The sequence below is a fragment of the Bacillus sp. FJAT-25509 genome, from assembly GCF_001420605.1.
Taxonomy (GTDB): Bacteria; Bacillota; Bacilli; order Bacillales; family Bacillaceae_G; genus Gottfriedia.
The window spans coordinates 1-115,343 of the sequence record NZ_LJIZ01000023.1 but is presented as its reverse complement, the minus strand read 5'-3'; the positions used below and the strand labels follow the sequence as shown (position 1 = coordinate 115,343).

General features: G+C 33.5%; 104 protein-coding genes, 18 tRNA genes, 2 riboswitches and 1 other annotated feature (1 of these 125 running past the window's edge). Of the genes, 36 read left to right on the top strand and 86 right to left on the bottom strand.

The genetic code is table 11. From position 1 onward, the window contains the following. Positions 1-238, top strand: the final stretch of a protein-coding gene (locus tag AN960_RS15835) for a S8 family serine peptidase (RefSeq protein WP_056473404.1). Its footprint begins 3,272 nt before the window's first position; only the last 238 of its 3,510 coding nucleotides appear in the window; its start codon lies beyond the left edge, outside the window; it ends in the stop codon at positions 236-238. Between the two features lie 358 nt (positions 239-596). Here the strand turns inward: AN960_RS15835 and AN960_RS15830 are convergent, their stop codons facing one another. From AN960_RS15830 to AN960_RS15815, 4 genes are all read right to left on the bottom strand, one after another. Further along, complete coding sequence (locus tag AN960_RS15830) at positions 597-1,352, bottom strand: hypothetical protein (RefSeq protein WP_056473402.1); 756 nt, start codon at positions 1,350-1,352, stop codon at positions 597-599. A gap of 1 nt (position 1,353) precedes the next feature. Next, positions 1,354-2,082 carry a hypothetical protein gene (locus AN960_RS15825; protein ID WP_056473400.1) on the bottom strand — a complete coding sequence of 243 codons (729 nt, stop codon included), beginning with the start codon at positions 2,080-2,082 and terminating at the stop codon, positions 1,354-1,356. Positions 2,083-2,473: 391 nt separating this feature from the next. After that, positions 2,474-6,763: a S8 family serine peptidase gene (locus AN960_RS15820; protein ID WP_056473399.1), complete on the bottom strand. Its 4,290-nt coding sequence runs from the start codon at positions 6,761-6,763 to the stop codon at positions 2,474-2,476. A gap of 334 nt (positions 6,764-7,097) precedes the next feature. Continuing rightward, complete coding sequence (locus tag AN960_RS15815) at positions 7,098-7,751, bottom strand: HEAT repeat domain-containing protein (RefSeq protein WP_056473398.1); 654 nt, start codon at positions 7,749-7,751, stop codon at positions 7,098-7,100. Between the two features lie 168 nt (positions 7,752-7,919). Between AN960_RS15815 and AN960_RS15810 the strand changes: the two genes are divergently transcribed. Together AN960_RS15810 and AN960_RS15805 are read left to right on the top strand one after the other, a co-directional pair. After that, positions 7,920-8,126 (top strand): hypothetical protein, encoded by a 207-nt coding sequence (locus tag AN960_RS15810; protein WP_056473396.1) that lies wholly within the window; start codon positions 7,920-7,922, stop codon positions 8,124-8,126. A 149-nt stretch (positions 8,127-8,275) separates the two neighbouring features. Next, positions 8,276-9,949 (top strand): ribonuclease J, encoded by a 1,674-nt coding sequence (locus AN960_RS15805; RefSeq protein WP_056473395.1) that lies wholly within the window; start codon positions 8,276-8,278, stop codon positions 9,947-9,949. 39 nt (positions 9,950-9,988) lie between these two features. Here the strand turns inward: AN960_RS15805 and ligD (AN960_RS15800) are convergent, their stop codons facing one another. Genes ligD (AN960_RS15800) through ku form a run of 3 tightly spaced genes read right to left on the bottom strand, consistent with a single transcriptional unit; the run spans position 9,989 to position 13,040 of the window. Next, entirely contained in the window at positions 9,989-11,233 is a 1,245-nt protein-coding gene (gene ligD / locus AN960_RS15800) for a DNA ligase D (RefSeq protein WP_056473394.1), read from the bottom strand. Between the two features lie 12 nt (positions 11,234-11,245). Continuing rightward, entirely contained in the window at positions 11,246-12,190 is a 945-nt protein-coding gene (gene ligD / locus AN960_RS15795; protein WP_056473392.1) for a non-homologous end-joining DNA ligase, read from the bottom strand. A 13-nt stretch (positions 12,191-12,203) separates the two neighbouring features. After that, entirely contained in the window at positions 12,204-13,040 is an 837-nt protein-coding gene (gene ku, locus AN960_RS15790; RefSeq protein ID WP_056473390.1) for a non-homologous end joining protein Ku, read from the bottom strand. A gap of 135 nt (positions 13,041-13,175) precedes the next feature. Here ku and AN960_RS15785 point away from each other — a divergent pair, with 135 nt between their 5' ends. Continuing rightward, the gene (locus tag AN960_RS15785; protein WP_056473389.1) at positions 13,176-14,042 is read left to right on the top strand and encodes an MBL fold metallo-hydrolase; all 867 of its coding nucleotides are present in this window, start codon (positions 13,176-13,178) and stop codon (positions 14,040-14,042) included. Positions 14,043-14,228: 186 nt separating this feature from the next. On the opposite strand, the gene AN960_RS15780 is transcribed toward AN960_RS15785, so the two are convergent. Beyond that, positions 14,229-15,464 carry an MFS transporter gene (locus tag AN960_RS15780; protein WP_056473387.1) on the bottom strand — a complete coding sequence of 412 codons (1,236 nt, stop codon included), beginning with the start codon at positions 15,462-15,464 and terminating at the stop codon, positions 14,229-14,231. A gap of 155 nt (positions 15,465-15,619) precedes the next feature. On the opposite strand from AN960_RS15780, the gene AN960_RS15775 reads away from it, so the two are divergent. The 3 genes from AN960_RS15775 (at position 15,620) to AN960_RS25105 (ending at position 17,403) form a co-directional block, all read left to right on the top strand. Continuing rightward, the gene (locus AN960_RS15775; RefSeq protein WP_056473386.1) at positions 15,620-16,090 is read left to right on the top strand and encodes a DUF2243 domain-containing protein; all 471 of its coding nucleotides are present in this window, start codon (positions 15,620-15,622) and stop codon (positions 16,088-16,090) included. Further along, complete coding sequence (locus AN960_RS15770) at positions 16,080-16,838, top strand: cytochrome c oxidase assembly protein (protein WP_082459537.1); 759 nt, start codon at positions 16,080-16,082, stop codon at positions 16,836-16,838. The genes AN960_RS15775 and AN960_RS15770 overlap by 11 nt, the downstream gene beginning before the upstream one ends. 73 nt (positions 16,839-16,911) lie before the next feature. Beyond that, a complete protein-coding gene (locus AN960_RS25105) occupies positions 16,912-17,403 on the top strand; it encodes a WGxxGxxG family protein (protein ID WP_056473384.1) in 492 nt (163 codons plus the stop codon). A gap of 36 nt (positions 17,404-17,439) precedes the next feature. On the opposite strand, the gene AN960_RS15760 is transcribed toward AN960_RS25105, so the two are convergent. Next, positions 17,440-17,814: a MerR family transcriptional regulator gene (locus AN960_RS15760; protein WP_056473382.1), complete on the bottom strand. Its 375-nt coding sequence runs from the start codon at positions 17,812-17,814 to the stop codon at positions 17,440-17,442. 131 nt (positions 17,815-17,945) lie between these two features. Here AN960_RS15760 and AN960_RS15755 point away from each other — a divergent pair, with 131 nt between their 5' ends. Continuing rightward, entirely contained in the window at positions 17,946-18,719 is a 774-nt protein-coding gene (locus tag AN960_RS15755) for an SDR family NAD(P)-dependent oxidoreductase (protein ID WP_056473380.1), read from the top strand. Between the two features lie 56 nt (positions 18,720-18,775). On the opposite strand, the gene AN960_RS15750 is transcribed toward AN960_RS15755, so the two are convergent. The 19 genes from AN960_RS15750 to AN960_RS15660 all read right to left on the bottom strand — a co-directional run bounded on the left by AN960_RS15750 (position 18,776) and on the right by AN960_RS15660 (position 41,866). Continuing rightward, positions 18,776-19,987: an AraC family transcriptional regulator gene (locus AN960_RS15750; protein ID WP_056473379.1), complete on the bottom strand. Its 1,212-nt coding sequence runs from the start codon at positions 19,985-19,987 to the stop codon at positions 18,776-18,778. Positions 19,988-20,113: 126 nt separating this feature from the next. Then, positions 20,114-21,673, bottom strand: coding sequence for a histidine ammonia-lyase (gene hutH, locus AN960_RS15745; protein ID WP_056473377.1), 1,560 nt, complete (start codon positions 21,671-21,673; stop codon positions 20,114-20,116). Between the two features lie 155 nt (positions 21,674-21,828). Further along, positions 21,829-23,196: an MFS transporter gene (locus AN960_RS15740; RefSeq protein WP_286131728.1), complete on the bottom strand. Its 1,368-nt coding sequence runs from the start codon at positions 23,194-23,196 to the stop codon at positions 21,829-21,831. A 644-nt stretch (positions 23,197-23,840) separates the two neighbouring features. After that, positions 23,841-24,983, bottom strand: a complete 1,143-nt coding sequence (gene solA, locus AN960_RS15735) for an N-methyl-L-tryptophan oxidase (protein WP_082459536.1) — start codon at positions 24,981-24,983, stop codon at positions 23,841-23,843. Positions 24,984-25,133: 150 nt separating this feature from the next. Then, the gene (gene murC, locus AN960_RS15730) at positions 25,134-26,426 is read right to left on the bottom strand and encodes a UDP-N-acetylmuramate--L-alanine ligase (protein ID WP_056473375.1); all 1,293 of its coding nucleotides are present in this window, start codon (positions 26,424-26,426) and stop codon (positions 25,134-25,136) included. Positions 26,427-26,727: 301 nt separating this feature from the next. Continuing rightward, entirely contained in the window at positions 26,728-27,843 is a 1,116-nt protein-coding gene (locus AN960_RS15725) for a nicotinate phosphoribosyltransferase (RefSeq protein WP_056473373.1), read from the bottom strand. Positions 27,844-27,940: 97 nt separating this feature from the next. Beyond that, complete coding sequence (locus AN960_RS15720) at positions 27,941-31,204, bottom strand: DNA translocase FtsK (protein WP_056473372.1); 3,264 nt, start codon at positions 31,202-31,204, stop codon at positions 27,941-27,943. A 220-nt stretch (positions 31,205-31,424) separates the two neighbouring features. Then, positions 31,425-32,030 (bottom strand): YtpR family tRNA-binding protein, encoded by a 606-nt coding sequence (ytpR, locus tag AN960_RS15715; protein ID WP_056473369.1) that lies wholly within the window; start codon positions 32,028-32,030, stop codon positions 31,425-31,427. Positions 32,031-32,044: 14 nt separating this feature from the next. Next, on the bottom strand, positions 32,045-32,842 hold the full coding sequence (locus AN960_RS15710) for a DUF1444 family protein (protein ID WP_286131727.1): 798 nt from the start codon (positions 32,840-32,842) through the stop codon (positions 32,045-32,047). A 17-nt stretch (positions 32,843-32,859) separates the two neighbouring features. Beyond that, entirely contained in the window at positions 32,860-33,177 is a 318-nt protein-coding gene (locus AN960_RS15705; protein ID WP_056473367.1) for a thioredoxin family protein, read from the bottom strand. A 71-nt stretch (positions 33,178-33,248) separates the two neighbouring features. Continuing rightward, positions 33,249-33,764, bottom strand: coding sequence for a DUF84 family protein (locus AN960_RS15700; protein ID WP_056473365.1), 516 nt, complete (start codon positions 33,762-33,764; stop codon positions 33,249-33,251). Between the two features lie 188 nt (positions 33,765-33,952). After that, on the bottom strand, positions 33,953-34,825 hold the full coding sequence (locus tag AN960_RS15695) for an HAD family hydrolase (protein WP_056473363.1): 873 nt from the start codon (positions 34,823-34,825) through the stop codon (positions 33,953-33,955). A 159-nt stretch (positions 34,826-34,984) separates the two neighbouring features. Further along, on the bottom strand, positions 34,985-35,770 hold the full coding sequence (locus tag AN960_RS15690; protein ID WP_056473361.1) for a DeoR/GlpR family DNA-binding transcription regulator: 786 nt from the start codon (positions 35,768-35,770) through the stop codon (positions 34,985-34,987). Between the two features lie 26 nt (positions 35,771-35,796). Next, positions 35,797-36,810 carry an ABC transporter ATP-binding protein gene (locus AN960_RS15685; RefSeq protein WP_056473360.1) on the bottom strand — a complete coding sequence of 338 codons (1,014 nt, stop codon included), beginning with the start codon at positions 36,808-36,810 and terminating at the stop codon, positions 35,797-35,799. Beyond that, positions 36,807-37,676, bottom strand: coding sequence for an ABC transporter permease (locus tag AN960_RS15680; RefSeq protein WP_056473358.1), 870 nt, complete (start codon positions 37,674-37,676; stop codon positions 36,807-36,809). Before AN960_RS15680 ends, AN960_RS15685 begins: the two co-directional genes overlap by 4 nt. Beyond that, entirely contained in the window at positions 37,673-38,431 is a 759-nt protein-coding gene (locus AN960_RS15675) for an ABC transporter permease (protein ID WP_502692553.1), read from the bottom strand. Before AN960_RS15675 ends, AN960_RS15680 begins: the two co-directional genes overlap by 4 nt. A gap of 176 nt (positions 38,432-38,607) precedes the next feature. Then, the gene (locus tag AN960_RS15670; RefSeq protein ID WP_056473353.1) at positions 38,608-39,444 is read right to left on the bottom strand and encodes an alkaline phosphatase family protein; all 837 of its coding nucleotides are present in this window, start codon (positions 39,442-39,444) and stop codon (positions 38,608-38,610) included. Next, a complete protein-coding gene (locus AN960_RS15665) occupies positions 39,434-40,546 on the bottom strand; it encodes an ABC transporter substrate-binding protein (protein WP_056473351.1) in 1,113 nt (370 codons plus the stop codon). Before AN960_RS15665 ends, AN960_RS15670 begins: the two co-directional genes overlap by 11 nt. A 249-nt stretch (positions 40,547-40,795) precedes the next feature. Continuing rightward, the gene (locus tag AN960_RS15660; protein ID WP_056473350.1) at positions 40,796-41,866 is read right to left on the bottom strand and encodes a M42 family metallopeptidase; all 1,071 of its coding nucleotides are present in this window, start codon (positions 41,864-41,866) and stop codon (positions 40,796-40,798) included. A 161-nt stretch (positions 41,867-42,027) separates the two neighbouring features. Between AN960_RS15660 and AN960_RS15655 the strand changes: the two genes are divergently transcribed. After that, complete coding sequence (locus AN960_RS15655) at positions 42,028-42,339, top strand: PepSY domain-containing protein (protein WP_056473349.1); 312 nt, start codon at positions 42,028-42,030, stop codon at positions 42,337-42,339. Between the two features lie 14 nt (positions 42,340-42,353). On the opposite strand, the gene AN960_RS15650 is transcribed toward AN960_RS15655, so the two are convergent. Together AN960_RS15650 and trmB are read right to left on the bottom strand one after the other, a co-directional pair. Further along, positions 42,354-43,196 carry a YtnP family quorum-quenching lactonase gene (locus AN960_RS15650; protein ID WP_056473347.1) on the bottom strand — a complete coding sequence of 281 codons (843 nt, stop codon included), beginning with the start codon at positions 43,194-43,196 and terminating at the stop codon, positions 42,354-42,356. A gap of 222 nt (positions 43,197-43,418) precedes the next feature. Next, positions 43,419-44,060 carry a tRNA (guanosine(46)-N7)-methyltransferase TrmB gene (trmB, locus tag AN960_RS15645; RefSeq protein ID WP_056473346.1) on the bottom strand — a complete coding sequence of 214 codons (642 nt, stop codon included), beginning with the start codon at positions 44,058-44,060 and terminating at the stop codon, positions 43,419-43,421. A gap of 150 nt (positions 44,061-44,210) precedes the next feature. On the opposite strand from trmB, the gene AN960_RS15640 reads away from it, so the two are divergent. Continuing rightward, complete coding sequence (locus AN960_RS15640) at positions 44,211-44,489, top strand: YtzH-like family protein (protein ID WP_056473344.1); 279 nt, start codon at positions 44,211-44,213, stop codon at positions 44,487-44,489. Positions 44,490-44,520: 31 nt separating this feature from the next. On the opposite strand, the gene AN960_RS15635 is transcribed toward AN960_RS15640, so the two are convergent. The 5 genes from AN960_RS15635 to pepV form a co-directional block, all read right to left on the bottom strand. Further along, a complete protein-coding gene (locus tag AN960_RS15635) occupies positions 44,521-45,309 on the bottom strand; it encodes a phosphotransferase family protein (RefSeq protein WP_172795423.1) in 789 nt (262 codons plus the stop codon). A 139-nt stretch (positions 45,310-45,448) separates the two neighbouring features. After that, positions 45,449-47,614 (bottom strand): type I pullulanase, encoded by a 2,166-nt coding sequence (pulA, locus tag AN960_RS15630; protein ID WP_056473342.1) that lies wholly within the window; start codon positions 47,612-47,614, stop codon positions 45,449-45,451. Between the two features lie 254 nt (positions 47,615-47,868). Beyond that, positions 47,869-48,426, bottom strand: a complete 558-nt coding sequence (gene thpR / locus AN960_RS15625) for an RNA 2',3'-cyclic phosphodiesterase (protein ID WP_056473340.1) — start codon at positions 48,424-48,426, stop codon at positions 47,869-47,871. 1 nt (position 48,427) lies between these two features. Continuing rightward, entirely contained in the window at positions 48,428-49,615 is a 1,188-nt protein-coding gene (locus AN960_RS15620; RefSeq protein WP_172795422.1) for an MFS transporter, read from the bottom strand. A 134-nt stretch (positions 49,616-49,749) separates the two neighbouring features. Continuing rightward, on the bottom strand, positions 49,750-51,153 hold the full coding sequence (gene pepV / locus AN960_RS15615; RefSeq protein WP_056473337.1) for a dipeptidase PepV: 1,404 nt from the start codon (positions 51,151-51,153) through the stop codon (positions 49,750-49,752). Positions 51,154-51,460: 307 nt separating this feature from the next. On the opposite strand from pepV, the gene AN960_RS15610 reads away from it, so the two are divergent. Then, the gene (locus AN960_RS15610) at positions 51,461-51,661 is read left to right on the top strand and encodes a DeoR family transcriptional regulator (protein WP_056473526.1); all 201 of its coding nucleotides are present in this window, start codon (positions 51,461-51,463) and stop codon (positions 51,659-51,661) included. A gap of 189 nt (positions 51,662-51,850) precedes the next feature. On the opposite strand, the gene AN960_RS15605 is transcribed toward AN960_RS15610, so the two are convergent. Both AN960_RS15605 and AN960_RS15600 read right to left on the bottom strand, forming a co-directional pair. Continuing rightward, positions 51,851-52,573 (bottom strand): pseudouridine synthase, encoded by a 723-nt coding sequence (locus AN960_RS15605; RefSeq protein WP_056473335.1) that lies wholly within the window; start codon positions 52,571-52,573, stop codon positions 51,851-51,853. A gap of 204 nt (positions 52,574-52,777) precedes the next feature. Continuing rightward, entirely contained in the window at positions 52,778-54,397 is a 1,620-nt protein-coding gene (locus AN960_RS15600; protein ID WP_056473334.1) for a putative polysaccharide biosynthesis protein, read from the bottom strand. A gap of 151 nt (positions 54,398-54,548) precedes the next feature. On the opposite strand from AN960_RS15600, the gene AN960_RS15595 reads away from it, so the two are divergent. Next, complete coding sequence (locus AN960_RS15595) at positions 54,549-55,820, top strand: BaiN/RdsA family NAD(P)/FAD-dependent oxidoreductase (RefSeq protein WP_056473521.1); 1,272 nt, start codon at positions 54,549-54,551, stop codon at positions 55,818-55,820. 234 nt (positions 55,821-56,054) lie between these two features. Here AN960_RS15595 and AN960_RS15590 read toward each other — a convergent pair whose 3' ends face one another. The 6 genes from AN960_RS15590 to AN960_RS15565 all read right to left on the bottom strand — a co-directional run bounded on the left by AN960_RS15590 (position 56,055) and on the right by AN960_RS15565 (position 61,596). Further along, positions 56,055-56,270, bottom strand: a complete 216-nt coding sequence (locus AN960_RS15590; protein ID WP_056473333.1) for a DUF2553 family protein — start codon at positions 56,268-56,270, stop codon at positions 56,055-56,057. A 199-nt stretch (positions 56,271-56,469) separates the two neighbouring features. After that, entirely contained in the window at positions 56,470-56,766 is a 297-nt protein-coding gene (locus AN960_RS15585) for a rhodanese-like domain-containing protein (protein WP_056473331.1), read from the bottom strand. A 139-nt stretch (positions 56,767-56,905) separates the two neighbouring features. Beyond that, positions 56,906-59,323, bottom strand: coding sequence for a leucine--tRNA ligase (gene leuS, locus AN960_RS15580; protein WP_056473329.1), 2,418 nt, complete (start codon positions 59,321-59,323; stop codon positions 56,906-56,908). Between the two features lie 75 nt (positions 59,324-59,398). After that, positions 59,399-59,615 (bottom strand) — a binding site (T-box leader). Positions 59,616-59,680: 65 nt separating this feature from the next. After that, on the bottom strand, positions 59,681-60,883 hold the full coding sequence (locus tag AN960_RS15575; RefSeq protein WP_056473324.1) for an MDR family MFS transporter: 1,203 nt from the start codon (positions 60,881-60,883) through the stop codon (positions 59,681-59,683). 230 nt (positions 60,884-61,113) lie between these two features. Beyond that, a complete protein-coding gene (locus AN960_RS15570) occupies positions 61,114-61,263 on the bottom strand; it encodes a glycogen biosynthesis protein GlgD (RefSeq protein WP_286131733.1) in 150 nt (49 codons plus the stop codon). 63 nt (positions 61,264-61,326) lie between these two features. Further along, positions 61,327-61,596: a DUF2524 family protein gene (locus AN960_RS15565; protein WP_056473319.1), complete on the bottom strand. Its 270-nt coding sequence runs from the start codon at positions 61,594-61,596 to the stop codon at positions 61,327-61,329. A gap of 187 nt (positions 61,597-61,783) precedes the next feature. Here AN960_RS15565 and mnmL point away from each other — a divergent pair, with 187 nt between their 5' ends. From mnmL to AN960_RS15540, 4 genes are all read left to right on the top strand, one after another. Next, positions 61,784-62,746, top strand: coding sequence for a tRNA modification radical SAM protein MnmL/YtqA (gene mnmL / locus AN960_RS15560; protein ID WP_056473318.1), 963 nt, complete (start codon positions 61,784-61,786; stop codon positions 62,744-62,746). Then, entirely contained in the window at positions 62,743-63,318 is a 576-nt protein-coding gene (gene mnmM / locus AN960_RS15555; protein ID WP_056473317.1) for a tRNA 5-(aminomethyl)-2-thiouridylate-methyltransferase MnmM, read from the top strand. The genes mnmL and mnmM overlap by 4 nt, the downstream gene beginning before the upstream one ends. Positions 63,319-63,475: 157 nt before the next feature. Beyond that, complete coding sequence (locus AN960_RS15550; RefSeq protein ID WP_156339699.1) at positions 63,476-63,952, top strand: hypothetical protein; 477 nt, start codon at positions 63,476-63,478, stop codon at positions 63,950-63,952. A gap of 869 nt (positions 63,953-64,821) precedes the next feature. After that, entirely contained in the window at positions 64,822-65,973 is a 1,152-nt protein-coding gene (locus AN960_RS15540) for a cation:proton antiporter (protein WP_056473312.1), read from the top strand. Positions 65,974-66,032: 59 nt separating this feature from the next. On the opposite strand, the gene tbcS is transcribed toward AN960_RS15540, so the two are convergent. Then, positions 66,033-67,127 (bottom strand): tetraprenyl-beta-curcumene synthase, encoded by a 1,095-nt coding sequence (gene tbcS / locus AN960_RS15535; protein WP_056473310.1) that lies wholly within the window; start codon positions 67,125-67,127, stop codon positions 66,033-66,035. Positions 67,128-67,286: 159 nt separating this feature from the next. Between tbcS and AN960_RS15530 the strand changes: the two genes are divergently transcribed. The 5 genes from AN960_RS15530 (at position 67,287) to speE (ending at position 73,297) form a co-directional block, all read left to right on the top strand. Further along, the gene (locus tag AN960_RS15530) at positions 67,287-67,814 is read left to right on the top strand and encodes a gamma carbonic anhydrase (RefSeq protein WP_056473308.1); all 528 of its coding nucleotides are present in this window, start codon (positions 67,287-67,289) and stop codon (positions 67,812-67,814) included. Between the two features lie 414 nt (positions 67,815-68,228). Then, the gene (locus AN960_RS15525) at positions 68,229-68,762 is read left to right on the top strand and encodes a phosphatase PAP2 family protein (RefSeq protein ID WP_056473306.1); all 534 of its coding nucleotides are present in this window, start codon (positions 68,229-68,231) and stop codon (positions 68,760-68,762) included. Positions 68,763-68,774: 12 nt separating this feature from the next. Further along, complete coding sequence (locus AN960_RS15520; RefSeq protein WP_056473305.1) at positions 68,775-69,926, top strand: glycosyltransferase family 4 protein; 1,152 nt, start codon at positions 68,775-68,777, stop codon at positions 69,924-69,926. Positions 69,927-70,133: 207 nt separating this feature from the next. After that, positions 70,134-70,970, top strand: a complete 837-nt coding sequence (gene speD, locus AN960_RS15515) for an adenosylmethionine decarboxylase (RefSeq protein ID WP_056473304.1) — start codon at positions 70,134-70,136, stop codon at positions 70,968-70,970. After that, entirely contained in the window at positions 70,967-73,297 is a 2,331-nt protein-coding gene (gene speE / locus AN960_RS24925; protein WP_216600081.1) for a polyamine aminopropyltransferase, read from the top strand. Before speD ends, speE begins: the two co-directional genes overlap by 4 nt. Before the next feature lie 126 nt (positions 73,298-73,423). Here the strand turns inward: speE and AN960_RS15500 are convergent, their stop codons facing one another. From AN960_RS15500 to fosM, 3 genes are all read right to left on the bottom strand, one after another. Continuing rightward, positions 73,424-73,849, bottom strand: a complete 426-nt coding sequence (locus tag AN960_RS15500; protein WP_056473303.1) for an OsmC family protein — start codon at positions 73,847-73,849, stop codon at positions 73,424-73,426. Positions 73,850-73,887: 38 nt separating this feature from the next. Beyond that, entirely contained in the window at positions 73,888-74,583 is a 696-nt protein-coding gene (locus tag AN960_RS15495; protein WP_056473302.1) for a pirin family protein, read from the bottom strand. 200 nt (positions 74,584-74,783) lie between these two features. Then, entirely contained in the window at positions 74,784-75,206 is a 423-nt protein-coding gene (fosM, locus tag AN960_RS15490; RefSeq protein WP_056473301.1) for a FosM family fosfomycin resistance protein, read from the bottom strand. Between the two features lie 144 nt (positions 75,207-75,350). Between fosM and AN960_RS15485 the strand changes: the two genes are divergently transcribed. Further along, on the top strand, positions 75,351-75,860 hold the full coding sequence (locus AN960_RS15485; RefSeq protein ID WP_286131726.1) for a DinB family protein: 510 nt from the start codon (positions 75,351-75,353) through the stop codon (positions 75,858-75,860). Positions 75,861-75,911: 51 nt separating this feature from the next. Here the strand turns inward: AN960_RS15485 and AN960_RS15480 are convergent, their stop codons facing one another. Together AN960_RS15480 and AN960_RS15475 are read right to left on the bottom strand one after the other, a co-directional pair. Continuing rightward, positions 75,912-77,237 carry an amidohydrolase family protein gene (locus AN960_RS15480; RefSeq protein WP_172795425.1) on the bottom strand — a complete coding sequence of 442 codons (1,326 nt, stop codon included), beginning with the start codon at positions 77,235-77,237 and terminating at the stop codon, positions 75,912-75,914. 55 nt (positions 77,238-77,292) lie between these two features. Continuing rightward, positions 77,293-77,392, bottom strand: a riboswitch (purine riboswitch). A gap of 98 nt (positions 77,393-77,490) precedes the next feature. After that, complete coding sequence (locus tag AN960_RS15475) at positions 77,491-77,946, bottom strand: MarR family winged helix-turn-helix transcriptional regulator (RefSeq protein ID WP_056473298.1); 456 nt, start codon at positions 77,944-77,946, stop codon at positions 77,491-77,493. Positions 77,947-78,094: 148 nt separating this feature from the next. Between AN960_RS15475 and AN960_RS15470 the strand changes: the two genes are divergently transcribed. Together AN960_RS15470 and AN960_RS24530 are read left to right on the top strand one after the other, a co-directional pair. Further along, the gene (locus AN960_RS15470) at positions 78,095-79,069 is read left to right on the top strand and encodes a hypothetical protein (RefSeq protein ID WP_056473297.1); all 975 of its coding nucleotides are present in this window, start codon (positions 78,095-78,097) and stop codon (positions 79,067-79,069) included. 102 nt (positions 79,070-79,171) lie between these two features. Further along, a complete protein-coding gene (locus tag AN960_RS24530) occupies positions 79,172-79,336 on the top strand; it encodes a hypothetical protein (protein WP_156339698.1) in 165 nt (54 codons plus the stop codon). A 157-nt stretch (positions 79,337-79,493) separates the two neighbouring features. Here the strand turns inward: AN960_RS24530 and AN960_RS15465 are convergent, their stop codons facing one another. Beyond that, positions 79,494-80,474: an NAD(P)-dependent alcohol dehydrogenase gene (locus AN960_RS15465; RefSeq protein ID WP_056473296.1), complete on the bottom strand. Its 981-nt coding sequence runs from the start codon at positions 80,472-80,474 to the stop codon at positions 79,494-79,496. Between the two features lie 147 nt (positions 80,475-80,621). After that, positions 80,622-81,818 carry a methionine adenosyltransferase gene (metK, locus tag AN960_RS15460; RefSeq protein ID WP_056473295.1) on the bottom strand — a complete coding sequence of 399 codons (1,197 nt, stop codon included), beginning with the start codon at positions 81,816-81,818 and terminating at the stop codon, positions 80,622-80,624. A gap of 208 nt (positions 81,819-82,026) precedes the next feature. Beyond that, a riboswitch (SAM riboswitch) is annotated at positions 82,027-82,141 on the bottom strand. 312 nt (positions 82,142-82,453) lie between these two features. Here metK and pckA point away from each other — a divergent pair. Together pckA and AN960_RS15450 are read left to right on the top strand one after the other, a co-directional pair. Next, positions 82,454-84,040 carry a phosphoenolpyruvate carboxykinase (ATP) gene (gene pckA / locus AN960_RS15455; RefSeq protein WP_056473293.1) on the top strand — a complete coding sequence of 529 codons (1,587 nt, stop codon included), beginning with the start codon at positions 82,454-82,456 and terminating at the stop codon, positions 84,038-84,040. Between the two features lie 205 nt (positions 84,041-84,245). After that, positions 84,246-84,776 (top strand): hypothetical protein, encoded by a 531-nt coding sequence (locus AN960_RS15450; protein WP_056473292.1) that lies wholly within the window; start codon positions 84,246-84,248, stop codon positions 84,774-84,776. A gap of 65 nt (positions 84,777-84,841) precedes the next feature. On the opposite strand, the gene AN960_RS15445 is transcribed toward AN960_RS15450, so the two are convergent. Then, positions 84,842-85,285, bottom strand: coding sequence for a carboxymuconolactone decarboxylase family protein (locus tag AN960_RS15445; protein ID WP_056473290.1), 444 nt, complete (start codon positions 85,283-85,285; stop codon positions 84,842-84,844). Positions 85,286-85,523: 238 nt separating this feature from the next. Between AN960_RS15445 and AN960_RS15440 the strand changes: the two genes are divergently transcribed. The 4 genes from AN960_RS15440 to AN960_RS15425 all read left to right on the top strand — a co-directional run bounded on the left by AN960_RS15440 (position 85,524) and on the right by AN960_RS15425 (position 88,758). Further along, on the top strand, positions 85,524-86,012 hold the full coding sequence (locus tag AN960_RS15440; RefSeq protein ID WP_056473288.1) for an RrF2 family transcriptional regulator: 489 nt from the start codon (positions 85,524-85,526) through the stop codon (positions 86,010-86,012). 177 nt (positions 86,013-86,189) lie between these two features. Then, positions 86,190-87,182, top strand: a complete 993-nt coding sequence (locus tag AN960_RS15435) for an ABC transporter substrate-binding protein (protein ID WP_390309961.1) — start codon at positions 86,190-86,192, stop codon at positions 87,180-87,182. A gap of 12 nt (positions 87,183-87,194) precedes the next feature. Then, a complete protein-coding gene (locus AN960_RS15430) occupies positions 87,195-87,959 on the top strand; it encodes an ABC transporter ATP-binding protein (protein ID WP_056473285.1) in 765 nt (254 codons plus the stop codon). After that, a complete protein-coding gene (locus AN960_RS15425; RefSeq protein WP_082459532.1) occupies positions 87,919-88,758 on the top strand; it encodes an ABC transporter permease in 840 nt (279 codons plus the stop codon). The genes AN960_RS15430 and AN960_RS15425 overlap by 41 nt, the downstream gene beginning before the upstream one ends. Before the next feature lie 470 nt (positions 88,759-89,228). Here AN960_RS15425 and ytkD read toward each other — a convergent pair whose 3' ends face one another. Then, positions 89,229-89,708, bottom strand: coding sequence for an RNA deprotection pyrophosphohydrolase (ytkD, locus tag AN960_RS15420; protein ID WP_056473282.1), 480 nt, complete (start codon positions 89,706-89,708; stop codon positions 89,229-89,231). 166 nt (positions 89,709-89,874) lie between these two features. On the opposite strand from ytkD, the gene ytzI reads away from it, so the two are divergent. Next, the gene (gene ytzI / locus AN960_RS24525; RefSeq protein ID WP_156339697.1) at positions 89,875-90,021 is read left to right on the top strand and encodes a YtzI protein; all 147 of its coding nucleotides are present in this window, start codon (positions 89,875-89,877) and stop codon (positions 90,019-90,021) included. A 24-nt stretch (positions 90,022-90,045) separates the two neighbouring features. Continuing rightward, positions 90,046-90,300: a membrane protein insertion efficiency factor YidD gene (yidD, locus tag AN960_RS15415; protein WP_056473280.1), complete on the top strand. Its 255-nt coding sequence runs from the start codon at positions 90,046-90,048 to the stop codon at positions 90,298-90,300. 102 nt (positions 90,301-90,402) lie between these two features. On the opposite strand, the gene menC is transcribed toward yidD, so the two are convergent. The 6 genes from menC to AN960_RS15385 all read right to left on the bottom strand — a co-directional run bounded on the left by menC (position 90,403) and on the right by AN960_RS15385 (position 97,974). Beyond that, positions 90,403-91,515, bottom strand: coding sequence for an o-succinylbenzoate synthase (gene menC / locus AN960_RS15410; RefSeq protein ID WP_056473279.1), 1,113 nt, complete (start codon positions 91,513-91,515; stop codon positions 90,403-90,405). A gap of 11 nt (positions 91,516-91,526) precedes the next feature. Next, the gene (locus AN960_RS15405) at positions 91,527-92,972 is read right to left on the bottom strand and encodes an o-succinylbenzoate--CoA ligase (protein WP_056473278.1); all 1,446 of its coding nucleotides are present in this window, start codon (positions 92,970-92,972) and stop codon (positions 91,527-91,529) included. A 205-nt stretch (positions 92,973-93,177) separates the two neighbouring features. Next, entirely contained in the window at positions 93,178-93,996 is an 819-nt protein-coding gene (menB, locus tag AN960_RS15400) for a 1,4-dihydroxy-2-naphthoyl-CoA synthase (RefSeq protein WP_056473277.1), read from the bottom strand. Further along, positions 93,993-94,820 (bottom strand): 2-succinyl-6-hydroxy-2,4-cyclohexadiene-1-carboxylate synthase, encoded by an 828-nt coding sequence (gene menH, locus AN960_RS15395; RefSeq protein WP_056473276.1) that lies wholly within the window; start codon positions 94,818-94,820, stop codon positions 93,993-93,995. Before menH ends, menB begins: the two co-directional genes overlap by 4 nt. An 18-nt stretch (positions 94,821-94,838) precedes the next feature. Next, entirely contained in the window at positions 94,839-96,578 is a 1,740-nt protein-coding gene (menD, locus tag AN960_RS15390; protein ID WP_056473275.1) for a 2-succinyl-5-enolpyruvyl-6-hydroxy-3-cyclohexene-1-carboxylic-acid synthase, read from the bottom strand. Continuing rightward, positions 96,568-97,974: an isochorismate synthase gene (locus tag AN960_RS15385; protein WP_056473274.1), complete on the bottom strand. Its 1,407-nt coding sequence runs from the start codon at positions 97,972-97,974 to the stop codon at positions 96,568-96,570. The genes menD and AN960_RS15385 overlap by 11 nt, the downstream gene beginning before the upstream one ends. Before the next feature lie 154 nt (positions 97,975-98,128). Here AN960_RS15385 and AN960_RS15380 point away from each other — a divergent pair, with 154 nt between their 5' ends. The 3 genes from AN960_RS15380 to AN960_RS15370 all read left to right on the top strand — a co-directional run bounded on the left by AN960_RS15380 (position 98,129) and on the right by AN960_RS15370 (position 100,474). Continuing rightward, positions 98,129-99,052, top strand: a complete 924-nt coding sequence (locus AN960_RS15380) for a 1,4-dihydroxy-2-naphthoate polyprenyltransferase (protein WP_056473273.1) — start codon at positions 98,129-98,131, stop codon at positions 99,050-99,052. A gap of 99 nt (positions 99,053-99,151) precedes the next feature. Next, entirely contained in the window at positions 99,152-99,901 is a 750-nt protein-coding gene (locus AN960_RS15375; protein WP_056473272.1) for a TraR/DksA C4-type zinc finger protein, read from the top strand. A 108-nt stretch (positions 99,902-100,009) separates the two neighbouring features. Then, positions 100,010-100,474: a TspO/MBR family protein gene (locus AN960_RS15370; protein WP_056473271.1), complete on the top strand. Its 465-nt coding sequence runs from the start codon at positions 100,010-100,012 to the stop codon at positions 100,472-100,474. A gap of 58 nt (positions 100,475-100,532) precedes the next feature. Here the strand turns inward: AN960_RS15370 and AN960_RS15365 are convergent, their stop codons facing one another. After that, a complete protein-coding gene (locus tag AN960_RS15365; RefSeq protein ID WP_056473269.1) occupies positions 100,533-100,733 on the bottom strand; it encodes a cold-shock protein in 201 nt (66 codons plus the stop codon). 474 nt (positions 100,734-101,207) lie between these two features. Here AN960_RS15365 and AN960_RS15360 point away from each other — a divergent pair, with 474 nt between their 5' ends. Then, complete coding sequence (locus AN960_RS15360) at positions 101,208-101,996, top strand: TIGR00266 family protein (RefSeq protein ID WP_056473267.1); 789 nt, start codon at positions 101,208-101,210, stop codon at positions 101,994-101,996. 86 nt (positions 101,997-102,082) lie between these two features. On the opposite strand, the gene AN960_RS15355 is transcribed toward AN960_RS15360, so the two are convergent. The 26 genes from AN960_RS15355 to AN960_RS15230 all read right to left on the bottom strand — a co-directional run bounded on the left by AN960_RS15355 (position 102,083) and on the right by AN960_RS15230 (position 115,257). Continuing rightward, positions 102,083-102,877, bottom strand: coding sequence for a lipase family protein (locus AN960_RS15355; protein ID WP_056473264.1), 795 nt, complete (start codon positions 102,875-102,877; stop codon positions 102,083-102,085). Between the two features lie 63 nt (positions 102,878-102,940). Next, on the bottom strand, positions 102,941-105,349 hold the full coding sequence (locus AN960_RS15350; RefSeq protein WP_056473262.1) for a glycogen/starch/alpha-glucan phosphorylase: 2,409 nt from the start codon (positions 105,347-105,349) through the stop codon (positions 102,941-102,943). Positions 105,350-105,374: 25 nt separating this feature from the next. Continuing rightward, positions 105,375-106,808 carry a glycogen synthase GlgA gene (gene glgA, locus AN960_RS15345; RefSeq protein ID WP_056473261.1) on the bottom strand — a complete coding sequence of 478 codons (1,434 nt, stop codon included), beginning with the start codon at positions 106,806-106,808 and terminating at the stop codon, positions 105,375-105,377. Continuing rightward, the gene (locus tag AN960_RS15340) at positions 106,802-107,821 is read right to left on the bottom strand and encodes a GlgC family sugar phosphate nucleotidyltransferase (RefSeq protein ID WP_056473257.1); all 1,020 of its coding nucleotides are present in this window, start codon (positions 107,819-107,821) and stop codon (positions 106,802-106,804) included. Before AN960_RS15340 ends, glgA begins: the two co-directional genes overlap by 7 nt. A gap of 48 nt (positions 107,822-107,869) precedes the next feature. Continuing rightward, complete coding sequence (locus AN960_RS15335; RefSeq protein WP_056473255.1) at positions 107,870-108,997, bottom strand: glucose-1-phosphate adenylyltransferase; 1,128 nt, start codon at positions 108,995-108,997, stop codon at positions 107,870-107,872. Next, positions 108,945-110,873 carry a 1,4-alpha-glucan branching protein GlgB gene (gene glgB / locus AN960_RS15330; RefSeq protein WP_056473253.1) on the bottom strand — a complete coding sequence of 643 codons (1,929 nt, stop codon included), beginning with the start codon at positions 110,871-110,873 and terminating at the stop codon, positions 108,945-108,947. Before glgB ends, AN960_RS15335 begins: the two co-directional genes overlap by 53 nt. Before the next feature lie 689 nt (positions 110,874-111,562). Beyond that, positions 111,563-112,462, bottom strand: a complete 900-nt coding sequence (locus AN960_RS15325; protein WP_056473250.1) for a DMT family transporter — start codon at positions 112,460-112,462, stop codon at positions 111,563-111,565. Next, a complete protein-coding gene (locus tag AN960_RS15320) occupies positions 112,459-113,013 on the bottom strand; it encodes a bifunctional transcriptional activator/DNA repair enzyme AdaA (protein ID WP_056473248.1) in 555 nt (184 codons plus the stop codon). The genes AN960_RS15325 and AN960_RS15320 overlap by 4 nt, the downstream gene beginning before the upstream one ends. Positions 113,014-113,454: 441 nt before the next feature. Further along, a tRNA-Glu gene (locus tag AN960_RS15315) sits at positions 113,455-113,526 on the bottom strand. An 11-nt stretch (positions 113,527-113,537) separates the two neighbouring features. Continuing rightward, positions 113,538-113,628 (bottom strand) — tRNA-Ser (locus tag AN960_RS15310). Positions 113,629-113,634: 6 nt separating this feature from the next. Continuing rightward, positions 113,635-113,709: transfer RNA gene (locus AN960_RS15305), tRNA-Asn, on the bottom strand. A gap of 21 nt (positions 113,710-113,730) precedes the next feature. Then, positions 113,731-113,807 (bottom strand) — tRNA-Ile (locus tag AN960_RS15300). 17 nt (positions 113,808-113,824) lie between these two features. Continuing rightward, positions 113,825-113,895: transfer RNA gene (locus tag AN960_RS15295), tRNA-Gly, on the bottom strand. Between the two features lie 6 nt (positions 113,896-113,901). After that, a tRNA-His gene (locus tag AN960_RS15290) sits at positions 113,902-113,977 on the bottom strand. Positions 113,978-113,986: 9 nt separating this feature from the next. Next, positions 113,987-114,059: transfer RNA gene (locus AN960_RS15285), tRNA-Thr, on the bottom strand. A gap of 31 nt (positions 114,060-114,090) precedes the next feature. Beyond that, a tRNA-Phe gene (locus AN960_RS15280) sits at positions 114,091-114,166 on the bottom strand. Between the two features lie 8 nt (positions 114,167-114,174). After that, positions 114,175-114,250 (bottom strand) — tRNA-Asp (locus AN960_RS15275). Between the two features lie 3 nt (positions 114,251-114,253). Continuing rightward, positions 114,254-114,330, bottom strand: a tRNA-Met gene (locus AN960_RS15270). A gap of 196 nt (positions 114,331-114,526) precedes the next feature. Further along, positions 114,527-114,619 (bottom strand) — tRNA-Ser (locus tag AN960_RS15265). A gap of 8 nt (positions 114,620-114,627) precedes the next feature. Further along, a tRNA-Ile gene (locus AN960_RS15260) sits at positions 114,628-114,704 on the bottom strand. A 9-nt stretch (positions 114,705-114,713) separates the two neighbouring features. Next, positions 114,714-114,787: transfer RNA gene (locus tag AN960_RS15255), tRNA-Met, on the bottom strand. 27 nt (positions 114,788-114,814) lie between these two features. Further along, positions 114,815-114,887, bottom strand: a tRNA-Ala gene (locus AN960_RS15250). A gap of 10 nt (positions 114,888-114,897) precedes the next feature. Further along, a tRNA-Pro gene (locus AN960_RS15245) sits at positions 114,898-114,974 on the bottom strand. Between the two features lie 24 nt (positions 114,975-114,998). Next, a tRNA-Arg gene (locus AN960_RS15240) sits at positions 114,999-115,075 on the bottom strand. A gap of 12 nt (positions 115,076-115,087) precedes the next feature. Continuing rightward, positions 115,088-115,174 (bottom strand) — tRNA-Leu (locus AN960_RS15235). Between the two features lie 8 nt (positions 115,175-115,182). Then, positions 115,183-115,257, bottom strand: a tRNA-Gly gene (locus AN960_RS15230). Between the last annotated feature and the right edge of the window lie 86 nt (positions 115,258-115,343).

Sequence of the window (115,343 nt, the reverse complement as noted above, 5' to 3'; positions counted from 1 at the left end):
TAGACAAGCAGATATCGACTATTTTGCTCAAAATAGAAGTGATTGGACATTCAATGTAAAAGATGCAAATGGTAATGTCGTCGATACGATTGCATTTAAAAATGAAAAAGAAATCCATACAACATGGGTACCAAAGCCTGACCTTCCGAATGGCACGTACTATATCTCTGCTGATGTAGTTACGAAGGATGGATTTAAAATTACTTCTACACCTAAAAAAATAACAGTAGTACAATAATTAAAAAAGCTATCCTTCCTGATTTAAGGAATTGATAGCTTTTTTGATTAATATAAACCCACTCGTACTATAGGCTTAACCCTATTTCCGAAAATAAAAACCACAATCAAACTAAGACTCATAGCGGATTGAGGTTTTTTTAGTTTAATATACTACGGTTTTACCAATGTCACTTTGTATTTTCCAGCAGGCATGTCAGCTGTTGGAGCCCATACTTTATAAGCATTCTCATTATTTTTTTCTGTCCAAGTGTCAACCACATTTCCATTAGGATCTTCAATCGTAAATTTCAGTTTAATTTTTTCACACCGACTCCTAAAATATGACCCGGCTCCTCTTGCTCTTTTTACTTTATTATCTAATTGTTTCTTGGAAAGTTCGCTGAGCTAACAGTCGGTAAAGAATCTGCAAGCTTTATCATATCTTTAAATGCTAAATTACCTGATATAACTACGATATATTCAGAATCGTGGTAGAATATAAATTCTTTTTTGTTTTTCTTGTAAGAATAATATTTTCTCTTACCACTATCACTTTTTAAGGTATTTATACCAGATGATTCGAAAGGAAACTCTTTATATTTAGCAACTGCTACGATATTTTTATGATCTGCAAATGACCAAATCTCTGGATTAGAATCAGTAGATGTGGCAACTACAAATTTTTCAAAAGGTAATTTTAAACCACCTTTATCTTTAAAATACTGTCCATTCTTCACATCTAAAGTAATCAAACTTCGGATTCTCCATAAATTCTTTTCATTTTCATAATCAAATACAGCAAAGTTACTATCCAGTTCTTGAGTATTCAATATGACTATACTTCTATTTCCTAATGTGGCTTCATTTACGATTGAATCCTTTGAAGGACTCGATTTTGAGTTATCTTTAAAATGAAACTCATACTGGTGGATAGCTGCTTTAGAAGGTGAAGAATCTTTCTCAGTAGCTTCTTTTACAGCAACTAATTCTAATTCACGATTCTGTTTAATTTTGCTAACTTCTTGTGAATTGCTTGTTTTTTGTAGATTATTATCTTTTGAATTAAATGGTGTACAGCCTGCTAGGGTAATAAGTAGAATTATAGCTTGAGATAAACAAATCGCTCTTTTCATTTTACTTTGATACGCTTGCGCTTGTTACACCCGGCGGAATAGCTGATTCCCTAGCTACTGCCAGTTTATATTTAGGACCATAAGGTGAAACTGTTACTTTTGATGTTTGACCACAAGAGTTTGTTAAGTAATAATATGTACCTGTCCATGATTCTTTATATGAACCGTAGTCATTCCATCCCATTTTGCCTGATTTAATTGTAACTTCAGATGATTCAGTTGTTGACCATTTTTGTCCAGCACTTATATCAAAACCGACAGTAGTTTTTACTGGCCCCCACTTAAATTCTCCAGAAGCACTGAATCCTGCATTGATGGTTTGTTCTGAACCAATTTGAGAAACTTTTTTCATATTAGAGCTTGTTGTATTTGCATATCTAGTTCCTGATTTTTTATTTTCAAAATTACCAGATATTAATCTTCCATCATACTCATATCCAGCTATACATTGCACTCCATTGGTAGTAATTGGTTTCGTTTTAGGTTTAAGCGGATCATTCGGTAATTTGTAAGTACTTCCCGCAGTTGTTAATTTTACAAGATCCTCTTTAGGGATTTCAATTTTCTTTCCATTAACATAATAATATGCAGCTATTGCAGTACCTTGCTTGGTTGTATCTACAACTGGTTTTTTTGTTGCGGCTGAAGCATTCGAAGTAAACGGAACTGCTAACAGTGAAGCGCATAGTGCAATAGAACCGAGTTTTAAGCTTGTCTTCTTAAAATTCATTTTCTCATCTCCTATATTTATTATTTGTTCTTTATTGAGAACAACACTATTCCCAGTCAGAACATTTTCTATTATATTTTTAATAATATAACCAAAAACCAATTTTTACCATAAAAGGTTTATGTTTCCATAAATATTTCTTTATATTCTTCTAATTTAGACAAAAAAAAGAGTCGTTATGACTCTTTTCCCTCTACCAGTATATTTTTTCGTTCCAACGCATCCGTTTACACCATTGCCTTGTTTCACTTGACATAAATTCTATATTCGACTGAAACGTACCACTGCCGTTCCATTCAGTAATCCATTCTTAGAACCATTTTCACCAGTGATTTCTGGGTAATTATACCTCTATTTATATAAACTTTTATCTTTCTTTCCGATCACCGATTTATAATCCTAGATCAGTTAAAACACCATCTAAATCTTTTCCTTTATATTTCTTAACTGGTTTACCTGCATTGTCGTTCCATGGATTTTGCATTAAATAGTTATTAATTACGTACTGCATATCTTTCTCATCAACTACGCCATCATAGTTGATATCTGCATCACGTTTATTTGTTCCCCAATACGTTTGAATGTATAGAGCATCTTTCACGTCAATTACATTATCTTTATTAACATCTCCACCAGGAATATAAGAATAGTCAACTGGTTTAGATCCTGCAGTAACTTTACCGTCTTCTTTTATACCAACTGTAAAGTCTTTCTTGAATGTGAAGTGTCCTGGTACGTCAATTGATAATGTAAATTTCTTATCTGTTATTGGTAATCTAGATGTAAAACCTGCTGGAGCAGTTGCACTATATCCTAAAGGATCAGCTACTCCGTATTCTTTACCATCAGAATCTTTCACACTAATTTTTGAACCAGCTTTATTATAGTCAAGATTTTTCATATTAATATTCCCTGCATTGTCAATTCCTGTAGCCATTCCTTCTGCCTGAACCATACTTCTCATAAGAGAATAAGTAGGAGTAACATAGAAATAAGGTTGAATGCCTTGAGTTGTTACCTTACTGTCATCCACATTTGTATAAACTGCGCTAAAGAATCTAGATGTACCAGCTGGATCTTCAAATGTCATTGGTCCTTTGTAGTAGACATCTTTTGCTTTAAATGTTACGTCTACTAATGAAGCATCTCCTGTAATACCTGATGTTGCAAGGTCCCCAAGTGCTGTTGCTGTAATTGTCATTTTATTGTAAGTACTATTAAAAGGTGTAGATGTATATTGAACATCTAGTTTTCCTTTATAATCTCCTTTAGCTTGTACACTCACCATATCTAAGAACTTAGAAGGATAAATGAAAGTGTATTCAGCTTTTTTCACCTTAGATGCTACATTTTTCGTTGAGAATGTTACTGTTGTTGAATCTCCCATGTTGATACGTTGTTTATCTGAAATTGCTGTAGTATAAGCAGTTCCTTTTTTAACAAAGTAAACGTCTCTAGTACTACCATAATTTTCAACAGTTGATTTATTTCTGTCATAGAAGTCATACTGTGTAATTGCTAAGGTATTTGGGCCAGCTGTTGATAATGGTATTGTTGAATTAAAGTTACCATTAGTGTCTACTGGGATATTAATTTCGGCAGAATTATTTGGATTGTAATAATACATCTTATTTTCGCCTTGTGAAGCAGGAATGCCTGCTGCTTGCATTTCTGCAATGTCTTTATCAAATGCAGCACCTGTTACTGTAACTGTTTTGTCAGTTGCATTAGCAGTTTCAACGATTTGACCTGGTTCATAATTCATTGTAACCTTTGCCTCTTTCTCTCCATAATAAACAGGAGCATCACTAGTGAAGGTAGCACCTTTATCATTTGTACCAACCATTCTAATTTTCCATAATCCTGGGTCAACTTCCTTATAATCAAATGTAACTGGACTGTCCGGGTTTCCTGTTAATGGATAATATTGTCCACCGTTTAATACACCGCGGAAATAATATTCCATCCCCTCATCTGCACCCATTCCATCCGCTGTGCCTAGGTAACCAATTTCTTCGTTTGTTTTTGGATCAACAAGGAAGAAATCAAACGTACGCATGTGAGATTTTAGTTTAAAGTCCACTCCAATTGACCACTTTGTCGCATTACTACCTGCTTCATAAGGTATAGTGAAAGCGGCTGGATCTCCTTTTACATAATCAATTCCTTCATCAACTGTATGAATGGCAAACGGTACTTTATACGATTCATCAGGGTTCTTTTGATTTGTGTAAACAACATACCCTTCATAAGTACCAAGTTTAGCACTTTTAGGAACGTTGATTGTAGCATCCATATTCACACTACTATATCGTTTTACTTTTATAGAAGATTTCACATCTAACGTAACCCCATTAGCAGCTGCATCTTGGTCTGCTCTAGAGTCATTTGTAAATCGTGCGCCCAATGTTTGGAATTGAACTTTTACATCATATGTTTTATCTTCAGAACTTTTATTGAATAAAGTCATTGAACGAGAATCTGATAGAACCTTACCATCAACAGCTTGTTCACCAAAGCTTAAAGCTCCAGTAATATTTTTAATTGTTTTAATTCCTTTACTTGCAAGAGTAGCACTACCCGCATCTTTAGCATCACTGCTTAATGTTTTCGTTTTGTCTTTCACTTGAATTTCCGTCCCAGCATGAACAGCTTTGTACGGATTTACTAAACCTGCACCTACTTCATATACACTATATTTATCATTTAATGGATCTGCTGTATTCATTAGCGTTGCCTTAATATCAGCTGGCGTCATGTCTGGGTGAGCTTGTTTTAATAATGCTGCTACACCTGATACATTCGGTGTTGCCATCGATGTGCCAGACAAACGTTCATACGCATATTGATAATCAGTTAATGGATTACCATTATCATCTTTATGCATAAAAGAAGGTACAGTTGAGAATACAGACACTCCTGGTGCTGTTACTTCTGGTTTAATATCATATAATACACGAGATGGACCTCTTGAACTAAAGTCCGCTAATTTATTACCTTGTGTGACAGTTTGGCTCATATTACCGAATGTAAAGTCGACTGTATTTCCTTTCGCCGCTTCAGTTAGAGGTATTTTAATTTGAATATAAGTACCTTGTAAGCTACCTACTAAAAATGTTGGAATATAGCCATATACGTTTCCTAAATATACATCTTGTAATGTATCTCCAGATGCATTCACTAAAACAACAGCCTTTGCTCCATGTGATTTAGCTCGTTTAACAATTTCTTCTATACCTAAGCTACCGCGTTGAGCAAGAACAATTTTTCCAGTTACATCGATTGGTATTGTATATTGGCCATTTGAATCTCTTTTATTATAAGAAGTTTCTTGCCCTTGTCCCACATTTACCATTTTATACGTTTTCCCTTGAAAATCCGCTACATTATCAGAAAGTCCTTGGGCAGCTAATTTCAGGTCAGCCGGTAAATCACCAGTTGATGCTTTTGCTGTTGCTGAATAATTTGGAATTGTAGCAGCAGTATCACTTGCTCCAACTGTGATTGCCAAAGGTGCATTTCCTGGAGTACCTAATGAATACATTTTACTTCCAGAATTTCCTGCTGCAACAACCGCTGTCGCTCCTGAAAGTACAGCATTATTAACCGCAATTGCTGTAGGATATAACGGGTCATTGTAGTTCGCTCCAAGTGACATACTAATGATATCCATTCCGTCTGAAACTGCTTTGTCAATTCCGGCTAAAATTGCTGAAGTTTGACCAGATCCATATGGACCAAGAACACGATAAGCGTATATATCAGCGTCTGGCGCAACTCCTGTTACTGAGTAATCTGCATTATTCTTACCTTGTCCAGCAATAATCCCAGCTACATGCGTTCCATGCTCAGTATAATAAGCTTCACCATTAGATTCAGGTTGTCCAGATTTCTTCCAATCCGCATATGTTGTTTCCATGGGGTCATTGTCATTATCAACGAAATCGTATCCGCCTTTAAAAGCACCTTTTAAATCTGGATGATTATAGTCGATACCAGTATCAATAATTCCAACTTTTACACCTTTTCCTGTAAAGCCTTCTGCATGAAGTTTTTCAACACCAGGGAATGTTACCATCGTATGAGTAGAAGATTGTTGTTCAGAAGTTGATAACTCCTTAGTAGATGGATCATCTAGCTGAACTTGTAAATCACTCCATACAGCCTGTACGGCACTTGATTTAAGCAATGATTTTACTTTATTAGCTGGGAGTGTCATTGAAACCCCATTAAAAGCTTTTTTGTAAGAACGCTTAATATTATAAGGATTTTTCTTCTCTTTTAACTCTTTACTAAAAATCATTTTTAAATCTGATTGGAATGTGTCATGTGAAGCGTCTACTTTCGCTTGAGCATCCGCTTTTGAAAGCATTGTTCCATCAGCTTCTGCAACCATGACTGCTGTATTTGCTGGTTTGTCCTTAAATTCAACAATAACAGAAGTTGTCGCTTCACTTGTTAAATCCATATCAGGAGATACTTGAAGTCCTTCTTTATCACTAACTTTTAATTGTTTAATCGCCTCACGTTGAGCTGGTGTAAGTGCCGATAAAACTTGTTCAACTTTTGACGTTGATTGTGCATGAACATTGTGTTGAATAGAAATTGGATTAAATACGCTAGTTACAAGACCCGTTGTTACTGCTAGGGTCGTAACATTTTTTTTGATTCTCTTTTTCATTTTCCCCCATCTTCCTCTCTCTCTTTTGATAGTTTTATTATATTGTGATTTGACAGGATTTTCGTTTTTACAAATTTTATCAAATACATTTTTTTATAATTCGAACATTTCCAACAACAAAAAAGATAAGGAAACAAAAATTAAATCAGTAATCCTGTCAATTTTTATAGCAAATGATTTTCTAGCTCATTACAGCATCCTTAATAATCTAGAAAAAAAACGGACCAGTCTTAAACTGATCCGTTTGCTTTTCCTATGTTATCTTAATTCTAAAAATAGTTTTAGAGGATTGGTCTTACAGATCCCCTAACAACAAAGTACACATTTTGTTCGATTAAACTTCAACACAAGTATTAAATATTTTTTTAACTATCTTTTTAATAACCTTTTCAACTCGTTTTCTTTTAGACTCTTTTTCAATTTCATCCAACCTAGAAGTGAATGTTTCAATAAATAAACTTTTATTTTCTTCATTAATAATAGACATCGATCTTTCTGCATACATCGGGAGTTGGTTTGTTGGACTTTTAACTAATTGATTAATAAGAGAATTAAATGACTCTTTGGCATATGTCTTAATGGAACATAATTTTAAAAGGATATTTACAACTTGATCTTTTGTAATAACTGAACCATTGTCACCTGCAACAATGATTTTTTGGATATTTGAAAATATCCTTTCAGGAACGTCACTTGTAATACTGTTTAAAGCAGTCATAGCTCCCCATTGAAGTCTATTATTTTTACTTTCTAAAAGCGAAAAAAATTCATTAGTATAATCGGATATTAAAGATGGTCTGCGTTCACCAATTTCATATAAAACTTTTATGCAATCATTCTGGATGTTTTTATTTTTGTTGGTAAGATTTTCAATCAGTTCTTTTACGGCGCTTTCATCATTTTGATCCGCAACTTGAATCGCTAATTCGATGTTGGCCTCTTCATCTCTACGGTTTAAAGAACTTGCTAATTTCTCTATTACTGACATTCATAATTCCACCTTTTTAGTTGAAATATCACTTTGATTATTATGCTTTCACAGTATGTACTTTAGCAAAAGCAAGTACACTCCACTTTTTGTTCTAATTAAGACTTATTCGAACCTAAATACATAATTTTTCTTGAAGAAACCATCCTATTGTCAGGAGGTGTTTATATGTCAGAGCCATTACAACCAGGGAATAAAAAACTACCTGATTTTAATGAATTAAATGATCGGATTATTGCAGAGCATGGGACAACAGGACCTACATTAGTAATTAAAACAAACTTGGATCCTAAAGATTCTACTGAAGATAATCCTTATTATCGTAACGAAACACATACACCTAAAAAACCATTTAAAAATTATTTCGAAGAGTGATCCAAAAATGAGCACGGTTTACACCGGCTCTTTTTTTATAAAAACCGTCGATTGAATGATTTTAACGCTTAAGTACATACTAAGAAAAATATGGAAATTTCTAAAGGGAAAATGTTTATACTTTTCAATGTACTAGGAGGTATAGGATTTTGAGTCCAACAAAAAGTATGCTATCAGTCTTTGCCTTGGGTGGAATTAATGAAATTGGAAAAAATATGTATGCTATTCAATTTTTAAAAGAAATTATTCTAATAGACTGTGGTTCTAAGTTTCCAGATGAAAGTTTATTAGGAGTTGATTTAATCATTCCAGATATTACTTATCTAAAGGAAAATCAAGAAAAGATTAAAGGCTTATTTGTTACGCACGGTCATGAAGACCATATTGGTGGAATCCCATATCTTTTGAAGCAATTGAATATTCCAGTCTATGCATCGAGATTAACGCTTGGATTAATAGAGCTTAAATTAACAGAGCATGGTCTATTAGGTGAAACTGAACTAATTTTAATCGATTCTGATTCAGTTATTAAATTTGAACATTTTTCGATTTCATTTTTTAAAACAAATCATAGTATTCCTGATTGCTTAGGCATCGTATTTGAAACGCCTGAAGGAACTGTAGTACATACTGGAGATTTTAAATTTGATTTAACTCCTGTTAACAATCAATACCCAGATATTCATAAAATGGCCGAAATAGGTAGTAAAGGTGTTTTATTACTTCTATCTGAGAGTACAAATGCTGAACGGCCAGGTTCAACACCATCGGAACGGATTGTTGGAGAGCATATAGTAGATGCTTTTATGAAAGCAAAACAGAGAGTCATTATTTCAACATTTGCTTCTAATGTACATCGCGTGCAACAAATAGTTGATGCATCTATTATTACAAATCGGAAGATCGCTCTACTAGGTAGAAGCATGGTGAATGTTGTTCAAGTTGCGATGGAGCAAGGATATTTATCAATCCCTGAAGGTATGTTAATTGATAAAGATGAAATTAATAGTTTCGCACCAGAAGCTATTACAATTTTATGCACAGGTAGTCAAGGTGAACCGCTTGCAGCACTTGCCCGTCTAGCTAGTTCTAGCTTTAGAGGCGTTGACATTTATCCTGGTGATACTGTGATTTTAGCTGCTTCACCAATTCCTGGTAATGAGCGTGACGTTTCTAAAATTATCGATAATTTTTACAATCTCGGAGCAAATGTTATATATGGTTCAGGAAGTTCGACCGGAATGCATGTTTCTGGTCATGCTTATCAAGAGGAACTTAAGCTCATGCTTACATTAATGAAGCCAAAATATTTTATTCCGATTCATGGTGAGTACAGAATGCTTCACCATCATCGTTCTCTTGCTGAATCTGTTGGTGTCAAACGAAATAATATTTTTATTATTAAAAATGGTGATGTTGTCGATATTCTACAATCAGAAGCAATTCAAAGCCGAAGAATTCCAGCAGGAAATATTTATGTTGATGGAATGGGCATAGGAGATGTCGGTAACATTGTCCTTAGAGACCGAAAACAGCTTGCTGAAGATGGAATGCTTGTAATCGTCATCACAATTAATAAAATGGAAAGAAAGATTATCTCAGGTCCTGATACCATTTCAAGAGGATTTGTCTATGCACGTGACTCTGAAAGTTTATTGAAGGAAGTAAATCAAATCGTCACGTCATCTATAAATGAATTACTTGATGAAAACAAGCTCCAATGGGGAGTTATGAAGCAAAATATTAAAAAGTCACTTGGACAATTTTTATTTACGAAAACGAAGAGAAAACCGATGATTTTACCAATAATCATTGAAATATAGAACTTAAAAAACTCCCTTTTAATTATAATTAGGGAGTTTTTAATTTGATTCATTTTCTTTAATTTTAGAAATTAAATCGACCAAAGAACCGTTTTCTTGATCAAAATAGTCGTACATCGGACAAGAACTATTTTCTAACCGATTTAGAACAAACGGGATTGTAAAAGTTTCGATTTTTAATTCATCATTTACCTCATCCCAAAATAGTGGCGTAGCAACAGTTGGTTTTTCCTTTCCCCTTGTAGAGTATGGACAAATAATGGTTTTTCCTTTTGCATGCTGTATATAATCAATATAAAGACGATTCCCGCGATTTTTTTTAAATCTTTCAATCGTAAAATCATCTGGATATTTTTCAATTAAATAATGTGCAATAAAAGATGTGAATACTCTTGTTTCATCATAGGTAAGCGAATTTTCTTTAATTGGGATATGAATTTGAATTCCTTTACTTCCAGACACCTTTGGATAACTTTTTATTTGAAAAGAATCAAAGATTAATTTCATTTCCGATGCGGCCTTTATTGCTAACAGAAATGCATCTGTATTAGGTGGATCTAAATCAAATACGATTTCAATCGGGTTTTCAGCCTCAACAGTTTGAAAAGGGATATGGTATTCAATAGCTAATTGATTTCCTAACCATAGTAATGTTGATACATCATTACAAATAATAAAATTATTTCCCTCATGTTCTTTGGTTTTAATAAAACTCGGAGCATAATCTGGTCGGTTCTTTTGAAAAAAATATTCACCGTCTATTCCATTCGGAAAACGAATCGTTGTTAATAAACGATTTTTTAGAAATGGAAGCATATAAGTGGACATTTGAGCTAAATACGAAACAAAACTCTCTTTATTTATATAGGGATCTTTCCAAATTACTTTTTCTGGACTAGTAAGAGTTAATTCTTCCTCTAAATTAAGATTCCCCAATAGTAAACCATCCCAAGTACATTCATTCCAGGCATGCTGTAATTGAAAAGATATAAATTTTGCATTTGTTAATTGGTTATTTTCTATACTTTGAAACTCAAGTTCAATACAGATCCCAGGCTCAACAAATTTTATATTACCTTTTTTGCTTTTTTTATTTGCTTCGATCGCTTTAATCAAAATAACCTTCTCTTCCTCGCTAAGTCCATTTGAGAATGACCCCATTTGCAAAATATCATTTTCTTTTTTTAGACCCACTAAAAAGTTTTCGTCTTTTAAATTGAAACCTAAAATAAAGAAAAAACCTGTATAAATTTTATTACGTTTTTGAAAAAAGTAATTGTTCATATGTTACTTCCCCTAATCAGTAAGAGTACATTCTTTAGGATCTTTTTCGATAAAAGCTTGGATACTTGGTTGTCTTAATGAATGACCTTCAGTCCATTCGATGAATTGAACTTTCACAGTTAACAATGGTTGAATCCATTGAACTTCTTTTATTCTTTTCGGTTGGCTACTAAATGGATTTTTTTCTATTTTAATCGTATTAATGACTGTAGTAAGGTCTTTCCATTCTGATTTCGTTAATTTCCCTGTTCCAACATGCCCTATAAACACGAGTTGATTCTCTTCGTCATAAAGTCCTACTAAAATAGAATTAACAATTCCAGAGCGATACGTTACCCCACCGATTACAGCAATAATGTCTTTATAATTTTTTACTTTTTGCCACGCATTGTGCTTTCCATTGATCGAGTATTTACTATTTAAATTTTTACATACGATACCTTCTAAATTATGCTGTTTCGCAACCTCAAATAAAGCAACTCCTTCAGTATTATTTGGAACTAATTGAATTTGGGTGCTAGGTTGGACAGCTTCTATTAATAAATTTTGTCTCTCTTGTAGAGGTAATTGAGTAACCCATTCTCCATTGTAAAAAAGAATATCAAAAATCATATAGAAAATAGGTACAGCTTCTATAGCTGAATCAACCCGATCCATGCGCCTAATTCCATCCCTTCGCATTACCTCATGAAACGATGGATTACCATTTTGATCGAGAGCAATGACCTCCCCGTCTAAAATGATTGATTGAGCATTCGTATAGGATTTTATATTTGTTAGCTCTGGAAAAATAGTTGTACGATCATTTAATTTGCGGTTAAATAATTTAACTTCTTTTCCATCAAAATAGGTAAGGATTCTAACACCATCCCATTTAATTTGCGAAATCCACTCAGAACCAATTGGTACAGTATCTGAAGAAATAGGCTCAAAAGGAAAAATTGGATCTAGCTCCATTACTACCTCCTATTTAACTCGTTGCTTTTTTAGGCGCTTTAGTTTTAGGCTTTTTCGGAGGGGTTGCTTGTCCTTTTGTTCGATCGATACTCGCTTGTAATGCAGACATTAAATCAACAACATTTTTTTGTTCTGCCGGTTTCTCCTGTCCTGTAGCGATATAATCATTTTTATTAACTTTTTCCGAAATTAATTGTTCTAAAGCTGTACGATATGTATCAGTATAGTTTTCTGGATTAAACGTTGTCGTTAATTGTTCAACTAGCATCATACCAGCCTGTAATTCTCGTTCCGCCAATCCAGCCTTTTCAGGCACACCACCTGGAAGATTTTCAATTGCTCTAATCTCATCTGGAAAATGTAATGTTTCAAGAATAATCGCGTTTTTATATGGCCGAATAGCAGCTAAATGCTGTTTGCTACGAATCGTAATTTTTGCAAGGCCGATTTTCTTACTTTTCTTCAATATTTCCGAAAGTAGAGCATATGCCTTTGTCCCACCAGAATCGGGGCCAATATAATATGTTCGATCAAAGTAAACTGGATCAATTTCTGAAAGTTTGACAAAATCAATAATTGATACTGTTTTCAGTTCAAATTCTTCTTTTAATTTATTCATTTCCTCTTCAGTTATTTCCACAACTCTACCATTCGGTGTTTCAAATACTTTAATGATTTCTTCGGGAGTAACTTCATCATCACAACTTGCAACCTTTTTATAGTTGATGGGCGTTTTACAATCCTTATGATATTGACGAAACTTTATATCCTTATCTTCAACTGCTGAAAACAACTTTACTGGGATTGTGACTAATCCCATACTGATTGTCCCTTTCCAAACTGTATGCATATACCCACTACCTTTTTTATTTTTATGATTAGCTTTTGTTAAATGAATGGGTTTAATTCAATTTGCTTTTTTCTCCATCAGAATAAAAAAATCTTATAAAAGAAGACTAAAAAAGTTAATCAACATGAGTCTTAAATGGAGAGTCGTATGAATAACTCAAATGATTTACAAAAAATAAATAAGGAATTTCATTATATGCCTATTACATCAATATCGAGTGGCAATGGGATGGAATTAGCGAATGATTTATTTTATGAAACAAATCAAATTGTGAATTTTTGCTTATACGGAAATCCTAATTTATCAAGTGAGTGGGTATTAATTGATGCCGGTATGCCAAAATCATTTGATAATATTTTGGATATAGCTGAAAAAAGATTCGGTGAAAAACACAAATTAAAAGCGATCATACTTACTCATGGACATTTTGATCATATCGGGGGAATCTTTGATTTAGTAAAAGAATTCAATATTCCTGTTTATGCGCATGAAAAAGAGTTACCATATTTAACAGGAGAAAAGAATTATCCAGAACCAGATGGTACAGTTGAAGGTGGATTAATTGCAAAGTTATCGCCATTGTTACCAAACGAAGGAATTAATTTAGGAAAATATATCCATGTTCTTCCTGCAGATGGTTCTGTACCAGAAATGCCACATTGGAAATGGATTCACACACCGGGTCATTCACCTGGACATATTTCACTTTTTAGAGATGATGATCAATTATTGATTGCTGGAGACGCCTTTGTTAATGTTAAACAAGACTCTATTTACAGAGTTCTAACTCAAAAAAGAGAAATAAGTGGTCCTCCTAGATATTTGACGACAGATTGGGAGGCAGCATTGAATTCTGTAAAAAAACTGCAGGCTTTACATCCTAAAAAAGCAATCACAGGTCACGGCTTTCCATTGCTAGAAGACAATTTAAATGAACAATTAGACTACTTAGTTAAAAACTTCAACACAATCGCCAAACCTGATTATGGACGATATGTTTAAAAAATGACGCTCCTTAATTGGCTAAATTTATAGGTAAAAAATTAAAACTCCCTACTTTTGTAAGGAGTTTACTAAATTTAATTTTAAACTCCTTCAATGTTCATTCGGCATATTAGGAAATTTTGGAACTGAAAAAACTTTTGGAGGTTCGATTATGTTTAAATCCCCGCCATTCCTAGACTTGTTTTAATTAGATTTAGCCGTTTCTGCATCTTGGTTTGGCTTAATATATTTGATGGACAAAAAAAGTCCAAGAACTCCTAAAATGATGGAACAATACAACATATAATTATCTGGTTTACTCATTAAATAGGCAAAAGCAGGAGGTCCTGCGGCTACCCCCACAAAGCGTAAAGAACTATAAAGAGAAGTGATAGTCCCTCTTTGTTCCTTCTCAATCCCCTCTGTGATTAATGCATCTAAGCTTGGTAATGACATTCCGATTCCAATCCCGCTGATCAATAAACTCGTGATAATCATATAGATATCTTTGTTGATAATCGGTAATACAAAAGAAAGGCTTATGAGAATAAATCCGATGACAATGCAATTTTTCATGGCGCCTTTTTGATTTCCAATTTTTTTACCTGTTTTATAAGAAGTGTAGGATAATGCAGCAAGTGGGATTGCCAGCACACAACCTTTCCATATTCCAATTATGTGATAACGCTTTTCTAATATTTTTGATAAATAAAAAAGCATACCAAATAAAATAAACATGATAATGGCACCTAAAATAAAGATCGTATAAAGCCATTTTCCATTATTTCGAAATATTTTTCGAATTGATCTAATAAACAGTTTAAACTTTTTCTTTCTTTTATCTTTTCTTTTTGCTCTCATAGGTTGTTTTGGAGGTTTTACAAAAATTAAAATTAAAATAATTGATAGTAAGCAAAGGAACGGTATTGATAAAAATGGTAAATACCAAACAACCGCTGCTAATGCAGAACCGAGTATTGGGCTAAGTACTTTTCCAAAAGTATTCGATGTCTCAACTAAGCCTAATCCTTTACTAACTTCATTTTCATCCTTAAACATATCTCCCACACACGGAATAACAACAGGCATTGCCCCAGCAGAACCGATACCTTGAATGATTCTCCCGACAATTAACCACGCGTATGGATTTTCTAATTTCCAACAAACAAAGCCAGCTAAGGCCCCCCCAACTCCCGCAATAATTAAACTAGGAATGATTACTTTTTTTCTTCCAAATAAGTCAGATAGATAACCTGCTATAGGGATAAGAATGATTGCAAAAACTGAATACACAGTTATAATCATTGAAACTTTAAGGCCAGATATATTTAATTGTTGTTCTAATTTTGGAAGTACGGGGATCAGCATTGAATTACCTAAAGTCATTACTAGAGGTACTGTAGATAGCGCCCATAAACTCCGCGTTTGTTTTTTATCCATATTACCTCCGCGTTTTGTGTAACTAAAAACAATCACCAGTCTTTATAATTCCCAAGTATCTCTTTTGATTGAATTGTAATTTTTACTAATTACGATTTATAGGTAAAAATCGGGGCAAAATGAAAGATATACCATTTTCGAAAGGAAGAGTATTTATGACTACCCAAGAGAATTCAGCTAGTTATTTTCATTTGAATTTATGGTCAGGAATTTTGTTTGGACTTGGATTGGTTGCATTTTTTGACGAAGCAGTTTTTCATCAACTACTTCATTGGCATCATTTTTACGATAAGTCTACAACAAGTATAGGGCTTATCTCTGATGGTCTATTTCATGCCTTTAGTTGGTTTTCGACAATAGGCTCATTATTTATGCTTGCGAATTTAAGGAGAAAAAAATCACTCTATATTAAAAGATGGGTAGGTGGAGTTTTACTCGGAGCAGGTTTGTTTCAACTTTATGATGGAACCGTACAGCATAAGTGGATGAAGCTACATCAAATTAGATATAACGTCGATATTATGCCCTATGATTTAACTTGGAATATCACTGCTTCTATTATGACATTAATAGGTTGCATTCTAATTCTTAAAACTCGAAATAAAGGTGGTCAATTTGAGAGATAACTTCAATTCGTTTGATCCACTCATTATTTTATTAATCTTACTTTTTATTGTTGGATATTTAGTTGCTGCGATGAAACATAAAAAAAAGCCATGGCCAAAGTTTCGCTCTATATTTTGGGTAACTGGTTTTGTTTGTATATTAATTTCCGTCATTGGACCAATTGCCAAACTAAGTCACCATCTATTTGTTTTCCATATGATTATGCATTTGTTACTTGGTATGCTCGCTCCATTTTTTATCGCTTTATCTAGACCGATTACATTATTATTAACATCATTAAAAACGCAACATGCAAGGAGTGTGTCACGTCTTTTAAGAAGTGCTCCAGTTCAGTTATTAACTCATCCTATTAGTACATTACTTTTAAATATCGGAGGACTTTGGTTACTATATACCTCCACTGTATTTAATTTAATGCATAAGAGTACCTTATTCTTAAATTTTGTACATATCCATTTGTTTCTCTCGGGATATCTATTTACCATCTCAATCATTGCTATTGAACCAATTTCTCATAAATTCAGTTTTTTGTTTCGCTCATCGATTATGATCCTTGCAATAGCAGGTCATGATATTTTATCGAAATTGCTTTTTTCTAATCCATTAGACAGTTACGGTTTTAATGATGTTCAATTTGGTGCAGTCTTAATGTATTATGGAGGGGATTTTGTTGATTTGTTAATCATTACTGCACTTTGTTATTTCTGGTACAATTCATCAAATTCTAAAAAAAGAGCCTTTATTTAATGGACTTTTTTGCCACATATAATCCCTTTAGAAGATGCACAAAATATTAATGCATAAAGAAGGAGGGTTAAAGATGAATAAAATTTGTCTTACATTATGCACTGTTTCATTATCATTTATAATTTCAACTAATGTTCATGCTGCGTCACCTGGGCCTGATGCTACACAATTAGAACCAAGCTATGATCATAACGGTAAACAGATCAAAAGAAGTTTTAACAATAATTTTAATGATCCAAACCATGTTGTAAATAATACAAAAAATACAGTTAAAGAAGGGTATTATGATACTAAAAATACGGTTAAAGAAGGGTATTATAATACAAAAAATAATATAAAAAATACATCAAATGACATGTTAAATAACAATTATAACGGAGTAAATAACCCAGTAAATAATGATGGAAATTATTATCGACGAAATGTAAATGTAACGCCTACTCCTGTTTCTAATACTTTAAATACTACTGACAATACCAATAATAATCATTTCAATTATGGATGGCTTGGGCTTCTTGGATTATTAGGATTTGCGGGTCTTCGAAAAAAAGAAAGAGTTGAATAAAAATAAAACCTTATTGGGGCTTTCTCCAATAAGGTTTTATTTATGGACTATGTTTTTATTATGAATTACCTCTTTATAAAAATTGATTTTTTGCTCTAACATTTTATTCGTCTCTTCTAATGTTTTAAGCTGATGTTCAATAGACTGTTTATGCTCAACTAATAATCCTAATCTTGCCAAAGATGTATGCTCACCTTCTGTATATAAATGTGCATACTCTTTAATCTTATTAACTGGCATTTGCGTTTCTTTTAGCTTTAGAACAAATCTTAACCACTGAATGTGTGATTCAGAATACAATCTTTCACCATTTGCATTTCGATCTGGAAGAATGATCTGTTCTTTTTCATAATAACGTAATGTATGTGTGCTTATTCCTAACATTTGAGCGACTTCACCAATTGAATACATAAATACCTCCAGTTTGAGTCATAAATAAAAACAGTTTGACTTAGAGTTTACTCTAACCAGTATAATGAATCCGTAACTGATACACAATTAATTTAATTTTAGTATAAACCAAATCATTGGGAGGAATTTAGATGAAAAAATATACTGTCATTACAGGTGCTAGTTCAGGAATAGGGTATGAATCAGCTCTTGCGTTTGCCGCACGTGGAAAAAATTTAATCATCGTTGCTCGTAGAACGGAAGAACTTGAAAAATTAAAATCAGAAATCGCTAAATTGAATTCAGATCTTGAAGTAGTCATAAAAACGGCTGATTTATCTGTTGTTAAAAATGCTTTTGATTTATATGAAGGACTTAAAGAATATGATATTGAAACTTGGATTAATAATGCAGGGTTTGGTAATTTCGCTTCAGTTGGTGAACAAAATTTAGCAAAGATCGAAACTATGCTTAATTTGAATATTGAAGCTTTAACGATTTTAACTTCACTATACGTACGCGATTATTCAACTGTCGAAGGTACACAAGTTATCAATGTTTCATCTGGTGGAGGATATACAATTATCGGAAATGCCGTCACATATTGTGCGACTAAATTCTATGTGAGTGCCTTTACAGAAGGGCTAGCTCATGAATTAAAAGAAAAAGGGGCAAAAATGCAAGCAAAAGTATTAGCACCTGCTGCAACTGAAACAGAATTTGCAAAAGTATCATATGATTTAGAAGAAAACATTAAATTTCAAGGCGTTCTACCAAAATATCATACTGCAAAAGAAATGGCCGGTTTTATGTTGGAGCTTTATGACAGTGAAAAGGTCGTAGGAAAAGTCGATGGAATTACTTATGAATTCCAATTATTAGATCCACTTTACCCTTATGCAACAAGATTAGAAAGGCAGGATTAAGGGTAAGAAGAGTCTTTTACAACCTCCTCTATAACCTTAAACTCTGCATCCTAATTTTAATTTTCTAACACTAAATTTAAATGTGGATATTTAGTAGCCCTATATTCAGAAGGGCTACTTTTTATGTATTTTTTAAATATACGACTAAAGTAATTCGAATCTTGAAAACCAATTCGTGTAGCAATTTCTTGCATGGTTAAATCAGTCATTTCTAAATAAAACATTGATTTTTCAATCCTTATTCTATTTAAAAAATCAATCACACTTGTGCCAATTTCTTTTTTGAATAGGTGACTGAAATGATATTTACTTACGTTACAAAATTGAGCTATTTCTTCCAGTGTTATGCTAGTTTGATGATTTTCTCGAATATACTTAGTTGCTTTACGAATAACAGGACTCATCTGATTATTAAATGAATTGGCTATTTGAACCGTTAGCCAGTAAGCATATTCACAAACCTTTTTAACAAATTTATCATAGCGAATAATATGATATAGTTCCTGAATCATTTGAGCGTTTTTTGACATGATGAGTGTTGCATTCACGCCTGACTCTACTACAACCCTAGAGATTAACATAATTAAATCGACTACTTCAGTCTTAAATACGTCTTCATTTAATCGGCATGCATTTGCTACTTTTTCAAGGAAGCTTTTTAATTGATTGACTACACCTTCTTCATCACCAATACGTACAAGTGCTAATAATTCAATACGATCCTCAGTTGATCGTGCTCTTAGTGTATTTTCTTCCACTGGTTTAATACCACTATGAAATATCAGTTTGTTCCCTTGAAAAAAACGACCTGACATTGACTTTCTAGCCTCTTCAAAAGAGTGGTGTAACATATATGGATTACTATATTTTTTACCTATTCCAATTGAAACGGAAATCTTGGCCCTATCCAATGAATTTTGAATTTCTTCTGCCATTTTATATATCTTATTATTGAATTCGATCTCACTATCTTTATCTTCTAGCTCAATTAGAAGTGCAAGCACACCTTCCTCTACCCAGTTCCATAAATAAGGAACTCCGATCGTCTGATCAATTTGATTCATTAGTTCATGGCCAATTTCTTTTTTCCACTTAATTGGGTTTTCTACTGCTAAATCAGGATAGCGATCGATTGAAATCACCATTACAACATTTGGATAAGTATTAATGCCACATCTTTTTTGAACTTCATCAAAAGTTCCTATATGGACGAGCGTACCAGAGAGTAACAAATTTGAAAAAGCTGATTGAGTAGCATGTTGATTCATCTTTATATCTCCTTTTTAGCCTATGATTTTTCTTAGGTGAATATTTGGTAGTAAGCATCGAAAATGATTGAGCCATAAAAAAAGAAGCTGTCGTACTCTTAGAGTATAACTGCTTCCTTACAAATTTCATAATTCCATAGCGCCTATTTTATCTTCAACAAGTTTAACAATTTCTCCATCATGAATTTGATTACGAATTTTTTCAATATCATGATAAAAATAGCGATCCTCTTCAACTGTTGGAACTTGATTTCTAACTAACTGGTGAATACTTGCCGTTACTGGTGATGCTTTTAACGAATCATGGAAATCTAGAGCTTGAGTAGCGACCATCAACTCGATTGCTAAAATATGTTCAAGTTTTTTAGAAATCTGAAATGCTTTCCTAGCTGCAAAGTAAGCAAAGCTAACTACATCCTCTTGATTCGCACATGTAGGCGTATTATCAATTGTTGCTGGATGCGATAAAACTCTTATTTCATTAAGCAATCCTGCAACAGTATATTGCGGAATCATATATCCATTGTTTAAACCGGGATTGACAACTAAGAAATTTGGAAGTTCACTTACATGATAATTTACTAATCGATCTATACGACGTTCTGTAATTTTTGCTAAGTTTGCCATAGCAATACAAATAGTATCCGCATCGATTCCCACATATGTAGCATCAAAATTGCCACCCATTAATGCAATACCATCTTCTTCCTCTGGCCAAATGATCGGATTATCACTTGAAGATTGCATTTCATTTTTAATATTTTCCAATGCATTTTTAAACACTTTTTTAACTGCACCATGAACTTGTGGTATACATCTTAAACTAAGTGCATCTTGTAATCGATAATCCTTATACTGTTCTGCAAGCTCACTTCCATTTAATATCACTGAAATGATTCGAGCAGTATTTGCTTGTTCTTCATGTTTTTTTACCGAGTGAAGACGCGGATCTAAAGCCTTTATTGTCCCTTTAAGTGCTTCTAATGACATAGCACCAGTGACATCTGCAGTTTTTACTGCTTGAATTGCATTGTATATCGAAAGTATTGCGAATGCTGAAACTGATGTAGTTCCATTTAATAGTGCTAAACCTTCTTTACACTCAAATGTCATTGGTTTTAGGCCTGCACGCTCCAAAGCTTCATGCCCATTTAGAAGATCGCCTTTATACCACGCTTTTCCTTCGCCCATTAATACTAGCGCCATATGAGCTTCAGGAGATAAATATGCTACTGATCCATCACCTGGAACAAATGGTAAAATATCATTATTAAGAAGCGCTGCAATAAGCTCTAACACTTCTAATCTAACTCCAGAAAAGCCTTGACCTATATTATTTAATATCATTAATTGGATGGCTCTTACTACTTCTCTTTCAAGTGGCTCGCCTACAGAAACAGCATGAGATCGGACTATATTTCGTTGAAGAGCCTGAGCATCTTCTTTTGAAATAACTTCTGTTACGTTACTACCAAAGCCAGTAGTTACCCCGTAAACCGCTCTTTCTTCATCAAGAAACTTTTCAATTAGATTACGAGAATGATTTATTCTAAGAAAGTAGTTTTCTGTAAATGATACTTTTGCACCATATCTTGCAACAGCAATTACCTCATTAATCGACAACTCATGATCCCCGAGAATAACCTCTTTAATATTTTTTGGATGAATAATATCGTTCTTGAACATCAAAACACCTCTTATTTATGAATGAATGATTGAAAACGCTCGTCTTTCGAAGCGCGAAGCTTGACGAGGAGCGAAGTTACCTTAGACGGTATTGAGCCCCCTTAAGCAGATGAAGCTAAAAAGAAAGCGAGCGTTAATGAGTTGGGTAAATCAAATTAATGACTCGAAACTGATTGCTTGTTTGTCTCTACTATATCCCCTTCAAGTAGTGGATTACTAGCTTCATTTAAAGAAAGTGATTTAGTTTCTGGTGCCCAAGCGATTGAAACAATCGTACCAATAAATAGAATGATCGACATTCCAATCATAGAAGGGGTCATCCCCATTGAGCTAACGCTTATAGGTAAAAGGAATGTTCCAATAGCTGATCCAATTCGACTAACTGCTGTTGTCAAGCCAACCCCAGTTCCACGAACCTCGGTCGGAAATAGTTCAGCAGGATACACTAATGTTAAATTAGACGCCGCCGACATGACAAATGTAAAGATTGCAAATACAATAATTGCAATTGTATGTAGACCCGGTGGTAAGACTGTTAATGCGAATAATGAAATCGTTAAAATAATAAATGTATTAATTGTAAACCCTCTACGAGTTAATTTTTCAGTACACCAAACACCAGCTAACGCACCTACTAGAAGGAACAAGTTTAGAACCATGTCTACACCAAATGTTTCTTCAAATCCCAATTTACTTAAAATAGTTGGTAGGAATGTATAGATTGCGAAATATGGAACTACCTGACACATATAAAAAAGTGATCCGAATGTTGTCCGTTTCCAAAGCTGCTTATTGAATAAATCTGTAACCTTGTATGCTTGTTTAGAATTAGCATCGACTGACTCATCCATTACAGCATTTTCACCAATATACTTTCTTACAATAGCACGTGCTTCTTCAACACGGCCCATCTTTAATAACCAACGTGGAGACTCCGGAGTTCCGAAACGTAAAAGCAAGACAATTAGACCTGGAAGTGCAGCACTCACTAGCATCCAACGCCATGCGTCTGGCCCTGTTTTTTCTAAATAATAGCCAACTAGATTTGAAGCTACATATCCTACTGTCCATAAAACATTTAATGAAGATAATAACATACCTCTATACTTTCTAGGTGCAAACTCTGCTAGCAAAGTCGATCCTACTGCATAATCTCCTCCTAGTGCAACACCGATTATAATCCTTAATGCAAAAAGCGTATATGGATCGTGAACAAAAAACTGTAGGGCAGATGCGATTGTAATAATAACAAAGTTTGCTAAATAGATTTTTTGCCTACCAATACGATCTGATAATCCGCCAAGAAACAAACTACCGAAAAAAAGTCCGATTAATGCGGAACTACCGATTAATCCTTCCCATACAGAATTTAATTTCATCTGTGGGCCTAGTAGCGAAAGTGCCATGCCTATAATTCCTAAAGCATAGCCATCCGAAAAATTCGATCCAAAAGTTAGTGCTGTAATCCGAATATGGAATTTATTAAGCGGTGCATCATCCATCATAAATTTTTTTTCCTTCAAAAGAATACCCCCTTTTTGACTTTCCAGATAAAATAAATTGTAAAAAATAGTAAATAATAAAATAACTTCTTACTAAAGCGCTTCCAAAATTTTCAGTATTTTTAATAAATTATAATTATTATGCTTTAAATTATCTCTAGATAAAGTTTCGGATTACTAGCACAATATTGCTGAAATGTTAAGTCCAAAGGGATGGTAACCATGATGGAAATAGGAGGAAAAGGATTTAAAAGAATAAGAGATAGCTTATTGGCTATCTCTCAGAAATCTAACATCATCAACATTGAGAAAGACGAACACAAATAATTTGCGAATCATTTTTTGAAGATTAATTTAGAAGTTTTTGATAGTTTTAATCAATCTTTATTCGATTTGACTGTATCTTAATCTGTTTTACTGTTATTCCTTTTAATTTTTGATTCATTCACACCGTATCTACATAATTCGTTGGCTTATTTGCAGTTTCCTAATTTTCATTTGCAGATTTGACTTTTTTAATTGTAGATTTCCCTGATTTATTTGCAGTTTGGGCTTTTTTATTTGCACTTACTCTGATTTATTTGCAGTTTGAACATTTTTATTTGCACTTTCTCAAATTTATTTACAGTTCGAATATTTTTATTTGCACTTCCTCAAGTTTATACTTACTTACTAAAAAAACGAGTTAATGAAAACATACTCAAATCAAAAGCAGATTTCTGATTTGTTACTAGGTCAGCAATAATCTCACCTACTACGCTTGCAAACTTAAAGCCATGGCCGGAGAAACCAGTGGCAATGATTACATTTTTGTATTCTGGATGCTGATCAATAATGAAGTGCTCGTCCGGAGTCATTGTATATAAGCATGTTTTACCTTTTAGTAATCTACCATTTGCAAGTGGCATATACTCGCTTAAGAAATTTCTCAGATCCGTTTCATCTTCAAAGAACTCTCCAAATTCTCGGTTAAATTGATCCGGATCTACTATTTGTCCACCATCATGTCGACCAATTTTCAATCCGCTATTATGAAGATTTGGAAAGCCATAGTAATGTCGATCAATTAGATCGATTGTAAATGCTGGCAGCGAACTAGAATCATATAGCTGATGATCACATTCAAACCAAGCAACTGTTTTACGAGTAGGTTTTAGGGGTATATTAATACCCGTCTTTTCAAGAATTTTACCAGACCAAGCGCCTGCACATACTACAAGTTTATCCGCTGTGTAAACAGCATTCTCTGTACACACTTGTGTCTTATTAGTACCTACTTCAATATCAATAACAGGCGAGTTAGTTTTAAGACTATTTCCTTCCTGGATAAATAGTTCTCTATACGCTCGAACACATTCTTCACTAAAAAGAATTCCGGAAGACGTTTCTAAACAACCAATAAATCCTTCCGGTAAACGTAAGCCTGGCCATCTTGCATTGATCTCATTACTATCCAATATTTCAAGCGGCAACGAAAATTCTTTTGCACTATTTATTACTTCATTAGTAAAAGTCGAGCCAGGTGCACCAGCACATAAAACGCCGGTTCTCGAGAATAATCGTTTTCCAGACAATTGTTCTAGTTCTTCCCATAATTTTTGTGCTCGCAATGCTAGCGGCACGTATTCTCTACTTTCTCCATATGCATGACGAATGATCCTCGTATCGCCATGGTGGCTACCTAAGCTATGAGGCGGATCAAAAGAATCTATTAATAATGTATTTTGATTGCCTTTTGATAAGTAGTATCCTGCTGCCATTCCCATAGAGCCTGCTCCAACAATTATTACATCATAGTGATTATTCAACCATTTCACTCCTTACCTTCTTCATTCGTATGACATATTCTTTTTGTTATTACAATATACCTTCTTAAATAAGCAATTTTAGTAAATCAAGCTTATTCTAAAAAAACAAAAAACCCGTCTATGATCATTCATAAACGGGTTTTATAGTTTTTATAGTTTTTCGTATGCTGCTTGGTATTTTTGAATATCTCCAGCACCCATAAAAATTAAGACGCTATTTTTATGGTTTTGTAAATTGCTGATATTGTCATCAGTCAATAGTTCAGCACCTGCAATTTTACAAGAAAGGTCTTCAATTGTTAAAGTACCTTTATCTTCCCTTGCAGAACCAAAAATATCACATAAGTAAACTTTATCTGCTTTTTCTAATGTACCAGCAAATTCATCTAAAAATTTACTTGTGCGTGTAAATGTATGCGGTTGGAACACTGCTACGATTTCACGATCAGGATATTTTTGACGTGCTGCTTGAATCGTCGCTTGGATTTCAGTTGGATGATGAGCATAATCATCAATTAACATTTGATCTCCAAAGCGTTTTTCACTGAAACGACGTTTTACGCCACCGTATGTTAATAATCTAGCTTTAATGATATTAACATCAATTTCTTCATAATGGCAAAGCGCAATTACTGCTAAAGCATTTAAAATACTATGATCACCATATCCAGTAATATCAAAAGTAGCGTAATACGTATTACGGACGAATACATCAAATGTTGTACCATTTGTATGTTTTTCGATATTACGAGCTTGGAAATCATTGTCCTCGTTAAATCCATAATACATTACAGGTACTTTTGCATAAATACGTTGAAGATGTTCGTCATCTCCACATGCAATAATACCTTTCTTTACTTGATCAGCCATTTGTTGGAAAGCATCGAATACATCATCTACACTCTTATAATAATCCGGATGATCAAAATCAATATTAGTCATGATGCAATAGTCTGGGAAGTATGAAAGAAAATGACGACGGTATTCACAAGCTTCAAATACGAAATACTCGCTGTCTTTTTCACCTTTACCAGTACCATCTCCAATTAGAAAAGAAGTTGGACGCGCACCAGAAACTACATGGGCTAATAAACCTGTCGTAGAGGTTTTACCATGTGCTCCAGTAATTGCAACGCTAGTAAATTTATTCATATATTCCCCTAGGAATTTATGATAGCGTGCCATCGGGATTCCTTTTTCAATAGCAGCTGCAATTTCTTCATGAGTATCAGGAAATGCATTACCTGCTATAACGAATTGGCCTTCTTGAATATTTGCTTTATCAAATGGTAAAATCGTAATATTTTTTTTTCGTAATTCATTTTCAGTGAAAAAGTGCTTTTCATAATCTGATCCCTGAACGGTCAAACCAGAATCATGTAATATTTGTGCCAAAGCACTCATTCCAGTACCTTTAATCCCTACAAAATGGTAAACTGTCATATTAAAAGAACCTCCAAAATCGATCACTAATACAACGGCCTATCTCTTAGACAGTATATGTGTGAATAAAAGAAATGGCATCAATATTTTATAAATTTGATGCATTGTTACTTTGCCGAGTCTAGTTAATTTTCTAATGATAACTAACTTAAATTTTTACGCAATTAGTATTATATCACTTTAACTCCCATAGGACTATTTATTTTAAGTCGCACTATACGGAAATAGGTGGAAATATAAATACTTTTAGTTATCTGCTTATATTAAAATACTATCAATCTTAAATTGATTTTTTACCCCTTTATAGTTTAGGGCTCATTTCTACTCTTTCTAATCGCGGATTTTCACGAAGCTTTCTTCCAGCTTTCGCTTGTTGTACACCATCTAGTTCAACATTATCACCCGTAAAGCCTACATTAACTTTTAATAAACTTCCGCCTACACCATATAAATCTACTGGTACACCTTGTTTCTCAAAAGCTAATATTCTTTCTACAGTAAATCCACCGCTTACTACAATTTGTACATGCTGATACCCTTCTTGATCTAGTGCATTTCGTAAAGCAAAAATTAATGGAGGATTTACACCCCTAGGATCAAAACTTCCTAACAATTCTGGATTGCCTATAAAATACTGATCAATCATTGTTTTCGATGTATCTACACGTACAGCCTTTAATTTACTACCATATTCTCGTGCAACCTTCAAAGCGTCATTTATGACATCATTATTATAATCTACTAAGACAATTAAATCATCTTGTGGATAAACTTCTGTGTATGCACGCGCAGCTTCCACAACATCACCATTATACATTTGAATCAATGCATGAGGCATTGTACCCATACCTTCATTGCCCCACCACTCATTCATTGCATGAGTTGCTTGTGCAGTTGCACCACCAATAAATGCTGCGTAACCGTCACCTGCTTGTGTCGTGAAATGATCATCACGGTCTCCCATGAAAATAACAGGCTTTTTAATGCCTGCGGATTTTGCAGAATGTTTTACATTGTAAACATTTGTCGCAACAGAAGTACGTCTAGCCAAAATACCGTCAATAATTCCCTCTAAATAGCCAAAATCAGCATATTTACCTTTAATTGTTAATACAGTTTCAAATGGTTCAATCATATCTCCATCCTTTAATGAATGAACAATAAGATTTTCTGGATGATCTGCAAAAGTTTGTAAAATCGCAATTGCTTCATCCGTGCCACATAATACTGCACTTTCTCTTTGGAAAAATTGCATTGTTACTTCAGTATCTGGCTTCTTTTTTCGAATGATTTCTCTAGTTTTTAAAAAATATACAGCTGAAAACCAGCCTTCTCCGATTCTCTCATCAAATTTAAATGTTTGATTCGTTAATCGGCTTATTTTACCTTGTAATTTTAAATCTAATTCTTTTTCCATGAATCTTCACCTGCTGAAAAGTATCGTTCTTTTTTTCTAGTATGGGTTAAAAAAACTTTAACATTCGTTACTTAATTTTTATCGAATTTCTAATATATCACTCAGAACGAATCTCCTCTAATGATGTGATCAGTACATCACGAGGTTTACTTCCATTTTGATTCGATACAATCCCGTGATCAAACATTAGGTCAATTAATCTAGCTGCACGGTTGTACCCAATTCGAAAACGTCTTTGTAACATTGAAACAGAAGCACCTTTTTGATCAATGACAAACTCCACTGCTTCTTCAAAAAGTTCATCATCAACATCTTGTGCATCCGCTTTTGCTACAAGTTCCTCTTGATTAAATAAGTAATTCGGTTTTTGTTGGTCTTTAACAATCTCTACAACATGTTCGATTTCATCATCCGAAACATAAACTCCTTGTAATCGAATTGCTTGAGATTTTCCATTATCTAAGAATAACATATCTCCTCGTCCAAGTAACTTTTCAGCTCCGCCAATATCAATAATTGTTCTAGAATCTACTTGTGAAGATACTGTAAACGCAATACGCGTCGGTATATTTGATTTAATAATACCTGTAATGACATCAACTGAAGGTCTTTGAGTTGCAACTAATAAATGGATTCCGCATGCTCTCGCTTTTTGGGCAATACGACAAATATAAGTTTCTACATCTCCAGGAGATACCATCATTAAATCCGCTAATTCATCAATAATAATGACTAAGTAAGGTAACTCATCATTATAAGCACCTTTTTTCTTCGCTAAATCATTGAATCGCTTAATATCTCTTGCTCCAGCATGAGCAAATAAATCATAACGTCGATCCATTTCATCACATGCCCACTTTAAAGCAGCAGTCGCGGCTCTAGCGTCAGTAATGACTGGCGAAATAAGATGTGGAATATGATTGTACGGTGCAAGTTCAACCATCTTAGGATCGATTAAAATTAATTTCACTTCATGAGGTTTCGCTTTATATAAAATGCTAACTAGAATTGAATTAATACATACGCTCTTTCCTGATCCTGTTGCTCCAGCAATTAAACCATGTGGCATTTTTGAAATATCTGCATAGACAGGATCTCCACCTATATCAAGTCCTAGAGCAACTGTTAAAGGTGACTCGCTTTGCAAAAATTTATCCTGACTAACTAATTCTCTTAAGTATACAGGCTTACTTTCTTTATTTGGCACTTCTATACCAATGGCACTTCGACCAGGAATCGGTGCCTCAATTCGAATATCCCTAGCTGCTAGGCTCAGTTTAATATCATCTTGTAAGTTCGTTATTTTATTTACTTTAACCCCAGGATCAGGCTGTACTTCGAAACGAGTTACTGTTGGACCTTGGGTTGCAGCAATTACTTTAGCTCCTACATTAAAATTATGTAATGTTTCTTGTAGAAGTTGCTTTTGATCCTCAACCCAATCTCCATCATTAAATTGTTCCATTGGAGGATCAACTAATAAATCTAATTCTGGTAATTCATAAAGTACTGGTGGCATTTCTTCTAAACTTTGAGGTTCATCAGTCTGAACATTCTCTTTCGTTAAGTTCGTTTCTGTTTTACTTTCTTCAGTTTCAAGAACTGGCTGATTTTGAATTCCTTCAGGTGTAAATTCCTGAGTGATTGCTTCACTAATTATTTCACTTGGTTGAACTTTCTCTATAGATAAAGTTTCACTTTGTACAGATAAATTAGCATTCTCAATCATCAGTTCATTTTGCTTTGTCTCAACTTCTTCATTTACCTTTTCTACTGTTGCAGCAGATTCACTTTGTAATTCACGAAGTTGTCTCATTATATTCGCTTTTCTTGACGACTCTACGTCACTTCTAAGCATCATTACATTAAAAGGAAAATGGCGTTTTTTCTGACGTTTCTCGATTGGTTTAGGTTCAGATTCCTCTTGATTAGCTTCAATTTCAGGCTTTATCTGTTCATTAATGTTTGTATCAGAATGTTGATTAATTCCAACGGATTCCTCTACTTTAGATTCTACATTGGAACTTTCATGCTGTACCGTCTCTTCTTTAATCTCTTTTATAACCTCATCTGTTAATTCAGGCTCTACTTCATACACTTCATTATTTTGAACAGAATCAATACCTTTGTCTTCGTTTTCATCATATTGGACCAAAGTCTCATCATGATTATTCGAGTCATTTTGTTCAATGATGTCTTCCATATTTAGAGTAAAATCATCGTTTTCTTTGTCTTCTTTAATGGAGGCAAGATCAGACCCATGAATATTTACTTCATGCTGTACTGCAGCCTCTGATTCAATTTTAAGGGTTTCGAATTGTACTTCTTCCTCTTTCACTGCAGTTTCTGCTTCGATTTTAAGGGTTCCGAATTGTACTTCTTCCTTTTTCACTTCAGCTTCTGTTTCAATTGGATGTACCACAAGCTGTACAACTTCATTCGTATTTTCATCTTCCGCTTCTACCTGATGAACTTCAGGTTCTAAATCTTCATTCGTCTCTTCAACTTCAATTTCATGGGTTTCAAGTTGTTCATCTTCAACTTCATGTTCTATTTCACTTTGATGAACTTCAACATGTAGCTCTTCATTTTCAACTTGAATAGCTTCAGTTTGAATTTCTTCTTTTTCTACTAGCTCTAACACTTCAATTATTTCTTGATTTTGATTGCCGAAACTTCTATTTTCGAAAGTGTCGATTTCAACTTTTTCAAACGAAGTTTCAAGTACATTATTAATTTGAGAAGCTTCATCTCTCATTTCTTCTTTAGTTGAAGAAATGTTAACAGCAGTAGTATTTTCTTCTTTTATCGGAGGTTTTTGATAACCATAAATTGGTGAAATATATTCACTTGGTCGAAATGGTGTTTTTCTTTTTGGACGAAATACAATATCGACCTTTTCTTCTTTTTCTTCTTTTTCTACTTTTACTGGTTCTTCCTCACTTTTTGAGACCTGATTTTTTTCAAGTCGACTAGATAAATTACTTTTATCGTATTGAGTGCTTTGAGAAGTATTGCTTTGAAAAGTATTTCTTATAAAATTATTACTCTGATTATATGTAGGTTTATATTCTTTATTTAAATTGTTTGGTGACTTTTGCCAAATATCATCATTTTTTTCTTGTTTAATAACTGGTTCAATTTTTGTTTCCTTTATCGGCTTTGGTGACGGTATTTCTTCATCTAATTCAATTGGAAATCTAAATTTTGGACGCTCATGTGAAGCGCTTCTCTTTTTTTCGATAGAGTGTGATTGATAAACTTTCTCCTCAACAGGCTTTTCTTTAAACCCTTCTTCAAACTCTTCTTCTATCTCATTAAGGCTATTCGCCTTAAAAAGGCTTTTTAACCAATTTTTCATTTTTCTCACTCTCTCTATTTCTTTTCATACCTTTTATTTTACCATGTGACATAATGACAAAAAACACATTATTATTACAAATTGCGCTAGTTCAATCATATTTCCATATCAAATATATAATTTAATCAAATTATTATTAAAATAATAATTCTTTTATTGAAAAACAGAAAAAATACTAGACCAATTCATGGCCTAGTATTTATACGAAAATATATATTATTTAGTTAAAAAAAGCTTTTCCAACTTCAGCATCAGCTTCTAGAACTAAGATTCCTTTTTCTTGTGGAGCGTCAGGTAGATCAAGTTCACGTGCAGAGCAAATCATACCGAATGAATCCACTCCACGTAAATTAGCATCCTTAATAACTAATCCTGATGGCATTACTGCACCAACTTTTGCAACAACAACCTTTTGTCCTTGTTCAACATTTGGAGCACCACAAACGATTTGTAATGTATCTGTTCCAACATCTACTTTGCAAATATTTAATTTATCAGCATTTGGATGTTTTTCTTTTTCAATCACATATCCAATAACGAATTTAGGTGAAAGGTCTAATACTAATGTATCTTCAAACCCTTCCTTTGCTAGTAGTTCATTAACCGTAATCACAATGTGTTCAGTAATCGTAACGATACCATTTTCTTGAACATCTACATAAGTAGATGCCTCAAACACATTAATAGCAACTGTTTCATTTGTAACTGAACTATATACGCGTGCAATATTCCCTTTTCGCTCAACTTGACGATCTTCTGATGGAATTTGTTTTAGTGTAATTAATAGAGTATCGCCGATTCCTTCTTTGTTATAAAAAATATTCACTGATTTCTTCCTCTCTATTGCTTCTTCTGTTTCCCTAAAATAAATACTGGCATTAGCTTTTCATTTTCGTAAGCAAATGACAATGATGTAATTGGTATTTTCCCACTTGCAAAGAAACTCATATTCATTTGCGCCATTATATCATAACCTATGTTATTTCGAATGTCAGCAAGGATTAGTACATCTCCATGTGGAATTCCTACTAATAATTCACCTTTTACTTTTGATTGAATTTCTTTTATAAAAGTACTATTCAGTACTCTACTCGCATCGTATCCATCATTTGTACGTACAAAATAAAAAGTATTATCTGCAACAATATCTTCTTTTACTTGAACGGGCATTTTTCTTAAATTAAATAAAGCAATAGAATGGAGCTGCTCTTTTGTATAACCTGACTTTACTAATAATTTTTCATCAATAAGTTGATACGTTTTTTCTGAATCAATAGCATAGTAAATTCTAGTTTCTGCAGTATGCTCATCAGTTACAAATAAATTTCCTTCTTCCTTTTCTGTCGGAAACGATGTAGCTCGAATAACTGGTCGAATTTGTTCTTCAAGAAATACAGTTTCAGAGTGCATAGCAGAAAGTGCTTCTTTTATATAATAAATTAATTCATTAAATGCCTCTTCACCTTCTGCTTCATACTTTGCTACTGCACTATTTAAAGAGACACTCATCCCTTTATTACTTTCAATCCCTTCAATTCGAAGGTCTTCTTTTTCTCGATCATAGATAAAACGCCAATCTTCATTTCCAAGGCGGTTTTCGATCATTTTTTTTAAGTCTAGTGTTGTTTTCTTTGCCAATTGTTTTACCTACCTTATTAGCCTCTTAATCCTTCAAGAAACTCTTCTACTTGTTCTTTTGTTTTACGATCTTTATTTACATAACGGCCAATTTCTTCACCATTATTAAACGCTACAAAACTTGGTATTCCAAAAATATCTAGATTTTGGCATACCTCAATAAATTGGTCACGATCTACATAATAAAACGTAAAATCTTTATTTTCATCAATTATTTCTTGAAAGAACATATCTAAAAATCTGCAATCCGGGCACCAATTTGCTGAAAATTGGAAAACAACTTTTTCTCCTTGTTTCGCTTGTTCAAATTGTTCAACCGATGTAATTTTTTCCATTCTTTTTCCCTCGCTTAATTCATTTTCTTTTATTTTATCTTATTTTTATCGATATGCAAAAAGGACGACTCTCAATTGTTATCTTCTTTTCGTTTCTTGAATTCATATTGTCCTAATAGTAATTCACAAATATGTTCAAAGATCTCTGTCCTAGTAATTCGGCCATTCGTAAATACCCCTACTGCCCCTTCTTTACTACGTATATCTTTTTCATTCGTATATCGTTCCATTAATACTGCAAGCTCGGTTCCATTTCGTAGCTCATTAATAAATTCGCTAGGTAATAAAATTTTTGCTCCGCTTGCTAGTATTACTTCATTTTCATATACAAGTGCTCCCCAGTTACAAAGAAAAAGCCGATCGTTTTCTATAATGACCCCACCTTCTAGTCCAATACCGATTTCAGACTCACCTGCGATTCTAGCATTATGCGCTCTATTTATAGCACCATGCATAGTTTCTTGATCAGTCAAAGGTTGATTCGAAACATTTGATGGAACATTTATTCCCTCAACTTGATACTGATTAAAAACTTTTTTAACGGCTCCTACTTTTGTAGGATTTAAAGAACCAATTATTATTTTCATTGTCTTAACTCCATTCACTGGTCTTATGTATTATTAAGTTATAAATATAATTTTAATATACAATAAAAAAGACACTTTCAAAATGAAAGCATCTTTACGATCCATTGAATCATTCAACTATTACCTCATTTGAGTCAAAAATTTTTCTACAGAGATAACATAGAAACATTACACACCTTCCAAAACTTTTATCTTTTAGATACAAAAGTATCTATATATCGATAAATAGCATGGGCAACGCCATTTTCATCATTATTTAGAGTTGCCGTTGTACAAATTGCTTTGATTTCTTCTTTTGCATTCCCCATTGCAACACTATATCCTACTTTTTCAAGCATCGAAATATCATTATTACTGTCGCCAATAGCCATAGACTGCTCTAAAGAGCCATTCAATAAAAATAGTAACTTTTCTAATGCTAATCCTTTTGATGCAGAGCGATTCGTAATCTCAATATTATGCTCCGCAGATGAAACAACCATCAGCTCAACACACTTATTAAATTGATTACTAGCTTCTTCTAATTTTTTCATATCAAACGTACATACTAAAATATTATTAACTTCTTCATTATGTTGTATGATTTCCTGACAGTTATCAACTAATACATACCCGAACTGATCGAATTGTCTTTCAGCAACATTAACTAATTCTTTCATTTCTTCATCTAACTCATCTCTTTTAAGGGTATTAATCTCATTTTGGAAAATTTTTCTTCTTTCTTTAAGAGCATAAATGCTTTTATCTGTAAAAACTTCAAAATAATAACCTCGGTCATCAAGCCAACTTAATATTTGTTCAATATTCGTTTTTGAGATTGTAATTGATGAGATACATTCTCCGTTTTTTGAATGAATTGTTGCCCCATTTGTTCCGATCACATATGGCGATATCCTGAATCTTTCACAAATTTTTTTGACATCAAAATGCGCTCGACCGGTTGAAATAACGATTTCAATTCCATTTTCCCCTGCAAATTTAATTGCATTAATATTTTCTTCACTAATTTCATTCTCATTATTTAATAATGTTCCATCTAAATCTATTGCAATGAAACTCATTGATTATATCCCCTTTAATTTATTATGCTTTTCATCTAGTTTTATAGTGTTAAGTAATAGGTCATCACCAAAATGACAAGCTTTAGAAGGACAATAACGATTCATTAATTACGTTATTGTCTACTAAAAAAAGAATAAATAGAATGTAGTCCATCGATTTTAATTTGCTTGAATCCATTTGATTTCTTCTAATATTGAATGCTCTTTCCATTCTTCTGGAAATGAATGGTCAGATACTATTGCATCAACCTTATCAAGAGAACAAACTTTACAAAATGTATCTACACCAATTTTCGAGTAATCTGATAATAAAATCACTTGCTTAGACACTTCAACCATTTTTCGAGAAACTAAAGTTTCATGGAAATGATAATTGCTTACTCCATTTTGAGCTGAAACACCACCCGCTGATATAAATGCCTTATCAATATTAAATTGACTTAGTAATTGTTCTGTAATACTTCCACTTATTGACTGTTGCTTTGGATCAACTATTCCACCAAGTAATAATATTTGTCCGGTAAACTTATTTTGATTTAGTGATTCTGTTAACAGCGAAGATACCGGTAATGAATTAGTCAATATAGTAATGTCTTTTTTATTTTCAATACACTGAGCAAATTCAAGCATTGTTGTGCCTACATCAATTGCAATAACATCTCCGTTGGAAATTAGGTCCATAGCCTTTTTACCAATTTTTACTTTTGCTTCCTGATTAACAGTCGTTCGCTGCTTAAAAGGAGGCTCCTCATTTTGGAAAACTGTTTTTATTGCTCCACCATACACCTTTTTTAAAAGGCCTTTTTCTTCTAAAATCATTAAATCTCGACGAATCGTTTCTTCTGATACATTAAATTGTTCAACTAAATCGATAACTTTAACTTTTCCTTTTTTATTAAGTTCTTTTAAAATCTCGTTTTTTCTTTCCTCAGGTAAAACAGACATTTTAATCCTCCAGAAACTTTAATAATTTATAAGATAACGCATTCTTTCTTAGGTACAATAATGTTAACTTGCTCCCCTTGCTGGAACATTTCACCTCGGTGGTTAAGGTTGTCTACAAGAAATGCAGATTCTTCGGTTTCAACTTCGTACCTTAAAACATTACCAGTCATCGTAACATCTGAAATAATCCCCTTTATTCCCCAGTTTCGTTGTAAATCCATGCTGTCATTTCCCACAGCTACTAATTTTAATACTTCCGGTCGAATTGCTACATCATTTCCAATTAATTCATTACTACGGACAAGTTTATGAAAAACGTCCATCTCATAAACATTATAATTTCCGATGAATTTTGCTACGAACTTATTTACTGGTGTTGTATAGATCTCAGAAGGCGTACCTTCTTGTACTACATTTCCATTATTCATCACAAAAATTCGATCCGACATTGTCATTGCTTCTTCTTGATCATGTGTAACAAAAATAGTCGTTATATCTAGTTCTTGCTGTATTCTTTTTAATTCTTTTTGTAAGCTTTTTCGAATTTTTGCATCTAATGCACTTAACGGTTCATCCAACAGTAGTACTTTTGGTTCCATGACAAGTGCTCGTGCTAAAGCAACTCTTTGTTGCTGTCCTCCTGATAATTGGTGAGGGTATGATTCTTCCTTACCTATTAAATCAACTAATTCAATCATTTTTTTTACATTTACTTGAATGTTTTTAGCTTTTTTCATTTTTAGACCATATGCAATATTTTCAAATACTGTCATATTTGGAAAAAGTGCGTAAGACTGAAATACCATACCTACTTCACGTTGGCGTGGAGGTAAATTAGTTATGTTTTTTCCATCAATTAATATATTTCCTACCTCGACGTCTTCAAGTCCAGCAATAGAACGTAATAAAGTACTTTTTCCGCATCCGCTTTGACCTAAAAGCGTTACGAACTCTCCTTTATTTAATGTTAAGGAAATATTATTTAAGACGACTTGATTTTGATATTTTTTAGTCACTTGATCAATATTTACATAGCTCATTTAACTTCACCTTCTATTGCTGTATTTTTAAAATGACTTTGTTTTTTTAAAATAGACGACTTTTTATTTAACACAACTGGATTTTTTTTTGCTCTAAACGAGATTTTTAAGACCGTTCCAGTTAAAAGTAAAATCACCAAATAATAAGTAATAACTATGGCACTTGTTAAATGTCCACTGCTATTTAATTTATCAACAAGATATATTTGCAAGGTCTCAAATCTTCCTCCTACTAGTAAATTAGCAAAAGCAAATTCACTAAATAAAAGAGCTACAGATAATAAACTTGAAACTAATATTCCAGATAATATATTTGGAAGTACAACAGTTCGAAATGCTTGAAATTTAGTTGCACCAAGTAATTCTGCTGCATCTACAAGTTGAATGGCATTTAACGTTCTAAGACTATTACGAATACCTTGATACATAAATGGCAGAATCGTTATAAAGTAAGCTCCAACTAATATCCATGGAGTACCTGCAATTTGTAATGGGCCATTAGAATATAGCTTTATTAACCCAACTGCTCCTACAATAGGTGGAATTCCATATGGAAGCATCGCAATTGCTTGGAGGATTCCTTCAAATTTTTTAAAATATACAGTTATGATAAAAATTGTTGGAAGCATGATTGAAATGCTTAAAATGACAGTTATGATAATTAAAAATAATGTTCGTTGAAAAGCATCAAAAAATCGTCCATCTTGAAATAATTCAATATACCAATTTAATGTATAACTTTCAGGTAAGATTGAATGATCCCATTTATTAGCAATTGAAAATAAAAATGTACCTACTAGTGGAATCAATAAATAGATTACAAGTAATCCAACTATTACTTTAAAAAACGTTGATGATAATTTCATCGTAAATCCCTCCTAATGCGACGCATCATTCTTTCATTAATCCACATCGCTCCAATCATAGTTGTTGCTAGAAGGACTCCTAGTGCACTACCTAATTGTGGTTTTAATGTAACATCACTTGCGACAAGTGAGGCAATTTGCAATGACAACAAATTATAATTACTACCAACTAATGCGTAGGCCGTTGCATAAGCCCCCATAGCGTTAGCAAATAAAATACTAAAAGTACCTACTATACTTGGTAAGAGTACTGGAATTCCAATTCTAATCCAAAAGGATATTGTTGATCCTCCTAATAATGCAGACGCTTCTTTCCATTGTTGTTTAATTCCTTGAAACGAAGGATAAATCAGCAATATTGCCAGAGGAATTTGGAAATATATATAGACGAGTATCAGTCCGGTCCATGAATATAAATTAAAATCAGAAAATAAATTCCAGCCAAGTTTTGCAAAAAGCAAAGTAAACAATCCGTTGTTTCCAAGTAAAATAATATACGAGAAAGAAAGAGGGATTCCTTCAAAATTTGAAGTCATATTAGCAATCATTAATAGACGATTTTGTATTTTTCGTGAAAACTTTGTAAAAGAATAAGCCATGACTACAGCTATTAGAATCGAAATAACTGCCGAAATAATAGAAATAACTATACTATTTTTAATAGCTTGTAAGTAGAACTTACTTTTAAATATAGTTATATATTGATCAATAGTAAGATGCTTTCCGTCATCAGCATAAAAACCATTCTTAATCATGGCCATCAATGGCCCTAATTCAAAACCTATTACAAACAATACAAATGGCAATAAAAGAGCTAATAAGTAAATCTTATGTTTTTTTATCTTTTGCAAAAATTCTCGCTCCCTTAAATTCTTTAAACATTAGAGAATTGGTGAATTTCACTAATTCTCCATTCCTTAAAATCTTCATTTCAATAAACTTCATTTTTTTCCTTATAACCGGGTAATCGATAAGAAATCATCTTATCGGACAGCTCAATATTTAAGAGCTCACAAACAAGTGGAGCAAAAGCTAGCTGAGGGATTACTTCGTTATAAACACCTGGCTCAACTTTTGGACTAATAATAAAAAGTGGTATATCTCGTTCGCCCGCTGTTATTCCTCCGTGATTACCAGTTTCGCTCATTCCATGATCAGAAGTAATTAAAATGTGATAACCTTCTGACATCCAAATTGGCAGAAGTTGCGCTAACAAGCTGCCAATTTTTAAAATTTGTTCACGATATTCTTTCGATTCGGAACCAAATAGTTCTCCTTTAACGTCTACACCTAAAGGGTGAATGTATAAAAAGTGAGGATCATATTTTCTACGTAAAGCTTCTGCATCCATAAACACGTGACTGTCTGGATAGTCATCATCCCAATAGAATTTCCCGTGTTGAATCGCTTTAGATAGATCATCTTGTTCTCGATCTTCAATAAAATTAAATGGTGCTCGATTATATAGTTCGCTTACCCAGTAATAAGATACCGCTCCGTTTCTCAATCCATTTTCCTTTGTAAGATGAAAGATACTTTTTTCATTCGATAAACGAACTGCTTGATTAGATGTAATTCCATTTACAGATGATGGTGTTCCAGTTAATAACACTTCATATAATGGGCGAGAAAGACTCGGAAGCTCCGACTTCATCTTGTATAGTGCAGCTTGATTTATTTCCACTAAATGCTGTAAATATCCAAGCGCTTCGCATGCTTTGTCATATCTCATTCCATCAACAACTATAGCTATAACTTTATTTGACATTTACTAACACCTCTTCTTGCCAGATTTGAGGTAAAGTTTTTGCAGTTTCTTCCCAAGCCTTAAAATCTCTAATTGGCTTTGCATTTTTGTATTGCTCTTTTGGAACCATTTTTTCAGCTACATCCTTTGGAAGCTCAACATTACGGATTGGTCGAGCAAATCCTTTTGCTAAGTTTATTTGTCCTTCATCGCTTAAAATATATTCCCTTGTAGCCATAGCAGCATAAGGATGTTTAGCATATTTATTGATAATAGTTGAGTATCCACTAACAACTGACCCATCACTAGGTATAGATACGTCAAATTGACTACGCTTAATTGCTTCAGCATAACCAAGCGCATTAAAGTCCCAAACAAGTGCTACTTCAACTTCTCCTTTTTCGATGTTTGCTGGTTTGGCATCTGTTAAGCTTAATCGCCCTTGCTTAGCAAGCTTTTTAAAAAAGTCGATGCCTGGTTGGATATTTGTTTCATCTCCACCGTATGCAATAGCAGCAGCAAGTACAGCCATTTGGTTTTGTGTACCACGCTGAACATCTCCAACGGTTACTTTATAATTCCCCTTTAAAATATCGTCCCAAGATTTAGGAGGTGTTTTTACTAGTTCTTTATTTGTCAGAAAAGAAATAGTTCCTTGGTATCCGACTACCCAGTCACCATTGTCATCCTTCGCCCAATCAGGAATCTCGTTCCAGTAAGATGTTTTGTATGGAATAGTTAAATTCTTTTGTTCAGCGATTGGACCAAAGGCCATTCCAACATCCCCAATATCAGTAGTAGCATTCTCTTTTTCAGATTCCATTTTTGCAATCTCTTCCGCACTAGACAAATCTGTGTCAGTATGTTTCAAATTATAATTTTTATTAACTTCATTCCAAGTTTCAACCCAGTTAGCCCATGAATCAGGCATGCCTACACTATTTATTTCACCTTCTTTTTTTGCTTTTGTTTCAATTTCTTTAAGAGTTAATGAATTTGGATTTAATACAGATTCACTTTTCGTTTCCACGGCTTTTCCGCATGCTGTTAGTCCTAGAACTGTCATACCCAAAACGACAACTTGCACTGCCTTGTAACTTTTCTTTTTAAATTCAGTTTTCATTTTAGATCTCCTCACATCAATGTGGTTTGTTTAATGTTCATTACTGATTGTTACGGTTTCATCATAAAACAACATCGTAAAACCCACATTAACTGCATGTTAAGAATTTATTAATAACATTAATTTAAAAAAGAGTTAAAGTTATAGGGGATCGATAAGAAAAGATGTGAAGTGTAGGGATTGGGAAGGCAAGGTAAGGATTTTCAATAAAAAAAAGAAGCCTCTTTTTAAGGCTTCTTTCTTACTTTCTTAATAATTTCGTAATGTTTCAACAGTTGTTTTATCAGTCGCTTTAACTAGCTTAACTAGTAATTCTTTTGCAGCTAAATAATCATCAACATGAATAATTGATGCTGCAGTGTGAATATAACGAGAGCAAATACCAATTACAGCAGATGGTACGCCATCGTTTGAAACATGTACTCGTCCAGCATCTGTTCCACCTTGTGAAACAAAATATTGGTAAGGAATTTTATTCGTTTCTGCAGTATCTAAAATAAATTCACGGATTCCTTTATGAGTAACCATCGTGCGGTCTAAAATCCGTAATAAAACACCTTTACCTAATTGACCGAACTCGGATTTAGAACCTGACATATCATTAGCTGGGCTAGCATCTAGTGCATAAAAGATATCAGGTTTAATCATATTTGCAGCTGTTTGTGCCCCTCTTAGTCCAACTTCTTCTTGAACAGTAGCACCTGAATATAAAATATTTGGTAAAGTTTCATTTTGAACTTCTTTTAATAATTCAATCGCAAGTCCACAACCGTAACGGTTATCCCAAGCTTTTGCCATGATTTTTTTCTCATTAGCCATAGGAGTGAACGGACAAACTGGTACAATTTGTTGACCTGGACGAATGCCAATATTTATTGCATCTTCTTTGTTATCTGCACCAATATCAATTAACATATTTTTAATATCCATTGGTCTAGCTCTTAACTCATCACTTAATAAATGTGGTGGAATTGAACCAATCACGCCAATTACTGGTCCTTGATCTGTCATTACTTGAACTCTTTGAGCAAGTAATACTTGGTTCCACCAGCCTCCTAGTGGTTGAAATCTTAGCATTCCGTTTTCTGTAATTTGAGTAACCATGAAACCAACTTCATCCATATGACCTGCCACCATTACAGTAGGTCCATCTTCAGTTCCACGTTTAACTCCAAAAATACTTCCTAAACGATCTTGCACAATCTCATTTGTATATTTCTCAAGTTCTTTTCTCATGAAGTGACGAACTTCATGCTCAAATCCTGATGCACCTTGTAATTCTGTTAAAAATTTAAAAAGCTGTAGAGTATCTTGATTCATAATTAAAGTTCCTCTCTGTACAAATCATATCTTCTTTTTTTATTTTATCTAAAAATAACACATAATACCAATGCTAACCGTTGAAATGTTGCTCCGGTTTGACTAAGATAAGTAGTAGAATATTTTTTCAAGCACATAATACTTAAATAGAGGTGGTACAAATGAAACTTAAACGCGTCCTAATTGGCCTAGGTTTAGGTGTTGCTGGTGGACTATATTTACAAAAAAAATTATCTTCACAATATATTCCAGCAGAAAAAGCATTAAAAACAATTAAGCCAGTATTTCTTTCATATGGTAATGTAACTGGAACTTGGATTCATTCAGAACCAAAGTGGGCAGATTTACCTGATTATGAAGGTGATGTTTATGAAGGTGGTTTTACAGTAGTAGAATCAGATAATGATACTACAAACTATTCATTCATCATTAATGCCGTAAATGGTGAGCTAATTTCTGCTCAAATTGTTTAACTACAATAGCCAAATTATTTGGAGCGTTCGATCGACTGTAATACTTGTCCTTCGGCGCTCCATTTTATTGCTCTAAATACATCGTCATGATAGAACGTAAACCAAGATTTTTTTTGCAAACCAAAATTAACCCATTTTTCTTTTGCGTAAATAGATGTCATTGGGTAATCATCATATGCCATAACCCATAAAGGTGATTGATGTGCATGTGTAGGCATTAAATCCCCCATATGTAATAATAGCTCATCTTCAGTTTCAATTTTTATAATACTGTGCCCATCGCTATGTCCACCTGTGTGAATAATCGTTATTTCATCTGTTAAAGAATAGTCTTTTTCAAATGCGATTACTTGGTGCCCGATTGCTTCCCAATTTTCTTTCCAATATGTATTAATTGAGCGAATATTCGGATTTCTCATCTCATCCCATTCAATTTGAGAAGTAATAATTTTCGCATTCGAAAATACAGGTTTGAATTCACCATTTTCAAGTTTTGTTAATCCACTTGCATGATCAAAATGCAAATGTGTCATAATGACATAATCAATATCGTCTAGTTTTAATCCGTGCTTTGCTAATGATTCTTCTAACATTGAATCCTCTGTAACGCCAAAATTTCTTTTTTGTTTCTCATTTAATTTGTTAACACCAATTCCACTATCAATAATAATGTTTAAACCATTTGTTTGAATAAATACTGGATCAGTACGTAAAGGAATTTGGTTTTTCTCATTAACTATATATTTTTTTGACCAAAGTGCCTTTGGAACAACTCCAAACATTGCTCCACCATCTAAATGGGTATTTCCTCCAGTAAGCCACTGAATTGTACAAGTTCCAATTTTCAACTGTTCCATACTTATCCCCTTTCTTTTTTACTAGACCTAAATATTATACCACTTTTACGAATTTACTGAATATTTTAAGACCATGAATAGGTGAAAGAAAGGAATCACTAGTGAATATGAAATCAAAAATCGGTTTAGTTTGCTTGAACATAAAGATTCTTATTAAAATTTCTTGTACTGTAGCAAAATAAAAAAGACTATCATGATCAATATATCACGATAGTCTTTTGATTAGTTTCTGTAAGCAGCTTCAACACGGTAAATACGGTTACCTTTTGAAGAAAATTTTTCTTCGTATTCAGTCATAATATTTCCTTCAAAATCACTATTATGAAGATCTAGGCTTAAGAAATGCATTGTCATTCCGTAGTTCGCCATACTCATGATTGAAAACTCGAATAAATCTTGATTATCTGTTTTAAAATGAATTTCCCCATCATTTTTCAAGATTTGCTGATACATATTTAAAAATGTTTTATATGTTAATCGACGTTTTTCATGACGTACCTTTGGCCATGGATCAGAAAAGTTTAAATATACTCGATCTATTTCTCCGTCCTCAAAGAAATCCGTTAATTTTTGAGCATCTACATTTAACAGCTTTAAGTTCGGAACTTCAGCTTCAATTAATTTATCTAATGCATCAGAAATTACACTTGTATATTTCTCAATGCCAATATAGTTAATATGAGGATTGGCTTTAGCCATACCGACCATAAAACGACCTCTACCCGTACCAACCTCGATATGAATTGGTTGATCATTTTGGAAAACTTCTCTCCATTTCCCTTTTTGTTCAGACGGATTTGGAATTACATAATGAGCATTTTCTTTAACTTGATCTGCCGCACCTGGCTTATGTCTTAATCTCATAAGATTTTACTCCCTCTCGATTTTGCAATTTATATTTACTCAAAGAAAAAACCAAGCACTATGGCACTCGGTTATTCAGGTATAGTATAAAATCATTTCTTATAACACAAACTATTTCAAGTGTACTTAATAAAACAAGGATGTGAATTTATGCCTTTAAATCATGAACATCAATTAACCATTTTACGTGATATTTTAATGAATCACCAATCTGACTGTTGTGGAACTATATCAGAATGTGAGCAATTAGAAAGACTTGTTCAATCCTTATTAACGAACGACCAAATAACAGATGATGTAAAAAGCATGTTAAATGACGTTTATTATTATAGTCAGTCTGGAAAGTATTCTGCTGATTTAGATCAGCACATTACAAACCACCAAAATCAACTCTCTCAATGGGTGACTGATTTCAATACTTATTCTTAATCTATATGACAATTTCCGAGGAAATTTTTATTTAATCTAATATCTTCTCTAGCAGGCTCTTCATTTTTTGAGTCTGCTTTTCATTTTCACGAAGAGTGTACCATTTAATCCAAATGATTGTTTGAGCGACTACATACCAAGTCATTCGATTTAATAGGTCTTCAGTTAATTTTATTCCATAATTTCGAAGCCATTTGTCCCAATCGTTCTGTTCTACATATGTGAATAAAAACATGCCCAAATCAAATGCTTTATCAGCAATGATTGCCTCATCCCAATCGATTAAATATAAATTATTTGACTCAGTAAGTAACCAATTATGATGATTTAAATCACTATGACAAACGACTAAATCCTCTGAATCAAAAGATGGCATATTTTCCTCTAAATATTCGATGCCTTTTACAATGATCTGGCTTTGTGTAAACTCTTCAGTAAGATTTCCTACAATTGTTTGCAGTAATTCCTGAGGTTCTAATGGATTAATCCCCAGCTTCGTTAACATATATAACAATTCTTTGGATGAATGGATACGATATAAAAATTGCGCAACCCCTTTCGCAGAGAGCTCATGAGGTTCTAAACTGCGTGCGATTACCCACTCTTGAGCAGTAAGTACATCACCATTTTCTAGTCTTCTAGTCCAAACTAATTTTGGAACAAAACCAGCTGCTGATAACACTGCTAAAAAAGGAGAAGAATTTCGTTTTAGAAATAATCTCTTATCATTATTTTCTGCTATATACGCTTCACCAGTAAAACCACCGGCTGGCGAGATTGTCCATTCTTTTCCGAGTATTTCTTGTATATGATTATCCATTGTTCTTCCGTTCCTTGTGTTATATATGTTTGTATTTAAAATTATTTTATTACAAAAAGAAAGATAGCCTATTACAATCAGCTGTAATAAGCCATCTTTTACAAGTTTACATTGTTTAATTAGAATCTGCAAGTAGTTGCTAGTATTTTACTAATACAACGGTCGAAAGTGATGGCATTGGTAATTTTTTACATCCCACTTTCATCCCTTTATTAACATAATGATTATGACCATCCCATATATATTCCCAATTGGCTTCTTCAGTTCCTAAATCAATGTATTTATCAGTCAGACCATTATGAAATAACACCATTATCTCTTTAACTTGGTCGATTTCTTCTAATCCGCTAATCCGGTAACCAATTAGATCTCGATGAAAATTGACTGGCTTTACATACTTTTCTATTTCTTCTTTTAAAGAAAAACGGAAACATTTAAAGCGCTTTCGAATTGCGATAAATTCTTTAACAGTATTAATCGATGACGCTTCACGTTCTGCTCTTGCCCAATCAATACTATTAATTGTGTCGCCTGAATTATAACTGTTTTCTATACCTTTTTTTGTTCGAAAAAACTCCTGACCACTATGAAGAAACGGTACACCAAACGAAAATAATACAATGCTCGTTCCAAGGATATGCCTTTTCTTAAGTATTTCCTCACATTCTTTTTGATTGGAAAGCTTTAATCTGTCCCACATAGTGTGATTATCATGTGATTCTACATAATTTATTGATTGGTATGGCTCTTTAAATAAATTTACTTGTTTATTAATGCCAACGCTTCCTAAAAGTAAATCGGACAAATATTCATTATGAATATTATTACCTTGAATAAACCCAATTTCTTGAAATGAAAAAGTGCTTCCTTTTATTCCATCTCGAAATTTATCATTAAAAAACCCAACCATTGATAGTTGATGACTTTGGTTAATTGTAGCTTTTCGAGAAGATGGACTTAATGATGTATTTAAATCCCAACCTTCTCCAAAAATGATTATTTCTGGTTTTAAGATTGTCAGTTCAGTTACAATTTGATTCATTGTATCCGTATCCAATATTCCCATTAAATCAAACCTAAACCCATCAATGTCATATTCTTTAGTCCAATACTTTATTGATTGCAGAATAAAACGTCTAGCCATCAATCTTTCAGATGCAAAGTCATTCCCTACTCCTGTTCCATTCGATGGTAATCCACGTTCATCTTGTCTAAAGTAATATCCTGGCACAATTTTTTCGAAATGGCTAGTTTGTAATTCATAAACATGATTGTAAACAACATCCATAATAATCCGTAAACCATGTTCATGATAAACTGAAATAAGTTTTTTTAATTCATTTATTCTTTCGAGTGGTTCATCCGGTTTTAAACTATAACTACCTTCTGGTGCATCGAAATTCAATGGATTGTAGCCCCAATTATAGCTTTGGAAAGGATTATTTTCATCTATTCCTTCAAAATCAAAAAATGGTAATAATTCAATATGTGTAACTCCTAGCTTGCATATATAATCCAAACCTGTTGAAAAACCATTGTACATCGTATCTTTTTCATGAAACCCTTGAAAAGACCCCTTTTTTTGAATCCCACTTAGTGGATGAGAAGTAAAATCTCGAATACTGGCTTCATAAATAATACAATCAGTATACTTACTTGGTGGTGTACTATTTACTTTACTAACTTTGCTACTCTTTGATAAATCAATCACTACACTATGTTTACCATTTACAGTAACTGCTTTTGCATAAGGATCGACAGCTTCTCGCCAAATCAGATTCACACATACTAAAAAATTATAAACTAAACCGTCACAATCTCGATCGATTACAGCTTTCCATGTCCCTTTTCCATCACGTTCCATAAACATTTCGGTAAACTTTTCTTTTTCACCGTATTCCTGATACATTCTTAACTTAACCTTAGAAGCAGTAGGTGCCCATAATTTAAATTGTGTAGATTTACTAGAGTAAATCGCACCTAAATCCTCTCCATCATAGGCATATTTTTCATCAAAGTCCTTTGAACGAATAACTCCACCTACTTGTAAATCTGTGCGAATACCAAATTCATCTTCAATCTCATACTTTTTTTCTAACAAAAGGACTTCAGTTGTCAAAACAGTATATTTAAAAAATCTATCAAACTCTATTCGAGATACGACAGGAAGCCTAGTTTTCCGACCATCCTCTTCAATTAGTTCAAAATATGACTGCACGGTATGTTTGTTCGACTTGGGAATAATCATTGTTATTTCTTGAAATCCATCTATATAAGCTTCAAAAGCCCTTTTAATATGAAACAACGCTATTCACCATCCAGACTATAAATTTAAAACTTTACATTAAAACTACGCATTTTTCGTTATTTATTAAATCGATATGATTAGTATATTCACAAAGAGATCAAATGGATTCTAAAGAACAAATCCTTAATGATGTTACCTACATAATTTGAATGCCATTCATTCCACTTTAATGCTTCTTCAGAAAGTATTCATTAGTTTCTTCAAATATTTCTTTATTTCATCAAATTGTTCAAGATTTTCAATCTATTTATTTACTTTAAGTTAATTGATTCAGCAATATGGTAACTTGGTTTTTTTGAAGGTTGAATCTTATATAAAATTACTTCATTCACTTTGAATTTTAAAGGTTCTTCTTCCCAATTAAGTGGGATTTCAAATTCTTTATCGAACCTATCATTATATTTCTTTGCGATTGTAATATGCGGATTATATGGACGTGGACGTTTATCAATTGAAAAACCGATTTCTTCACATATCTTACAAATTCTATTTTGTAACTCCATTAATTCAACACTATTCTCTATACCAAACCACCATACCCGTGGCTGTACAGTACTCCCAAAAATACCTAACTGATCAATCGACAAATCAAAACTTTTAAAATCGTTTAGCTCTTTTTGTAAATGATCCATAAGCTCTTCACTTTTTGAATATGTAACTGGACCTAAAAATGATAAAGTAATATGAAAATCATCTTTAAAAGTCCATTTCTTTAATGGTAGTTTTGTATCCCATTTTTTTGAATAATCATCTAAAATTTCTTTTATTTGTATTGGCAAAGGAACAGCAAGAAAATAATGTTCACTCAAACTACGCAATCTCCTTTTTATCTTTTATGTTAGAATCCTTCTTTAAGTATTGCATGATTCCAACTGCAACTATACTCAGAGAACCAAATAAAATATAAATTGCTTTAATTGAAAATGCCTCTGATATAAATCCACTTATGAAAGTACAGAACCATTCTCCCATCCCTAAACCTAAACCAGAATATATTGTAACAGCAGTTGCTTTTAAAGAATCTGGTGCTTGATCTCTTACAAACTGGAGAGCTGCTGGAATAAATAATCCAACCGATAGTCCTTGTGTAAGACAGGATAAAAAAAGAACCGATATTGGAGGATTTGTAAAATAAAAATACCATCTTAAAGCAGATACTAAAGCGGTTGCAATTAATATATTATATATCCCAAATCGATTAATTAATCTCTTTGCTACTTGCAAAAATGGTGCTTCACTACCTGCTGAAATTAGGAATGCAATACCAACACCTGTTAATGTTCCACCTAAGGATTGAATATATAAACCGAAGTAAGTATTATTTGCACTAATTGGTCCAAAAACTAAAAAGGCACAAATTAAAAATAATAAAAATCTTTTATTAGATAGCAAAATCGGAACACCTTTTAAGATTGGCTCCCTTTTGCTAATTGTGGTAGCGTTAGGAATAAAAATTGAAATACCTAAGCCAACTAAAATGCAAAAAGCAAATACGAAAAATATAATAACTAAACCAAAAATTTCAGCTAATCTTCCCGAAACTAATACAGCAAAAGCAAAACCAATTGAGCCATATAATCGAATAGCTCCGTAATTCCCACCAATTTTTTGGACATAATTCAGTGCAATACTATCTGAAAGAGGAATTAAAGCACTTTGTGTCATTGATAACATGATGACAACAAATAAAAGCATGCCATACGAAGTGATTGTAGAATAGAAAAGTGCAATTACGATTGTGGAGATTTGTGCTATAAGCAACATTTTTTTAGGATTAAGCGTCATGTCACTAACCATTCCCCATAAAGGCTGTGAAAAAATAGCAACGATCGGTGTTAGAGACATTAATATTCCAATTTGTGGAGTTGATAAATCCAACACATTTTTAAAGTAAGAAGAAAGTAAAGGTCCTAGCGATCCTATTGCAAAAAATAAACAAAAATAATAGCCCTTAAAAATTAGTAAGATGCTATTTTTACGTGCTTGTAACGTGTTCAAAATTATTCTCAACTCCCAAAAAAATACATAAAAAAGGGGAGGAACTTTTCTCCCCTTACTGACTAACCGAAAAACGCTCGCTTCACCTTATTTTCTCAAAAAATCGAGTCGTTTAATCAGTCTAAATCTTATTTTTACTTAACTAATTCCGCAATAGACTGTGCATAAATTGCAATTGCTTTTAATAAATCATCAATTTCAGCATATTCGTCTTTTTGGTGAGCTACTTCCGGTTTTCCTAAGAATAATGGTCCAAAAGCTACACCTGCACTTAATGAACGTGCGTATGTACCGCCACCAATTGTTAACAATGTTGCTTCCTCACCCGTTTGCTCTTCATATACTTTTTGTAAAGTTTGAATTAATGGGTGATCTTGTGGAACATGGTGAGGCTTCGAGTTTTTAATTTCATTATATTCAAAGCTATATTTACTTCCACGCTCAGTAAGTGCTGAAATAACAAAGTCAATATCAGTTGTCACTGGATAACGTAAAGTTAAGCCAAATGAACCACCATTATTTTCTTCGTATTGCATAATTCCTAAATTAATTGTTAAATCTCCAGTAATATCATCATTAAATGCAACGCCCAAGTTTTTACCACGAGAGTCACCTTTGAAGTTTTCAACGATAAATGTTAAGAATCGATCAGCATTAATATTAAATTCAAATTGATTTAAGAAGCTTGCTAATGCAATACCAGCATTCTTACCTTTATCAGGCTCCATACCATGTACAGAAACGCCTTCTACTTCTAAAACTTTGTGTCCATTTTCTTCAGAAACTTGAGCTTTACAACCTAATTCACTAATATGCTTTGTAAATGCTTCTTGATCAAAATTTGGTCCTGAAACGATAGCTTTTGCATAATCAGGAACCATATTTACTCTTCTACCTGAAGAGAATGATACTAATTTATATTCACTCTCGTTATCTTCATTTAACTGCACTTGTTTGAAATTAATATCCAATATTCCCTTTTCAGCGTAAATAATAGGGAAATCTGCATCAGGTGCAAAGCCCATTGTTGGCATTTCTTCTTTTTCAAAGTAGTGATCAACACAACGCCATTGGCTTTCTTCATCTGTTCCAAGAATCATACGGACACGTTTATTAATAGGCAAACCTAATTCTTTCACAATCTTCATTGCATAATAAGCAGCCATTGTAGGACCCTTATCATCAATTGCGCCACGTGCATAAATATTTCCATCTTTAATAATTGCATCAAATGGATCATGAGACCAGCCATCACCAGCAGGTACTACATCTAAGTGACAAAGAATTCCTACTAGTTCTTCGCCGCTTCCCATTTCTAAGTGACCAGCATATCCATCAACATTTTTTGGAATAAAACCGTCTTTTTCACCTAAATTTAACATGTATGTAAGTGCTTCATTAATCCCTTTACCCATAGGTGCTTCTTTTGAAATAGTCGCTTCATCATAAACGCTTTCAATATTAAGAAGTTCAATCGTTTGCTTTAAATAATCTTCTTTACGTTTTAAAACTTCTTCCATCCAATTAATTTGTGTCATAGTAATACCTCCTTTAATATAAATAGTTTATCATCTTTTAAAATTTAAACATAATTTATTAATAAATGGAACGAAAAAAGAAGGAATATGACACTCTTTGTAGAATATATTACCTTAAACTTGCAAAATGATTACGTTTGCGCAAATTTTCATTAAATTTTTGTATTATTTTCATAAATTTCGTTATGAAACTACTGAAAAAGAGTAAAATGAAAATATAAGCTTAACTAGTAATATACTTAACTAACCTGTTATGAAACAATGCGGTAGGTAAAGGAGTGGTTTTTTGAATTCTGGAACTTCTCGAATGCTGACTCGAATTAAAGCCATTTACATGTATATTAGTGAAAATGGCACCGTTTCTACAAAAGACCTAGTGGAGGAGTTTGGTATTACACCTAGAACAATCCAACGAGATTTAAACATTTTAGAGTTTAATAATCTAGTTTATAGTCCAAGTAGGGGAAAATGGGCCGTAACAGGGAAAAAAGTAAAAGCTTCTTCGTAAAAAAAAGAAAAACAAAAACCTCTGATTGTCTTGTCTGACGTCTAATCAAGGGTTTTTGTTTTTCTTTTGGCTCTCTATCTAATATCTGATTTACGGTTGCTCGACTTCCGTGAGTCTCACCTGTCAAAATGCTCCGATAAAATTTATGTTTACATTTTGATTCATCTAAACTCATTTATAAGTAACACTTTATTTCTCTTCGTTAACCGACTTTAATAGGTCAATTTCTTCATCAGTTAGTTCTCGATATTCACCTAACTCTAAATCTTCATCTAACTTTAAAGGACCCATCTCTAATCTTTTTAAGTAAGTAACTTTCTTTCCTACTGCTTCAAACATTCTTTTAACTTGATGGAATTTACCTTCCATAATAACTAGTTCGATCTCAGATTCTTCTCCGGATTCAAGAATTGTTAAATAACCAGGTTTTGTTAAATAACCATCTTCAAGAGTTACGCCTTTTTCAAATGCTTTAATGTCAGCTTCAGTTACTACTCCGTCAATCGTTGCATAATATTTCTTTGGTACGTGTTTTTTAGGAGAAAGTAATTGATGTGCCAAATGACCATCATTCGTTATTAATAATAATCCTTCAGTATCTTTATCTAAACGTCCAACTGGAAATGGCTCGAAAATGATATCTTCATATTCTAATAATCCGATTACAGTTTCATGCTCAGAATCTTCTGTGGCAGATATAACACCTGGTGGTTTGTTCATCATTAAATAAACAAACTCTTTATACTCTACTACTTCACCATTTACCGTTACAACTTGCTGTTCAATATCAACATGCTCTTTTGGGCTTTTTACAATATTATCTCCAACCTTTACAACACCTTGTTTTAGTAGAGACTTTACTTCTTTCCTACTGCCATATCCCATATTGGCTAAAATTTTATCAATTCTCATTAATTAGCACCTTTTCTTTCTAAATAAAAATTCAAGAAAACTCGCCAATTAGCGAGCTTTTTTAGCGAAGTCAGAGGCGTAGTTGCAATTACACTAATTCCTGAAATTGGCTACTACTTCGTTTTCTCCGCTATCAATTTATACTTACTTTCTTAATGTGTAAAAAAAGGTGAACCATTACAAAAGAAGGTTCACCATATATTTTTATCCTCTTTTTCCAAACTTAAAACGATTATTTAAACGAGCTCCTAAAATAATTTCAAATAGGTTTAATTTGTATGCAACACCTAAATAAACAACGGCTCCTACAATTGCTCCAATGATGACAAGGAACATTGAAATCATTCGACCATCTTTATAAGTCCACCAGAATCCTAATAAGTATTCTACAGCATAAACCGCTCCGGCCATTAAGCCAGATAAGATAATCATAAAGATAATCCTTCTAAACACTTTATTGAAAGAGAACTGCGCATTTTTACGAATATAATAGAAATTGTATACGATTGAAAATGAATAGCCTAATGCGGTCGCCAATACCGCGCCATATGTTTTAAATGCATAAATTAATGGTACATTTAAAACAATTTTTAATATTACTCCGCCTATTAAACCAATAATCGCATATTTTTGTTTATCTAAACCTTGTAAAATGGCTACATTTACTGTGAAAAGTGAATACAATAAAGCTACTGGAGCATAAAAGCCTAGTATACTTCCACCAAGTGTACTTTTTTGATAAAAAGCACTATAAATTGGCTCAGCCAAAACTGATATACCTACTACAGCAGGAAGAGTTAGGAAGAATACAACTTGGTAAGTTTGGGTAATTTGACTTTGTAGCTTTTTATGATTTTTATTTACGAAAGCTTCAGTTATAGCAGGAACAAGTGTTAAACCAAATGCCGTTGCTAATGAAACTGGAATCATTACTAGTTTGTGACTTGTGTATGAAAACATTACATAAGTATTCTCTGCAATATCTTTTAATCCAATTGATTCCATTGCTCTATTGTAAGTAAACTGATCCACTAACTGATATAACGGGATTGCAAGTCCAACAAACACATATGGAATTGAATAAGAAAATAACTCTTTAAACATTTCCATTTTAGTAGGATAGATCAATCCTTTTGATTTTGGAAGAAGTTCATCTAAATGAACTTTTCGCTTTCTCCAATACCATAGTAAATTTAAAATACCACCTACAGCACCAATTGTAGCTGCAAACGTTGATAACCCTACTGCTTGTGTAATTGTTCCACCCATAAATTTTAGAATGATATAACTTCCAACTAGTGTAAATACAATACGTACAATTTGTTCAATTAACTGTGAAACAGTAGTTGGGCCTGTTGATTGATGCCCCTGGAAAAAACCTCTATATAAACTTTGAGAAGGTACTAATATTAACGCAGTACTTACTATTCGCATAACTGTAACAACATCTTCTACACTATTACCTTTTGAATCCTTTGGAATCATAAGAGGTGCAATATAAGGTGCAATGATATATAACGTTAAAAACGAAAATATACCTGTACATATTAGGAGTAGCTGACTTGCATGAAAAAGCCTTCTACTTGTTTCATATTCTTCAATAGCATTGTATTTGGAAACGAATTTTGCTACAGCTAACGGAACACCTGCAGTAGCTATACTGATAAACAATGTATATGGAACATAACCATAATTATATAATGCAGACCCTTTTGAACCAACTAGCGCATAAAAAGGGAATGTATAAATCATTCCTAGAAATTTTATTAAAAATGTACCAGCAGTTAATATGAAGGTACCTCGTAGCAACTTTGAATCTGACATAAACTGCCTCCTACCAATTCTCGATCAAACTAACTAATCTATCTTACCATATCATCTAAAAAGAAAAAATTAAAAAATGATAAGAAGTTGGAGCTTACTTGAAATAATGGTAAACTTACTAAAAGAAATTTGTAACGAAAGTAGTGAAATAATGGTTTATGATGTGATTGTAATTGGTGGCGGAACTTCTGGTCTGATGGCTGCAATTAGCGCTGCTGAAAACAAAGCTAAAGTACTTTTACTTGAAAAAGGAACTAAATTAGGACAAAAACTCCTTATATCAGGTGGTGGTCGTTGTAACGTAACAAATCGCTTACCTATTGAGGAAGTAATTAAACATATACCTGGAAATGGCCGGTTTTTATATAGCGCATTCTCTATATATAATAACGAGGATATCATACAGTTTTTTGAAAACATGGGAGTCGCATTAAAGGAAGAGGATCACGGGAGAATGTTTCCTGTGTCAAATGACTCAAAATCAGTGTTAAATGCATTAATGCAAAAACTAAAAAAGCATCATGTAGATATTCAAACCAATCGAACTGTTAAAGACGTAATCTATGAAGATGGTAAGGTAGTAGGAATCATATTGAATGATCGAACAGTCATTCACTCAAAAAGTGTTGTCCTTGCGGTAGGTGGTAAATCTGTTCCACACACAGGTTCGACAGGTGACGGATACGCTTGGGCAAAAAAAGCTGGTCATACAATTACTGAACTCTTTCCCACAGAAGTACCGATTACTTCAAGTGAAGAATTTATTCAAAATAAATCATTACAAGGCCTGGCTTTAAGAGATATAGAATTAAGTGTATTAAATCCAAAAGGCAAAAAAGTGATTGCCCATAAAATGGACATGCTCTTTACTCATTTTGGAATTTCTGGCCCTGCTGCACTGCGTTGTAGCCAATTTGTATATAAAGTACAACAAAAGTTTAAAACAAAAAATGTATCGATGGCGATTGATTGTTTCCCAGAGAAAAATGAAGAATCACTATTTCAAGAAGTAAACAGTATTCTAAAAGAAGAACCTAAAAAAGCGATTAAGAACGTACTAAAAGGTTATGTACCTGAAAGATATTTACTATTTCTGCTTTCAAGATGTGGAATTGAAGAGTCAACTCCTTGTAATGAAATTGCTACTATGAAATTAAGAGAGCTTGTCCAATTATTTAAGAGCTTTTCATTTGTAGTAAACGGAACTCTTTCAATTGAAAAAGCATTCGTAACAGGTGGTGGCGTTTCAACAAAGGAAATTCATCCAAAAGAAATGTCATCTAAAATCATGAATGGTCTTTATTTTTGTGGTGAGATATTAGATATTCACGGTTACACTGGTGGCTATAACATAACCGCTGCTTTGGTAACTGGTAGATTAGCAGGAGCATCAGCTGCGGAATACTCTCAAACGAATTTTTAACGAATAAACAAAGGACCGAACGAATACTTTTTTTCGCTAGGTCCTATAATCTTTACATATAGAAAAGCATAAGGATTGATCCATAAGAAACTTTAAAAAAGCTAAACTGTGATTCCCCAAGGTTATTGCCATAGTTGTATTCGAAAAACAATCAAACTGATTTTCTAGTTTTAACTTATGCTTTTCAATTATTATATTTTTCTTTGGCACAAATCCACCGTCCCTAATTTAAGGTCAAAGGCGAGCATTCGATTGTTCGTGTTGCAAGTTCACTAATAAATAGAATCGTCCATCCTCTTCAACATATCCATCTGCCAATTCGAAAGATTGTTTTAAGTCTTTAAAGTAAAACTTTCCAATTAAATACTTGGAAGAATACAATTCCATATGCCCATCTTTAAATTTACCAATTATTTTATCGGTAATATCAATTTTTAATGTTTTAGGCAAATCAACCCCCTCCTTTCTAACAAGCAAAGACCTCAATGAAAAAATATATGAGGTTCTACTTTAATATATGTCACAACTCCATGGTTAATATTCCTTATGCCAAAAAACATTAGCCTAATTTAAATCAAATAAATAAAAAATCCAACAAAAACGTTGGATTTCAGTAGTTTAGACAAAGTATAGACACAGACAATTTTTTTTATTCAATCTCGCCTTCCCAGGCCATCATTCCACCTTCCATGTTGATCGCCTTATAGCCTTGCTCATTTAAATATTCACAAACATTCTCACTACGAACGCCTGCCTTACAAATAAAAATGTATTCAAATTCTTTATTAAAAACATCTAATTTGCTAGGAATTTGCCCCATTGGAATATGAACTGCTTCTGGAATTTTCCCATACTCAACCTCATAATCCTCTCGTACATCTACTAAAAATAGCGTTTCTCCTGCTTCTAAACGCTCTTTAACTTCATTTGCAGAAATCGTATTCATCTTAATTCATCCTCCCTATATAGCAACATCTTAACAACTAATTATTTTCTATGCAAAAAGTACGTTTCAATGGTTCAATTTACAGAAATGAAATAAAAAAAAGAAAAAACCTCATAAGAGGTTTTTTCGAATTAACTATTTAGTTAGCAACGATATTGACTAATTTACCTGGTACAGCAATAATTTTTCGAACAGTTTTGCCTTCAACTTGTTCCTTAACTGCATCGTCTGATAATGCAATTTGCTCCATTTGCTCACGAGAAGCATCTTTTGCAACAAGTAATTTTGCTTTTACTTTACCATTAATTTGTACTACGATTTCAATTTCGTCTTCTACAAGCTTAGCTTCATCGTATGCTGGCCATGTAGCATATGAAATTGAATCGCTATGACCTAATTTACTCCAAAGTTCTTCACCGATATGTGGAGCTACTGGTGCTAATAGTTTTGCGAAACCTTCAACCATTTCTTTTGGTAATTGGTCAGCTTTATATGCTTCATTGATAAACACCATCATTTGTGAAATTGCAGTGTTAAAGCGTAAACCTTCAAAGTCCTCTGTTACTTTCTTTACTGTTTGGTGATATGTTTTTTCAAGACTACTAGAAGTAAGACCTTCAACAATTTTATCTGAAAGTTCTTCGTTATCAGTGATAAATAAACGCCATACTCGGTCTAAGAAGCGACGAGAACCATCTAATCCATTTTCTGACCAAGCGATTGATGCGTCTAATGGACCCATGAACATTTCATATAAACGTAATGTATCAGCACCATGGCTAGCAACGATATCGTCAGGATTTACAACGTTTCCTTTAGACTTAGACATTTTTTCATTATTTTCCCCTAAGATCATTCCTTGGTTGAATAGCTTTTGGAATGGCTCTTTTGTAGGAACTACACCTAAATCATAAAGGAATTTATGCCAAAAACGAGCGTATAGTAAGTGAAGAACTGCATGCTCTGCTCCTCCAATGTATACATCAACTGGTAACCAATGCTTTAGTAATTCAGAATCTGCGATTGCTTCGCTATTATTTGGATCAATATAACGTAAGTAATACCAACAGCTTCCGCCCCATTGTGGCATTGTATTTGTTTCACGTCTTCCTTTTTTACCTGTTACTGGATCAACTACATTAACCCAATCAGCAATATTCGCTAATGGTGACTCTCCAGTTCCACTTGGGCGAATATCTTCTGCTTTTGGAAGAATTAATGGTAATTCCTCATCAGGAACAACTGTCATCGTACCATCTTCCCAGAAAATTACTGGAATTGGTTCTCCCCAATATCTTTGACGTGAGAATAACCAATCGCGTAGACGATAAGTAACTTTTTTCTCACCAGCTTTTGAAGAATCTAACCATTCAATCATTTTTCCAAGTGCTTCTTCTTTATTTAAACCGTTTAAGAAATCAGAGTTAACATGTTTGCCATCTCCAGCGTAAGCTTCTTTTTGAACGTCTCCACCTTCAACAACTTCAATGATTGGTAATTTAAATTTAACTGCAAATTCGTGATCGCGCTCATCATGTGCAGGTACCGCCATAACTGCACCAGTTCCATAGCTTGCAAGTACATAATCAGCAATCCAAATTGGAAGCTTTTCGTTATTTACAGGATTTATTGCATATGCACCTGTGAATACACCAGATTTATCTTTCGCTAAATCAGTTCGCTCTAGATCACTTTTCGATTTAACTGAATCGATATATGCTTCAACAGCTTCTTTTTGCTCTACTGTAGTAATTTTACTTACTAAATCATGTTCTGGAGCTAATACAACATAAGTTGCACCGAATAATGTATCAGGACGAGTTGTAAATACAGTTACTTTCTCATCGAATCCATCAACATTAAAGTAAACTTCAGCACCTTCCGAACGGCCAATCCAGTTACGTTGCATTTCTTTTAAGCTTTCAGGCCAATCTAATTCTTCTAGATCTTCTAATAAACGATCAGCATAAGCTGTGATTTTTAAGATCCATTGCTTCATTGGACGACGTTCAACCGGATGTCCTCCGCGCTCACTTTTCCCATCGATTACTTCTTCATTAGCTAAAACTGTACCAAGAGCTGGGCACCAGTTAACTGGAACTTCATCTACATAAGCTAATCCTTTTTCAACCATTCTTAGGAAAATCCATTGAGTCCATTTGTAATAATTAGGATCAGTTGTATTTACTTCACGATCCCAATCATAAGAGAATCCTAGAGCCTGAATTTGATTACGGAAAGTATTAATATTCTTTTCAGTAAACTCAGCTGGATCATTACCTGTATCTAATGCATATTGTTCTGCTGGTAGACCAAATGCATCCCAACCCATTGGATGAAGTACATTATAGCCTTGCATTCTTTTCATTCTTGAAAGGATATCAGTAGCTGTGTACCCTTCTGGATGACCTACATGTAATCCCGCTCCAGATGGATAAGGGAACATATCAAGTGCATAAAATTTCGGCTTGCTTGTATCGTCAGTTGTTTTAAACGTTTTATTTTCTAACCAATACTTCTGCCATTTCTGTTCAATAGTACGATGATTAAAACTCATTTTATAGCCTCCTTATTTCATATAAATGGCTCGGCTGTGGCTTGCGCTTTAAAAATAAAAAAATCCCCCCATCCCAAAAGGGACGAGAGGATTTCCCGCGGTACCACCCAAATTAATGTAAAAATACATTCACTTGTTTCCGTAACGTGGAACACGACATTTATTACTTGGTAAAAACCGTTCACAAATGTGGCTTATGGGTGAGTTCATGAATAGAATGGATTGACTTTCACCAGCCGTCAACTCTCTAAACCTCTTCATATTCACTACTATTCCCAATCATTGCCGATCATTTAGATTTAATTTATACCATTTTATTATAACCAAAGAAAAAGGTCAATTATACATCGCCTATTTTTAAGAAGCAAAAGTTTGATTTTCAGCTTTTACTACTTTTTTTGCTAATTTTTCATAGAGCACAGAGAAAACCATGCTTATTAATAAAAAGGCAACTAAAATGATAAATAGTACTCTCATATTAAATGTATCAACGAGTGCTCCACCTATAACAGGTCCTAACATTCTTCCAACCGTTGCTGCACTATTTACAATCCCTTGATACATTCCTATCCGATCTTTTGGAGCAAGCATGTTTGCAATTGTTGGTACTGCAGGCCATACGAACATTTCTCCAATTGTTAAAATGATCATGCCAGTCATAAACATTGAGAACTGTTCTGCAGTACTTACAAAAATAGTCGAAACGATAAAGAATCCAATTCCAAATAACATTTGCTTTCTCATACTTAACGCATATTTACGAATAGCAGATGATATTACTGGTTGAGCTATTACAATAAGTGCACCATTTACAGTCCATAACAGACTATATTTTTTTAAGCCAATGTGTAGATTCTGCATTTCTGTAGCAATCGTAGTTTGCCATTGTACATAAACTAACCAACATAAAACGTACGCACAACAAACAATCATCAAAGCCTTCATTGAAGGAGTAAATGAAAATTTTTGTTTTTCTGCTTTTTCTACAGGAGAAGTTTCTATTATTTCCTTAGGTACTCCGATATCTCTAAATCCAAATAAAGCGACTAAGAAGAAAACAATATATAATAGCAAATTAGCAGAGAAAATATAATTAATATTAGCAGCCGCAACATATCCACCTAAAGCCGTACCAATCGCAACACCAAGATTTTGAGCTACATAAATTGCATTAAAAGCTTTACGTCCACCTTCTGGCCATGCCGCTCCAACCATTGCATACATTGATGGAAATACAATACCAACTCCAAACCCTAATATTATGAAGAAACAACTGTAATATGTCCAAGAATGATTAATAACCAAACCTAAAATCGACAAAAACGTAATACTAATACCAGTTAGGATTGACCTATATCCTCCAAATTTATCAAATAGCCAGCCCCCCAGCATATTACCAAATACACCAGCCAATGAATTAAACATTAAAATAAGCCCTGCAACAGACAAGGACTTTCCTAAATATATATGGATGTATACTGTATTGAATGGCCATAAAAAAGAATTACCTGTAACATTTAAAATCATACCGATTAACAAAAACCATAGTTTTTTTGGCATTCCTTACTCCCCTCAAAGCTGTCCCTTTTTATCTATTTTTATCTCTTTAACTCATTAATTGTAGAGGAGAATCGACCTACTTTCAAGAGGCAAGCATTGAGTGCGGAGAGATAGGAAGGACAATAAACCTAGAAAGTATTAGGAAAGCATCATATAAACCCTAAAATTACCAAAAAACAAAGAAAAAAGAAGGCGCTGATGCCTTCTTTTAAGATTGCTTTTCTATTTCATTATCCCTGCTTTGATCTCTGTGGTTGACCTTTTTTAGCGTTATTTATTTTCACTTGGTCTACTGCAGAAAGTTCTCCAGAGAACTCTGTATTCGTTTTATTTTTCGTTGTTTGTTCAGGGTTATTACTTTTAGATTTCTTTTTTACCACTTTTGGTTTCCTCCCGAGGATCGCATATTCTTGTACGTATTCTTGCATATTCTTTAATCTCCTTTAGTGCGGAGTAATAATCATTTGATGTTGTAGTTGTGTTAATTGTCTACGTAAACGATAGAACTCATCTTTATTTTCTGCATTTGCAAGGTTTGCAACTTTTTCAAGCTCAATAAGTGCTTCTTCAATACCTGCTTGTGCTTGTGAATATTCAATATCATTATAATGTTCTTGTCTCATTCCAATTTCTAATTGTCCTACTGCGTAATCATACGCTTCTTTTGCTTTTTGTACTTGTTCTTGTCCGAAATTGCGATCTGTTATTCCCAAGAAAATACCTCCTTTGAGACTTTAATGAAGTATCCGTTATGTAGGTTACCTCAAAAATAGTATTTCCGAACCTTTCAATCGGAGTACAATTATTTCTTTACAAATAAGAAAGGTTTTTCCATTTGGTTTTCTTTTTAGAGCATGATAAAATCGATAATATTGACTTAAATTAAGGGAGGGATGAGGAATGACAAAAAACAATCCTTTTCCATATACAATAGATCATAAAAGATACCATTCGTGGAATTATCATTTAAGACAACAATTTGGCGAAAAAGTTTTTAAAGTTTCAATTGACGCTGGATTTGATTGTCCAAATAGAGATGGTTCAGTTGCGTTTGGGGGTTGTACTTTTTGTAGCGCATCTGGTTCGGGCGACTTTGCAGGTAATCGAGCTGAGGATGTTGTAACTCAATTTCATAAAATAAAAGATAAAATGCATGAGAAATGGCAAAACGGAAAGTACTTAGGCTATTTCCAAGCATACACAAATACTCACGCACCAGTAGAAGTATTAAAACAAAAGTTCGAACCAATATTAGAGCAAGAAGGCGTAGTAGGTTTATCAATCGCAACAAGACCGGATTGTTTACCAGATGATGTCGTTGAATATCTTGCAGATTTAAATAAACGAACTTATTTATGGGTTGAATTAGGATTACAAACTGTTCACGAAAAAACTGCAAATATTATTAACCGTGCACATGATTATAAAACTTACGTAGAAGGCGTAGAAAAATTAAGAAAGCACAACATCCGTATTTGTTCACATATTATTAACGGGTTACCTCTTGAAACACCAGAAATGATGATGGAAACTGCGTTGGAAGTTGCTAAACTTGATATCCAAGGAATTAAAATTCACTTACTTCACCTATTAAAAGGTACGGCAATGATGAAGCAATATGAAAAAGGACTAGTTGAATTCATGGATTTTGACGCTTATATTAACTTAGTCGTTGATCAGCTTGAAATCATTCCAAGTGATGTAATCGTACATCGTATTACTGGAGACGGTCCACCTGACTTATTAATCGGACCAATGTGGAGCTTAAAAAAATGGGAAGTATTGAATGCAATTGATCGTGAGTTTGAACGTAGAAATAGCTGGCAAGGTAAATTCGCAAATAATCGAGTACAACTAACATGATTCTAGATCGTATTTTACCGTACGCTAGAAAGCTCCTCCAATCAACTGTTAAAGAAGGCGATATTACGATTGATGCCACAATAGGTAATGGTCATGATACAGTATTTTTAGCAAAATTGGTTGGTGAAACTGGTCATGTTTACGGATTCGATATCCAAGAATTAGCTATTCAAAAGACGTCTGAAAAAATAAATAATGAAAATTTAAGCACTCAAGTTACACTTTTGCAAAGAAGTCATGCAGAAGTAAAACAAGTAATTCCAGCTTCATTTCATGAGAAATTAAAAGGTGCAATTTTTAATCTTGGTTATTTACCTGGTAGTGATAAGTCAGTTGTAACAGTACCCGAATCAACCATTTCTGCAATAGAACAAATACTCGAAATGATGGCTCCTGAAGGGATAATCGTAGTTGTGATTTATCATGGTCATGAAGGCGGAGAAATTGAAAAAGATGCATTAATGAACTTTGCTCAAAACATCCCTCAAGACTTGGCACATGTATTAACTTATCGATTTATTAACCAAGCAAATAATCCGCCTTTTATATTAGCAATTGAAAAAAGGGCTTAAGAAAAAACTGTCTAATTTAAGACAGTTTTTTTTGTCCCTAAAGTTTTATAAAAGTACAATATAGAATTTTAAATACCTTAAAAATTCATTAATGGTAAATTTTTCTTTGGAAATTGGTAAAGATAAAAAAATCAAAATAAGAAAAGAGGTAATCAAAATGAAAAAAGCTATTTTTGCAGGTGCAGTAGTTAGTCTTTTTACTCTTAGTACAATTACAGTAAATGCCGAAAACATCGCGGCAGCAAATTATTATGTCCATCCACATCATGATCACGATGCAACAACAGAAGATGGTGAGCATCATAGACATCATCACCACCACAAAGCAAATAAAATGTTAGAAAACCACAAAAAAGAAGTTGTTAAGTATATTTCAAATTACTTAAATCAACCTGAAGCTAATATAAATAAAGCTGTTAAGCAACACAAAATGGAAATGAAGAAGTTAATATTTATTGCAGTTGTAGCAAAACTTTCAAATAAACCTTTGGAAAATATCATCGCTCAAAAAGGTAAAACAAATTCATTTAAAGAAATTTTAGATAATAATAATATAAAACGTGAGCAATTTTTTGAAGAAATGAAAAGAGTTCATCGAGATATATTTACTCAAATTGAACCAACTAAAAATTAAATTAACCCGAGCGCCCCTTAAGTTATTTTACTTATTGGGCCTTTTTTTTGTTTAAATTACTCGTTTTCTAAAGAAGTGTTATAAACAAACTATCAAGTTTTTTATTAAGAACATATCCTTTTTAGATATAACATAAAATTTATTTATCTAGTAACTTTATCGTTCTATAAATATTTACAAAAAATTATTAATAAAATCTAATTACGGCGTATTCATGAAATTAATTGAATATTATGTAAAGATATAACCACTTAATTGATTTGTTCATACAAACCAATTCGTAGTTGATTGATCTATACCAACTCTAGGGGCGTGAAGAGTTGACTACAAATCTAAACAATATGAATAAAATATTTCGTAATGTTTTTCAATTCGTTTTACGGAATTCGAATTGGATATTATTATTGATTGGATTAATTGCGTTCATCAATTACTGGTCAGTTTTTTATCTTGTTTCATTATACAGAGGATTTCGTACTGAATCTTCACAAGTAAATCAGATGACCCTTTGGGTAATTTATGGGTATTTCTATGGTTTTTTCGGGAGTATGATTTTAATTTATGTACACTCTTTCGTCCTAAAACATATGTTATTTTTTCGAAAAATTAAAAGTGCCATTTCGTTTATACTCCTTCATTTTGCTTATTTTATTTCACTTATTTTATTAATTCTATTAAACTAAGTTTCTATTTTAATTGTTAGCAATCTATTACTTAAGCTTGTTTTCTAATTCAATTTTAGTTTATACTTAGATTAAATTTAATGCATTGTTCGGAGGAGCCTGTCACGATAGGGATAAGTATGTACTATTTTACTTACCTTATTGTGGCAGGTTCTTTTTTTATGCGTTCAGACAGGAGATGTATTTATGCTTTACGTGCAACTTGCGATTATATTGATTGCCTCTAAAGTTTTTGGGGATTTAAGTACTAAGCTTGGTCAACCTGCAGTTTTAGGAAAGCTATTAATAGGGATCATACTAGGTCCAGCTGTACTTGGAATTATTACTGAAACAGAAACATTACATGAAATGAGCGAAATTGGTGTCATTTTACTTATGTTTATTGCAGGTTTAGAAACTGATGTAAATGAATTTAAACGAACTGGGAAAGCTTCTTCTTATGTAGGTGTACTTGGAATACTATTCCCATTATTCGCAGGTTATCTTTATGGTATCTCTATAAATTTAAGCCAATTTGAAGCTATTTTTTTAGGGCTGATTCTTTCTGCGACTAGCGTAAGTATTTCTGTGGCTACATTAAAAGAGATCGGTAAACTTAAAACAAAAGATGGTGCAACAATTTTAGGTGCTGCCGTAATTGATGATATTGTTGTCATCATAGCATTAGCATTTGTTATGAGTTTCAGTGGCAGTGCCGTTAGTTTACCAATTCTTTTATTTAAAAAGTTTATATTTTTTACATTTTCCATATTAATCGGTTGGAAGATTGTACCTTGGTTCTTAAAAAAGTTTATAAAACTAAACGTTTCAGAAACACTTATCTCTGCTGCTTTAATAGTATGCTTCTTATTCTCAGCCTTTGCAGACCAAACAGGAATTGCTGCAATAATCGGAGCTTATTTCGCAGGTATTTCGATATCCGTTACTAAGTTTAAACAAGAGGTTTTTGAAAAGGTCGAAACAATTGCTTACTCTGTATTTGTACCTGTGTTTTTCACTTTAATAGGTGTATCAGTTCAATTTACGGGGTTAAGTCATTCGATTCCGACTATTATTATAATAAGTATTATCGCTATTTTAACGAAACTAATTGGTGGAGCATTAGGAGCAAAACTTGCGGGATTTCCAACTAAAAATTCACTCGGAATTGGTTCAGCAATGGTATCACGCGGGGAAGTTGCCCTAATTATGGCATCAACTGGTTTAGCAAATAATCTTTTAAGTAAGGAAATGTTTGCGATCCTTGTTATAGTGGTACTAATCACAACAATTGTGACTCCACCACTTATGAAGTTATTTTTCACAGAGAAAAGTAAAGTTTTAAATGCAAATGTGTAAACACAAAAAAGGATAGTTTTATTTACTATCCTTTTTTGTGTTTACCTGCTTATTCTTTTTTAAACTGATTCCTTCACCCTTTTATTACTCGCCTTTAACTCTTTTAATTTAAAATATAACTTTGCATTTCCGTAGAAAAAGAATGATGTCAAGCCACCGTTCTTAACAATCCCTCTTCTAATCCTTTTCATCTCGTCTGGCCCTGCCATTTTTTTATCGGCCAAGTAAATACCTAACAATCCTTGACAGATCATTCGATGAAAACGATAGTCTTTTAAATCTTTTAAGGCTTGATTACTCTTAGTTGAAAAATACTCAATCCTATTTAACATGACATCTTTAGAAGGGTAATAACTGCAGAAATTTAAATCTCCGCCTTCTTCGTCTTCCTTTTGATCAATTACATAATCTAGTAGTATATGAAGTCCTTGTACATAAGGGAAATAACTCTTATAAACTTGTGCAAATAATTTTTCAGAAATCACTTCGTTAAATGAATAAGAAACTAAACAAAAAATCCCAAGAGTTGAACCTGCGCACGCAGAGAATTCATACCATTCTAAGTCAGAAAGTTCTGGTTGATATTTTTCAAACCAATTTGTTAATCTAGGAACTCGCTCTTCTTTTTTTACATGCTTATGTATTTGTAACTTACAATAATAATCAGCAAGTTGGACTAAGTACTCTTTAATTCCCTCATAATGCTTCGATTGATTTAAACTACTATGACACTTTGAAACTAGTGCACGTAGATATCCACCATCATCTTGTTCTTCTCGGAAGCGATAATACATTTGATCTGATTTTTGACATTTTACTGCATCAATCATTGACTCATGTAATGCTTCAAAATCAACTGGATCAAGCGAAGTACTACGATCGCATAAATTATCTAAGTAATCACTAATTGTTTGATATGCAACGATAAACTCTATTACTGGTTTTAAATTCTTTTCAGAAAGTAATGCTAAAATTGCACCACCTTCACAATGGAATGTTTTTGTATCAATACTCATTAATGCTTGTTTTCTAAGTTCTGGATCTGGAATTGTCGTTGCAAAATTTCGCCAATAGTTTAATTCCTGATGCACTAAAGGAAAAACACCTTTATAAACTTTCGGCATTAATTGTATTGGATTTTTAGGTAGTGACATTTTTTCACTCCTCCCTATTTTTCATTTATTACATATTGTTTAAATAAGTTATACTCATATTGAAGTAAATATTATGGAGGTGAACTACGTTGCCTTGTTGTTTAGACAAATTCAACTAAACAATCATCGTATTTTTAATATGCTTGGCAACGGTATAGTATGATATTACCATACAAAGGGAAGCAACCCAAAATCGAACCATCAGCTTTTATCGCTTCAACTGCAACTGTTACCGGTTCTGTCACAATTGGAGCAAATAGTAGTGTATTTTTTGGTGCAGTAATCCGCGGCGACGTTAATGATACAATCATTGGAAATGATGTAAATGTTCAAGATTTATCTGTACTACACCAAAGTCCAAAATGCCCTCTAATTTTAGAAGATGGCGTAACAATTGGACATAGTGTTATTTTACATAGCTGTACAGTTAAAAAGAATGCATTAGTTGGGATGGGTTCAATCGTTTTAGACGGTGCCGTAATCGGTGAAGGTGCAATGATTGGTGCAGGTAGCTTAGTTCCAGGCGGAAAAGTAATACCTCCTAACACATTAGCGTTTGGTAGACCTGCTAAAGTAGTTCGAGAATTAACAGAGGAAGACATCGTTGATATGGATCGAATTCGTAGAGAGTATGTTGAAAAAGGCCAATTCTATAAAAAAGTAGAAGAAGAAAATCTATCAAAGTAATTTGAGGATTTATTTACATATTAGTGCAAAAGAGAAGGACTGGATTTAAGCCTTCTCTTTTTGTTTTACTGATAATTTTATTAATTTCGGTCTTTTTTTTAATAATTTCATGTAATTACTGTTGTTTTGGTCCAGTTTATTTGTGGTCCTAATTGCAGTTTACCGGTTTAATTTGCAGTTTTGATTTTTTTAATTGTAGATTTGCTAGTTTTATTTGTAGTTTCAGCTTTTTTATTTGCACCTTCAAGGATTTATTTGCACTACACGGTTAATGCATACACTAATCATCCCCCGCTCCGATCCGTTATATAAAAATTTACATATCTAAATTATTCATTTACAAAAGCTTCTATTTAAATCCATAAACCCTTTTTATAATGAAGTTACAACAACCAGCATAATGGAGGATGAAAAATGAGCGCTATTCTTCAAAAGATTCACACATATGAATGTCAACTGTTTTATCGCGTTAATTCATTGTTCCAGAAGCGTTACTTGAATTTTTTCTTTCGTAATATTACACATCTTGGAGGAGCTACTTTTACAATTGCATCAGCATTAATTTTATTAATTTATTCCAAAGGTGAATTACATGAAGCGTCAATCTTATGTTGTTGTACCCTTGCTCTTAGCCATATTCCTGTTCATTTTCTTAAACGTTTTTATCCACGTAAAAGACCTTATCTTAAACTAGAAGGTACTTTTGTTCTAAAGGACCCTTTAAAAGATCATTCCTTCCCTTCTGGTCATACAACAGCAATTATTTCTGTTGCACTTCCTATTATGATTTATTTACCATTTTCAGCATTTATTTTACTTCCTTTAGTTTTGTGTGTTTCTTTCTCTCGAATTTATCTTGGCTTACATTATCCAACAGATGTATTTTTCGGAATTTTACTTGGCATATTTACTACATTTATTTCACAATTTTTTATCTATCATTTGTAAGGGGGAGAAGTTATGAGAGTAGCTATTTTTACAGACACCTTTATTCCTCAAGTGAATGGTGTTGCCAAAACTTTAAATAGATTCACAAATTACTTAAAAGACCATGGCCATTCATACCATATGTTTGCTCCTGAGGACTACGGTTTATCTTCAACGGAAGATGTGACAAGATTAAAATCTGTTCCATTTAAAATTTATCCTGAATGTAAAATTTCATTTCCAAACCTTTCTAAAATGAAAAAGACACTCAAAGAATTTAATCCGGATATTATTCATATCGCAACGCCATTTACTATTGGATTAAGTGGTCTCCATATCGCTAAAAAAATGAAAATTCCTTTGGTTGCTTCATACCACACAAATTTTGATCATTATCTTCAGTACTATAACTTAACATTTTTAGAAAATATTTTATGGAAGTATTTAGATTGGTTTCATAAACCTACTCAAAAAATATTTGTTCCTTCAAAGGATACATTCAATCATTTAGTGACAAAAGGTTTTAACAATCTCTCTATTTGGACCCATGGTGTTGACTGTTCAATCTTTCGTCCAACTTTAAATCATAGTGAAATAAAACAAAAATATAATATTACTTCTAAATATACGGTTTGTTTTGTCGGAAGAATTGCACCTGAAAAAGATTTAGAAACTTTATCGAAAATAATAAACTATACTAAACAACGTTTTAACAAAAATTTAACTTGGTTAATCGTTGGAGATGGTCCAAAAAAAGAAGAAATGATCAAGAAAACGGGTACTGATCAAATCATATATACAGGCTATCTTCAAAAAAAGGACTTAGTTGAGATATACGGTGTGTCTGATTTAATGGTGTTTCCTTCTGATACTGAAACATTTGGAAATGTAGTACTTGAAGCAATGGCATGTGGAACACCAGTGATTGGTGCAAATGCAGGTGGAGTTAAAAATATAATTAGAGATTATTCAACTGGTGTCCTTTGTGAGCCCCAAAATACATCTTCTTTTTGCCAAGCAATTGAGGATTGCTTACATGGAAACGAGATGTTGAAGCATATGTCAAAAAAAGCAAGAGATTATGCATTAACGCAAGATTGGAATAGTATCTTTAATAAATTAGTACTGGAATTCGAACTAATCTTTAAACCACAATCACCAATCCTCATATCTAAGAAAGCTTGAGATTTTTCTGGATTTCATTTTCTGAATATTTTAAATAAAACAACAAAAAACTTATCGGTCAGCAACTCCTCAAACCTCAACTTATGTGAATAATGAATAATTTAAAAACAAACAATATATATTGAGTAGTTACACTAGCGACTATTGTACAGTCGCTTTTACTTTTGGTACGTACTTTTTCACTTTGTAAAATTAGGAGGACAATAGATGAATATTTCATCGTCAAATAATTTTCAACTTTATGGTTTTAATAACTTAACGAAATCACTAAGTTTTAATATGTATGATATTTGCTTTACAAAAACGAAAGCAGAACGTGAAGCATATATTCAGTACATCGATGAACAATATAACGCTGACCGTTTAACAAAAATTTTGACTGAAGTTACGCATATAATTGGAGCTCACATTTTAAATGTTGCAAAGCAAGATTATGATCCTCAAGGTGCAAGTGTTACGATTCTCGTTTCTGAAGGTCCTGTCGATAACCCATCATCTGAAACTTTTTCCGAATCGCCTGGTCCATTACCGGAGCTAGTAGTAGCAGCTTTAGATAAAAGTCATATTACTGTTCATACCTACCCAGAATATCATCCGGATGATGGAATTAGTACGTTCAGAGCAGATATTGATGTATCTACTTGTGGAGAAATTTCTCCCTTAAAAGCCTTAAACTATTTGATTCACCAATTTGATGCCGATATTATGACAATTGATTATCGTGTTCGAGGATTTACTCGTGATGTTAGTGGTTATAAATTATTTATTGATCATGATATAAACTCAATCCAAAATTACATTCCTCAAAAAATAAAGGATATGTATCAAATGATTGATGTGAATGTGTTCCAAGAAAATATTTTTCATACGAAATGTAAGTTGAAACAATTTAACTTAGATAATTATCTTTTTGGCTACACAAAAGAAAAATTAGATGCGGATGAAATTTCAGCAATAGAAGAAAAAGTGAAGTATGAGATGGATGAAATCTTTTACGGTAAAAATTTGTGGAATGGTCCTGATGTGGAGGATATTGATGGATGATGGATCACAGTAAAACACCGCTTTTAACTGAATTAGTCCGATATGCTAAGGAAGATATTACAAGCTTCGATGTTCCCGGGCATAAAAGAGGTAATTCACTCGAGGAATTAAGAGAGCTTTGGAGTGATATGGCTCTTAAAATGGATGTCAATTCTTCAAAGCGTGTTGATAACTTATCGCATCCAACAGGTGTAATCCAAGAAGCCGAAACTTTATTAGCAGATGCCTTTCATTCAGATAACGCTTATATGTTAGTAAATGGTTCGACTTCTGGAGTTCAATATATGATTATGAGTGCACTTGAGCATGGAGATAAAATTCTCCTGCCAAGGAATGTACATAAATCAGCGATAAATGCATTAATCTTAGCGGGTGCTAAGCCAGTATTTATTGAACCCGAAATCGATTATGAGTATGGAATTGTAAATGGCGTTTCAGTAAAATCTGTCCTTCATGCACTGGATTTAAATTCGGATGTTAAAGCCATCCTTATTATAAATCCAACCTATTTTGGAGCAACTTCAGATTTAAAACAAATTATCGACATTGGTCATTCCAGGGGGATTCCTGTTTTAGTAGACCAAGCACATGGTGCTCACTTTTCTTTTCACCCTGATTTACCAAGTAACGCTGCCCTTCTTGGCGCTGACCTTGTTACCCTTAGTTTGCATAAAACTGGTGGTGCTTTAACACAAGCATCAGTTCTACTACATAATGATGGGATCATTACTAAAAATAGGGTTCGATCTACAATTAATTTATTTCAAACAACATCTGCTTCCTATTTACTTATGTGTTCAATCGACGTTGCAAGAAAGAAATTAGTTTTAGAAGGTCAAGAGCGTTTTGAAAAATTACTCAATTTAACAAGAAAAGCTAAAGAAGAGATTAACTCCATAAAAGGATTAAAATGTATTACGCGAGATTCATATCGAAATGGCGTTGGAGTTTTCGATTACGATGAGTTAAAACTAGTTGTTAAAGTTTCTGATTTAGGAATGTCTGGTTTTAAAGTATATGACATGCTTGCGGAAGAATATAAAATTCAAATCGAACTTGCTGAACCTAATGTCATTTTAGCAATTATCTCACTAGGTGATAATGAAGACACCATTCAAACATTGATTGATGCATTAAGAGATATTAGTGATCGATATTACGGAAAACTTCCAAAACTTGAGACAGATATAAGTGTTGCATTAAAAAATCCTAAAATGGTCATGACTCCTAGAGAAGCGTACTATCATCCAAAACGTATTATTTCAATTCATGATGCTAGTGGATTAATTAGTGGTGAATCAATCATGATTTACCCTCCTGGTATCCCTCTTTGTATACCTGGTGAATTAATTTCAACCGAATTGATTCAGCATTATCTTTATTTAAAATCAGAAGGAACGATCACAATCAACGATGATGATGACCCTTATATAATAAAGGTCGTCGATCGAAGTTTGGAGGAAAATTTAATGGATTTATGGTATACAGAGAATCACCAAGAAGATACGAAGTTCTCCATAAAAGTTCAAGAACATATTCATTCTGAAAAAAGCGAATTTCAACAAATCGATTTCTTTAGAAGTGAAACATTTGGAACATTCTTCACCCTAGATGGATATATGATGGTGACTGAAAAAGATGAATTTATCTACCATGATATGATTACGCATGTATCAATGGCCGTTAATCCAAACATAAAAAAAGTACTTATTATCGGTGGAGGCGACGGTGGTACTGCTCGTGAAGTACTACGTTACCCAGGTGTGGAAGTTGTTGATATGGTAGAAATTGATGAGCGGGTTGTTAGACTATGCCAACAATACTTGCCTTTAACGGCTTCAAAATTAGATCAAGATAGTCGATTAACCTTATATTTCGAAGATGGTCTAAAATTCGTACAAGAAGCTGATGAAGGTTATTACGATCTGATTTTGGTAGATTCAACGGATCCAATTGGACCTGGTGAAGGGCTTTTTACTGTTGCTTTCTATAACAATTGCAAACGAGTATTAAGCGAAGAAGGTATATTAATTAACCAGCATGAAAGTCCATATTATGCTAGTTACGCCCACGAAATGAAACGGGCTCATTCCAAAATTAAAGAAACATTTCCGATTTCAAAAGTCTATCAATTCCATATGCCAACATATCCATCTGGACATTGGTTATTCGGATTTGCTTCAAAAAAATACGATCCAATTAAAGACATTAAAGCAGATGAATGGAATAAGTTAGGGATCGAAACAAAATATTATAATACAGACCTTCATGTTGGGTGCTTTATGCTTCCTACTTATGTAAAAAAACAATTAGATAATGAAGAGTAAGTCTGAAAATCAAATTTAATATACTTTATATACAAACAAACTAAAACCAGCAAACTGCTGGTTTTTTAATTACAATTAAAAAAGCTGCCCCAAAAGTTCTTTTACTTTAGGGACAGCTCCATTTAATTACAGTACTTCATTATCCTTCGTTCCATTTAAAGTAAAACTTGCTGTAATGTTAGCGTTTAAAGAATGAGCTACTGAACAATATTTATCTTTTGATAATTTGATCGCTTTTCGAACTTTTTCTGTATCTAGCTCTCCACCTAATATATAATGCAAGTGAATATCAGTAAATCGCTTAGGGTGCTCCTCAGCTCGTTCACCATTTACTTCAATTTCGAATGAAGTTAGTTTTAATCTCATTTTTTCAAGGATTAATACGATATCAATCGCTGTACATCCTGCTACTGCATTAATTAAAAGTTCAACTGGTGTAGGTGCACTATTGTCTCCACCTAAAGACTCGGCAGTATCCATTTTTATCTCATGGCCTGATGGTGCAATTCCTGAAAAGGCTAACTTACCATCCCATTTAATACTTGTTTTCATTCCCTATTCCCCCTCCAATAGATAAATTCTTTCATCTATTATTTTTTCATTTCTACTACTAAATAATGTGAAAAATCTTTTGATTTTATTTTAATATCTTCTTCAATTATTTTTGCAGCATCACTAGCTTCCAATAGTTCTCCATTCACAATGGCATTTCCTTCTAATAAGACTAAATACGCTTGTCGATCCTGTTTCATTTCAAAAGTAATTTCTTCATTTTCATTTAATGTAAGCGAGTAAATATTAGCATCTTGGTGAATTTTAATTGGGGCATTCCCTTCAATAGGAGATACCATATGATACCATTTTCCTTCTCTCTCTTCCCAATCTGATATTAAGTCACCGTAATTTGGAGTATGGCCTGCTTTGTCAGGAATAATCCATAATTGAATTAATCTTAATAAATCCCTGCCCATATTATGTTCACTGTGATACACACCAGTACCTGCACTCATGTACTGTATATCACCACGTCCTATTTCATGTTTATTCCCCATACTATCAGCGTGTGTTAAATTTCCATTAATGACATATGTTATGATTTCCATATCACTATGTGGATGAGTACCAAATCCTCTATGTGCTTTAATTAAATCATCATTTAATACTCTTAATACACCAAAGTTCATATTACTTGGATCATAATAATTTGCAAATGAAAAATGATGAATTGTTTTTAACCAACCGTGATCAGCGTGACCTAATTGTTTATTATTGATTTTTTCGAACATAGTTTATCGCTCCTTTAATTTTTATCTTTAATTCGAGATATTTATTTTAGAATAACCCATCTAGATATCTTATTAATCCATCTGTTTAATACGGTACTTTCTATTTCATTTTACCGAGCTCTTAACTATATTGTATCAAAAAATATCCTTAATTCAAGATATTTTTTGTAGAAAGTTTATCTAAACTTTCTATCCAACAACTAAATATAAAAATCCATATGTGGTTTAGTTTGCTTATAATATTCAATTCGATCTCGCAGGGTACCAGTATGAAATTCGAATTTATGTCCATCTGGATCAGTAAAATAAATTGAATTTTTATCTCGTTTATCTCTTTCACGACCATTTAATATATTCACATTAAGTTGAACTAATTTATCATACATTTTTTCAAAGTGGTCTTCATCGATCGTAAAAGCCATATGGGTATATGAGTGATGAATTTCATTTCTAGGAATAGCTTTCTCTTCATTTAATGCAAGCCATATTCCATTCAAGTCAAAATAGGCTGTTGTTCTGCCTTTTACTAAGAGAGTTGCATCAAATACGTTTCTATAGAAGTTGATTGCTAGATCAAGATTAGATACTGAAAACAACAAATGATTGATTCCTTTAATCTCCATTTTTACTCCCTCGTTTCATAGCTAATTATTAATATTTTTATTTTTCAAACTTCTATTTACATAATTTTACCATAATATATAATTTCCTTATTGTACTATGCTTTGTTGATCTTTAATCTTAAAACTTTGAGGTGATTAATAATGATGTCTAGACCAAATTTAAACGAATATAACCCACACTTTAAAGGTTATATTGGATTAGTTCCTGAAGGGGACTTACAAACTATTTTGAGGAAGCAGTTAGATGAATCAATCAGTTTTTTTAAAGGAATCTCTAAAGAAAAATCCGAATATCGATATGCGGAAGGGAAATGGAGTATTAAGGAAGTTCTTGGACATTTAGTCGATACTGAGAGGATAATGTGCTATCGTCTATTGGCAATTGCAAGAGGAGACCATAACCCATTGCCAGCGTTTGATGAGAATGCCTATAATGATAATGCAAATTTTAACCGGCTTAAGCTAGAGCAAATTATTTATGAATTTCAAACTGTTCGTCAAGCGACTTTATCTATGCTTGAAAATTTATCTAATGAAACCTTAGAAAATGAAGGTAATGTTCTAAATCACCCAACGACACCTCGTGCTATTGCTTATATTATTGCAGGACATGAGTTACATCACTTAAAAATCATCAATGAACGATATTTTTAAATTAAAAAGAGCAGGAAAATCCTTTTCCTGCTCTTCTTTGTAAACTTACTTTTAAGCAAATCTACCCTGTAATCGATTTACTTCTGCGATTACTTTTTCTTCATCAATTGTTAAACAAATACGGTCTTTTACGATTGCTTTCCCATCAATGAAAACATCACATACATCGCTACCACGTGCAGCGTAAAGTAAGTGTGAATATGCATTACTTAATGGTTGTAAATGCTCTTTATCAAATGGATAAATTGTAATAAAGTCTGCCCTCTTATTGGCTTCAAGTGAGCCAGTATGCCCCATTCCTATAGCTTCTGCACCACCTCGAGTAGCCATTGTTAATGCAGTTTGTGCTGAGAATTTCGTAGCATCCTTATACATTCCTTTTTGTAGAAGAGCAGCTATCCTCACTTCTTCAAACATGTCAAGATTGTTATTAGATGCTGTACTATCCGTTGCTATACCTACTTTTATTCCGGCGTCTAATAAACTAACCACATCAGCAACCCCAGAACCTAACTTCAAATTACTAATTGGATTATGGGCAACTCGTACATCATATTCCTTTAGGATCGCTCTTTCTTCATCATTTAGAACTACACCGTGAGCCATTACTGTCGGCTGATTAAATACACCTAATTTGCGAAGATGTTCTACAGGTCGGTTCGAATAACGAGTTTCAATATCTTGAATTTCAAAATCTGTTTCAGATACATGAATGTGCATCATTAGATCATTTTCTTTTGCAATACGTGCACTTTCGATTAGAGCTTCTGGTGTACAAGCGTATGGACTATGAGGTGCAACCATCGTTGTTAGACGGCCTTCAGCAAACCTTTTGTAGTCTTTTGAAAATTGCTCAGCACCTTTAAGATTCAATCTTTGCTCTTCTTCTGTTCCAAAGCTAAATATTGAATATGAAAATGCTCCTCTAATTCCAGTTTCACCAATTGTCTCCATAACAATATTTGGATCGATTCCATTAGGGTTAAACATATCTGAGAATGTAGTAGTTCCCGACTTAACCATTTCTAAAATACCAAGCTGTGCACTTACCGAAGCAATTTCCGTTGTATATTGTCTTTCGATTGGCCATATTTTAGTTTCTAACCAAGGCTTTAGTAGCATATCATCTCCAATCCCACGTAAAAGCGTCATAAGAATATGAGAATGTGTATTTACAAGTCCTGGCATTACCCATTTCCCTTGAAGATTAACTACTTGATCCGCATCCTTCATTAATTCTTCAGAATGATTCCCGACATAAGTAATGAATTGATTTTGTACAATCATCATCCCATTATCAAAAATTTGATTCTCCTGATCCATTGTAAAAATTGTTGCATTTATATAGACTGTTTTCATTATTATTTCCTCCCTAATCCTTTTTAAATTATTTGAAAATAAAAAAAATCCTGATTACGAAGAAGGATGTAAATAAAATTACATTCTTTTTCGTAATCAGGATTTTACGGTTCCTGGTAGAGACCCTCATACCATATCAACGAGGTTATACAAGTTTTGTATGTTGTTATATTAAAATATAATATATGATTAGTAAGTTTTGTTCAAGTATTTCCATAATTTAGCAAACGCGAGAAGTCATCATCCAGATTCCTCCACTTTTATATACTCTCTACTCTAATTTGCCAAGTATTTTTATGATCTTGTGCATTGAATAATCTAAATCAAGCAAGTCCTCCTCGTGAAGTTGACCAATCCGCTCGCAAAAAATATGATAAAAATCTTCCCATCGTTTTGTGACAACGTTTTTTCCTTTTTCAGTAAGTATAATTTTTACACTTCGTTTATCATTCAGATCCTGAATTTTAGATACATATTCTTTTTCTTCTAATTTCATAATTAATGGAGTCATTTGCTGTTTTGAAATACTTATATTTTGAGCTAGCTCTGTAATTGAGATTCCATCTACTGTTTGAAACAATTCTTCTAGTATATGACTTTGTAAATGCGTTAACTCGGACTGCTTATTCTTTAAAGAATTTTTAGAGCTCGGCTTGTTAAACTTATTAAAAACTAGAGGAAGTAGTTGGATAAACTTCTCTGCAATTTGATTTGGATTTGAATTCATTTTATTAAAAACCTTTCTAGAAAAAATTTCAAAATTGACATATAGTAAATAAAAGTTTATTATTTATTCGATAATATCATATTTATATAAATAAAACCAATTTAACAAGTAAATATTTATTTACTAGTAAACTGAAGGAGTGATACAGATGAATTCAACTGGATTAACTTTTGGTATCTATCCACTTAGCGTAGCTGGTACACCTATAGGATTAGCTACAGGTCCCGAAGATAATTATGAAAAAATATCCTCTGCTCTTAAAGAGCTAAAGGGTAATTCTAATCAGCTTTTACCAAGAATGTATGCTGTCTATATGGGACCAGGAACAGAAGAAAAAGTATTTAATGCTCTAAATCGATATAAAAACGCAGGTTTATTAGGTGATTTAACAATTGGCTGCCTTATGGATCCAAGCCTGTCACTGGATTATTGGTTGAATTTTGTTCGTAAAGTAATTAAAGAATTTGGCATCTTCCTTGATTCAATTCAAATCACGAATGAGCCTAATTTATCGTTTATGGATGGATCTAAACCATATGTATTAGAAGCGCTTGTACAAGGTGTTCTAACTGCAAAAAAAGAAATTGAAAAAAGAAATTTACCTATTAAAATTGGATTTGGCTCTGTACCTGAGGGAGAAGAGACAATTCCACATTTTTGGGAAAATCTAATAAAAATTGGTGGGGACGAATTAATTCATTCAATTGATTATGTAGGTCATAATTTTTATGTGGATGTATTTGAGGAACCATTAAAAATTGAGGAAGTTGCTGTTTCAGTAGAAAACATTCTACGAAAATTTAGAGAAACATTGAATAGTAATGGTTTCCCTTCCACTCTTCCAATTCACATTACAGAGAATGGATGGCCAACCGGGAAAAATCCGTTTATCCAAATTGAAAGGTCATATGAACAACAATCAATCGTACTCGAGAAAATTATTCGAACAGTCTATTCATTGCGTCAGGAACTAAATATTTCTCATTATGAATTTTTTGGTTTAAGGGATGCTGATAGTTCCAAAGACGACCTATTTCATCAATTTGGAATTATGAAGGATGATTATACTATTAAGCCTGCTTATCTAACCTTTCAAAAATTAATAAATGAATTAAGCGTGTAAATCATTACTTCTATAAATTTGAATGAAGTTAGTCAATTCGTTAAGACTAAAACAACGATGAGTTTCATCGACTTTCTACTATTTATATTGGAGGTAATATAATTGAGCAAAAAAGATAAACCACTCATAAATGAAGAGCAAATGAAAATACAAGCAGACCTTAATAATCTCGATCCAGGGCATTCTGTGGATGAGCACCGTAAAATTGAAACGACTAATATAATATTAGCTGGAGAAGAAATTAGACAGCAAAATGAAAACTTATAAAAGAAATCCCTCAAAAGGTCATTTTGAGGGATTTCTTTGTGTAGATAAAGTTAAAAAGTTGTACTTGTCTTTCGAAGCGTAAGTGTTACCTAAAATTGTAGTGAACATGGTACAAGCAGGCGATTTTAACGAAGAAAGCTAGAGTTTGTCAACAGTCTCATATCCCTCGAATGTTAATAACGACATTCCCCTTCTTATGCCCTTTTTCAACATAACGATGGGCTTCCACAATTTGATCAAGTGGGTATTGTCGATCAATAACAGCTTTTAACTTATCCGCTTCAATCAGTGCTTTTATATAGTTTAAATCTTCATTGTTCATATTTGCTAAACCAAGTATTGCCTTTTTGTTATCAAATAAATTACTCCAAATCGCTTGAAAATAAACCGAAAGCTTCCATACTGCACTTAATAAATAGACGCCATCTTTGTTAAGCAATCTTTTACAATTTGAAAAGGAGCTCTTCCCTACCGTATCAAAGATAATGTCGTAAGTTTTCTTACTCTTAGCAAAATCTTCATTTGTATAATCTATAACTTCATTTGCTCCTAAAGATCTCACCAATTCTAAATTTGATGTACTACATAAAGCAGTAACTTCTGTACCAAAATATTTAGCTAGCTGAATTGCATAGGTTCCAACACTTCCTGAAGCACCATAAATAAGTACTTTTTGTCCATTTTGAATAATACTTTTCCTTAGAAAATGTAATGCTGTAATCGCCCCAACAGGTACTGCTGCAGCTTGCTCAAATGTCATATTTATTGGTTTTTTAGCTAGAACACCTTCTTCATGTAAAGAGATATATTCAGCATTAGCCCCAAAAGTAAATCCACTATACCCAAAAACTTGATCACCTGTTTTAAAATTTCTTACGTTTTTGCCAACTGTTACTATTTCTCCCGCAAGCTCACAACCTGTTATTTTATTTTTCGGCTTGGTAAGGCCAAACATTAGGCGGGAAGGCAGCCAGTACATATATGGAAAATCGGAGCTTCGAAGTTTTACATCACCTACTGTTACAGTTGATGCATGTATTTTAATTAATACTTCTTCATTTTTTAATTTTGGTTTTTCAACTTCTGTTATTTGAAGAACTTCTGGTGGACCATATTTTGTACATATAATCGCTTTCATAGGTTCCTCCATTACAAACTTTAATTCAGTCATTTAAACCTATGAAAAATGATTTTTAAGTATACCTATATGTAATGTAATTCGTAATTCTAATTAAACAAAAAAGACTGAATATAGCATATGCCATATTCAGCCTTAATCATTTTATTATAGACCTGCTTCAGTTTTTAAAACTTCTGCTTTGTCAGTACGCTCCCAAGGAAGATCGATATCTGTACGGCCAAAGTGACCATAAGCAGCAGTTTGTTTGTAAATTGGACGACGTAGGTCAAGCATTTTAATAATTCCAGCTGGACGTAGGTCGAAGTTGTTGCGAATTACTTCAACTAATTTTTCTTCTGAAACTTTACCTGTACCAAAAGTATCAATAGCGATTGAAACTGGTTTAGCTACACCAATTGCATATGCTAATTGAACTTCAGCTTTATCAGCTAAGCCAGCAGCTACGATGTTTTTCGCAACGTAACGTGCAGCGTAAGCAGCAGAACGGTCAACTTTAGTTGCATCTTTACCAGAGAATGCGCCACCACCGTGACGAGCATATCCACCGTAAGTATCAACAATAATTTTACGACCTGTTAAACCTGCATCACCTTGAGGTCCACCGATTACGAAACGACCTGTTGGGTTGATAAAGAATTTTGTGTTTTCATCAATTAACTCAGCTGGTACAACTGGTTTGATTACAAGTTCTTTAATATCATTTTCAATTTGAGCTTGAGTAGCTTCTGGACCATGTTGTGTTGATACAACGATTGCATCAATACGAACTGGTTTGTTGTTTTCATCATACTCAACTGTTACTTGAGTTTTACCGTCTGGACGTAAGTAAGAAACTGTTTCATTTTTTCTAACTTCAGTTAAACGGCGTGCAATTTTGTGAGATAATGAAATTGGAAGTGGCATTAATTCAGGTGTTTCATTAACAGCAAAACCGAACATTAAACCTTGGTCTCCTGCACCGATTGCTTCAATTTCTTCATCTGTCATGCTACCTTCACGAGCTTCTAATGCTTGGTCTACACCTAAAGCGATATCTGCTGATTGCTCATCAATAGAAGTTAAAACTGCACATGTATCTGCATCAAATCCGTATTTTGCACGGTCATAACCGATTTCACGGATTGTTTCGCGAACGATTTTTGGGATATCTACATAAGTAGAAGTTGTAATTTCACCTGCAACAAGTACTAAACCTGTTGTAACTGAAGTTTCCGCTGCTACACGAGCATTCGGATCATTTGCTAAAATTGCATCAAGAATTGAATCTGAGATTTGGTCACAGATTTTATCTGGATGTCCTTCTGTAACTGATTCTGAAGTAAATAAACGACGTTGTGACATTGAGTCCCCTCCTAAATTGAATTGACGGATCTCTTTTTTCTCAACATAAGAATAAAAAGTTTGTTCCTATTCCTATGTTTCCCATTTAAGATAAAGATAACTCAGTGTAAATTACGAAATTGCCACTGTATTTAAGTTTTGAGCAAAAAAAAAGCCTTCCTCTTATCAAATATTACCTGAGGAAAGGGTTCTTGGTATTTGCCTTTCGCTCTTATCGTCCAAGACATAAAAAATAGTCTTGCATCAGGTTCAGCACCTTTCACTAAAAGTGAGGTTGCTGGGCTTCGTAGGGCCTGTATCCCTCCACCTACTCGGGATAAGAGAGTATCCGTATGAAAAGTATCATATTAAAATTTCACTTTCTTGTCAACAATTTTCATCATAACTTAGACATAATTCTACAATAACTTTATCCCTACATTCATTTCTATTTAATGGGAAATTACTAATTATTATACTTACATTTAAATAACTTACTTCATTTAATAAGTAAATTTTGCTCAAATTTATTTTTTAATCAAATTCATAACACATTTTGCCAACTAATAGTATACACTATTAAAATAAATGTGTTATACTATTTATCGAGATACCTACATGGCAGACAAATTATATTTAAAGGATGGTATTAGTATATGAAGACAGTTGATGTAAACTTTGAATTAAACGAATTACTTACTAGTAATCAAATGTATAACCAACTAAGCGTTTCTGAGTTAGTTGAAAAAGTCCTAACAAGACAAGAAGGAATTTTAACGTCAACGGGAGCAGTTAGCGTTTCAACAGGCAAATATACTGGACGTTCACCTAAAGATAAATTTATTGTTCAAGAGGCATCTGTTGAAAATTTAATCGATTGGGGTTCAGTAAATCAACCAATCTCTGCTGACGTATTCGAAAAATTATATAGCAAAGTACTTAACTACTTAAAAGATCGTAACGAATTATTCTTATTTAAAGGATTTGCTGGTGCAGATACTGAGTATCGTTTACCTATCCAAGTAATTAACGAATTTGCATGGCACAACTTATTTGCTCATCAATTATTTATTCGCCCAACTGAGCAAGAACTTACAACACATGAAGCAGAGTTTACAATTGTTTCTGCTCCGACATTTAAAGCAGACCCTGTAGTTGATGGAACAAATTCAGAGGCATTTGTTATTGTATCATTTGAAAAGAAAATAATCTTAATTGGTGGTACGGAATATGCTGGAGAAATGAAAAAATCTATTTTCTCAATCATGAATTTCCTATTACCACAAAATAATGTTTTACCAATGCACTGTTCTGCTAACGTTGGTAGCGAAGGCGATGTAGCATTATTCTTTGGACTTTCAGGAACTGGTAAAACTACATTATCTGCAGATGCAGACCGTAAACTAATCGGTGATGACGAGCACGGCTGGTCAGATAATGGTGTATTCAATATTGAAGGCGGTTGCTACGCTAAATGTATCAATTTAACATTTGAAAAAGAGCCACAAATTTTCTCTGCAATTAAATTTGGTACAGTTTTAGAAAATGTAGTTGTTAAACCTGATAGCCGTTTAGCTGACTATGATGATACAACTTTAACAGAAAATACTCGTGCTGCATACCCAATGCAAGCAATTCAAAATATCATTGAGCCAAGCGTTGCTGGACATCCACATGCAATTATCTTTTTAACTGCTGATGCATTTGGAGTATTACCTCCAATCAGTAAATTAACAAAAGAGCAAGCTATGTACCACTTCTTAAGTGGATTTACTAGTAAATTAGCAGGTACTGAGCGTGGTGTTACTTCTCCACAAGTAACATTCTCAACATGTTTCGGATCACCATTCTTACCGCTTCCAGCTGTAGAATATGCAAAAATGCTTGGTGAAAAAATTGAAAAGCATAATGTAAATGTATTCTTAGTAAACACTGGTTGGACTGGTGGAGAATACGGTGTTGGTAAACGTATGAATCTATCTTACACAAGAGCAATGGTTCACGCTGCACTTGAAGGTGATTTAAACAACATTGAAACTACTCAAGATGAGTTTTTCGGTTTAGCAATTCCAACTCATGTACCTGGTGTACCTGATAGCGTATTAGTCCCTTCAACAACTTGGGAAGATAAATCAGCTTATGATCAAAAAGCTCTTGAATTAGTAACTAAATTCAAAGAAAACTTCAAAAAGTTTGAAGGCTTTGATGCTCAATTAGCTGAACTTGGTGGACCTTTAAAATAATCTAATAAAGTAAAATGTAAAGGCTGTCCAATAAGTCGGGATTTATGACTTATTGGTAGCCTCTTTTTATTTTCAGTATTAAAAAACAACCTCACTCATTAAAAGGAAATTATTAACATTTAAAGAATAAGATTAAAGTAACATTAAATAAACTGAACATGGATAATAATCACTATTTATTTATCGAATTAAATGGAGGATTAAAATGAGATCCATAAAGATATTAACTCTGATTTTTTCATTTACTGCAATTTTATTAACTTCCTTGTTTTTATTTAATACTGGTACCTCGTCTAAAAATTTAGATAAGCATGTTTCACTATCTTCTAAAGAAATTGAGCCAAAAATTGAATCATTATCCAAAAGATATTATGAGATCAAAGATTCTGTGGATAATCAATTACTTTATGGAGTTGAATATTATTTGGTCTTATCAGTACCAGAACGTTATAAAAACGATATAGAAAATGCTCAAATAGAAATCCTACTACCTAAAAAAGTCCAAACAATATTTGGAGTCAATATTGAAGAAATCAATCATAATCAAAGATACAAAATCAATAATGGAAGAGCCGTTTTTAATCTCTCTAGTTCTATTGCTACTTCAAATATAACAATAGATCAAAAAAATTATATTAAAAATCATCATGATCTTTACACTATAAAAATTTTTTCTAATGAAAATAAATTAATAAAAAGCATTGTTATAAAAGTAAAAAATTTTAATAAGAATTGAAAAGTTACATATAAAAAATGAGCCAATCTTCGGCTCATTTTTATTTTTTAAGTTTTATTAGGATATTATTTTTCAACTGGTCTATTCCCCATTGAAATAGAGATACGATTCCAACTGTTAATTTGATTGATTGTGAATACAAGATTTACGTATTCTTTTTCGCTAAAGTGTTTACTTACACGATTATATAGATCAGCAGATATACCTTTATTCGAAATTAGTGTAATATGCTCAGTTAACTCCAAAGCTGCTTTTTCAGCATCTGTGTAAAAATCACAATCTCTCCATGCACTAACACAGTATAAACGTTGTTCAGTTTCTCCTATTTCCCTCGCTTCAGAGGAATGCATGTCAAGGCAAAATGCACAACCATTTATTTGTGAAGCACGAATTTTAATCAGTTCACGAAGTTTATGATCTATACCCGTTGTTTTAATATACTTTTCCATTTCCATCATTATATTAAGTGCTTCTGGTGCTAATTTTGAATAATTAATTTGTTTTTCCATTTTAATTCCCCCTAAAAAAGTTAATTCTAAAAATAATTGAACTAAATGTAGTTTTTGGAAACACTTAAATTAGCGACAAAGTTAATCTACGATTTATATTATCTATATTAAAACGTTTATTTCATTATGTCAAACACCTTTTACGTTTGAATTGTTCTTAAAAGTAAATGTTTGACAAAGAAATAAAACATTTCTAAGATTAATTAAAAATAATCTCATTTATGAAGAAGGTGTTTTCATGCAATATAGCGTTGGAGTTGAGTATGCACTTCATTGCCTTGTTTATTTAATTGACACTCCTGAAGATTCTCCAATTGGAATAAAGGAACTATCCTTCTTTCAAGGTGTTTCAGATACATATCTTTCAAAGATTTTTAGTAAGCTGTCTAAAGCTGGTATTGTAAGTTCCGTTCCCGGAGTTAAGGGTGGCTTCAAACTTGCCAAGTCACCAGAAGAAATTTCTTTTTGGGATGTAATTGAAGCAATTGAAGGTCCTAAACCAATCTTTCAATGTAAAAATATTAAAGATAACGGATATCTTTATAGAGAAAAAGGTTGTACTCCAAGTGCCACCTGCACGATTAATTTAGTCATGCTCTCTGCCGAAGAAAAAATGCATGATTATTTACGTAATAAAACACTTTCATGGTTAAACAAAGAATTAGAAAGTGTTTTACCTAACGAAATACGGGAAGATACTCGAAATTTTTTTTCAAAGAGTAAATAAAAAACCTCTCTAATTTCCTAAAAAAGGAAGTAAGAGAGGTTTTTCTTTGTTCAACCACCTAAAGACTTACACATAAGTAACCGCGCTATTTTAGTAGAGTCAGTACTCCGCATTCACCCATTTTCTCCTATTGCATAGGCTAATTGTATATTTTCGATTAGGAGGGATTAAATGAAAATCAAATGGCTCGTTATTTTGTTTTTATTAGTTGCTTCTATTTTAGGTGCATGTTCGAAAGATAAACCTAAAGATGGTACTACAAAGGTGAGAGTTGCAGAAGTGACACACTCATTATTCTATGCACCTCAATATGTGGCTATTAGTGAAGGAATCTTCAAAAAGCATGGATTGGATGTTGAGATCACAACTACTGCTGGTGGAGATAAAACTATGACTGCTGTATTGTCAAACGGTGCAGATATAGGATTAGTTGGGCCTGAAACAACAATATATGTATACGCTCAAGGTGCAAATGACCCAGTGAAAAGCTTTGCCCAATTGACTCAAACTGATGGCACATTTCTAGTAGCTAGAAATCAAACGGTACCATTTAATTGGGATCAACTAAGAGGCAAAACATTTTTAGGTCAAAGAAAAGGTGGAATGCCACAAATGGTTGGCGAATATGTCCTAAGTAAACATGGGATCGATCCACATAAAGATTTGAACCTTATTCAGAATATTGACTTCGCAAATATCGCGAATGCATATGCTTCAGGTACTGGAGAATATGTTCAATTATTTGAACCTACCGCAAGTATTATGGAAAAAGAAGGAAGAGGTAAAATCGTTGCTTCATTCGGCTTGGAATCTGGAAAAGTACCTTACACTGCTTTTATAGCAAAAGAAAGTTATTTGAAGAAAAATGCGAAAACAGCTCAACAATTTACAGATGCAATATATGAAGCTGAACAATGGGTTGATACTCACTCTGCAGAAGAGATTGCAAAAAGTGTAGCACCATTCTTTAAAGATACTCCTTTAGACATTTCAATAAAAGTTATAGATCGCTATAAGTCTCAAAATTCTTATTCAACAAATCCAATATTAGAAAAAGATGAGTGGAATAATCTTCAAAAGATTATGAAGAACTCTGGTGTATTACCAAAAGAAGTTCCACACTCAGTTTTAGTAGATACAAAATTTGCCGAAAAATCTACGGAGAAGTAGTAGGTTAACAAAATGAGTTATCTAACAGTTAATGATATTTCTCATGTATTTTTATCGAAGGAAAAGGCAATTAAAATATTGGATGGCTTAACGTTTGAAGTTGAAAAAGGTGAATTTGTATCTGTATTAGGTCCAAGTGGCTGCGGAAAAAGCACACTTTTATCGATCATTTCTTCATTGCTTACCCCATATGACGGTTCAGTAAAGTTTAAAGGTAAGCCTTATGATATAAAATCGGGAGAAATTGGTTATATGCTTCAGCATGACTATTTATTCCCTTGGAAAACAATTAAAGAAAATATCTTTCTAGGTCTTCAGATTCTAGATAAGGATACCGAAGAAAATAAAAATCGAACGCTAGAATTGTTAAATGAAGTTGGATTAAAGGATTATGAAAATGCATACCCAAGAGAACTATCCGGTGGGATGAGACAACGTGTTGCATTAGTAAGAACTCTTTCTACAAGTCCATCAATTGTATTATTAGATGAACCATTTTCCGCTCTAGATTATCAAAATAAAGTAAAGCTTGAAGAGTTAGTTTTCAACTTATTTAAGAAGTTAAATACTACTGCTATCTTAGTAACACACGATATTGAAGAAGCAGTAGCCATGTGTGATCGGGTTATTACGCTAACAAATGCTCCTACTAAAATATCAAAAATTTTCAATTTACCAGAAGAATTACGTATTCGCTCCCCTTTTGAAACACGACACCAATCACTCTTTTCTTCTTATGTTTCTGCGATTTGGAAGGAGTTGGAGAAACGTGGCTAAAGTAAATGACGAACTAAAATCCTATCACGCCAGTATCGTCAAAAAAAATCGCCGTAAAAAGCTACTCATATTTTTCTTCCAACTATTAATTATTATTGTCTTTTTTATAGCTTGGGAGCTTTTAAGTCATCGAAGAATAATTGATCCTTTATTGTTTAGTTCACCTACTAAAATTTACGATTTACTCAGCGCAAAATTGGTAGATGGCTCTATTTATCATGATGCTATGACTACAATCACTGAAACTCTCGTAGGATTTATTTTAGGAACAATTATCGGGGTCATTCTGGCCATCATTCTTTGGTGGTATCCATTTGCCTCGAAAGTCCTTGATCCATTCTTAGTAGTCTTTAATGCCATGCCAAAAGTCGCTCTTGGTCCAATCATCATTGTAATTTTTGGTCCTTCATATTCGTCCATTATTGCGATGGGAATCATAATAAGTTTTGTCATAACAGCGCTGGTTATCTATCAAGCCTTCTTACAGGTAGATGAAAATTATGTAAAAGTCATTAAAAGTTTTGGAGCTACTAAAACTCAAATCTTTAAAAATGTGATCTTTCCTGCTAGTATACCTACCGTCATTTCCACATTAAAAGTAAATGTCGGATTAGCTTGGGTAGGAGTGATTGTCGGAGAGTTCTTAGTTTCAAAAAGCGGACTTGGCTATTTAATCGTTTATGGTTTCCAAGTATTTAATTTCACTCTTGTTCTAATGAGTGTATTTATCATAAGTGTATGTGCTGGTTTGATGTATATTATTGTTGAATTTATTGAGAGAAAAACAATAAAGAAATAATTTGAGGTAATATGAGAGAAAGTATAGGAACGTAAAAAAGCTCACTTAACTTAGTGAGCTTTTTTCACGCCGTTCAAAAATAATCTTTTCAATTAATTACCAAATTTTCGTAAAAGAGTAGAGTGATGATGATTTCCACTACGGGGTGATTGATAGGGCGAGACCTGAGCCTCCTCGGTGAGCCTGCGGGGTCTCAGCCTTCCCGCATATCCCATAGGAGTCGAGCCACCCTCCATTCCAATCAACTTATTCATCAAAAAAAGGTTACGTTAAAAAGCTAATTTAATATCCTTTACTTAAAATAACAGTTTATTAATCAGTTCATGGGTAAGTATATTAGCTCAAACTTCAAAGTTAGTTACTCATAAAGGCTCCATGAGTAAGTAAAATAGCTCAATCTTAATAATTGATTACTCATGAATCTTATATTACGGTGTCTAATTTATAATGAAACAGTAAAAAAGCTCACCTTATAAAAGTGAGCTTTTTTTAGTATTCAAGTAACTTAAACTTTGTGAAAATACTTCGTCACGCATGATAAAACTAAATCGGCGATCTTTTTTTATGTTTGGTGGAAATTCGTCTAACAATACAGGGCCGTTTGTTTCAAAGTAGTGCTTTTGAGTTAAAAGTTCTCCTATTTCGGCAAAATAAATATTTTTTATGATAATTTTATCCTTACCTGTAACACGGTATTGCCCTAAATATTTAATTTTAGAAACATTTCCACCTGTTTCTTCTAAAACTTCACGTTTAGCTGCTTCTTCAGGTGATTCGCCTTCCTCGACTTTTCCGCCTGGGAATTCGTAACCTCTTCTTTGGTGGTCTGTAAGTAACCATTGGTCATTGTATTTACAAATAACCCAAACATGTTTTGGAGCGGGTGAAAATGGATGTTTCTCAAACGATAATTCAACTGTATTATGGTAAAAATCTTTAAATATGTACATTTTAACCTTCCTACATTCATACTTGTTTTTCCATTGTACTATTTCTATTAAAATGTTTCATCATTATTGAAATAATATTCCTGAAACTTTATGAAAATATTTGATTGCCTTGCATATTGGCCAGTATACTATATCATAGTAGTATAACTATTTAGGAGGACATAGTATGACTGGAGTATTTATTGTTAGTGGTATTATTATCGTTGTTGTATTCGGTGCTTTCGTTCTTACTGTAAATAAAGGATATGGTGTACAACACAAAGTCGATAAGCTAGAAGACGTAAAAATGAAAAATAACCATGAAGAGAAATAATTCTAGCAGACGAAAGGTTTGTATATGAATAAAATTTTAATTGGAATCATTAGATTTTATCAAAAATGGATTTCACCTGCAACGCCACCATCATGTAGATTCTATCCAACTTGCTCAAGTTATGGACTAGAGGCATTACAAACCCATGGTGCGCTTAAAGGAACCTATTTAACGACTAAAAGAATACTTAAGTGTCACCCACTACATCCAGGTGGATATGATCCTGTACCTGATAAAATAAATAAGGAAACAAAAAAAGATACGGTCAAAGAAACTTGAAACGAAAAACAAGTTTAATTTGATCGTATTTTTTTATTAGGTTATTTCTATATAGATTGACTGTGTGTTGAATTCCTAGCGGAGACCTGAGCTACCAAATTTCTATTTTTGAGAAGAATATTTATAAATCTTTTTAGAAATGCTTCGGATTCTCTCTTCATCCACTTCTACCCCTAAACCTGGTTTAACTGGTACATTAACTTTTCCATTTATTAAAGATACCTCTGGAAAAATGAGATCTTGCTCCCAATGTCTAGATGAAGCCGAAATATCTCCTGGTATTGTAAATCCGGGTAGAGATGCTAGTGCAACGTTTTGAATTCTAGAAATCCCTGTTTCAATCATGCCTCCAACCCAAATTGGAATATTCTTTTCTACACAATAATCATGAATTTCAATTGATTTAGTTAATCCCCCGACTCTCCCAGGCTTTACAGTAATGATTTCGCAAGCTTTTAATTCATACGCAATTTTAACATCCTCTAAGGAACATATACTTTCATCTAAACAGACTGGCGTAGAGATTTCCTTTTGAAGAATGGCGTGCTCGATGAATTGGCGTTCGCCGAAGGGCTGTTCAATCATTAACAGATTAAATTCATCTAATTTTTTTAGTTTCGGAATGTCTTCAATCGAATAATCTGAATTGGCATCAATCATTAGAGGGATTGTTGGATAGCTATTTCGTATAGTTGATACAATTTCATAATCATTTTCTTTTGAAACTTTAACTTTAAATCGATCATAGCCTTCTTCTATATATGCACCAATTTGTTTCAACATTTTTATTGGCTCGTCTATACTAATTACAACCCCAACTGGTATATCCGCCTTATTGCCCCCTAAAGCTTGTGCTAAAGTGATTGAATTTAGTTTACTATACAAATCCCAATATGCACCTTCAAGCCCAGATTTAGCCATTTGATTGCCTTTAAATTGATTTAATAAGATCGCTATTTCACTTGGATGATTAAACTGTTTATTTAATAGGGTTGGTATAAAGAAATCATTTAAAGTATGAAGAGCTGTTTGAATCGTTTCCTCGGTATACCAAGGTTCTGAAAAAGCAACGACTTCTCCATAACCGCATATTCCATTAGCATCTAAAATTTTAACAATAATACTTTCACGTTTTTCATATGTACCATAGCTTGTTTTAAAAGGTATTTTTAGAGGCTGTTCAATTAAAAATAATTCAATTTGCCAAATCAACATGTTTATTCCCCTTATAGAAGCTTAAGTAGATCTCTTCTAACTAGCTTGTTTGTTGCATTTCTTGGTAGGTTGTCTACATAAAATATTTCCTTTGGTATTTTATACCCTGCGATTTTATCTCGACAATACTCGATAAGTTCTTCTTGTGACGGAGGATTAGAGGATTTACTTACAACAAATCCAACAGGTACTTTTCCCCAACTAGGGTCTTCTTTGCCTGTTACACCCGCTTCAACGATATCTGGATGCGATAATAATACTGATTCAATCTCTGCTGGATATATATTCTCTCCGCCTGAAATAATTAAGTCACTTCGACGGTCAACTACAAATAAAAAACCATCCTCATCTACATAACCCAAATCTCCTGTATATAGATACTCAGACGAATCTGATAACTTAGCAAGTTTATAATAACCTTTACTCACGTTTGGTCCCTTGACTACAATTTCTCCTACTTCTTTTGGTAAACAAGTTCGATGATCGTCCCTTATTTCTAGCGTACATCCAAATAAAGCTTTACCTGCCGAACCAATTTTAGAAAGCATATATTCAGGAGAAAGGGTTGCAATTTGTGAACAAGTTTCAGTCATTCCGTAAGTTTGATATACTGGCACATTTAATGCTCTTGCCTTTTGTAAAAGAGGTAACGGAGCAGGTCCTCCACCAAGTAAAGCTGCCCTTACGCTATTTAAATCATTTGTACCCTCAACAATCGTTAAGAGGTCATTTAATACTTTTGTTACAACTGATAGAATTGTTACATTATGCTCTTTAACACAGTCCTTAATGGTATGTGCATCAGCTTTATTCGTTAACACAATTTTCATGCCATAAATCGCACTTTTATATACAGTAGATAAGCCGCCCACATGGAACATCGGCAAACAAACTAACCATACATCTTTATGATCTAATCCTAAATTTAATACTGAAGCAATTGCACTGCTCCAATGATTAAAATAAGTTTGTAACACTGCTTTTGGGAAACCCGTTGTACCAGATGTGAACATCATAGTTGCGATTTTATCTCCGTCAAAATTTGACTTTATCGGAAATTCCTTAGATCCACAGTTCTCCATTTCATTACTATTTAACAGTTTTATATTTTCAGGTATTTTTATCGTATTTGAATTCGCCACGATTAAAAATTCAGAATCACTATTTTCTAATTGATATACTATTTCGTCATCACTTAATCTTATATTCAGTAAAATTGATGTTGCTCCAATATAATGAAGTGCATAAACAACTTCTATAAATTCAACGGAATTATTCATTAAAACCGAAACATGAGATCCGTCTTTAATGCCACAATAGTGAAAATTGTATGCAAGATTGATAACTCGATCATGTAACTCCTTAAACGTAATTTCGTCCCCATCTGTTGCAATTGCTATTCGACTAGGAGTTAATCTGACTCTCTCAAGCAAAAAATTCGGAATTTGGTTCATCATAAAACACTTCCTGACTATTTTAAAAATGTACAAAATATTATTTAAAGAAAACTCTCCGATTGGTGAGCCTTTAGGCGTAGACAGAAGCGTAGTTGCACATAATATTTAATCAATTACGAGATTTCTTCTCCGCTGCCAATTTATACTTTCTTAATGTGCAAAAAAAGCTTGATGATTTCTCATCAAGCTTTTATCATCTTTCAAATCAAGGAAAACGTGGGAACTTATCGAAATCAGGTGTACGTTTTTCTTTAAATGCATCGCGACCTTCTTTTGCTTCTTCAGTTGTGTAGTAAAGAAGTGTTGCATCTCCAGCTAGCTGTTGAAGTCCAGCTAATCCATCTGTATCTGCATTCATTGCTGCTTTTAAGAAGCGAAGTGCAGTTGGACTCTTTTCTAGCATTTCTTCAGCCCATTTAACTGTTTCAGCTTCTAATTCTTCTAAAGGTACTACTTTATTTACTAAGCCCATATCTAATGCTTCTTGTGCATTATATTGACGGCATAAGTACCAAATTTCACGAGCTTTTTTGTGCCCTACTATACGAGCTAAATAGCCTGAACCATAACCAGCATCAAAGCTACCTACCTTTGGACCAGTTTGTCCAAACTTAGCGTTTTCAGCAGCGATTGTTAAGTCACATACTACGTTTAATACGTTACCTCCACCAATTGCATAACCAGCAACCATTGCAATTACAGGCTTTGGAATAACACGAATTAAACGTTGTAAATCTAATACATTTAGGCGAGGAATGCGGTCTTGTCCAACGTAACCACCGTGTCCGCGAACACTTTGGTCTCCCCCAGAACAGAATGCTTTTCCACCTTCACCTGTTAAAATAATAACACCAATTTTTTCGTCGTCTCTTGCATATGCAAAAGCATCAATCATTTCTGAAACTGTTAATGGTGTAAATGCGTTATGTACGTGCGGACGATTGATTGAAATTTTAGCGATTCCATTATATGTAGAATATAAAATTTCTTCATACTTTCTTTCTTGTACCCATTCAATAGTCATGAATTTTCCTCCTTTTCACTTTTCAATAAAAACCCAATTACTATTGTAGCAAATTTTTCCGAATGTTCCACATGAATTGCATGGCCTGCATGTGGAATTTTAATAATTTCGCTATTTTTTAGCCTCTCGTTCATTTTCCCCATTATTAAGCAAAACTTTTCATCATATTCTCCGCAAACTAATAAAGTAGGTTTTTTAAATTGCTCCAAGTCACTCCATAAAGATGGTTGAATGCCCGTGCCCATCCCTTTTAGACTATTACTTAAGCCAATTGGTGACTGATTTAATCTTCCTTGTTTAATCTTTTGCTGTGACTCTAATGTCAAATTTTTTTGAGTTGAAAATAACGGAATGTTTCCCCAATAATTAACAAATTCTTCAATACCTTCAATTAGGATCATTGAAGATAAATGATTGTCTTGTTCAATTCGAGCTAATCTTTCATTTTCAGTTATAAGACCAGCCGTGCAGCTTTCTAAAATAAGCGATCTAATTTTTGTTGGATAGGCTAAAGCGAAATAGAGGGCTAGTCTACCTCCCATCGAATAGCCTAATAGATGCACAGAATCAATTTGCTTTTGTACTAAAAAATCATGTAAATCTTTAGCAGCAAACTCCATTCTATACCGCTCATCATTAATTGGACAATCTGTCTTTCCATGTCCTAATAAATCTATTGCTATTACATGATAATTTTTTTCTAGTTTACTTATTAAACTTCCCCATGTATCCTTTGAACCTGTGAAACCATGCAATAATAGAATTGTTTGCCCTTGGCCAGATTCAATATATGAATATGTGACCTCATTTATTATAATTTCCATGAACAAGAACACCTAATTTCATTTCTCGTATTCTGCTTTTACAATGCTCCAAACTTTTTGATGAAGCTCATAATTTTCTTTACGATTTGTCTGAATTTCAATTACATGTAATCCATTATTCTTTTTCGCTAATTCATCTTCAAGTTCAAACCAATTTTGAATTTTCGTATGAACACCACCGAAAAGGGCTGTTGCATGCTCGAATTCTAATCCTAAAGGAGTTCCGAATAGTGCCTCGAAATGTTTTTCTTCTTTTGATTGAGGTAAAAATGAGAAGATTCCACCTCCATCATTATTAACAAGTATCACTCTTAAAGGTAAATGATGTAGTTTAGAAAGGACTAGACTATTTAAATCATGATAGAAAGATAAATCTCCAATTAATAATGTTACACATTCTCCAGCTGCTGCCATTCCTAATGCGGTAGCAATTGTCCCGTCTATTCCATTTACCCCTCGATTACAAGCAATTTTTAACTTTTTAGATTGGCTAAGTAAAAACGTATCCACATCACGAATAGGCATACTGTTTGAAACAAACAATGTACTTTCTTCAAGTAAATTTTTTGCTAAAGCTTGAACGATTTTCCCCTCAAAAAGTTCATCAAACTGTTCTGCTTGTTGTAGTCCATTTTTTGTTTTTTCATTAATTGTTTTCCATTTATTCAACCAATCTATTTCTAGACTACTTGTTTTCTGATATGACTCCAATATTGCATTACAAAACTGAATATCATCACAAGAAATCATTTGAGTTGCTTTTAACGTCGGATCCCTCCATAAGTCTCCTTCATCAATTACAATTAGCTCGCAATCTTTTTGCCTTTGTACATATTGGCTAAACGTTTTAGAAACAGGCATTGCCCCGAAACGTACGATCACTTCAGAATCAAGTGTATCCACAACGTCTTCAAAACGAAGAAATGTATCATATGTATCAATTACATTCGAGTCTTCATTACCACTAATCGTTCTTCCATTTGAAAGAGGATCACATAAAACTGGATAGTCTAATATATTCCCTAAAGCTTTAATCTTTTTTAAAGCTCCTTCTTCAACATAAGGACCACAAACTAATAAGCCTTTTCTTTTTGATTGAAAAAGCTTGGTGAACTCACTACTTGTTTCGTTTGAAATTGTCGCAAGAGTTTCAGTAAGTATAGTGTGGGCAGAATTTTTACGCTTTCCTGCTGAAAATAAATCATCAATCGCAAAGTTTGGAACAAGTGGTTCTCGAAGTGGCACATTCATATGTACTGGCCCCATTGGAGCGGTCACACAAGAACGGTAAAGTCGATTAACGCTTGAACGTGCATATTGGTACATTGCCTCAGAAGCTTCTGGTAAGGCTAGCTCAATGAATTTTTTTACAAATGAACCGTATAAACCAATTTGATTCATAGCTTGTGGTGCGCCTATATCTCGAAGCTCATGTGGTCGATCAGCTGTCAATACGATTAATGGAATTCTAGATTCTTTTGCTTCAGAGATAGCTGGCATATAGTTAGAAGCAGCTGTTCCAGAAGTACAGATTAATACTGTAGGCTGTTTCGTGCTTTTAGCGATACCTAAAGCAAAAAATGCTGCCCCTCTTTCATCTACTGCGATATAAGACTTTAATTTTGGATGCTCATTTACTAACATCGATATTGGTGTAGAGCGTGATCCTGGACTTATTACAACGTTTTGAATATTTAGTGCACTTATTTCATCTACAAGAGCACCAATATATTTTGTTAGTGCTTCATTATCTTTCATTTCGTAACCCTCCTAATGCATTTAGCATTGGCAGAAACTTTACACCAGTTTCAAAAAATTCTTCCTCTGGTTTTGAATCTTGTACAACACCACAACCGGCATATAATTTTGCTTTATCTTCTTTAATTAAGGCACTACGTATACCTACAGCAAAATCACCATTTCCGTTTAAATCAATCCAACCTATCGGTGCACCATACCATCCCCGGTCCACAGGTTCAAGTTCACGAATTAATTTACATGCCTCTTCCTTAGGAAATCCTCCAAGTGCAGGTGTTGGATGTAATGCTTGAATTAATTCAAATAAAGAAACATGATTATATAATTTCCCTTCAACTGGCGTGAATAAATGCAATAAACTTTTTGTCGCCATTATTCTTGGTGTTGAGGGAATTGATAATTCATTACAATATTGTTGGAGCGTTTCTCGTATATAGTTTACAACAAAAGCATGTTCACCATTATTTTTTTTACTATTTAATAACCAATCGGCTGCTTCTGTGTTTTCTTCCTTAGTTATTCCTTTTGCGGCAGATCCAGCAAGACACATCGAAGAAACTGTATTATTTTTCTTAGAAATTAATCTCTCAGGTGTAGCGCTTATAAATACTGTATCTTTTAATTGATAAGAAATAACATAGTTAACATTTCTTGTTGCTTCTAGTTCATAAATTACTTTTGTTGAATTTACTTCTGAAGAAAATGTTGCATTTAAAGTTCGATTTAAAACAACTTTTTCTAATTTTTCGTTTTTCATTTGATGAATTGCTTCTTTTACACTCTGAATCCATTCATTTGGTTCAAATTCATCTTTGTTAATACATTCTGATTGTGTAAAGCTTGGTTGCTTCATTCCAAACCTTTCTAAAAAGTCATCATATTCTTTATATTGAAGCAATAAATCCTCTACTGAAGTTTGTTCATTTATTTCATAATTAGAGGTGATGAATGTCCCTTCGTTTGTAACCGTCACCATTAATTTAGGTACATAGAAATGAGAGGTACCAAAATTCTTCCAATCTTGATCATTTTTATAGTTATCAAAAAAAGAGAAACCCCCAAGAGCTATCGGTCCTGTACCAAAGCAATTTTCTTGCTCGATATACACTTGCTCTCCAAAGCGTTTCCATTCTTTTTCTATTGCAGAATACTGTTCTTCTGTACTATGATGAAAAGGAACTAAAGTACCAATTCCTGTGAGAATTAACGAGTTTTCTTGGTTTGACCAATAAAAGCGTTCAGTAAAACCCAATTCATGATAAAAATGGTAAACACTTAGGGGATGGATATTCATTATTTTTTCCACTTTACAAATGAAGCGTTTTGAACAAGCTTTTGCCTTTTGAAGAGAATGCTCAAAGAAGGCAATCGATTCCAGTTGACCTGTTCTAAGCATAATAGTTCCCCCTAGCTTAAATATACGTTAAATACATGATATAACTAAAGATACAACGATGAATGTAGACTGTCAATTTTATGAAGTTCGTCCATACTTTTTTAAAGTAAAATGACCTACATTTTCAAATAATATTAAAAAGGAGGATGTTAACATGCAACCAACTGTTCAATCTCCAACTTCCTCAACAGGTTTTAGAACATGGTGGAATTTATTAAGACCACATACATTAACCGCAGCGTTCATTCCTGTTGCGATTGGAACAATGTTAGCGCACATAGATCACTCATTTCATTTACTTTTATTTCTTTCAATGCTTATTGCAAGTTTACTGATCCAAGCCGCTGCAAATATGATTAATGAATATTATGATTATAAAAGAGGGCTAGATCATGAAGGTTCTGTCGGTATCGGAGGAGCAATCGTAAGGGATGGTATTAAACCTTCAACTGTCTTAAATCTTGCTTTTACTTTTTTTGGTATCGCTCTTCTACTAGGCATTTATATTTGTATTCAAAGTAGCTGGTGGATAGCAGTTATTGGACTTATTTGTATGGCAGCAGCTTATTTTTATACTGGAGGACCACTTCCAATCGCATACACTCCATTTGGTGAGTTAGTTGCGGGCTTTTTTATGGGAGTTGTAATTATTGGTATTACTTACTATATTCAAGCTGGAAATTTACCATCAAATGTGATCTTACTTTCTATTCCTACTTCAATTACAATTGGAGCAATTTTAACAGCAAACAATATTCGTGACCTAGATAATGACAAGGAAAATGGACGAAAAACACTTGTTATCTTATTAGGTAAAAAGAATGCAATTATCTTTATTGGTTCACTATTTGCCGTTGCATATGCTTTAGTTATTGTATTTGTTATCATGAATTTAATTACACCTTTTGCACTTATTTCATTAATAAGTATTCCTGTTGCAATAAAAGCAACAAAAGGATTTATAGGTAAAACTCAACCAATGGAAATGATGCCAGCCATGGCAGCAACAGCAAAAACAAATACTATAATGGGATTCCTTCTTGTTATAGGCTTAATAATTGGAAATATTTTTTCCTAATTAAGACAGAACAATTCCTCAAAAAACTTAATTCATGTTTTCCTCCTTTTTGAACAAAATATGGATAGTCATATTCATTTATTGAAAAGGGGGAGCATGATGCTTTCACAATCACAAATCCAAACATTTAAAAACGAATTACTGAAACAAAAACAACATATAGAAGAAAGACTTAATGATCCAGCCTTTACACCATACTCACTTAGAGATTCTGTTGATGAGCTTTCACTTGCAGACAACCATCCAGGAGATTTAGGAACTGAATTATTTGAACGTGAAAAGGACATTTCACTTCATGAGCATTTAAGAAACGAACTAATTGATGTTAATGCAGCGTTAGAAAAAATTGAAAATGGAACATATGGTATATGTGAAGTAAGTGGTGAAGAAATACCGTTTGAACGGTTACAAGCTCTTCCTACAGCAAAAGCGATGATCGAACATACTCATGATCAGCATATTTCAAGTTCAAGTATAAGATACGATCGTCCCGTTGAGGAAGAAGTACTAAACCCTCCATTTAGTAGAGATCCTAAAGATCGCTCAATGATGTATGACGCCGAAGATGCTTTACAAGATGTTGAAAGATACGGAAATTCTCAAACACCGTCTGATTTTGAATTTAATAATATTGAGGAGTATGGAAGCACATTTACTGAGAGCTATGAAAATGTAGGTTATGTAGAAGAATTTGAAAACTTTATCGGTACTGATATTTACGGAAAAAATCAAACTGTCTACCCTACAAAAAAACATGAACAATATGAACAAGATCTTGATGATTACGAAGAACAAGCTTTAAACGGAGAATTATCTGAAATTGATGTGAAAGACATTGAAAAGTACTAAATGAGTTGAAATTTTATTAAAAAACGATTACTACAATGTGGTCGTTTTTTTTATATTTTTAAATTAAATACATATACTTAATCAAGACAACTTAATTGAGGAGGTTTTATGGATATTAAGTTAATTGTATTATTTTTCTCCTTATACTGTTTATTTTTTATTTCATCTATTTTATTTCCAATCGACTACGAGTGGTATAGTCATCTAATTAAACCTAGCTATACTCCTTCAGATAAAACAATCGGAATCATTTGGGCATTCTTATATTCTTTTATTTCTTTAAGCGTATGTATAATCGTTTCTTTAGGAAAATCCTTTAAAAAAGCAAAATGGTTTTATTTTGTATTTATTATTAATTATGTATTTAACCAGTTGTTTAGCTATTTTCAATTCAAACAAAAAGATTTATTGATGGCTACAATCGACTGTGGACTCGTCTTTGTTACAGCAATTCTTTTAACGACCATCGCTTACAAACATTCAAAAACTTCATTTGTATTACTCATTCCCTATTCTATTTGGTCATTATTTGCAACCTATTTAAACTACAATATCTACGTACTAAATAGATAGATTTCTAGATTAATATAAAAAGGCATCCTAAAAAAGGATGCCTTGAACATAACAAAAATTATTTTTTGTTTACGTTAGCTGCTTGTGGTCCACGGTTTCCTTCGATGATTTCGAATTGAACTTCTTGACCTTCTTCTAAAGTTTTGAAACCTTCGCCTTGAATTGCAGAGAAGTGTACGAATACGTCGTTTCCACTTTCAGTTTGGATGAATCCAAATCCTTTTTCGCTGTTAAACCATTTAACTTTACCGAATTCCATCGATAATACCTCCTAAAAATACATATATACACTATTAATGCGTGCATAAAAGAGGGGTAAAGAAAAAGAACGTCATTGTCCAATCGGCTAAAGGATTGCTACAACATTGAAAGTGGTCAAAACTTCTTTTCAAGACAAAGAAAAATGAGCGTTACTAAAAATTTTGTAGTGCAAATGTATCGTTAATTTCTTACCTTCAAATAAATATGCAGTTAATAGTAACTTAAATATATCATATCTGAAAAAGAGCGTCAATGACACTCGGGCTAAATTGAGAGAATTTTTTATATAATTCTTAATATTTATCTTTTATACATTTTGACCTACCTAGCTTTCTTTAAAAATGGTATATTTTCTCATTAATTAGTCAAAATAATCGAGGATTCTGTAATAATTTATCAAATTTTTTATTATTAAATAACTAGATTTTAGTATTACAATATTTGTATAGTTAAACTAAAAGGAGGAATAAAAATGAAAAATTCTCATGAAGTTACATATAAAATCCATGGCCATGATATGCAGTTTGTACAAGTAGAGCTTGATCCAAAAGAGACCGTGGTTGCTGAAGCCGGAGCAATGATGATGATGGATGATGGTATCGAACTTGAAACAATATTTGGTGACGGTTCAACGCAATCAGGTGGATTATTTGGAAAATTGGTCGGAGCAGGTAAGCGCCTTGTTACAGGTGAAAGCTTGTTTATGACTAGTTTTACAAACCGTTCAAGCTCTTTAAAAACTGTTAGTTTCTCCGCTCCTTACCCTGGAACAATTATACCGTTAGATTTACATGAGTATGGAAATAAAATCATTTGTCAAAAAGATTCTTTCTTGGCAGCAGCAAAAGGAACTTCAGTTGGAATCGAGTTTAGAAAGAAATTGAGTACCGGTCTATTCGGTGGTGAGGGCTTTATCATGCAAAAACTCGAAGGTGATGGTCTTGCTTTCTTGCATGCTGGTGGTTCAATTTACCAAAAAACACTTCAGCCAGGTGAAAAAGTTAAAATCGATACCGGATGTATTGTTGGCTTCACTGGTGATGTTAATTATGAAATAGAATATGTTGGAAATGTAAAAACTGCACTTTTTGGAGGAGAAGGTCTATTCTTCGCTACATTACAAGGTCCTGGAACAATTTGGGTTCAATCATTAACTTTAGCAAGATTAGCTTCTCGAATTGGTCAATACTTACCAAATTCATCTAAAGAAGAAGGTAGTATATTAGGTGGACTTGGTAATTTATTGGATGGTAAAGAATAATTTAGACTACTTTAAAAGCATTTTTTGTATACATACAAAAACTAGTCAACGAAATCTTGACTAGTTTTTTTCTGTTCTATTAACCATTAGATTACTTCCTCTTCTTCTGGTTCTGCTTCACGTATTTTGTAAGTAAAGGTTGGAGTATAATCATAATCCGACTGCATCTTTTTAACGCCTTCAATATAAGTCGATAGAAGGTGACTATTCTTAATAGACCCTTTATTTAGTGAAAAAGTGATTGGATGTTTCACTTGAACGTATTCTAAAAAAATGTTTAATGGCTTCACTTCTACTTTAAAGGGCGGGCTTAAAGGGACCATGTCATATAAATTTACAAATCTTAAACTATGCCTAACATTTTCATCATAGTTTTCTTTAAACTTTATATTCCCTACTTTAGGAGAGCCAAATGAATAGACATTCGGGTTACAAATTCCAGTCATTGCTATTTCATATCCTAATAACGTGGCCAATGAACCACCTAAGCTATGACCCGTTATGAATATTTTTTTTGAAAGAGCCTTTTCCTTCACAATTTCTAAAAGCATTTCTCGACAAGATTGATAAATTGATAGAAACCCCGAATGGACACACCCACCGTTCATCACATAAGGAAATAAGTCTTGATCAATTTTTAAATCAGCTAACCAATCCAAATCTGATTTCGTTCCTCGAAACACAATGTTCACGGATTCATCATTTTCAATAATATAGCCAAACCATTCTAGCTCGCTAATTGCACATGCTTTAATTGTATCTACTAATGAATAGCTTGCTGGAATCATAAATTTACCATCATTCTCAAACTGAGCATATGCCTGTTCAATGCAAAGTAATAATTCTAAGGCCTTATCATAGTCAACTGAAAGGAATTTCAACGTATCTCTCCTTTCTCGCTTTTCATCAAGATATGAAAAACCTCCTAATAAACTAAGAGGAGGTTAAGAATGGTGTAAAGTTCTTTGATGAATATTCCATATTTCTGATGCGTATTGACGAATCGTGCGATCACTCGTAAAAAATCCTGATTTCGCAACATTGTTAAGACTCTTTATAGCCCAATCCCTTTTATTTTGATACGTGTTATTAATACATTCATGCGCTTTCACATATGAAGAGAAATCTCTAAGTAAGAAATACTCATCATTATAAGACATGAGCGAATCAAAAATTGGTTCAAATTCTTCTCTTGGTAACGGAAATAATCCGTGAAGCATTTGATCTAACGCCTTTTTTATTCGCAGATCATGATGGTAATAATCACTGCTTTTATATCCACCATATTGGTAATAATTTAATACCTCGTCAGCTGTAAGTCCGAATGTAAAAATATTCTCCTCGCCAACTTCTCTTAAAATTTCAATATTTGCACCGTCAAGTGTACCAAGCGTTAAAGCACCGTTCATCATAAATTTCATATTACCAGTACCTGAAGCTTCTTTACTTGCTGTCGAAATTTGTTCACTAACATCCGCTGCTGGAAAAATAATTTCACCTAATGAAACTCGATAATTTTCAATAAAAATCACTTTAATAAATTGACTTATATAGCGATCATTATTAACAATATCAGCCACTGAATGAATTAATTTAATGATTTTCTTAGCAAAGTAGTAGCCAGGAGATGCTTTTGCTCCAAAAATAAAGGTTCTAGGATGCATTTTAAAATGTGAATCTTCCTTCAAACGATTATATAAATACATGATATGTAAAACATTTAATAATTGTCTTTTATATGCATGCATCCTTTTTACTTGAATATCAAAGATTGAATCTGTATCTAATGCAATTCCATTTGTATAGTGAACATAATGTTCGAGAACTTCTTTTCTCTTTTTCTTTACATCCATAAATTGCGATAAGAATGCATCGTCATTTTGATATTCTAATAGATTCTCAAGTTGAGTTGGTTCGTGTATCCAACCGTCTCCGATCGAATCATTTATTAAGCTACTAAGCTCAGGATTACATTGGAGTAACCATCTTCTATGTGTAATACCATTTGTTTTATTATTAAACTTGAATGGTTCATACTCATAAAAAAGCTTCATTTCTCTTTGTTTTAAAATTTCGGTGTGGATTTCAGCAACCCCATTAACGCTCTTACTGCCTACAATTGCTAAATGAGCCATTTTAACGACTCCATGAGCAATAATAGCCATTTGTTCAATTCGATCCCAATCACCAGGGTATTTGTTCCAAAGCTCTTTACAATATCTTTCGTTTATTTCTTCTACAATCATATAAATTCTTGGCAATAAAGGCTTAAATAAATCAACTCGCCATTTTTCAAGTGCTTCTGATAAAGTTGTATGATTCGTATATGAAATCGTTTGAGTTGTAATTTCCCATGCTTCATCCCAGGATAACTTTTCAACATCAATTAAAATTCTCATTAACTCTGGAATCGCTAAAACTGGATGTGTATCATTTACATGAATAGCAATTTCTTCATGAAGCTTACGAATATTACCATACTGCTCCTTATATGAATCTACTATTCTTTGAATACTTGCAGAAACTAAAAAATATTGCTGTTTTAGACGTAAAATCTTTCCTTCATCATGTGTATCATCTGGATATAAGAATTCTGAAACTGCTTCTGCCTCTCGCTTATATTTCATCAGTGATTTATTTGAGGAATGAGTAGACGCTTCAGCACTCCATAGTCTCAATGTATTTACCGTGTTTGTATGGTAGCCAATAATCGGTAAATCATACGGTACCGCTGTGATTGCTTCTGCATCATGAAGGCGGAATTCCAACCGATTTTTATTATTAAATGCTTCTACTTCCCCGCCGAATAAAACTTCAATTGCTTCATCATCTCTTCTAACTTCCCAAACATTTCCGTATTTCAGCCATTGCTCAGGTAGCTCCACTTGATATCCATCAACAATTTTTTGGTCAAATAGACCATGTTTGTAGCGGATGCCACATCCATGACCTGGCAAGTCTTGTGATGCTAACGAATCCAGAAAACATGATGCTAATCGTCCAAGTCCACCATTTCCAAGTCCAGCATCACTTTCAAACTCCTCAAGATCACTTAAAGAAATTCCTAATCTCTCGAGGCCAGATTCACATAACTCTCTAAGCCCTAGATGAATTAAATTACTTTTCAAAAGCTTTCCTAATAAGAATTCAATTGATAAATAATAAACTTGTTTTTTTCGCTCTAAGCGGTATTGTTCACTCGTTCCTAACCAATTACCGCTTATATGTTCGCGAATCATCGTTCCGAGTGTTTGAAATTGCTCTTGAGTAGTGCTATCTGCAGTACTCTTTCCATGCATACTTTCTAGTTTCTCTTTAAAACACAACTCAAACTCCTCCACACTAGAAAACATGGAATCACCTCGCCCTAAAAGATTTTTACTTTGAAGACTGCATATATAATTTTGCATATTCTTTAGCAGATTTTAACCAACTTGAATCTCTTCTAATTGCATTCCTTCTGACTGATTTCCAATGTTTTTTATTCTCATAAATACTCAATCCACGTTCAATTGTGTGAAGCATATCGTGAGCATTATAGTTACTAAAAGTAAAACCAGTTCCACTCTTCGTCTCTTCATTATATGACTGGACAGTATCATTTAGCCCCCCAGTCTCTCTTACAATAGGAACACACCCGTACTTCATCGCAATAAGCTGACCTAGTCCACATGGTTCAAATAGAGAAGGCATAAGGAATAAATCTGCACCTGCATAAATCTGATGAGCAAAGCCTTCATCAAATCCAATATAAGCTCTTACTTTATCGTAGTAGTTATGCTCCATTGCTTTAAAAAAGTTCTCGAATTCTTCATCACCAGAACCTAAAATGACTACTTGGACATTATGATCCATCATTTGAGGGAATACGTGTTGAATGAGGTCAATGCCTTTTTGACTTGTTAATCGGGAAACCATTGCAATAATAGGAATATTTTCATCCACTTTTAATGCAAGTGACTCCTGCAATTTCAATTTATTTTCTGTCTTATTTTCGATGGTAAATTCATCGAAATTAGAGTAAATTTTTCGATCAGTAGATGGATTATAAATTGTTTCATCGATTCCGTTTACAATCCCAAAAAGTTTGTGATCTTGCTCACGTAATAGTCCATCTAATTGCTCTCCAAAAAATTCATGCTTAATTTCTTCTTTATAAGTTGGACTAACAGTTGTTACGAAATCGCTTGAAATGATTCCAGCTTTCATAAAGTTGATACAATCGTAAAATTTCAAATAGTCATCGCGGAAATATTGTTCATCAATACCTAACATATCGTCCATTACTTCTTTTGAAAATACGCCTTGGAATTGAAGGTTATGGATTGTAAAAACAGATTTCATTTTTGGATTAATCTCTTTTAATGCGCCATACTCTTTCATGAAAAATGGGATCATTGCTGTATGCCAGTCGTGACAGTGAATTACATCTGGTTTAAAGTCTAATTCTTTAATACATTCAATTGCAGCTAAAGAAAAGAATGCAAAACGCTCACCATCATCAAAATGACCGTACAACTTATCACGATTGAAATAGTATTCGTTATCAATAAAATAATAGGTTGTTCCTTCTACTTTCAATTCAAATAAACCACAATACTGTTTTCTCCAGCCTAGATTTATAGAAAGCTCTTTTACTAGCTTAGCCTCTTCTCTATATTTAGCGGGAATTAACGAGTAGAATGGAAGCATTACTCTTACATTCATATTTAGTTTATTTAAATACTTCGGGAGAGCGCCTGCAACATCTGCAAGCCCTCCCGATTTAACAAATGGTACACATTCTGAAACAATATATAAAACATTTACCACTGAATCAACGCTCCTTGGACTGAACCTTTTTGAAGCACTACTGGCTCACTTAAGCTTCCTTTTATTTCAACACCATCTTCAATTCGAACATCTTTATCTAAAATAACGCCATCTAATATACAATTATCTCCAATGATTGATTTTTGCATAACAACACAATTGCGAATAATTGTATTTTTTCCAATTTTCACAGCTCTTGAAATAATACTATTTTCAACCGTTCCCTCAATTTCACATCCATTAGCTACAATTGAATTTTTTACAATAGCTTCTTTTGAATATTTTGTTGGTGGCTCATCTTTAACCTTAGTAAAGACAGGATAAGATTTTAAGAATAATTGATTCCATGTCTCAGGATTTAATAATTTCATACTTTGCTCGAAATAATCCTCAATTGTTTGAATGATTGAAACTTGTTGAGGTATTTCATACGCACTTAGATCAACCTCATTATTTTGATCGCGTACAACGTCCATAATTGTTTCATAGCCTTTTTCATGGAAGTTTTCAAAAAGCTTTAACAATAACTCTTTTTCAAGGATATAGATATTTAAAGATTTACCGAACTGCTTTAACTCAGTAATTTGAGCATTTGTTTCGATATGTCTCTTTAAAACTGGTCTAAAATCCACTGAACAAATCGTATAAGTATTTGCTACTACTACATACTTTTGAGTAGAACGTTGTAAAAATTGAATATGCTTTTCGATGAAATCGAATGTACCAAAAGCTCCATCAGTTGGCTCAGGCGTAAAAATAAATAGTCCATCCTTTTTACGATTTAAGTCCCAATGCTTACCAGAGCCTAAGTGATCAATAATTGATCGATAAGGTTGATCAGGAAATACAGCGACACTCGTAATACCTGAGTTCACCATATTACTTAACATAAAATCGATTAAACGATATCGACCTGCATAAGGAAGTGTTGCTAATGGTCGATGCTGTGTTAACGGCTTTAAAGATTCAAAATGTGTTGACGCCTCAATTATTCCTAGCATAGTATGTTTCATCAAATAACCCTCTCAATCTATTTTTCTATTTGAGGAATGAGCCACCTCTTATTCTCCGCTTGTAACTAGAATTACCTCTTCATAATCTTTCTCAGGACCTAGAAGACTTCCATCAGGAATAACCATTCCAGGAGCTACTACTGCACTTTCAATTCGAACATCTTTTCCAATAACACAACCTGGCATAACGACAGAATCTTTTATCATACTGCCTTCTCCGATTGTTACTCCTTGGAATAATACAGAATGTGATATAAATCCTTCAACTACACACCCCTCATTAATTAGAGAGTCTTCAACGATTGCCGTAGGTGCAATATATTGTGGTGGTTGGTTCGGATTAACTGAATATATGCGCCAATCACGATCATATATATTTAGTTCACTATCCTCATTTAACAAATCCATATTAGCTTCCCATAAGCTTTTTACTGTACCAACATCTTTCCAATAACCTTTGAAAGGGTATGCAACTACTTTTTTCTTTTCTTCTAATAATAGTGGAATAACGTCTTTACCAAAGTCATTACTTGATTCTGGATTGCGATCATCCATCTCTAAAAACTCTTTTAAAACATTCCATTTAAAAATATAAATTCCCATTGATGCTAAATTACTCTTTGGATATTGAGGCTTTTCTTCAAATTCTATAATATCCATTTCATCATTTGTATTCATAATCCCGAAACGGCTAGCTTCATCAATCGGAACTTCGATAACTGAAATAGATACATCTGCTTCTTTTTCAACATGATAGTCTAACATTTTACTATAATCCATCTTATAAATATGGTCACCTGAAAGAATCAACACATATTCAGGCTGATATTGCTTTATATAATTTAAATTTTGATAAATCGCACTTGCAGTACCTGTATACCATTTAACGCCAGATGCTTCTGAATATGGAGGTAAAACAGTTACCCCACCATTTAAGCGATCTAAATCCCATGCACTTCCTATACCAATATATGAGTTTAGTACTAGTGGTTGATATTGGGTTAGCACCCCAACAGTATCAATACCTGAATTTGTGCAATTACTTAAAGTAAAATCTATTATTCGATATTTACCTCCGAAAGCCACGGCTGGTTTTGCTAGTTCCTTTGTTAAAGAACTTAATCTACTCCCTTTTCCCCCTGCTAGTAACATTGCTACGCATTTTTTCTGAACCATTGCTGCTAATCCCCTTTCGCATTTTAACTGGACGTATGATTGTAAAACTAAAGGCAGGTAATGCTATTTCAATACTGTATGGTAAACCATGAAATGGTATTTCTTCTGATTCAATGGCAGAACGATTTATTTTACTATCGCCACCAAATTGTACATAGTCACTTGAAAGCAATTCTTTAAATCGCTGCTTTGCTGGTACTCCAATTCGATATGTGTCATAGGAAACTTCTCTAAAATTACAGATTACGACGACATAATCTTCTTTGTTTTTTCCTTTTCGGATAAATGAAAATACACTTTGATCTGCATTATTTGCATCAATCCATGAAAATCCATCCCAATGATTATCAACTTCATAAAGTGATTTATTTTTTTTATAAATCGATAATAACTCTTTGAAATATTTGTTCATCTTGGAATGATATTCATAATCTTTAATCATCCAATCAACTTGCTCTAAATCCTTCCACTCATCAAATTGCCCAAATTCACTTCCCATAAACAAAAGCTTCTTACCTGGATGAGCTAAATAATAACCAAATAGTACCCTTAATTGAGCAAACTTTTCCTCGTATGTACCTGGCATTTTATTTAGCAAAGATTTCTTACCATGTACTACTTCATCATGTGAAAAAGGTAAAACAAAATTTTCTGAGAAGGCATATAAAAACGAGAAAGTCATCTTATTATGATGATGCTTTCTTTCCGTTGGGTGTTTCTCCATATAAGTCAAAACATCATTCATCCAACCCATATTCCACTTAAAATTAAAACCTAATCCACCTTCGTATGTAGGTGCAGTAACTAATGGCCAATCAGTAGAATCTTCTGCAATCATTAATACTTGTGGATCATGTTCAAATACCGCTTCATTTAATTTTCTTAAAAAGTGAGTTGCAAAAGGATTCTCTTCATTTCTATTTTTCCAATATAATATATTTGCAACAGCGTCTACTCTGAAACCATCAATATGAAAATATTCCATCCAATATAAGGCGTTTGAAATAAGAAATGATTTTACTTCTGGTTTTGATAAGTCAAAATTCGCTGTTCCCCATACTTCATTTTCTCTAGCTTCATAACCTTCATATTCATATGTCGGTTCACCATCAAACATGTATAATCCGTGAGAATCCTTACAAAAATGACCAGGCACCCAATCCATAATGACTCCCAATCCTTGCTGGTGGCATTCGTCAATAAAGCTCATTAACTCATGAGGATTTCCATATCGACTAGTAGATGAAAAATATCCTACTCCTTGATACCCCCAAGAACGATCATATGGATGTTCAACTAATGGTAGTATTTCAATATGTGTAAAACCATGATCTTTTACATATGGAATTAGTTCTGCCGCTAGTTCTGCATAAGTGTAGAAATCACCGTTTTTCTTCTTTTTCCAAGACCCTAAATGTACTTCATAAATCAAAACTGGCTCTTCATATACAGACTTTTTAAATTTCTGCTTACGATATTTTGCATCTTTCCATTTATATCCCGAAAGATCATAAACGATCGAAGCTGTGCTTGGTCGTAGTTCACTATAGAAAGCAAAAGGATCACTTTTTAATAAAACATCACCCTGTTTGGTTGATATTTCATACTTGTATATCGTCCCATGACCAATTTCGGGGATATATATCGTCCAAATCCCTTGATCGTTCAACTTTTCCATTTCATGTTCAGAACCATTCCAATTATTAAAGTCCCCAACAACTGAGACACCTTTCGCATGTGGAGCCCACACTGTAAAATTAGTTCCAACTTTATTCCCTTTTTTTACTACATGTGCCCCAAAGCATTCATGGCTATGGAATAAACTTCCCTCATGGAATAAATGCACATCAAACTCAGTTGGCCGTGTCAAAAGCAACATCCTCACCTCATTACAATCTCTTAAATTCTTCTATCTCTTAATATTCTACAAATATATATATTCACCTTGTTTTTATGCAAAAAAAATTCAAAAACTTTTTTCCGAAAATGAATAACCATTCATGAAACCGTTGTCATTATTGCACTTGTCGTAAAAATGTCGAATTTGTCGAACGAATATTTACGTATATTTATACATCGTATTTTGAAATTCCCTTGTTACAATTTGTAAAAATTTGATTTTTCATAAAATTTCATACATATTTCACACTTTTATCTCATATAAACTTTATATTTAAAAAGATTTGTAGAAGACTGTCGAATTAAGTAGAAGAATTTTTTTGGGGAAAATATTTAAAAATCAACAACATATTTTATGGAAATTCAGATGCAAAATTAAAAATAATCTCTAAACCGAATTCAATTTATACGTAATACGGAAGACCAAGCAAATATAAATGTTGATTAAAATAGTGTAATTAAATTAACTGACTTACGTTAGAGGCAATTCAACAAAAATTATTGAGATCCATTTATATAGGTTCACTTCAAACTTACTAAAGCTCGTGTCAATTTCATTATTTTCCTGAACTGACTTTAAGCTCACTTAAATAACAATCGTAATATAGTAAAAAGGATCTTCGTTTTTTACGAAAATCCTTTTTTGTCATATTCTTCAATTGCTTATTAAACTTGCATTCGTTTACTTGATGATACTACACGTGAACGAATATCTGAAATTAGAAATACACCACATAAAATGACAAGAAAACCAAACAACATTCCTAATGTAATATGTTCTTTCAAAATAAGAACTCCCCAGATCATTCCAAACACAGGAATTAAAAAAGTAACACTTAATGTTTTGGTTGGCCCAACACTTTCGATAAGATAAAAGTACAATAAATAGGCTATAGCAGTACAAAATAATGCTAATCCTAGAACTGCTAATATAGCAACTCCCGAAATTTTATCTGTAAATGCAGTAAAATTTAAAAATGTAAAAGGTAAAAGTAAAATTGCAGCACCAATTTGTTGACCTGCTGCAATTGATAGTGGTGGCACTGAAGCAAATGCTTTCTTTGCATAAACACCTGCAAGTCCATATGAAATAGTCGACAAAACTGCAAGTCCAATTGCTATTTTAACATCATAAGTAAACGGAATTGAACTCCACCCTACTAACAAAATCACTCCTATTACTCCCACTATTATTCCAATCCACTTTCGCATACTCAACTTTTCTTTCGTCCATAAAAAGACAACAAGCGCTGTAAATAATGGCGTCAAAGAGTTTAGAATGGATGACATTGAGGCTGTCAGATGCAATGCTGATGTAGCAATTAATGTAAATGGAATTGCTGCATTTAATGCCCCTATTATTAAATATTGTCTCCATCTCTTTTTAAAGTGTAATGACTTTTTAGTAATGACCAAATATAGCACCAGGGTGAACGCAGCAATTGTTACTCTTCCTTGTATTGTTAAAATTGGTCCAAAAACTGGTGAAGCTATTCGAATAAATAAAAATGAAGCTCCCCATAATGCAGCTAAGCTTAATAAAGCTATTCCATCTTTTAATTTCATTTATTTAACCCCTTTCTGAATATGGTTGGAGTGTTATGAAAATGATGACGAAACATGCTTGAAAAATGTGCCGAGCTTTTAAAGCCAAGTTTATGCGCTATTTCAGTTATAGTTTTCTCAGTATCTTGTAACAATCCTAAAGCTTCTATCATTCTTAACTTAGTTGCGTATTCTAACGGTGATAAACCTGTGGATTTTTTAAATAATCTTTGCAAGTGAAATTTACTTACTCCCACTTCCTTTGCTAACCGATCCAATGTTAAGCTATTTCGATATTCTTTTTCAATAAAATGTTTAGCTGATAAAATAATATCCTCCTCATTTGTGTGAAGTAAATCAGGGCGACACCTTTTACATGGACGGTATCCTTCGTTAATTGCCAAGGAAAATGACGGATAATATGATACATTTTCTTTTAATGGAGTTCTTGACTTACACGAAGGTTTACAACAAATACCAGTGGACTTAACTGCATATATAAACACTCCATCGTAGTTTTCATCGCATGATTCAACTGCATTCCACATGACCTCATTATTTAATCCGTTCATTTAATCACCTCATCTTTAGCTATTCACATTTTAACACTAAGATATTGCGCTTGCTTTCAATTTCTTGCTTTCTATTTCTATAGAAGAAGGATAATAGTTAATAGATCAACTGATGATGTTTAGATTTAAAATGAGTGAAAAGGATATTAGTATTGAAAAATAAGGATATGTGACCCAAATGAAGAATAATGGAAAAGAGGAATAGCAAACCCGTGGAGAGCTAGGACTACGATGTGCTGTTTCTATTACTTTATTTGTAAAATTGACAGCAAACATATTACAACTATAAGAGCTCCCTCCCTGTACATCCTAAAATGAAAGAAGAACACTCTAATATATGAAGAAAGGCGTATTCAATTAAATGTCGTTCACTAAAGTCCTAAAAAAGACAAATAAAAAACTCAGTTACCTGTGTTATCACAAATAACTGAGCTTTAGTTATGACCCGTACGGGACTCGAACCCGTGTTACCGCCGTGAAAGGGCGGTGTCTTAACCGCTTGACCAACGGGCCAAAAAAAAATATGGCAGAGAAGAAGGGATTCGAACCCTCGCACCGGTTACCCGATCTACACCCTTAGCAGGGGCGCCCCTTGAGCCACTTGGGTACTTCTCTATCATATGGCTCCGCAGGTAGGGTTCGAACCTACGACCACTCGGTTAACAGCCGAGTGCTCTACCACTGAGCTACTGCGGAAAAACTAATTATAAAAATTAATGGTGGGCCTAAATGGACTCGAACCATCGACCTCACGCTTATCAGGCGTGCGCTCTAACCAGCTGAGCTATAGGCCCATTAAATTTTATAAAAAAGCGGGTGATGGGAATCGAACCCACGACCGAAGCTTGGAAGGCTTCTATTTTACCATTAAACTACACCCGCAAAATATGGGGCGACCGATGGGAATCGAACCCACGAGTGTCGGAACCACAATCCGATGCGTTAACCACTTCGCCACGACCGCCATAAAGAGTGCCGACTAGAGGACTTGAACCCCCAACCTACTGATTACAAGTCAGTTGCTCTACCAATTGAGCTAAGTCGGCTTATTATTATAATCATTTTTTTTATTTAAGATGGTGGCTCGGGACGGAATCGAACCGCCGACACGAGGATTTTCAGTCCTCTGCTCTACCGACTGAGCTACCGAGCCAACTTAAATGGCGGTCCCGACCGGGATCGAACCGGCGATCTCCTGCGTGACAGGCAGGCATGTTAACCGCTACACCACGGGACCATTTGGTTGCGGGGACAGGATTTGAACCTGCGACCTTCGGGTTATGAGCCCGACGAGCTACCAGACTGCTCCACCCCGCGATAATGTGGATACTATTTAATATAGTTCCAATAAAGTTATTTTGTTAAGACCATCCCAATCTCAGGATGATTATGCAAGTAGCAGCTCGATTGGTATGCTGAAGTAATTTCTTCGAAGCATATTCGTTCGTGCTCCACCCCGCGATAATGTGGATACTAACTAAGTTAGTTCCATTTATATAAAGTTTAATAAAAATGGAGGAGTAAGAGGGATTCGAACCCCCGCGGGCTGTTACACCCCTGTCGGTTTTCAAGACCGATCCCTTCAGCCAGACTTGGGTATTACTCCATTATAAGTGGTGGACCTTGTAGGACTCGAACCTACGACCGGACGGTTATGAGCCGTCTGCTCTAACCAGCTGAGCTAAAGGTCCTTAAATAAGTAGCGGCGGAGGGAGTCGAACCCACGACCTCACGGGTATGAACCGTACGCTCTAGCCAGCTGAGCTACACCGCCATAATAAATTAATTTAAGTTCTTCAAGTGGAGCCTAGCGGGATCGAACCGCTGACCTCCTGCGTGCAAGGCAGGCGCTCTCCCAGCTGAGCTAAGGCCCCATGTTTTAAATGGTCGGGAAGACAGGATTTGAACCTGCGACCCCCTGGTCCCAAACCAGGTGCTCTACCAAGCTGAGCCACTTCCCGTTCAGAATTACAGGTGAAACAATATGGCGCGCCCGAAAGGACTCGAACCCATAACCTTTTGATCCGTAGTCAAACGCTCTATCCAATTGAGCTACGGGCGCATATTATAAAAATGGTACCGAGGGCCGGACTCGAACCGGCACGGGGTCAACCCCCGCAGGATTTTAAGTCCTGTGTGTCTGCCATTCCACCACCCCGGCAGCATATATGGAGCGGAAGACGGGGCTCGAACCCGCGACCCCAACCTTGGCAAGGTTGTATTCTACCACTGAACTACTTCCGCATATACTGTTTAACAAGATAAATGGTGCGGGTGAAGGGACTCGAACCCCCACACCGAAGTACTAGATCCTAAGTCTAGCGCGTCTG

What these genes read in the sequence shown, in the direction of transcription:
- AN960_RS15830 (WP_056473402.1), bottom strand. Translation starts at nt 1,352, where the DNA reads ATGAAAAGAGCGATTTGTTTATCTCAAGCTATAATTCTACTTATTACC.
- AN960_RS15825 (WP_056473400.1), bottom strand. Translation starts at nt 2,082, where the DNA reads ATGAATTTTAAGAAGACAAGCTTAAAACTCGGTTCTATTGCACTATGC.
- AN960_RS15820 (WP_056473399.1), bottom strand. Translation starts at nt 6,763, where the DNA reads ATGAAAAAGAGAATCAAAAAAAATGTTACGACCCTAGCAGTAACAACG.
- AN960_RS15815 (WP_056473398.1), bottom strand. Translation starts at nt 7,751, where the DNA reads ATGTCAGTAATAGAGAAATTAGCAAGTTCTTTAAACCGTAGAGATGAA.
- AN960_RS15810 (WP_056473396.1), top strand. Translation starts at nt 7,920, where the DNA reads ATGTCAGAGCCATTACAACCAGGGAATAAAAAACTACCTGATTTTAAT.
- ligD (WP_056473394.1), bottom strand. Translation starts at nt 11,233, where the DNA reads ATGAACAATTACTTTTTTCAAAAACGTAATAAAATTTATACAGGTTTT.
- ligD (WP_056473392.1), bottom strand. Translation starts at nt 12,190, where the DNA reads ATGGAGCTAGATCCAATTTTTCCTTTTGAGCCTATTTCTTCAGATACT.
- ku (WP_056473390.1), bottom strand. Translation starts at nt 13,040, where the DNA reads ATGCATACAGTTTGGAAAGGGACAATCAGTATGGGATTAGTCACAATC.
- AN960_RS15785 (WP_056473389.1), top strand. Translation starts at nt 13,176, where the DNA reads ATGGAGAGTCGTATGAATAACTCAAATGATTTACAAAAAATAAATAAG.
- AN960_RS15780 (WP_056473387.1), bottom strand. Translation starts at nt 15,464, where the DNA reads ATGGATAAAAAACAAACGCGGAGTTTATGGGCGCTATCTACAGTACCT.
- AN960_RS15775 (WP_056473386.1), top strand. Translation starts at nt 15,620, where the DNA reads ATGACTACCCAAGAGAATTCAGCTAGTTATTTTCATTTGAATTTATGG.
- AN960_RS25105 (WP_056473384.1), top strand. Translation starts at nt 16,912, where the DNA reads ATGAATAAAATTTGTCTTACATTATGCACTGTTTCATTATCATTTATA.
- AN960_RS15760 (WP_056473382.1), bottom strand. Translation starts at nt 17,814, where the DNA reads ATGTATTCAATTGGTGAAGTCGCTCAAATGTTAGGAATAAGCACACAT.
- AN960_RS15755 (WP_056473380.1), top strand. Translation starts at nt 17,946, where the DNA reads ATGAAAAAATATACTGTCATTACAGGTGCTAGTTCAGGAATAGGGTAT.
- AN960_RS15750 (WP_056473379.1), bottom strand. Translation starts at nt 19,987, where the DNA reads ATGAATCAACATGCTACTCAATCAGCTTTTTCAAATTTGTTACTCTCT.
- hutH (WP_056473377.1), bottom strand. Translation starts at nt 21,673, where the DNA reads ATGTTCAAGAACGATATTATTCATCCAAAAAATATTAAAGAGGTTATT.
- murC (WP_056473375.1), bottom strand. Translation starts at nt 26,426, where the DNA reads ATGACAGTTTACCATTTTGTAGGGATTAAAGGTACTGGAATGAGTGCT.
- AN960_RS15725 (WP_056473373.1), bottom strand. Translation starts at nt 27,843, where the DNA reads ATGGAAAAAGAATTAGATTTAAAATTACAAGGTAAAATAAGCCGATTA.
- AN960_RS15720 (WP_056473372.1), bottom strand. Translation starts at nt 31,204, where the DNA reads ATGAAAAATTGGTTAAAAAGCCTTTTTAAGGCGAATAGCCTTAATGAG.
- AN960_RS15705 (WP_056473367.1), bottom strand. Translation starts at nt 33,177, where the DNA reads ATGGAAAAAATTACATCGGTTGAACAATTTGAACAAGCGAAACAAGGA.
- AN960_RS15700 (WP_056473365.1), bottom strand. Translation starts at nt 33,764, where the DNA reads ATGAAAATAATAATTGGTTCTTTAAATCCTACAAAAGTAGGAGCCGTT.
- AN960_RS15695 (WP_056473363.1), bottom strand. Translation starts at nt 34,825, where the DNA reads ATGAGTTTCATTGCAATAGATTTAGATGGAACATTATTAAATAATGAG.
- AN960_RS15690 (WP_056473361.1), bottom strand. Translation starts at nt 35,770, where the DNA reads ATGTCTGTTTTACCTGAGGAAAGAAAAAACGAGATTTTAAAAGAACTT.
- AN960_RS15685 (WP_056473360.1), bottom strand. Translation starts at nt 36,810, where the DNA reads ATGAGCTATGTAAATATTGATCAAGTGACTAAAAAATATCAAAATCAA.
- AN960_RS15680 (WP_056473358.1), bottom strand. Translation starts at nt 37,676, where the DNA reads ATGAAATTATCATCAACGTTTTTTAAAGTAATAGTTGGATTACTTGTA.
- AN960_RS15675 (WP_502692553.1), bottom strand. Translation starts at nt 38,431, where the DNA reads ATGATTAAGAATGGTTTTTATGCTGATGACGGAAAGCATCTTACTATT.
- AN960_RS15670 (WP_056473353.1), bottom strand. Translation starts at nt 39,444, where the DNA reads ATGTCAAATAAAGTTATAGCTATAGTTGTTGATGGAATGAGATATGAC.
- AN960_RS15665 (WP_056473351.1), bottom strand. Translation starts at nt 40,546, where the DNA reads ATGAAAACTGAATTTAAAAAGAAAAGTTACAAGGCAGTGCAAGTTGTC.
- AN960_RS15660 (WP_056473350.1), bottom strand. Translation starts at nt 41,866, where the DNA reads ATGAATCAAGATACTCTACAGCTTTTTAAATTTTTAACAGAATTACAA.
- AN960_RS15655 (WP_056473349.1), top strand. Translation starts at nt 42,028, where the DNA reads ATGAAACTTAAACGCGTCCTAATTGGCCTAGGTTTAGGTGTTGCTGGT.
- AN960_RS15650 (WP_056473347.1), bottom strand. Translation starts at nt 43,196, where the DNA reads ATGGAACAGTTGAAAATTGGAACTTGTACAATTCAGTGGCTTACTGGA.
- trmB (WP_056473346.1), bottom strand. Translation starts at nt 44,060, where the DNA reads ATGAGATTAAGACATAAGCCAGGTGCGGCAGATCAAGTTAAAGAAAAT.
- AN960_RS15640 (WP_056473344.1), top strand. Translation starts at nt 44,211, where the DNA reads ATGCCTTTAAATCATGAACATCAATTAACCATTTTACGTGATATTTTA.
- AN960_RS15635 (WP_172795423.1), bottom strand. Translation starts at nt 45,309, where the DNA reads ATGGATAATCATATACAAGAAATACTCGGAAAAGAATGGACAATCTCG.
- pepV (WP_056473337.1), bottom strand. Translation starts at nt 51,153, where the DNA reads ATGACACAAATTAATTGGATGGAAGAAGTTTTAAAACGTAAAGAAGAT.
- AN960_RS15610 (WP_056473526.1), top strand. Translation starts at nt 51,461, where the DNA reads ATGCTGACTCGAATTAAAGCCATTTACATGTATATTAGTGAAAATGGC.
- AN960_RS15605 (WP_056473335.1), bottom strand. Translation starts at nt 52,573, where the DNA reads ATGAGAATTGATAAAATTTTAGCCAATATGGGATATGGCAGTAGGAAA.
- AN960_RS15600 (WP_056473334.1), bottom strand. Translation starts at nt 54,397, where the DNA reads ATGTCAGATTCAAAGTTGCTACGAGGTACCTTCATATTAACTGCTGGT.
- AN960_RS15595 (WP_056473521.1), top strand. Translation starts at nt 54,549, where the DNA reads ATGGTTTATGATGTGATTGTAATTGGTGGCGGAACTTCTGGTCTGATG.
- AN960_RS15585 (WP_056473331.1), bottom strand. Translation starts at nt 56,766, where the DNA reads ATGAATACGATTTCTGCAAATGAAGTTAAAGAGCGTTTAGAAGCAGGA.
- leuS (WP_056473329.1), bottom strand. Translation starts at nt 59,323, where the DNA reads ATGAGTTTTAATCATCGTACTATTGAACAGAAATGGCAGAAGTATTGG.
- AN960_RS15575 (WP_056473324.1), bottom strand. Translation starts at nt 60,883, where the DNA reads ATGCCAAAAAAACTATGGTTTTTGTTAATCGGTATGATTTTAAATGTT.
- mnmL (WP_056473318.1), top strand. Translation starts at nt 61,784, where the DNA reads ATGACAAAAAACAATCCTTTTCCATATACAATAGATCATAAAAGATAC.
- mnmM (WP_056473317.1), top strand. Translation starts at nt 62,743, where the DNA reads ATGATTCTAGATCGTATTTTACCGTACGCTAGAAAGCTCCTCCAATCA.
- AN960_RS15550 (WP_156339699.1), top strand. Translation starts at nt 63,476, where the DNA reads ATGAAAAAAGCTATTTTTGCAGGTGCAGTAGTTAGTCTTTTTACTCTT.
- AN960_RS15540 (WP_056473312.1), top strand. Translation starts at nt 64,822, where the DNA reads ATGCTTTACGTGCAACTTGCGATTATATTGATTGCCTCTAAAGTTTTT.
- tbcS (WP_056473310.1), bottom strand. Translation starts at nt 67,127, where the DNA reads ATGTCACTACCTAAAAATCCAATACAATTAATGCCGAAAGTTTATAAA.
- AN960_RS15530 (WP_056473308.1), top strand. Translation starts at nt 67,287, where the DNA reads ATGATATTACCATACAAAGGGAAGCAACCCAAAATCGAACCATCAGCT.
- AN960_RS15525 (WP_056473306.1), top strand. Translation starts at nt 68,229, where the DNA reads ATGAGCGCTATTCTTCAAAAGATTCACACATATGAATGTCAACTGTTT.
- AN960_RS15520 (WP_056473305.1), top strand. Translation starts at nt 68,775, where the DNA reads ATGAGAGTAGCTATTTTTACAGACACCTTTATTCCTCAAGTGAATGGT.
- speD (WP_056473304.1), top strand. Translation starts at nt 70,134, where the DNA reads ATGAATATTTCATCGTCAAATAATTTTCAACTTTATGGTTTTAATAAC.
- speE (WP_216600081.1), top strand. Translation starts at nt 70,967, where the DNA reads ATGATGGATCACAGTAAAACACCGCTTTTAACTGAATTAGTCCGATAT.
- AN960_RS15500 (WP_056473303.1), bottom strand. Translation starts at nt 73,849, where the DNA reads ATGAAAACAAGTATTAAATGGGATGGTAAGTTAGCCTTTTCAGGAATT.
- AN960_RS15495 (WP_056473302.1), bottom strand. Translation starts at nt 74,583, where the DNA reads ATGTTCGAAAAAATCAATAATAAACAATTAGGTCACGCTGATCACGGT.
- fosM (WP_056473301.1), bottom strand. Translation starts at nt 75,206, where the DNA reads ATGGAGATTAAAGGAATCAATCATTTGTTGTTTTCAGTATCTAATCTT.
- AN960_RS15485 (WP_286131726.1), top strand. Translation starts at nt 75,351, where the DNA reads ATGTCTAGACCAAATTTAAACGAATATAACCCACACTTTAAAGGTTAT.
- AN960_RS15475 (WP_056473298.1), bottom strand. Translation starts at nt 77,946, where the DNA reads ATGAATTCAAATCCAAATCAAATTGCAGAGAAGTTTATCCAACTACTT.
- AN960_RS15470 (WP_056473297.1), top strand. Translation starts at nt 78,095, where the DNA reads ATGAATTCAACTGGATTAACTTTTGGTATCTATCCACTTAGCGTAGCT.
- AN960_RS15465 (WP_056473296.1), bottom strand. Translation starts at nt 80,474, where the DNA reads ATGAAAGCGATTATATGTACAAAATATGGTCCACCAGAAGTTCTTCAA.
- metK (WP_056473295.1), bottom strand. Translation starts at nt 81,818, where the DNA reads ATGTCACAACGTCGTTTATTTACTTCAGAATCAGTTACAGAAGGACAT.
- pckA (WP_056473293.1), top strand. Translation starts at nt 82,454, where the DNA reads ATGAAGACAGTTGATGTAAACTTTGAATTAAACGAATTACTTACTAGT.
- AN960_RS15450 (WP_056473292.1), top strand. Translation starts at nt 84,246, where the DNA reads ATGAGATCCATAAAGATATTAACTCTGATTTTTTCATTTACTGCAATT.
- AN960_RS15445 (WP_056473290.1), bottom strand. Translation starts at nt 85,285, where the DNA reads ATGGAAAAACAAATTAATTATTCAAAATTAGCACCAGAAGCACTTAAT.
- AN960_RS15440 (WP_056473288.1), top strand. Translation starts at nt 85,524, where the DNA reads ATGCAATATAGCGTTGGAGTTGAGTATGCACTTCATTGCCTTGTTTAT.
- AN960_RS15430 (WP_056473285.1), top strand. Translation starts at nt 87,195, where the DNA reads ATGAGTTATCTAACAGTTAATGATATTTCTCATGTATTTTTATCGAAG.
- AN960_RS15425 (WP_082459532.1), top strand. Translation starts at nt 87,919, where the DNA reads ATGTTTCTGCGATTTGGAAGGAGTTGGAGAAACGTGGCTAAAGTAAAT.
- ytkD (WP_056473282.1), bottom strand. Translation starts at nt 89,708, where the DNA reads ATGTACATATTTAAAGATTTTTACCATAATACAGTTGAATTATCGTTT.
- ytzI (WP_156339697.1), top strand. Translation starts at nt 89,875, where the DNA reads ATGACTGGAGTATTTATTGTTAGTGGTATTATTATCGTTGTTGTATTC.
- yidD (WP_056473280.1), top strand. Translation starts at nt 90,046, where the DNA reads ATGAATAAAATTTTAATTGGAATCATTAGATTTTATCAAAAATGGATT.
- menC (WP_056473279.1), bottom strand. Translation starts at nt 91,515, where the DNA reads ATGTTGATTTGGCAAATTGAATTATTTTTAATTGAACAGCCTCTAAAA.
- AN960_RS15405 (WP_056473278.1), bottom strand. Translation starts at nt 92,972, where the DNA reads ATGATGAACCAAATTCCGAATTTTTTGCTTGAGAGAGTCAGATTAACT.
- menB (WP_056473277.1), bottom strand. Translation starts at nt 93,996, where the DNA reads ATGACTATTGAATGGGTACAAGAAAGAAAGTATGAAGAAATTTTATAT.
- menH (WP_056473276.1), bottom strand. Translation starts at nt 94,820, where the DNA reads ATGGAAATTATAATAAATGAGGTCACATATTCATATATTGAATCTGGC.
- menD (WP_056473275.1), bottom strand. Translation starts at nt 96,578, where the DNA reads ATGAAAGATAATGAAGCACTAACAAAATATATTGGTGCTCTTGTAGAT.
- AN960_RS15385 (WP_056473274.1), bottom strand. Translation starts at nt 97,974, where the DNA reads ATGCTTAGAACAGGTCAACTGGAATCGATTGCCTTCTTTGAGCATTCT.
- AN960_RS15380 (WP_056473273.1), top strand. Translation starts at nt 98,129, where the DNA reads ATGCAACCAACTGTTCAATCTCCAACTTCCTCAACAGGTTTTAGAACA.
- AN960_RS15375 (WP_056473272.1), top strand. Translation starts at nt 99,152, where the DNA reads ATGCTTTCACAATCACAAATCCAAACATTTAAAAACGAATTACTGAAA.
- AN960_RS15370 (WP_056473271.1), top strand. Translation starts at nt 100,010, where the DNA reads ATGGATATTAAGTTAATTGTATTATTTTTCTCCTTATACTGTTTATTT.
- AN960_RS15365 (WP_056473269.1), bottom strand. Translation starts at nt 100,733, where the DNA reads ATGGAATTCGGTAAAGTTAAATGGTTTAACAGCGAAAAAGGATTTGGA.
- AN960_RS15360 (WP_056473267.1), top strand. Translation starts at nt 101,208, where the DNA reads ATGAAAAATTCTCATGAAGTTACATATAAAATCCATGGCCATGATATG.
- AN960_RS15350 (WP_056473262.1), bottom strand. Translation starts at nt 105,349, where the DNA reads ATGTTTTCTAGTGTGGAGGAGTTTGAGTTGTGTTTTAAAGAGAAACTA.
- AN960_RS15340 (WP_056473257.1), bottom strand. Translation starts at nt 107,821, where the DNA reads ATGAAACATACTATGCTAGGAATAATTGAGGCGTCAACACATTTTGAA.
- AN960_RS15335 (WP_056473255.1), bottom strand. Translation starts at nt 108,997, where the DNA reads ATGGTTCAGAAAAAATGCGTAGCAATGTTACTAGCAGGGGGAAAAGGG.
- AN960_RS15325 (WP_056473250.1), bottom strand. Translation starts at nt 112,462, where the DNA reads ATGAAATTAAAAGATGGAATAGCTTTATTAAGCTTAGCTGCATTATGG.
- AN960_RS15320 (WP_056473248.1), bottom strand. Translation starts at nt 113,013, where the DNA reads ATGAACGGATTAAATAATGAGGTCATGTGGAATGCAGTTGAATCATGC.